The organism is Mesorhizobium sp. Root157 (assembly GCF_001427385.1).
Taxonomy (GTDB): Bacteria; Pseudomonadota; Alphaproteobacteria; order Rhizobiales; family Rhizobiaceae; genus Mesorhizobium.
In genome coordinates this window covers 57,672-164,530 of sequence record NZ_LMGJ01000037.1, presented here as the reverse complement: position 1 = coordinate 164,530, position 106,859 = coordinate 57,672, and the positions used below count along the sequence as shown (strand labels likewise).

Below are 106,859 nucleotides of genomic sequence, written 5' to 3'. Positions count from 1 at the left end.
CGTCATGCGACCAATCCGGCACCGACGCTTCCCCTCGATACCCGGTGCGCACCGAGTTTCCCGCAGAAGCGATGGCACGGATTATGGAAGAGGTTGAGAGGGCGTGGACAAGGACGGTGAGAGGTTTTTGCGGAAAGTTAATGGGAACAACGGGTTGACCGGATGGTGGGGCGGCAGGTGGACGGATCGATCCTCTTTTGTGCATTGTCGCCCGGTCGGCATCGTTGACAGGCCACCGCACCGTCACGGAGATCCCGGACAGTCCTTTCCCGCTCCGCTCGAAAGAGAATTCCGGGATGACAAAGCGGAGAGGTTGCGCTCCCTTGGCCGCATTACGCTGTTTTACGTTTGCCGCCCCGCTCCGGTTACCCGAGCCACACTGCTCAGAGAGCGCTCAAGCTTCCAGCACGACGCAGTTTCAAGTCTGCTTACTCCGCCGCAATCTCGGTGGCGTAGGTCGACTGGTAGCGCGCGCGCTGGCGGTTCAAGGCTACCATGGTGTTGCGCAGCAGGATCGCCACCGTAATGGGGCCGACACCGCCTGGAACCGGCGTGATCCATGATGCCACTTGCCTGACGCTCTCGGTATCGACATCGCCGACAATGCGGCTTTTGCCGTCCGGGCCGATCTCGGCGTTGATGCCGATATCGATGACGGCGGCACCGGGCTTGACCATGTCGGCCTTGATCAGCCGCGGCTTGCCGACGGCGACGAACAGCGCGTCGGCTCGGCGCGCGTGGGCTGCGACCGAGCGCGTCATGTGGTGGCAGACGGTGACGGTGGCGCCTTCGCTCATCAGCAGGAAGGCGATCGGCTTGCCGACGATCTCGGAATGGCCGACGATCACCACTTCGAGCCCCTTGAGGTCGAGGCCGGTTTCCTTCAGCAGTTCGACCGAGGCGGCGGCCGTGCACGGCGCAAGATCGAGTTCGTTGTAGACGATGTTGCCGATCGAGGCCGGGTGCATGCCCTCGACATCCTTGAGCGGATGGATCGCCGCCTGCAACGCCTTGATGGGGATATGGGCGGGCACCGGCCGCTGGATGATGATGCCGGTGACGCGCGGATCGGCGTTCATGCCGTGGATCGCGGCTTCCAGTTCGGCGGCGGTGAGGTCGGCGGGGAAATTTCTCTCCTCGAAGTCGATACCCGCCAACTCTGCCTTGGCGCGCTGGTTGCGCACGTAGACGCCGACCGCGGCGACATCGCCGACGGTGATCGACACCAGCTTGGGCGGAAAGCCGTCGGCTGCGGCGGCCTCGGCCTGCTCGCGCACCGAGGCAATGATGCGCTGGGCGACCGGGCCGCCCTTCAGGTAGCGCGTATCATCGGAGACGGACATTTGGTGTTTCCTGTGTGGAAAATGGTTTGCATACGGAGATAGCCGACAATTCCGCCGAGAGCAACGTGAAAGCGGCTTGCGGCGGTATTTGCGGCCATGGCCGAACGTGGTCGTCGGGAGGGAAACAAAAAGGGCAGCGCGGCGTTGCCGACTGCCCTTCCTGCGACCGGTCATGTCCCCACACGACCCGTCCCCCGTTGTTGCGGAGCGTTCTACATCACGACGACCGTTGTGCCAACCGGTACGCGTTCATAGAGGTCAACGACATCTTCGTTGCGCATGCGGATGCAACCCGACGAGACGGCCCCGCCGATGGTCCAGGGCTGGTTGGTGCCGTGGATGCGATAGAGCGTCGAACCGAGATAGAGCGCGCGGGCGCCGAGCGGGTTTTCGATACCGCCGGCAAGATGGGTCGGAAGATAGCGGCCCTTGGCCTTTTCGCGCGATATCATCTCGGCGGGCGGATACCAGTCCGGCCATTCGCGTTTTTGCGACACCTTGTGGGTGCCGGCCCATTCGAAGCCCGGCTTGCCGGTGCCGACGCCGTAGCGCCGCGCCTTGCCGTTCTTCTCGACGAGATAAAGGAAGTTGTCGCGCGTATCGATGACGATGGTGCCGGGCTTTTGCGGCCCGTCATAGGCGACCTGCTGCGGCAGGTAGATCGGGTTGATCTCACGGCGCACGGCGCGCTTCTGCGGCTTGGGCACGGCGGCGGTGCGGAGTTGCCTGTCCGGTTGAACCTGGACATGCGCCGGCGCCTGGACAGCGCGCTTCTGCCGGATTTTCGGCGTACGCTTCAGCGGGCGGATCGCGCCTGGCTGCTGGCCAAGCTGCATGACCCAGGGCGCGGACAGATCGGGACTGACCATGACCGGCGGGCGCTCGGCGTAACGGTCGCTGGCCAGGGATGGCGATACCGCCAGGGCCAGGGCGCTCGCGGCGCCGAACAGGGAGGCGAAAAGTCGTTTCATCAGGGTGTGCTCTCAACTCGATCGGCTTGGCCGGGCGGAAACACCCGATCCGGCCATGGCGCGATGTTGGCTGCGAGCTGCAACCGAAACGTGAATCGGAATGCATAAAATGCGGTTTTGTCAGTAAAGCTTTTGGTATGGTTATCGGCGCGTTCAGGAATCTGGTAAAGCGCCGGTAAAAGGCGACGCGAAACAGGTTAACGGGCACATTCCATGGACCAGACGACAGGCTTGATCACCGGCCCGGACGGCGTCGAGCGGTGCTTCTGGCACGGCAATCTGCCGGACTATCTGCACTATCACGACCATGAATGGGGCCGGCCGGTGGCCAACGACACCAGGCTGTTCGAAAAGATCTGCCTGGAAGGCTTCCAGTCGGGCCTGTCGTGGCTGACCATTTTGAGGAAGCGCGACAATTTCCGCGAAGCCTTTGCCGGTTTCGACATCGACCGCGTCGCGCGCTTCGGCGACAGCGATGTCGAGCGGCTGGTCGGCAATGCCGGCATCATCCGCCATCGCGGCAAGATCGTTTCCACCATCAACAACGCCAAGCGCGCCCGCGAAATGGCCGACGAGGCAGGCTCGCTTGCCGCCTGGTTCTGGAAATTCGAACCCGGACCCCTGGAACGGCCGGAAGTGGTCGACCTCGCCCATCTGAGAGCCAACCCGACCACCGCCGTCTCGGTGCGCATTTCCAAGGAATTGAAGAAGCGCGGCTGGAGCTTCGTCGGCCCGACCACCGTCTATGCCTTCATGCAGGCGATGGGATTGGTCAACGACCATCTCGAAGGCTGCGCGTGCCGGGCCGAGGTGGAGGCCGAGCGCCAGCGCTTCAAGCGGCCCGGCTGACGGCTTACGGGCAAAGGCAAGGCGTGCGATCCTCGCCGCCCAAACCCTTGCCGCCCAAACCCTTGCCGCATTGGGCGGCATCGGTTAGGACAGCCGCGTCGCGGAGCCGGTAATTTTACCGCCGCGCCATGTCCTGAACCGCCGAGTACCCAATCCATGGCCGAACGATCGGAAAAGATGAAAGCGCGGCTGCCGCGCGGGCTTGCTGACCGCAGCGCGGAAGACATCCGCGCCGTCGAAAAGATGACGGCCAAGATCCGCGAAGTCTACGAGCTTTACGGCTTCGAGCCGGCCGACCAGCCGCTGATCGAATACACCGATGCGCTGGGCAAATTCCTGCCCGACCAGGACCGGCCGAACGAGGGCGTGTTCTCCTTCCAGGACGACGACGAGCAATGGCTGTCCCTGCGCTACGATCTGACCGCGCCGATGGCCCGCTTCGTGGCGGAGAACTACGAGCGGCTGCCGAAGCCGTTCCGCAGCTATCGCTCCGGCTGGGTGTTCCGCAACGAGAAGCCGGGGCCGGGACGCTTTCGCCAGTTCATGCAGTTCGACGCCGATACGGTCGGCACGCCGGGTGTCGCGGCGGACGCCGAAATGGCGATGATGATGGCCGACGTGATGGAAGCGCTGGGCATCAAGCGCGGCGACTACGTCATCCGCGTGAACAACCGCAAGGTGCTGGACGGTGTGCTCGAGGCGATCGGCCTTGGCGGCGACGAAAATGCCGGACGGCGGCTGACCGTGCTGCGCGCCATCGACAAGCTGGACAAGCTGGGTGTTGAGGGTGTCCGTCTCTTGCTGGGTGCCGGCAGATGGGACGGTGGCAAGGAAGGCGAAGGCGATTTCACGAAGGGTGCAGGTCTCGACGAGCAGCAGATTGCAATAGTCGGGGGCATAAAGCGACTGCTTGACTATCCATGGTCGAAACCGTTTTCCGTCGCTGCATACAAGCGGTACTTTCGAATGTGGGTTCCGCTGCGTAATTTGCCTGAACTCGTTGACATTGCATTGGACGAGCTTGATCAGATCAGAAGACTGGTGCGCTCCGCGGGCTATGGTCCTGACCGCATCCGCATCGACCCCTCCGTCGTGCGTGGCCTCGAATATTACACCGGCCCGGTCTACGAGGCCGAACTGCTGGCCGAGATTCCTAACGAGGATGGAAAAATCGTGCGCTTCGGCTCGGTCGGCGGCGGCGGGCGCTATGACGGGCTGGTGTCGCGCTTTCGCGGCGAGCCGGTGCCGGCGACAGGCTTTTCCATCGGCGTCTCGCGCCTGATGACGGCGCTGAAGAACCTCGGCAAGCTCGACACGTCCGACGTGATCCAGCCGGTGGTGGTTCTGGTCATGGACAAGGACACGGAAAGCCTTGGCCGCTACCAGAAGATGGTGGCGGAGTTGCGCAAGGCCGGTATCCGCTCCGAAATGTATCTCGGCGGCGCCGGCATGAAGGCGCAGCTCAAATATGCCGACCGCCGCGGCTGTCCGGTGGCGATTATCCAGGGCGGCGACGAGCGCGCCAAGGGCGAGGTGCAGATCAAGGATCTGATCGAAGGCGCGCGGCAGGCGAAGGCGATTGCCGACCATGCCGACTACAAGGAGGCGCGGCCGGGGCAGGTGACGGTCGCCGAGGCCGATCTGGTGGCGGAAGTCCGCAAGGTGCTCGACGCGCAGGCCGAGGACCGCAAGCGCACGTCATGACCTCGCGCCCAGCCATCGCCATCGACATCGCCAAGCTGTTTGCCGAGCGCGGGGCGCTGCCGGTCGACGTGCCGGTGCTGCAGCCGGCCGATCCGTTTCTCGACATGGCCGGCGAGGATTTGCGCCGCCGCATTTTCCTCACCGAAAGCGAGACCGGCCACACGCTTTGCCTGCGCCCGGAATTCACCATTCCGGTGTGCCTCGACCACATCGCCTCGCAGGCCGGCACACCGCGCCGCTATGCCTATCTGGGCGAAGTGTTCCGTCAGCGCCGCGAAGGCGCCAACGAATTCTTCCAGGCCGGTATCGAGGACCTCGGCGACCGCGATACGGCGCGCGCCGACGCCCGTTCGGTAGCGGACGCGCATGCGCTGATCTCGCTGGCGTTGCCCGGCCGGGCGCTGACCGTCACGCTCGGCGACCAGGCGGTGTTCGAGGCGGTGCTGGCGGCGCTTGGCCTGCCACGCGGCTGGCGCATGCGGCTGGCGCGCGCCTTCGGCTCGGATGCGATGCTGGAAACAGCCCTTGCCGACCTTGCCAATCCGCCGCGCAACGGCCAGCTCGACGGTGCCGTTGCGCTGCTCGCCGCCGATGGCGATGGCGAGGGGCTTGCCACCCATATCGCAACCGAAATGGAGCAAGCGGGCCTGTCGGCGTCGGCTGGCCGCACGCCCGCCGACATCGCACGCCGGCTGATCGAAAAGGTGCAGTTGCGCAGCGTGCGCCTGTCGGACGACGCGTTTGCCGCGCTGAAAAGCTTCCTCGCCATCGACGCGCCGTTGGCCGGAGCGGCGTCCGCGCTGGAAAAATTCGCTGCGGACGCCCACCTGTCGCTCGGCGAGGCGCTGGAAAAATTCGCCGCCCGCGCCGATGCGATCGCCGCGCACGGACTGGGTGCCGACACGGTTCGCTACGATGCCGCCTTCGGCCGTCCGCTCGACTACTACACCGGTCTCGTGTTCGAGATCGCGGCGACCGGCAATTCTCCACGGGTGCTGGCCGGTGGCGGCCGCTATGACCGGCTGCTGACGCTGCTCGGCGCCAAGACGCCGATCCCCGGCGTCGGCTTCTCGGTCTGGCTAGACCGGATCGAAGCGCTGCGGGAGGCCCTTTCATGAGCATTACCGTCGCCCTGCCTTCCAAGGGCCGCCTGAAGGAACAGACGCTGGACGTGCTGGCCAAGGCCGGGCTTGCTGTGAGCCTGCCCAGCGACGAGCGCAAGTACCACGCCCATGTCGAAGGCCGCGAAGACATCGAGGTGGCCTTCCTGTCGGCTTCCGAGATTGCCGGCGAAATCGGCCAGGGCGCGGTCGATCTCGGCGTCACCGGCGAGGACCTGGTGCGCGAAACCCTGACCGACTGGGAGCAGCGCGCCGAAATCGTGGCTCGCCTCGGCTTCGGCCATGCCGACGTCGTGGTCGCGGTGCCCGACGTCTGGCTGGACGTCGACAGCATGGCCGACCTTGACGATGTCGCCGCCGATTTCCGTCACCGTCACGGCCGGCGCCTGCGTATCGCGACCAAATACTGGCGCCTCACCCAGCAATTCTTTTCCGGCAAGCACGGCATCCAGGTCTACCGCATCGTGGAAAGCCTTGGCGCCACCGAAGGCGCGCCCGCCGCCGGGTCGGCCGACGTCATCGTCGACATCACCTCGACCGGATCGACGCTGCGCGCCAATCGGCTGAAGGTGCTTGCCGACGGCGTGGTGCTGCGCTCGCAGGCTTGCCTGGTGGCCTCGCGCAAGGAGCGCGGCGCGAAGGCCGAAGCGCTTGTCGCCGAAATCGCGGCCAAGGTGCGCACGGCAACCGGCGGTTAGACTGGCGTTCCACCGAAACCCGCTGTAAATCCTCGGCAATGATCAATTCGCTTAGCTCGCCCGACCTGCAGCAGAGCAACCGGCTGCGCCTCAACACGCTGATCCGCTTGCGCTGGCTGGCCATTTTCGGCCAAAGCACCGCGGTTCTCGTCGTCGCCTACTGGCTGCAATACCCGTTGCCGGTCGGCATGTGCTTCGCGCTGATCGCCGGGTCGGCCTGGATGAACCTTTGGCTGGCCTTCCGCTATCCGGCGGCGCACCGGCTAAGCCCGCTGGCCGCCCTGGGCATCCTTGCCTTCGACAGCCTGCAACTTGCCGGCCTGCTCTACATGACGGGCGGCCTGACCAACCCGTTCTCACTTTTGATGACGGTGCCGGTCGTCATTTCGGCAACGTCGCTGCCGCTCAGGCTCACCGCGGTGCTGGGCGTCCTGGTGATGGCTGCCGCGACGCTGCTGGCCTTCTTCCACCGCCCGCTGCCATGGATCGAAAACGCGCCGCTGGTGATGCCGTTCGTCTACGTTGCCGGCATGTGGATGGCGCTTTTGTCGTCGATCGCCTTTACCGCCATCTATGCCTTCCGCGTGGCCGAGGAAGCGCGGCTTCTTGCCAATGCATTGGCCGCGACCGAACTGGTGCTGCAACGCGAGCAGCATCTTTCGGCGCTGGACGGGCTGGCGGCGGCGGCGGCGCACGAGCTTGGCACGCCGCTGGCCACCATCACGCTGGTGGCCAAGGAAATGGAAAAGGTGCTCGGCAAGGACCCGAAGCACCATGACGACGTCACCTTGCTGCGCACGCAAAGCGAGCGTTGCCGCGAAATCCTCAAGCGGCTGACCAGCCTGTCTTCGGAGGGCGAGCCGCAGCTTGCGCGCCTGCCCTTGACATCGCTGGTCGAGGAGGTGATCGCGCCGCATCGCGATTTCGGCATTTCGATCAAGCTCAAGCCGGGCGAGCGTATCGGGCCGGAGCCGGTCGGGCGGCGCAATCCGGGCGTCATCTACGGTCTCGGCAACCTGGTCGAAAACGCCGTCGATTTCGCCCATACCAGCGTCAGCGTGAGCTGGAACTGGGACGATGCCTCGATCCTTCTCGCCATCACCGATGACGGCCCGGGCTTCCCGGTGGAAGTCATCGACCGCATCGGCGAACCCTACATGTCGACGCGCCAGGGGGCCGAGCCGGGCGGCGGGCTCGGGCTTGGCCTTTTCATCGCCAAGACGCTGCTGGAACGCTCGGGGGCCAGCATCGTCTTCCGCAATTCCAGCGGCCCCGGCGAAGGCGCCGTGGTGCAGGTGAAATGGCCGCGCAGCATGTTCGTCTACGCCGACAATGTGGCTGGCACGTCGTTCGCCACGGTGTAGAGTCAGGGTCCGGAGTTGGACAGCGGCGCTCAACACCTGTATTTGCGCGTGAAAGTTATTTTCTTGCACGACAACGGTTTCTTGCACGACAACGGATTGGGAACTGACAGATCATGACCGGCGAAGAAGTCACTGGCAGCATGGTAACGGGCGACGACACTTCACTGCTGATCGTCGACGACGACAAGCCATTCCTCACCCGGCTGGCGCGCGCCATGGAAACGCGCGGCTTTGTCGTCGATACCGCCGATAGCGTCGAGGAAGCGGTGGGCAAGGCCCGCGCCAACCCGCCGGCCTATGCGGTGGTCGACATGCGGCTCGGCGACGGCAACGGCCTCGACGTGGTCGCCGCCATCCGCGAAAAGCGCGAGGATGCGCGCACCGTCATCCTGACCGGCTATGGCAATATCGCCACCGCCGTGACCGCGGTGAAGCTCGGCGCCATCGACTATCTGTCCAAGCCGGCGGACGCCGACGACGTGTTCGCAGCACTGACCCGCACGTCCGGCGAACGCGCCGCACCGCCGGAAAACCCGATGTCGGCCGACCGCGTGCGCTGGGAACATATCCAGCGCGTCTACGAGATGTGCGAGCGCAACGTCTCGGAAACCGCGCGCCGGCTCAACATGCATCGGCGCACCTTGCAGCGCATCCTGGCCAAGCGCGCGCCAAGGTAGCGAACTAAGCGAGTAGCGAGTAGCGAGTAGCGAGTAGCGACTAGGATTTCCCTATTCGCTCTCGCCCTCAAGCGCCGGCACCGCCACGCCGGCAAGTTCCGCCGCCAGAAGGCGGGCAGCACCGGCGCGGGCGATGCGCAGCATCAACGCCTTGCGGGTTGGTGCCGCCATGCGATGCTCCGGCGCTTCTCGCATGATCTCCGCGCCATAGCCGTCCGAGAAAATGAAACCGCATTCCTGCGGAAAAATATCCGCCGGCACGCCGGGGTGGGTGGCGAAGAAGAAGCGGTCGCAATGCAGCCGATAGTCCGGCCATTTGCGGTCGACGCGGAAATCCTCGATCGACGACTTGATCTCGATGATCCAGATGTCGCCCTGCCGCGTCAGCGCGACCAGATCGGCGCGGCGGCCGGTGGCCAGCGAAAGCTCCGGCAGCACATGCGCGCCGAGATTGGTGAGCAGGCGCTGGACGCCGCGCCGGACCAGAAGCGCGCGCTCCGACTGGCGGCCGTCAGCGAGAGGGTTGTGGGCAAGTGGGGAAACGATCGGCATGACACGCACCATGCCAGAGTTTGTTCACGTTTTGAACCCGGCGTCTGGAAAATCCGAAACGGCTGCAATTATTGTGCGGCGGCGCTCTCCCCCGCCATTTCCTCGAGGATCGGGCAGTCGGGGCGCTCATCGCCGTGGCAGGCGTGGACGAGCTTCTGCAAGGTGGCGCGCATCGATTGCAGTTCGCGGATCTTGTCCTCGATCGCCCGGACATGATCGGAGGCGATCTGGCGGACATCGGCGCTGGCGCGCGAACGATCCTGGTAGAGCGCCATCAACTGCCGGCAGACTTCGATGGAAAAGCCGAGGTCGCGGGCGCGCTTGAGGAACGCCAGACGATGGACGTCGTCGCCGGAATAGGCGCGGTAGCCGTTGCCGGCGCGCTGCGGGGCGATCAGGCCGATCTCCTCATAGTAGCGGATGGTCTTGGCGGGGAGCCCGGCGCGGCGGGCGGCATCACCGACATTCATTCGACAAACCTCCAACTGCCTTGCCGCTTGCGAAATTGCGGTCATTGATTTTGCTTCACATTATCGTGAAGCCTGTTGCGCAAATGCCGCAGTCTGCAACTTACGCGGCGGCGATGCCTACCATATAAGCAGCGCCTGCTTGGCAAGCAAAAAAATAGCCAGCAAGAATATGCCGCAGAAATCGAGGCCGATTCGGCCAGATAGTTTCGGGCGGGGGCAACGGTTTTACATGCGGGTGAAAGCTTTCCTTCTTGCCGCGGCGCTGGCGACCGCACTCAGCGGTTGCAGCACCATCGGCTCGATGCCGATCTTCTCCAGCAATTACGGTTCGGTGACGGACGCCGGCTATACGCTGCCGCGCATCCCGATCGAGAAGGTCAAGCGGGAATACCATCGGCAGATCGTCAACTACGACACCAAGGAAAAGCCCGGCACCGTCGTCGTCGACACCAGCAAGAAGTTCCTCTACCTCGTCATGGCTGACGGCAAGGCGATGCGCTACGGCATCGGCGTCGGCCGCGAAGGCTTCGAATGGCGCGGGACGGCCCGCATCGCCATCAAGCGCGAATGGCCGACCTGGACGCCGCCCGCCGCCATGATCAAGCGCCAGCCCGAACTGGCCAAATATGCCGGCGGCATGGAGCCGGGGCTGAAGAACCCGCTCGGTGCCCGTGCGCTTTATCTTTTCAACAAGGGTGGCGATTCAGGCTACCGGCTGCACGGCACGCCGGAGTGGAACTCCATCGGCAAGGCGATGTCGTCGGGCTGCATCCGGCTGATGAACCAGGACATCATCGACCTCTACAACCGCGTCGACAACGGCGCCAAGGTCATCGTGATGTAACAAGCATTGCATGCGGACCGTCCAGGCAACACGGACGTCCCAAACAGGAAACCGGGCCTTGCAGCCCGGTTTTTTGTTGCGCTATCGAGGAGGCTGGGCGTGGCGCCTCGTCAGGAAACCTGCTCGACCTGCTGGACTTCCGGCACGAAGTGCCTGAGCAGGTTCTGGATGCCGTGCTTCAGCGTCGCGGTGGAAGACGGGCAGCCGGCGCACGACCCCTTCATGTGCAAGAAGACGGTGCCGTTCTCGAAGCCGCGGAAGGTGATGTCGCCGCCGTCCTGGGCAACGGCCGGGCGCACGCGGGTGTCGAGCAGTTCCTTGATGGTCAAGACGAGTTCCTCGTCGGCCTTGTCGTAGAACTCTTCCGTCTCGCTGGTTTCGGCTGCCGGCGCCGAACTGCTCATGACCGGCTGACTGGACATGAAGTGTTCCATGATCGTGCCGAGGATGGCCGGCTTGAGATGCTGCCACTCGGGACCATCCTTGGTCACGGTGATGAAATCGTAGCCGAAGAACACGCCGGTGACGCCCGGAATGTCGAACAGGCGTCCGGCCAGCGGCGAAGCTTCGCGAGCGCTGTCGGCATCGCGGAAATCGGCGGTGCCTTCACGCAGCACTTCCTTGCCCGGCAGGAACTTCAAGGTCGCCGGATTGGGGGTCGCCTCGGTCTGGATGAACATGGCCGTCTCCATGGCCGCATGCGGCCGTTCAGATTGGAATAATTCTAAATAGACCTCCCGCCTGGCTTATTCAAGCGATAAGGCGGATGGGAAAGAGCTGGCTGCGAAAACTGGCGCTGGCTGGCTGGCGTGTTCTAGGGCCTGCCCGGCAAAAGGGAAAGAGGTTTGCGCCGGCGATCCCGGCGGACGGTAACCGCATCCTATGCGAGGCTTTCGATGTCCTCGTCCGACAGGATCTGCGGAATGACGGTGACGGGGATGGGGAACGCCGCGCCCTTGCCGACGACGGATGCCACCAGCGGACCGGGGCCTTCCTTTCCCGACCCGGCGGCCAGAACGAGGATCGAAATGTCCTGGTCCTCCTCGATCAGCTTGTGGATTTCCTCCACCTTCTTGCCTTCGCGCACCACCAGTTCCGGCTCGATGCCGAATTTCTGGCGCACCTTGCTGGCGTAGCCGTCGAGGGCTGCATTCGCGGTGGCGGCCGCCTCCTCGCGCATGATCTTTTCCACGCCCAGCCAGTGCTGGAAGTCGTCGGGCTCGATGACGTAGAGCAGCACCAGCACGCCGTTGGTGACCTTCATGCGCATCGAGGCGTAGAACACGGCCCGTTCGCATTCGGGCGTGTCGTCGATGACGGCCAGGAACTTGCGGCGGTGACCCGCTTCGCGGCTGAGACGTTTGGAAACCATGGTGCGCTGTACGACTCGTGGCGTTGAACCGGCGCAATCTGCCACCGGCGGCAGCCGGCGACAAGCCGGTGATTTCCCAGGTCCTGACCTAGCCTCTGAGTTCCCGCCGCAGGATCTTGCCGACCGGGGTTTTCGGCAATTCGGTGCGGAACTCGATATATTTCGGCCGCTTGTAGCCGGTCAAATTGACCTTGCAATAGGCGATAAGCGTCTCGACGGTGAGGTCGGGGTCCTTCCTGACAACGAACAGCTTCGGTACCTCGCCCGAATGTTCGTCGGGCACGCCGATGGCGGCGACCTCAAGCACGCCGGGATGCTGGGCGACGACCTCCTCCAGTTCGTTCGGATAGACGTTGAAGCCGGAGACGAGGATCATGTCCTTCTTGCGGTCGACGATCTTGGTGAAGCCGGCTTCGTCCATGAAGCCCATGTCGCCCGACTTGAAGAAGCCGTCCCTGGTCATCACCTTGGCGGTCTCGTCGGGCCGGTTCCAGTAGCCGGCCATGACCTGCGGCCCCTTGATGCAGATCTCGCCGACTTCGCCGAGCGGCAGGTTGCCGCCCTCGTCGTCGCGGATGGCGATCTCGGTCGAAGGAATGGGCAGGCCGATGGTGCCGGTGAAGTCCGGCGAACTGCACTTGTTGGCGGTCGCCACCGGCGAGGTTTCGGACAGGCCGTAGCCTTCGGTGATGTGGTTGCCGGTCAGCGCCTTCCAGCGGTCGGCGACGCCCTTCTGCACGGCCATGCCGCCGCCGAGACTGAGCGTCAGCGACTTGAAGTCGAGCTTGCGGAAGTCCTCGTTGTTGAGCAGCGCATTGAACAGCGTGTTGAGGCCGGGGAAGATGTGGAAGGAATATTTGCGCAGTTCCTTGGCGAAGCCCGGAATGTCGCGCGGATTGGGGATCAGGATGTTGTGGGCGCCCTGCTGCATGCCCATCAGCGCGTTCACCGTCAGCGCGAAGATGTGATAGAGCGGCAGCGCGCAGATATAGGTGAGATGAGCCGGCTTCGGCTTGACCGTATAGGCGTCCTCCACCCACAGCGCCAGTTGCGCGACGTTGGCCAGAACGTTGCGGTGAAGCAGCGTCGCGCCCTTGGAGACGCCGGTGGTGCCGCCGGTATATTGCAGGAAGGCGATGTCGTCCGGCGACACCTCGACCGGCGTGAAGGCAAGGCCGTTGCCGGCCTTCAGCGCAGCATTGAACTTGACGTGACCGGGCAGCGACCAGGCCGGGACCAGCTTCTTGACGCGACGCACGACGATGTTGACCAGCGCGCCTTTCAAACCGCCGAGCATTTCGCCCATCGAGGCAACGATGACATGCTTGACAGGGGTCTTGCCGATGGCGGCCTGCAGGGTTGCGGCGAAATTCTCCAGGATGACGATGGCCTCGGCGCCGGAATCCTTCAATTGGTGTTCAAGCTCGCGCGGCGTGTAGAGTGGGTTGACGTTGACGACGACATAGCCGGCGCGCAGGCAGGCCATCATGGCGACGGGATATTGCAGGACGTTGGGCATCATCAGCGCGACGCGCGCGCCTTTGCGCAAACCCGTGGATTGCAAATAGGCGGCGAAGGCAGATGACAGGCGCTCGAGTTCGGCAAAGCTCACCGTCTTGTCCATGCAGGTGAAAGCCGGATTGCCGGCGAACTCCTTGCAGGCGGTGACTAGGAGATCGCCGATCGAGGCCGACGGCATCGGGCCGATCTCGGCCGGCATGTTCTTCGGGTAGCTGGCGAGCCAGGGTTTCTGCGGCAACCCGGCTGCCAGCCGGGTGATGGCCTTCGGCAGCGGCTTGTCGGCTGCGGGCTTTTTGGGCGCCTGTTTCGCGGGTGCCGGCCTGGCGGCGGATGGCTTGGCAGATGAAGATTGGGCAGATGATGATTTGCGGCTTGCCGCAGCCGGCTTCGCCGCAGCCTTCGGCGTGGGCTTGCCGGCGCCGGCATTCGGCGCGGGCTTCGCGGCAGCTTTTGCCGGAGCCTTGGCCGCGGGCTTGATCGCAGCCGGCTTCTTGTCCGTGCTCGCGCTGTCGTTTTTCTGCTGAGCCGCTTTGCCTTTCGCCGGCCCCGTCCTGCTTGCCTTGACCAATACTGCCTCCCCTGGTTTCGCGTCACCGGTGGCGTCGCGGCCCGCTCGCTGCCAGCCGGCGGGAGTGCCACGCTTGCACTGTATTGCGACAGTTCCGGACCTTGCAAGCCGTGCCCTAAGGGCAGGCGTAGCGGAAACGCCGGACGCCGGCGTCGAAACGACCGCCAGCGGCCCGACGCCGGCGATGGACATCGGATGCGGCTTATCGCGTCGGTCATACCCGGTCGCTGCAGCCTATCTTGCCATTCCTTTTGTTGCGCGACATCGACGATCTGGGGAATTTTGTTCCGGTTCCGCAAGGGCAGGCAGGCAGGGAGTTCCAAAGCCGGAAAAACGGTGCTTATATGCGCGCTTCACGAGCCTGGTTAGGGGGCTTGGAAGAACATCAGGGAGTGCTCAATGAAAATCAAACTGACCTTTGCGGCAGCGTTGCTCGCCGCAACAGTTATGTCCGGCGTGGCCAATGCAAAGACGTTCGTGTATTGCTCCGAGGGATCGCCCGAGGGCTTCGACCCCGGCCTCTACACGGCGGGCACGACCTTCGACGCGGCTGCGCACACCGTCTACAATCGCCTGCTCGAGTTCGAACCCGGCACGACGAACCCGGTTGCCGGCCTGGCGGAAAGCTGGACGATCTCGGACGACGGCCTTGAATACACCTTCAAGATCAGACCCGGCGTCAAGTTCCAGACCACCGAATTCTTCACGCCGACGCGCGAACTGAACGCCGACGACGTCATTTTCTCCTTCGAGCGCCAGCTCAAGAAGGACAATCCCTGGAACCAGTACGTCGCCGGCGCCTCATGGGAATATTTCAACGGCATGGGCATGCCTGAACTGATCAAGTCGATCGAGAAAGTCGACGACCTGACGGTGAAGATTTCGCTCAACAAGCCGGAAGCCCCCTTCCTTGCCAACCTGGCGATGCCCTTCATCTCGATCATGTCGAAGGAATATGCCGACAAGCTCGACGCTGACGGCAAGAAGGAACAGCTCAACCAGATGCCGCTCGGCACCGGGCCGTACCAGTTCGTCGGCTACCAGCAGGACGCCGTCATCCGCTACAAGGCCAATGCCGACTATTGGGGCGGCAAGCAGAAGATCGACGACCTGGTGTTCGCCATCACCACGGACGCGGCCGTGCGCTACCAGAAGCTGAAGGCCGGCGAATGCCACCTGATGCCGTATCCGAACTCGGCCGACGTCGAGGCGATGAAGGCTGATCCGAACCTCAAGGTGATGGAGCAGGAGGGCCTCAACGTCGCCTATCTCGCCTACAACACCACGCAGGCGCCGTTCGACAAGGTCGAGGTGCGCAAGGCGCTGAACATGGCCATCAACAAGCAGGCCATTGTCGACGCGGTGTTCCAGGGTGCGGCAACGCCGGCCAAGAACCCGATCCCGCCGACGATGTGGTCGTATGACAACGCCGTCCAGGACGACGCGTACGATCCCGAAGCCGCCAAGAAGATGCTCGAGGACGCCGGCGTCAAGGACCTGTCGATGAAGGTGTGGGCGATGCCGGTTTCGCGTCCCTACATGCTGAACGCGCGCCGCGCCGCCGAACTGATCCAGTCGGACTTCGAGAAGATCGGCGTCAAGGTCGAGGTGGTGTCCTATGAATGGGCCGAGTATCTCGAGCGCTCGAAGGCCAAGGACCGCGACGGCGCGGTGATCCTCGGCTGGACCGGCGACAACGGCGATCCGGACAACTTCCTCCACACCCTGCTCGGCTGCGATGCGGTCGGCGGCAACAACCGCGCGCAGTGGTGCAACGAGGAGTTCAACAAGCTGGTTCTGGACGCGAAGGCGACTTCCGACCAGGCCGAGCGCACCAAGCTCTACGAACAGGCGCAGGTCGTGTTCAAGCGCGAAGCCCCGTGGGCAACGCTCGACCACTCGCTGTCGGTCGTGCCGATGCGCAAGGAAGTCCAGGGCTTCGTTCAGAGCCCGCTCGGCGACTTCGCTTTCGAAGGTGTCGACCTGGCCGAGTAATTTGGGCCTCTCGACCGATGCAATACCGGCCGGGGGCGCTTGCACAACAAGCGCCCCTGCCTCGTATTTGTGCTATCTTGCCGCCCATGGCGGAACACCCATCGAAATCATCAAAGGTCTGAAATGCTCCGGTTCCTGCTGGGGCGGCTAGCCGTCCTGATCCCCACATTCATCGGGGTCTCGATCATCGCGTTTTCCTTCATCAGGCTTCTGCCCGGAGATCCGGTCGCACTGCTTGCCGGCGAACGCGTGATGTCGCCTGAACGCCATGCCGAGATTTCCCATACGCTCGGCTTCGATCGCCCCTTGCCGATCCAGTACCTCGATTATCTGGGCGGCGTGCTGACGGGGGATTTCGGCACCTCGATCGTCACCAAGAAACCGATCATCGACCAGTTCTTCGCGCTGTTCCCGGCAACCGTCGAACTGTCGCTCTGCGCCATCATCATTGCCGTTCTTGTCGGCATTCCCGCCGGCATTTTCGCGGCGATCAAGCGCGGCTCGTTCTTCGACCAGTCGATCATGGGGGCGGCGCTGGTCGGCTATTCGATGCCGATCTTCTGGTGGGGGCTGCTTTTGATCATCCTGTTTGCCGGCATCCTGCAGTGGACGCCGGTGTCGGGCCGCATCTCGCTGATGTATTTCTTCCCGCCGGTCACCGGTTTCATGCTGATCGACTCGCTGCTTTCGGGCCAGGCGGGCGCCTTCAAATCCGCCGTCAGCCACCTGATCCTGCCTTCGGTGGTGCTGAGCACCATTCCGCTGGCGGTGATCGCGCGCCAGACGCGCTCGGCCATGCTCGAAGTGCTTGGCGAGGATTATGTCAGGACGGCCCGCGCCAAGGGGCTGTCGCCCTGGCGGGTCATCGGCATCCACGCCTTGCGCAATGCCATGATCCCCGTCATCACCACGATCGGGCTGCAGGTCGGCGTGCTGATGGCCGGCGCCATCCTGACGGAAACGATCTTTTCCTGGCCAGGCATCGGCAAATGGATGGTCGATTCGGTTTTCCGGCGCGACTACGCCGTCATCCAGGGCGGGCTGCTGCTGATCGCCGGCATCATCATGCTGGTCAATCTCGGCGTCGACCTGCTCTACGGCCTCATCAACCCGCGCATCCGGCTTTGAGGAGCGAGGCCATGACCGATACGACCATTGCCCCTTCCGTCAACATCGACAGTTCCCGGCGCGCGCGCCTGGCCGAGTTCTGGTACTATTTCTCCGAGAACCGCGGCGCCGTCATCGGCCTGTGGGTGTTCATCCTGACCATCGTGCTGGCGCTGCTCGCACCGATGCTTGCGCCGCACGCGCCCAGCGCCCAATACCGCGACGCCGTGCTTTTGCCGCCGTTCTGGGAGGCGGGCGGCAGGGCCGCCTTTTTCCTCGGCACCGACGCGGTGGGCCGCGACATGCTTTCGCGCCTGCTCTACGGCACGCGCTATTCGCTGTTCATCGGTATCTTCGTGACCACCATCGCGCTGACCGGCGGCATCGTCGTCGGCGTCATTGCCGGCTACTACCGCGGCTGGGTCGACACGGTGATCATGCGCGTCATGGACATCATCCTGGCCTTCCCGTCGCTGCTTCTTGCGCTGGTGCTCGTCGCCGTGCTCGGCCCGGGGCTGACCAATGCGATGATCGCCATCGCGCTCGTCCTGCAGCCGCATTTCGTGCGCCTGACGCGCGCGGCGGTGATGTCGGAAAAGAACCGCGAATATGTGACGGCGGCGCGGGTGGCCGGCGCCAGCCCGTTCCGGCTGATGTTCGTGACCATCCTGCCCAATTGCATGGGTCCGCTCATCGTCCAGGCAACGCTGTCATTCTCCAACGCCATTCTCGATGCCGCGGCCCTCGGCTTCCTCGGCATGGGCGCCCAGCCGCCGACGCCCGAATGGGGCACGATGCTGGCCGAGGCGCGCGAATTCATTTTGCGCGCCTGGTGGGTGGTGACCTTCCCGGGCGTGGCCATCCTGATCACGGTGCTCGCCATCAACCTGATCGGCGACGGCCTGCGCGACGCCCTCGACCCGAAGCTGAAGAGGTCGTGACCATGCCGCTTCTCGACATCAAGAACCTTACGGTGTCCTTCGACACATCGACCGGCCCGTTCATGGCGGTCAAGGGCATCGACCTGTCAATCGAGCCGCGCGAAGTGCTGGCCATCGTCGGCGAATCCGGTTCGGGCAAGTCCGTGTCGATGCTGGCGGTGATGGGGCTTTTGCCGGCTTCCGCCACCGTCAAGGCCGACCGCATGGCCTTCGACGGCATCGACCTGCTCGGCCTCGACCCGGCGCACCGCCGCAAGATCGTCGGCAAGGAAATCTCGATGATCTTCCAGGAGCCGGTGGCGAGCCTAAACCCGTGCTTCACCGTCGGCTTCCAGATCGAGGAAGTGCTGCGCTTCCACCTGGGTCTCGACCGCGCCAAGCGGCGGGCCCGCGCCATCGAGCTGTTGTCGCTGGTCGGCATCGCCGAGCCGGAGGAACGGCTCGGCTCCTACCCGCACCAGATGTCGGGAGGGCAATGCCAGCGGGTGATGATCGCCATCGCCATTGCCTGCAACCCCAAGCTCCTCATCGCCGACGAGCCTACCACGGCGCTCGACGTGACCATCCAGAAGCAGATTCTCGACCTGCTGGTCAGCCTGCAGGCCGAATACGGCATGGGGCTGATCATGATCACCCACAATATGGGCGTGGTGGCCGAGACCGCCGACCGGGTCATCGTCCAGTACCAGGGTTCCAAGATGGAAGAGGCCGAAGTTTTGGCGTTGTTCGAAAATCCGAAAAGCAACTACACGCGCGCCCTGCTTTCGGCGCTGCCCGACAACGCCACCGGCGACCGCCTTCCGACCGTCTCCGACATGTTGTTCGAACCTGCGCCTGGAGCCTGACGATGAGTGCCGTTGTCGAAGGAAAAAACATCAAGCGCGACTACCAGGTTAGCGGCGGGCTGTTCCGCCCCGCACGCACGGTTCATGCGGTGAAGGGCGTTTCGTTCCGCGTCGAGCAGGGCAAGACGCTGGCCATCGTCGGCGAAAGCGGCTGCGGCAAGTCCACGCTGGCGCGCATCATCACGCTGATCGACCCGGCTACGGCAGGCGAGCTTTACATCGACGGGCAGAAGATCGACATCGCCAAGGACGGCACGTCGAAGGAAATGCGCCGCAAGATGCAGATCGTGTTCCAGAACCCGTATGGGTCGCTGAACCCGCGCCAGAAGATCGGCGACATACTGGGCGAGCCCTTGCTCATCAACACCGACAAGCCGGCCGAGGAGCGGCGCGACCTTGCCCATGCAATGCTGAAGAAGGTCGGCCTCGGCTCGGAGCATTTCAACCGCTATCCGCACATGTTCTCGGGCGGCCAGCGCCAGCGCATCGCCATTGCACGCGCGCTGATGCTGAACCCCCGCCTTCTGGTGCTGGACGAGCCGGTGTCGGCGCTCGACCTTTCGGTGCAGGCGCAGGTGCTCAACCTGCTTGCCGACCTGCAGGACGAATTCGAGCTTACCTATGTCTTCATCAGCCACGATTTGTCGGTGGTGCGCTACATCGCCGACGAGGTGATGGTGATGTATTTCGGCGAGGCGGTGGAATATGGCTCGCGCGACGCGGTGTTCTCCGATCCGCAGCACAGCTACACCAGGACGCTTTTCGCGGCGACGCCCCGCGCCGACGTGGCCAGCATCAAGGCAAGGCTGGCGAAGAAGCAGGCCGCCTGAAGCCTCTCACCACCATTTGACGTCGATGGTACCGCCGGCTGCGTTGCCGTCGCATTTTTCATAGGTGCCGGACAGGCCATCGGGGCGCTGCGAGGCGAGCGTGTATTCGCAGCCGATCACGGTGTTGTTGCCCGCCTTGATGGCCTCGACCTCCTTGAAGAACAGGGAGGTATCGGAATAGCGGCCGCGGATCAGGTGCTGCGATTTCATCGTCGTCCATTCGATCGCGGCTTCGAACTGGAAATCGGCACCCAGCCTGACATCGGTGACCCGGAACGGCCAGCGGGCGGTGCCGTCGGAGGCAGTGCCGTCGAAACCGCCGGCATCGAGATGGGCCTTGATGGTTGCGGCAGCCGGTGCGGGGGCAACTGGGGCAGCAGTGGATTCGCGGGCTTCCAGCTTCTTTTCGAGTTCGCCGATACGCGCTTCGAGACGGTCGATGCGGGCAGGATCGGAGCCGAACTGGGTCTTGGCCAAAACTTCGTGCAACTGGGCGATCTGGCCGCGCAGGTTCTGGATCTCGCCCTTGGCGGCCTCGAAATCGGTGACGTATTTGGCGATGCCGTAGCTTATTCCCAACACGCCGGCGCCGGTCAGGATCAGCGCGCTCGCCTTTCCGAAGATGTTATCCGCCACCGCTGCCCCCGATACGATGCCAAGCCGGCGGCAGGAAATCAGAAAGCGGCGCTAGCGGCAACGTAGATTTCGGCCAGCCGCTCGATGCCGGCCCGGTCGTCGTCGTCGAAACGGCCCGGCGTCGGGCTGTCGAGGTCGAGCACGCCGAAGATTTCGCCGCCGCGGGCAAGCGGCACGACCAGTTCGGAGCGCGAATCGGGGTCGCAGAAGATGTGGTTTTCGACGGCAGCGACATCCTCGACCACGATCGAGCGGCGCTCGGCAACCGCACTGCCGCACACGCCACGGCCGACGGCGATTCGAACGCAGGCAGGCTTGCCCTGGAACGGGCCGACGACCAGTTCGTCGGGCGAGCGCAGGAAATAGAAACCGGCCCAGTTCACGTCCGGCATCGCCTGGAACAGCAGCGCCGAGGTGTTGGCGGCGTTGGCGATGGCATCGCTCTCGCCGGTCAGCAGGCCCTCCAGTTGGGTCGCGAGTTCGCGATAAAATCGTGGCTTGTCGCTGGTGTCGATGGCGTGGGCTGCAAACATGGTTCTTCTCCGCCGAAGGATGAAGGCTCCGGCCTGACGCGGTGATACGCCCTTACCGGACGTTCGAACAAGAGGCAGACCGCACCGCCTCGAAACAGCGCGACGGAAGCCTCAGTTGACGCCCTTCGGCACATTTTCGGGCGGCACTCCGGTATCCTTGACCTTCTGGCGGTGGAAGATGAACAGACCGGCCAGAACGACGATGCCGGCGCCGACAAGAATACGGGGGCCGGGCACATCGCTGAAGAACAGCACGCCGAACACCACCGCCCACAAGAGCAGCGTGTAGTGCAACGGCGCCAGCGTCGAGGCGGGCGCGAGCTTCAAGGCCCGCGTGATCATCAAATGGGCAGCGCCGGAGACGACGCCGAGCAGGAGCATGGCACCGTAGTCGAATGCCGACGCCGGGTGCCAGTTGCCGATGGCCATCACTGCGGCGACAAGACCGGCGGCGACGGTCTGCCAGGTGACCAGCGTGGTGTCGCTGGTGCCGCGCAGGCTGCGGTTGAGGACGAGGCCGACAGCGAACGAAATGCTGCCGATCAGGGCAAACAGCGAGGACAGCGAGAACGCGGCCGATGACGGCTTCAACATGATGAGCACGCCGCAGAAGCCGATGGAAATCGCCGCCCAACGGCGCCAGCCGACCTTCTCGCCGAGCAGGAAATGCGACATGGCGGCGACATAGATCGGACCGGCCATGTAGAAACTCATCACGTCGGCCAGCGGCAGATAGACGACGGCAGCATAGAACAGAACGGTGTCGAGCGTGGTGGCGACAACCCGCAGGATTTGCAGCCCGAGACGATCCATGTGGAACAGCTTAGCCGCGCCTTGATGGGCGATCATCGGGCCGAGGATGATGAAGGAGCCGATCGAGCGGACCAACACCACCTGGCCGACGGAAAAACTCGCCACCAGCCATTTGCCCATCGCGTCGTTGAGGGCGAACATGAAGTCGCCCGCCAGCATCAACAGGATGCCGGCAACGAGCATGTTGCGGATCGGAATTTTGGGCATCGACGGTGTCTCTGTGATCCTCCGCTCAACCGCCGGGGAAGGCCGGTTGCGGAAGTGCTTGCGGCCACGACCTAGCCGGATGGCGGCGTATTGGCGAGGAAATTCGATTGGGACAGGGCGTGCCTGAAACGGGCGGCTATTTTGCGGGCGGATGCACGACCACCGGCCTGTAGATGACCCTAGGCTCCCAGAACGGATCGCGGCGCAATTCGCGCATATCCGCGCGCCGGTCGAGTTCGATGCGCTGCAGGCATTCGGCGAAGGCGTCGTTGTTGCGCTCGAAACCGTAGGACCGGCATTTGGCCTCGTCGGCGGCACGCTGCTCCTCAGCCGTCATGCAGCCGGCAAGCGTGAGGGCAAGGGCAGCAATGGCGAGGGGGGCAAGCAGGCGCATTGTCGAGGGTCCGCGAGGGTTATGGGGTCGGATAAATTCAACGTGACGCAATGTTGGGGCAGGATCGTGGCGAGACCTATGCCGGGCGCGACGGTGGCACGTGGCGTCGGTTGACCATGGCCGGGCGGCCGGAGATGGCCAGTTTGGTCTCCCGCCTTTCACGCTCGGCCACGACCTTGCCGCGGGCGATGACGCAGAGCCGCTCAGGGCGCAGCCGAATCGCCTCGATCGGGTTTCCGGCATCGAGCACGACCAGGCTGGCGCGCTTGCCGACTTCAAGGCCGAGATGGCCCAGCCCCATGATGGCGGCGTTGACGTTGGTCACCATGTCGAAGCATTTCGCCATGTCGGCGGGCGACGACATCTGCGCCACATGCAGGCCCATGAAGGCGACGTCGAGCATGTCGGCGGTGCCCAGCGAATACCACGGGTCGAGCACGCAGTCCTGGCCCCAGCCGACGCGGATGCCCAGCGCTTGCATCTCCTTCACCCGCGTCAGGCCGCGGCGCTTGGGAAAACTGTCGTGGCGGCCTTGCAGCATGATGTTGATGAGCGGGTTGGGGATCACCGAGAGGTTAGCCTCGGCGATCAGCGGCAGCAGCTTGGAGACGTAGTAATTGTCCATGGAATGCATGGAGGTGAGGTGCGAACCGGTCACCCTGCCTTGCAGGCCAAGGCGCTGCGCTTCATAGGCCAGTTGCTCGACGTGGCGCGAATTGGGGTCGTCGGTTTCGTCACAATGCATATCGACCATCAGGCCGCGTGTGGCGGCGATCTCGCACAGTTCGGTGACGGAACGGGTGCCATCGGCCATGGTACGCTCGAAATGCGGAATACCGCCGACGATCTCGACACCCTTATCCAGAGCGCGAATGGTATTCGCGCGGGCTGTAGGCGAGCGGTAAAAACCGTCCTGCGGGAAGGCGACCAGTTGCAGGTCGATATAGGGCGCGACTTCTTGCTTGACCTCGAGCAGCGCTTCGACGGCGAGCAGCCGGTCGTCACAGACGTCGACATGGGTGCGGATGGCGAGCAGGCCCATCGACACCGCCCAGTCGCAATAGGCGAGCGCGCGCTGCTTGACCGCTTCGTGGGTGAGCAAGGGCTTCAACTCGCCCCACAGTTCAATGCCCTCCAGCAGCGTTCCCGACGCATTGATGCGCGGCAGGCCGTAGGACAGCGTCGCGTCCATATGGAAATGCGGATCGACGAAGGGCGGCGAAACGAGGTTGCCCGTGGCGTCGATCACCGTGCCGGTTTCGGCGTCGAGCTTCGGCTCGATTGCCGTGATGGTTTCACCCTTGATGCCGATATCGGCGACGCGACCGTCAGGCAGCGTGCCGCCGCGTACGATGAGGTCGAAGCCCATTTTCTAGCCCTTGGTTTAGGTCGGGAATCCATACCCCGAGATAGGGGCCGTAAACCCTATCACGAGCGCTTGCGGCCCGGCTGAGAAGACAGCGCGGGCCAGCGGCGTTCCTCTTACTCCGGCACGTAGCGCACCGCGCCCTTGTCGGCGCTGGTGGCGAAGGCCGCGTAGGCGCGCAGCGCCTGCGTGATCTTGCGCTTGCGCACTTCCGTGGGCTTCCAGCCCGCTGCATCCTGGGCTGCGCGGCGGCTGGCCAGTTCGGCTTCGTCGACGGCGAGGTTGATGGTGCGGTTGGGGATGTCGATCTCGATGATGTCGCCCTCGCGCACCAGCCCGATCAGGCCGCCCTCCTCGGCTTCCGGCGAAACGTGACCGATGGACAAGCCCGAGGTGCCGCCGGAAAAACGCCCGTCGGTCAGCAAGGCGCACACTTTCCCGAGGCCCTTCGACTTCAGGTAGCTGGTCGGATAGAGCATTTCCTGCATGCCGGGGCCGCCGCGCGGACCTTCATAGCGGATCACCACCACGTCGCCCGGCTTGATCTTGCCGTTGAGGATGGCGAGTACGCTGGAATCCTGGCTTTCGAAGACCCGGGCCGGGCCGGTGAATTTGAGGATCGATTCATCGACGCCAGCGGTTTTCACGATGCAGCCGTCGAGCGCGATGTTGCCCTTGAGCACGGCAAGCCCGCCGTCCTTGGAGAAGGGATGTTCGGCCGAGCGGATGACGCCTGTTTCGCGGTTCGTGTCGAGGTCATCCCAGCGACGGTCCTGACTGAAAGCTACCTGGGTCGGCACGCCGCCGGGGGCGGCGAGATAGAAGTCGCGCACTTTCTGGCTTGTCGTCGAGGAAATATCCCAATGCTCGATGGCCTGGCCGATGGTTGCCGTATGCACGGTGGGCAGGTCGCGGTTGATGAGGCCGGCGCGGTCGAGTTGGCCCAGAATGGCCATGATGCCGCCGGCGCGGTGCACGTCTTCCATGTGGACGTCGGACTTGGCCGGCGCCACCTTGCACAGGCAAGGAACGCGGCGCGACAGGGCGTCGATGTCGGCGAGGTCGAAATCGATCTCGCCTTCATGCGCCGCGGCAAGGATGTGCAGCACGGTGTTGGTGGAGCCGCCCATGGCGATGTCGAGGGTCATGGCATTTTCGAACGCACCCTTGGAGGCGATGGTGCGCGGCAGAGCGGTCTCGTCGTCCTGCTCGTAGTAGCGCTGGGCAAGATCGACGATCAGGTGGCCGGCTTCCACGAACAGGCGCTTGCGGTCGGCGTGGGTGGCGAGCGTCGAGCCGTTGCCGGGCAGAGACAGCCCGAGCGCCTCGGTCAGGCAGTTCATCGAATTGGCGGTGAACATGCCCGAGCACGAACCGCAGGTCGGGCAGGCCGAGCGCTCGATGGCCTGGACATCCTCGTCGGAGACGGCGTCGTCTGCCGCCGCCACCATGGCGTCGACCAGATCGAGCGCCTGGGTCTTGCCGGCGAGCACCACCTTGCCGGCCTCCATCGGGCCGCCGGAAACGAACACGGTCGGGATGTTGAGGCGCAGCGACGCCATCAGCATGCCGGGCGTGATCTTGTCGCAATTGGAGATGCAGACCATGGCGTCGGCGCAATGCGCGTTGACCATGTACTCGACCGAGTCGGCGATGATCTCGCGCGACGGCAGTGAATAGAGCATGCCGTCATGGCCCATGGCGATGCCGTCGTCGACCGCGATGGTGTTGAATTCCTTGGCGACGCCGCCCGCCTTCTCGATCTCGCGGGCGACAAGCTGGCCGAGGTCCTTCAGATGGACGTGGCCGGGCACGAACTGGGTAAAGGAGTTCACCACGGCAATGATCGGCTTGCCGAAATCGCCGTCCTTCATGCCGGTGGCGCGCCACAGGCCGCGCGCGCCGGCCATGTTGCGGCCATGGGTGGTCGTGCGTGAACGATAGGGAGGCATTCAAACTGTCCTTGGCTTTAGGGGGGCGTGCAGTCGCGCCGCTCCATCAAAATAGGTCGCAAGCGTTATACACGCCATCTTTTCCTGTTGCCACGCTTTTGCGCTGCGCCAGTTTAGGATCTGCGGCGCAGCCTGCCGGGCGATTTTTCAAGGCCGATGTCGGATGGAGCCTGACAGAGCCGTCTTTAAACCAACGGCGGCCAAGAACGCCGTCCGGCCAGACCGAGAAATTGTAGCCAACGCAGTTCACACCGAGGAGACGACGATGCAGAAAATCACACCGTGCCTGTGGTTCGACGGCCAGGCCGAAGAGGCGATGAATTTTTACGTCTCGATCTTCAGGAACGCCAAGGCGGGCCAGATCCTGCGCTGGGGCAAGGAGGCCCCGGAAAAGCAAGGCAGCGTGCTTCTGGTGACGTTCGAACTCGATGGACAGACGTTCCAGGCGCTGAACGGCGGTCCCGAGCACAAGTTCAACGAAGCGATCTCGCTGTCCATCGACTGCAAGTCGCAGGAGGAAGTCGATCACTACTGGAACGCATTGACCGCCGACGGCGGCAAGGAGGTCGCATGCAGCTGGCTGAAGGACAAGTTCGGCGTTTCATGGCAAGTGGTGCCGGACGTGCTTCCGAAGCTGCTGAACGATCCCGACAAGGCCAAAGCAGGCCGCGTGATGCAGGCGATGATGAAGATGGTCAAGATCGACGTCGCCAAGATCGAGGAAGCGGCGCGGGGGTAGAGCACCCCCCCAGGAAAGCCGGCCCCGGTTTTTGCCCGGAGTTGCGGCCCAGCCCTTCTCCCCAAAAAAAAGCGGCGGATTTCTCCGCCGCTTTTTCGTTTGCGTTTGCAGCGCCGTGCGTCCTTTCGGACGCACAAAGGACGCTCTGGCACTTTGTTTTAACATCGGATTTTCCGAAAACCGGTTTCCACTTTCGGTCCGATGCTCTAGTGTTGCGCGGCAGGTTCGGCCGCTGGCATCGTTTCGCTGACCGGCACGGCGACGTCCTTGCGGGCAAGGAAGGTGTAGAACATCGGCACCACGAACAAGGTGAATGTCGTGCCGATGAGGATGCCGGAGAAAATGACCAGACCCATCGAGTAGCGGGCCGCGGCACCTGCACCCGCCGCCGTGATCAGCGGCACGACGCCCAGCGCCATCGCCGCCGTCGTCATCAGGATCGGACGCAGGCGAACCTTGGCCGAGGCAACGATGCCCTGCACCCGGGTCAGCCCATGTTCCTCGCGCTGCTGGTTGGCGAATTCCACCAGCAGGATGCCGTGCTTGGTGATCAGGCCGATCAGCGTGATCAGGCCGACCTGGGTGTAGATGTTGAGGGTGCCAAGCCCGAGGTTGAGCGGGATGATGGCGCCGAAGATCGACAGCGGCACCGACATCATGATGATGAGCGGATCGCGGAAACTTTCGAACTGCGCCGCCAGCACCAGATAGATGACGACCACGGCAAGCGCGAAGGCGATCAGGATGGTGTTGCCCTGATCCTTCTCCAGCCGCGACTGGCCCGAATAATCGGTGAAGAAACCGCTCGGCAGCAGCGGAGCCGCAATCTCCTCGATGGTCTGCAAGCCGGTGCCAGTGGTGACGCCGGGAAGCGGCAGCGCCGAGATCGTCGCCGAGTTCAACTGGTTGAACTGCTCGATCGAGGCCGGCGAGGCATTGGTCGAGATGTTGACCACCGCCGAGAGCGGCACCATCTGGCCGGTTGAACTGCGCACGAAGAACTCGCCGAGGCGGGCGGGGTTGTCGCGAAATTCCCGAGGCACCTGCGGGATGATGTCGTAGCTGTTGGAATCGCGGTCGAACTGCGCCACTTCCGCGCCGCCGACCAGCAGGCCAAGCGTGGTGCCGATATCGCGGATCGGGATATTGAGCGCCGCGGCGCGGTCGCGGTCGATGGTGATGGTGACCTGTGGCGCGTCGAAGGAAAGCGAGTTCTGGACGATGATGAAACGTCCCGAAGCCTGCGCCTTCTGCTTGATCTGCTCGGCGATCTCATAGACCTGCGAAGGTTCGCCGGTGGACTGGATGACCATCGAGATCGGCAGGCCGCCACCGGCGCCGGGCAGCGAGGGCGGGGCGAAGACCAGGGCCTGCACGCCGGCAACCTTGGACAGGCGTCCCTGGATGTCGGCCTGTAGTTCCTTTTGCGAACGGGTGCGCTCGGCCCAGTCCTTGAACGCCCAGACGGAGAAGCCGGTATTGGTTGCGCCGCCCATCCCGAGCGCCGAGAAGCTCGCCCTGATTTCGGGAATGTCCTTGGTCAGATCGTAAATCTGATCGGTGTAAAGATTGAGATAGTCCGCCGTCGCATAGCGTGGGGCCGTCACCAGGGCAAACAAGGCTCCCTGATCCTCTTCAGGCGCAAGCTCGGTCGACGTCTTCATGAACATGAAGCCGGTCGTTGCGATCAGCACCACAACAATCATCAAGGTGACGGGCCGGTATTTCAGCGAACCCGAGACCAGCTTCTCGTAGCCATTGGCGATGCGCTCGAAGGTGTTGTCGACGAACGCCGAAAAGCGGCTTTGATGACCAGACTTCAGGATACGCGCCGCCATCATCGGCGTGACGGTCAGCGCCACGAAGCCCGAAATGACGACTGCCCCGGCGAGCGTCAGCGCGAATTCGCGAAACAGCGAGCCGGTGAGGCCGCCGGTGAAGGCGAGCGGCGCGAACACCGCAGCCAGCGTGATGGTCATGGAAACGACCGGTCCGGCGATCTCCCGCATGCCGGTGAAGGCCGCCGGCATGGGGTCCATGCCTTCCTCCATGTGGCGGTGAATGTTTTCAACCACCACGATGGCGTCGTCGACGACCAGGCCGATGGCCAAAACCATGGCCAGCAATGACAGAAGGTTGATCGAGTAGCCCATCAGGAACAGGAAGAAGCACACGCCGATCAACGAAAGCGGAATGGTGACGACCGGCATCAGCACCGAGCGCAGGGAGCCGAGGAAGAGCAGAATGACCAGGACGACGATGACGACCGCTTCGGCGATGGTCTTGAACACCTCGTCGATCGATGCGCCGATCTGCTCGGTCGCATCGTAGACCAGTTCCATGGTCATGCCGTGCGGCAGGCTCGCCTGGATGGCAGGCAATTCGCCAAGCACGGCTTCAGAAGTGTCCAGCGGGTTGGCGGACGGTGTCGGAAAGATGCCGATGAAGGTTCCGGGCTGGCCGTTGAAGGAAACCCGCGTGTCGGTATCGGCCGCGGCCAGTTCGACCTTGGCTACGTCGCGCAGGCGCACGACGCTGTCGCCATCGGATTTCAACGGCAGCGCGCCGAAGGATTCCGGAGTCTGGAGCGTCGATTTCAGCGTGATCGAATAGGCGACGTATTCGTTCTGGGTCTTGCCGGGAGCGGCGAGGAAGTTGGAGCTGTTGATCGCCGCCAGCACTTCCGCCGCGGTGAGGCCCCGCGCCGCCAGCCGGATCGGATCGATCCAGACCCGCATCGAATAGTTCGCGGCCCCCAGCACCTGGACCTGCGCCACGCCCTCGATGGTCGAGACGCGCGGGCGGATAACGCGCTCGATATACTCGGTGAGCTGCTCGGCGGTCATGTTGGGGTTTTGCAGCGCCATATACATGATGGCGAACTGCTGGCCGGTTCCCTTGACGATGGTCGGATCCTTGGCGTCCGCCGGCAATTGCCCGCGCACCTCCTGCACCTTCGACATGACTTCCGTCAAAGCGGTGTCAGGATTGGAACCGAGCTTCATCTGCACGGAGACGACGCTGGCCGACGGCGTGCTTTGCGAGGTCACGTAATCGATGTTTTCGGTGGTCGCGACCGCCGCCGCAATCGGCGCGGTGACGAAACCCTGGATGAGATCCGGGCTGGCGCCGGCATAGATCGTGGTGATGGTGATGACGGTTTCGTCGACCTTGGGGTACTGGCGCACCGACAGGTTGAACAGACCCTGGAAGCCGAGCAGCAGGATCATCAGAGCGACGACTGTCGCCAGCACCGGCCGGCGGATGAAGAGCGCGGAGAAGTTCATTCGGCCGTCTCCTTGCCGAGTTTCGTAACCGGGTCGACGGTGTTGTCGACCTTGACGGGAGCGCCGTTGGACAGGCGGTTCTGGCCAGCCGTGACGATCTCTTCACCGGCCTTGATGCCGTCGACGATCTCGACGCGGCCATCCGAGCGTCTGCCCGCCTTGACGAATATCTGCGTGGCTGTGAGCGCCGGTTCGGCAGGCTGGGCAGCCGCCTCACCCGCAGTCGCCGGAGCGGCGGCATCCGCCTTCGGCTTTTCGGACGGACGGACGACATAGACGAAATCACCGTAGAGACTGCTCACCAGCGACGTCTGCGGCACGGCGATGACGTTGTCTTCCTTCGGCAGGTCGACGCGAACCTGCAGGAACTGGCCGGGGCTGAGGCGACCGTCGGGATTGCTCACTTCGGCGCGCACCGATACCAGGCGGCTGACCGGATCGATCTTGGGGTCGATGCCGATGATCTTGCCCTCATAGGGCAGATCGTCGGACGTGAGGCCGAAGCGAACCGGCTGGCCGATCTTCAACTCGCCGAAGCGCTGTTCCGGAACGGTGAAGTCGGTGCGCATGGTGTCGATGTCCTGCAATGTGGCAACCGCATTGCCCGGCGCGACATACTGGCCCTCATCGATCCTCGGAATGCCGATGGTGCCGGAAAACGGCGCCTTGAGAAGCTTCTGGTCGAGCACCGCCTGCAGTTTGGCGACCTGCGAGACCGAGGCCGAGGACGCAGCGCGCGCCGCATCGAGCGTGGCATCGCTGCCGACACCGCGCTCCTGCAAGGCCAGCGCGCGGTCGAGCGCCTGCCTATCCAATGCAGCCTGTGTCCTGGCAGCGGCAAGATCGGCCTGCTGAACGGCGTCATCGAGGCGCACCAAGGGCTGCCCCTGCTCGACACGGTCGTTTGCCTTGAACAGGATGTCCTTGACGATGCCGGTCGTTTCCACGGTCAGATCGACGCCGCGCGCCGCCGAAACGGTGCCGATGGCCTCGATGCCCGGCGTCCAGGTGACAGGCTCGACCTTGACCGTGGAGACGGCAAGCGGGACCACCGGCATGTTGGCGAAGAAGTCGCTGATCGCCTTGTCGCGGAACAGGTTGAAACCGACGATACCGCCGCAAACAAGCACGAGCAGGACGAAAGCGATGAGGAAGCGCTTGATCACGGGTGATCCTTTCGGTCGGCTATGACAATAGGGCAAGCGGACGCCGGGGCGCCTCGATCTGACTCTTTACTGTACCGTCTGGACGGTATTGTCAATTGGGTCTATGCTTCGCGATGGAGTCATCATGAAAATAAAAAAGTCAAACTCTCGCGAAAAAATTCTGGCGGCGGCAGCCGACGTGGCCCGCGAGGCAGGCCCCGGCAACCTGTCGCTGGAGGCCGTCGCCAGCCGGGCTGGCGTCTCGAAAGGCGGCTTGCTCTACAACTTCCCCAGCAAGGCAAAGCTGATGCAGGCGCTGGTGGAGGAATATCTCGGCGACTTCCAGCAGGCGATGGAAACGGCGCGCGCGCAAGAGCCGGACAAGAGCCTTCTGGCCACCTACCTTCGCCTTTCCGCGCAGGAATGCGACGATACCAAGGACGCGGCGTCATGGATATTTTCAGCCATCGCCGAAGACCCTGATTTCCTGACCCCGCTGAAGACGTTCAAACGCCAGCTTTTCGCGCAGTTGAAGGCGGAAACGCCCAACCTGAAGGCACTGCTGGTCACCTATCTGGCAATGGAGGGATTGCGCAGCCTGAGCCTGTTCGAGATCGGCCTGCTGGCCGAGGACGAACGGCAGGTGCTTATCGATTCCCTGCTTGAGATCGCCAACGGATAGAGGGCGCCCTTTGCAGTTTGGCTGCAGCCATGCTTATTCAATCTCATGGCGTTCACCTTGAGGCAGTTGCAGTATTTCGTTGCCGTGGCCGAGCAAGGCACGGTGTCGCGCGCTGCCCAGAACCTGTCGATCTCGCAGTCGTCGGTGACCGAGGCAATCAAGGAACTGGAGCACGATCTCGGCGTCGAATTGTTCGAGCGCCATTCGCGCGGGCTGAACATCACCCACAAGGGCCACCAGTTCCTGCGTCACGCAACCAAGATCCTGTCCGGCGTCTCCGACGCCCGCCGCGCCTTTTTCGGCGCGCAGGCGGCTGTGCCTGGGCGGCTGCAGCTCGGCGTCACCTCGATGGTGGCCGGCTACGTGCTGTCGGACCTGCTTGCCCGCTACCGCCGCGCCAACCCGGCGGTGGAAATCTCGGCCATCGAGGACAATGGCGATTATCTCGAGCACCTTTTGGTCGGCGGCAAGCTCGACGTCGCCGTCATGGTCACCTCCAATTTGCGCGACCGCACCGCGCTGCAATCGGAAATCCTCGAAGTCTCGGCCTACCGGCTGTGGCTGCCGCTCGGCCATCCCCTTGCGGCAGCCGACATCATCGGTATCGGCGACATCGCCGGCGAGCCGCTGATCATGCTGACCGTGGACGAGATCGAGGAGAACACCGGCAAGCTCTTGGCGGCCATCGGCGCCAAGCCGCATGTCGCGTTCCGCACCCGCTCGGTGGAAGCCGTGCGCAGCCTGGTCGCCACCGGCGCCGGCGTGGCGCTCTTGCCCGACCTGGTTTACCGGCCGTGGTCGCTGGAAGGCGACCGCATCGAATCCCGCGACGTATCGGGCTCGCTGCCGGTGGTGCAGGTCGGCATGGTGTGGCGGCGCGGCTCCGGCCTGTCGCAAGCCGCCCGCGACTTCATCGGCATCGCCCAGTCGCAACGCACGGTGCGGCAACGGCCTTGACCAACGATATCGGAAAAACCGATATCGCCTTTCTGATAAATGAATTTGCGAAACCGCAGCTTTCAGGACACCCTCTTTAAAAGGGGGAGGCCATGGACGAGCAGCCCCTTTCGAAACGGGAGGATCGACCATGCAGTCATTTCTGAAATCATGCACGGCTCTCACTGTGGCGCTGGCCTTCGTCGGGCAAGCCGCCGCACAGGAGGCGCTGAAGGAGATCGGGCCGGGCGAAGGCGCGCTCTCGATCGTGGCCTGGCCGGGCTATGTCGAGCGCGGCGAAACCGACAAGGCCTACGACTGGGTGAGCGATTTCGAAAAGGAGACCAGCTGCAAGGTCTCCATCAAGACCGCCGCCACCTCCGACGAAATGGTGGCGCTGATGAACGAGGGCGGCTTCGACCTGGTCACCGCCTCCGGCGACGCCTCGCTGCGCCTTGTGGCCGGCAAGCGCGTGCAGCCGGTCAATGTCGATCTCATTGCAAGCTGGAAGACGGTGGACGAGCGGCTGCAGAATGCGCCCTGGTACACGGTCAACGGCGTTCATTACGGCGTGCCCTATCAGTGGGGACCGAACGTGCTGATGTACAATACCGACATCTTCAAGGAAGCGCCGAAGAGCTGGAACGTCGTCTTCGAGGAGCAGACGCTGTCCGACGGCAAGTCGAACAAGGGCCGCGTGCAGGCTTATGACGGGCCGATCTACATTGCCGATGCCGCCAACTACCTGATGGCGCACAAGCCTGAACTCGGCATCAAGGATCCCTACGAACTGAACGAGGACCAGTACAAGGCGGCACTCGACCTCTTGCGCACGCAGCGCACGCTGGTCGGCCGCTATTGGCACGATGCCGCGATACAGGTCGACGACTTCCAGAACGAGGGTGTCGTCGCCTCCAGTTCCTGGCCGTATCAGGTCAACACGCTGATTGCGGCCAAGCAGCCGATCGCCTCGACGGTGCCCGAGGAAGGTGCGACCGGGTGGGCCGACACCACCATGCTGCATGTCGATGCCGAGCACCCCAACTGCGCCTATATGTGGATGGAACACTCGCTGAAGCCGAAAGTGCAGGGCGATCTCGCCGCCTGGTTCGGTTCTGTGCCGGTCGTGCCGGCAGCCTGTAAGGGCAACGAACTTCTGACCGACGAAGGCTGCGCCACCAACGGCTTCGAGAATTTCGAGAAGATCAAGTTCTGGAAAACGCCGGTGACGCAGTGCGCCAGCCAGGACAACCAGTGCGTGCCCTACTACCGCTGGGTGTCCGACTATATCGGCGTCATCGGCGGGCGCTGAGCGAGCGCCTGACCGGCGTGGCGGCAGCTGAATTGCCGTCACGCGCCTTTCAGCCCGCTCAGCCGACCTCGCAGCGAGGCCGCATGAGCGGTGCTGAAAGAGACGCGGTACTGCGATCATGAAATCGAGACCTGACCCATGACCTCTGCTGTTTCCTTCCAGAAAGTCTCGCGTCATTTCGGCAAGGTGAAGGCCGTGGACGCGGTCGACCTGGACGTGGCGCCGGGCGAGTTCTTCGCCATGCTGGGACCGTCCGGCTCTGGCAAGACGACGTGTCTGCGGCTGATCGCCGGCTTCGAGCAGCCGACCGCCGGTTCGATTTCGATCTTCGGCGAGCGCGCCGAAGGCGTTCCGCCCTATCGGCGCAACGTCAATACCGTGTTCCAGGACTATGCACTGTTCCCGCACCTGAACATCCTGGACAACGTCGCCTACGGCCTGATGGTCAAGGGGATCGGCAAGGCCGAACGCCACAAGGCAGCCGAGGAGGCGCTGGCGCTTGTCCGGCTTCCTGGCTTCGGCGGGCGGCGGCCCAGCCAGCTGTCCGGCGGCCAGCGCCAGCGCGTGGCACTGGCGCGGGCGCTGGTGAACCAGCCGAAAGTGCTGCTGCTGGACGAGCCGCTCGGCGCGCTCGACCTCAAGCTGCGCGAGAACATGCAGGAGGAACTCAAGGCGCTGCAGAAGGCACTGGGCATCACCTTCATCTTCGTCACCCACGACCAGGGCGAGGCCCTGTCGATGGCGGACCGGGTCGCGGTGTTCAACGACGGCAAGATCATGCAGGTCGGTACGCCGCAGGACATCTACGAACGGCCCAGCACGCGCTTCGTCGCCGATTTCGTCGGCTCGTCCAACGTCCTGCCGCCGGATTTCGTCCAGCGCTATTCCGGCCAGCACCGCTGGGGCAGCCTGAGACCGGAGGCGATCCGCGTCGGCAAGGCGACGCGCGGCGACGGCGTTTCGGCGCGGCTGGTTTCGGCCAACTATCTTGGCGCCACGACACGGCTGGCGCTCGATGCCGACGGATTGAGGCTGCACGCCGTGGTGCCCGCCGGCACCAAGCTGCCGGAAGAAGGCGAGGCGCTGGTGCTGACCTTCAACCGCGACCAGCTTCATCTGATGGACGAGGCGGGATGAGCATGTCCACCGCCAATTCATATCGCGTCGCCCCGGCCATCCTCCCAGCGGCCGGCGGCATTCGCGGCGTCTTGTCGGACGCCTTCTGGCGCAAGCCGAAGCTGCTATTGATTCTCATGCTTTTGCCGCCGGTGCTGTGGCTTGGCGTCGTCTATATCGGCTCGCTGTTTGCGCTGCTTTTGCAGAGCTTCTTCTCGATCGACGAGTTTTCCGGCCTCATCAACCGCGAATTCACGCTGAAGACCTATGGCGACCTGCTGCAAGCCGCCAATCTCGACATCATCTTGCGCACCGTCACCATGGCGGCCGCGGTGACGCTGGCCTCCATCGCGGTCGCCTTTCCCATCGCCTATTATGCCGCCCGCTATGCGCGCGGCCGCTGGAAGGCGCTGTTCTATCTCGCGGTGATGCTGCCGCTCTGGTCGAGCTACCTGGTCAAGGTCTATGCCTGGAAGCTGATCCTCGCCAAGGAAGGCATCCTGACCTGGGTGCTGGCTAAGCTGAATCTTCTGTGGTTGCTCGACGCGTGGCTGTCGCTGCCCATCGTCGGCGGCAATTCGCTGTCGGTTTCCTTCACCGGCACCTTCATCGTCTTCGTCTATGTCTGGCTGCCGTTCATGATCCTGCCGATGCAGGCGGCACTCGAACGCGTGCCCGGCAACCTCGTCGAAGCCTCGTCCGACCTTGGTGCCTCGCCCCGGCAGACGTTCTGGAACGTGCTGTTGCCACTGGCGCTGCCGGGCATCGTCGCCGGCTCGATCTTCACCTTCTCGCTGACGCTCGGCGACTACATCATCCCGCAGATCATCGGTACCTCGCGGCTGTTCATCGGCCAGGCCGTCTACTCGCAGCAAGGCACGGCGGGCAACATTCCTCTGGCCGCCGCCTTCGCGGTGGTGCCGATCGTCATCATGGGCCTCTATCTGTGGATGGCCAAGCGCATGGGGGCCTTCGATGCGATCTGACCGCAGCCAGAAGTCACCCCTCGGCCTGAAGATTGCCGCCGGCCTCGGCCTCGTCTTCCTGCATGCGCCGATCCTGTTGATCTTCGTCTACGCCTTCACCACCGAGGAAAAGAGCTACCAGTGGCCGCCGCCCGGCCTGACCACGCAGTGGTTTGCCGTGACGTGGAATCGACCCGACGTGTGGGAGGCGCTGTCGCTATCAGTGAGGGTCGCGGCCATCTCGACCGCGATTGCCATTGTCCTCGGCACGCTGTGCGCAGCCGCCGTGTCGCGCTCGAAATTCTTCGGCCGCGAGACGATTTCGCTGCTGGTCATCCTGCCCATCGCGCTGCCCGGCATCATCACCGGCATCGCGCTGCGCTCGGCCTTCGCGCTGACCGAAATTCCGTTCTCGTTCTGGACGATCATTCTCGGCCACGCCACCTTCTGCGTCGTGGTGGTCTACAACAACGCCGTCGCCCGCTTCCGCCGCACCTCCGGCTCGATGATCGAGGCCTCGATGGACCTCGGCGCCGACGGCTTCCAGACCTTTCGCCACGTCGTGCTGCCCAATATCGCAACGGCTTTGCTTGCCGGCGGCATGCTGGCCTTTGCGCTGTCGTTCGACGAGGTCATCGTCACCACCTTCACCGCCGGCCAGCAGCAGACGCTGCCGATCTGGATGCTGGAGGAACTGATCCGGCCGCGCCAGCGCCCGGTCACCAATGTCGTGGCCATGGTGGTGGTGCTGGTGACGCTCTTGCCCATCCTGCTTGCCTACTACCTCACCCGCGACGGCGACCAGATCGCCGGGTCGGGCAAATGAAAACCCAGCGAATAGGGATTGGCGAATAGCGAACCGGGAACAACGACCTAAAGCTGGCCGCTCTTCGCTATCATCTACCCGCTTCCATGAAGGAGAGTTCCATGCACACCGAGATGCTGATCGGCGCGAAATTCCAGAAAGGCACCGAAGACGAGGAACCGATCCTCAACCCGAGGACGGGCGAGACAATCCTGAACCTGCCCGAAGCCAGCACCGCGCAGATCGACGCAGCCGTTGCTGCGGCCGAAAAGGCGTTCGTCTCGTGGTCGCGCACCACGCCTGGCCAGCGCGCCGGCTATCTGTTGAAGATCGCCGACCGCATCGAAGCCGAAGCCAACGAATTCGCAGCGCTTGAAGCGCTGAACTGCGGCAAGCCGATCAACGCCGTGCTGAACGACGAGATACCGGCCATCGTCGACTGCTACCGCTTTTTTGCCGGCGCAGTACGAACCATGCCCGGCCAGGTTGCCGGCGAATACCTGCCCGGCCACACATCCATGGTCCGCCGCGACCCGATCGGCATCGTCGCTTCCATCGCGCCGTGGAACTATCCGCTGATGATGATGGCCTGGAAGCTGGCGCCGGCCATTGCCGGCGGCAACACCGTCGTCTTCAAGCCGTCCGAGCAGACGCCGCTGACGGCGCTGAAACTGGCGCGCGTCCTGGCCGATATCCTGCCGGAAGGCGTGGTCAATGTCGTGCTCGGCCGAGGTGAAAGCGTCGGCAGCCCGCTGATCAACCACCCCAAGGTCAACATGATCTCGATCACCGGCGACGTCGCCACCGGCAAGAAGGTGCTGCAGGCCGCCGCCAAATCGGTGAAACGCACACATCTGGAACTGGGCGGCAAGGCGCCGGTCATCGTGTTCGATGACGCCGATATCGACGCGGTGGTGAACGGCCTGCGCGCCTTCGGTTATTACAATGCCGGCCAGGACTGCACGGCAGCCTGCCGCATCTATGCCGGCAAGAAGGTCTACGACAGGCTGGTCGCCGACCTGTCGTCGGCAGTCTCGACCATCAAGTACAACCAGTCCGACGACACCGAAAACGAGATCGGCCCGCTGATCTCGCGCCGCCAGCGCGACCGTGTGTCGAGCTTCGTCGAGCGGGCTTCGGAACTCAAGCACATCGAGATCACCACCGGCGGCAAGCCGGGCGACGGTTCGGGCTTCTACTACCAGCCGACCGTGGTGGCGGGCGCGCTTCAGGAAGACGAGATCGTGCGGCGCGAGGTGTTCGGGCCGGTGGTATCGGTGACGCGCTTTTCCGATACGGACGAGGCGGTGGCCTGGGCCAACGACAGCGACTACGGCCTGGCATCCTCGGTATGGACGAAGGACGTGTCGCGCGCCATGGCGACGGCGGCGCAGCTGCAATATGGCTGTACTTGGATCAACACCCATTTCATGCTGACCAACGAGATGCCGCATGGCGGCCTGAAGCAGTCCGGCTACGGCAAGGACATGTCCCTCTACGCATTGGAGGATTACACCGCCGTCCGTCACGTCATGATCGCGCATGGGTGATGCTTGACCTCTCCCCTTGCGGGAGAGTCCGGATCGCCTCGAGCCGCGTTGCGGCGAGGTTGGCGATCCGGGTGAGAGGCAGGTTGTGACCGAGGCCTCTCGCCCGACCTTTCTTCGCTCGGCCGCCTTCTTTCATAAGGGGAGAAGGGACGATTGGCCGTTCAACATGGGAGGAACGAACATGCAACGCCGCCAGTTCCTGATATCCGCAGCAGCCACAGCAGCCGTTTTGGCCACACGACCGGCCTTCGCGCAAGACACCTCGCAGGCGGTTGTCGATGCCTATCTCGCCGCCTGGAACGCCCACGATTCGGCCAAGGCCGCCAGTTATTTTGCCGACGACGTGACCTACTACGACGCTTCGGTCGGCACGCCGGTGAAGGGAAAGGATGCCGCCAAGACAAATGTCATCGACAATTTCCTCAACGCCGTTCCAGATGCCGTCTGGAAGATGAAGGGCGAGCCGGTGGCGCAGGGCGACCGCGTCTCGTTCGAATGGGAATTTTCCGGCACCAATAGCGGCGACTGGGCCGACGGCACGAAGGCGACCGGCAAGACGTTCTCGTTCACCGGCGCATCGCTGTTCACGGTCAAGGACGGCAAGATCGCCGCTCAAAACGACTATTACGATGCGCTCGGCTTCTACAAGCAGCTTGGGCTGATGTAGCCATTCCTTGCCGCCGCCGGCGCGATAAATTGCGCCGGCGGCGATCCGTTTCCTTGTTTGAGCATCGGAATTGCCGATGCTCTGGCTACTCAACGATGCGGAATATGTTCCACAGGCTGGTGCCCGATACGACATAGGGCTCCATTTCCTTGCCCCACTTGGCATGGGCGTCGATCTTGGCGATCCTGGCGAAGAACTCCTCCAGCCGGGCCAGGCTCTCTGCCTCGTGGTGCGTTTCGATCGTCGCTTCGCGGGCGCCGATCGAGCCGGTCATGATCCTGAACTTGAGGTCTTCGATGCCGGCTTGGGAGCCGATGTCGCGCTCCCATTTGTGCAACAGTTCCAGCACTGTCTGCTTGTGACCGAACTTGGCGTCGATCTGCCATCTGGCGCTGAACATGCTCGGCCTCCCTCACTCGTCCCAGGCCTGAACGACGGTCTGGCGCGCGATGCGGCCGTTCTTCAGCTCGACCACCGTCGCGCAATAGACCCTGGTGCCGTCCGGATAGGCGCAGTCCTCGGTGAAGGCGAGCCGGTCGCCCTCGGTCACCGTGGATTCGACCTTGTGGCTCATGGCGCGGCTGCAGATGTCGTCCCAGAAAGTGGTGATCGATGCCCTGCCGCGAATTTCGCGCGGCTTGCTGGGCGGATTGTTACGGTCGATCACCCGCACCACCGCGTCGTCGGCATAGAAACCTGAGAGCATGGCTCCGTCGCGTCCTTCGATGGCCTTCCTGATGGTCGTGCTGTTCACGGCGTCCTTTGTCTGAAGCATCGCATCCTCCTGTTGGCCCATCCGGTTGGACGGGCCTTGCGGGTTGACAGGTTTGACGGTTTCGCCCGGCGACGGCCTTCACGCCTTCCGCCGGTGCCGATCCGGCACATGCGCCGGAAATCAGGGCAAGATGAATAGCGCTTTCGGCCATGCCGCCGCTTCGCCCGAAAGCACCATGGCTCCTATGGCCCGTCCGGGCCAGGGTGGCGGACCGCGAAAGCGGCAGCGGCGGCGCGCGAAGGCAGGTCGAGCTTGGACAGGATGTTGGCGACGTGGCGCTTGACCGTATGCGCGCTGAGCCGCAACTCGGCAGCGATCGAGGCGTTGCTCATGCCGTCGGCGATCAGCGCCACGACCTCGTTCTCGCGCAATGTCAGGGCGGACGGCTTGTTCGCCCGTGGCTTGTCGCGCCGGCAGGCCGGCTCCAGATGCTGCTCGGAATTGGCCCGCACCAGCGGCAGAGGCTGGTCCAGTTCGTCCGGGGCGAGTTGCCCGGCATCGGCGAAATGCAGGCCGGACCCTACGGCGAGGTCGGCCACGAGACGCGAGGCGAGAATATCGCCACGGCCGGCATGGTCGGCGATCTGGGCCGCGATCCGCACGGTCAGGCCGGTCGGCGGGCCGCGCACGTCGATCTCGCCGACATGAATGCCTTGCGCGCTAGCGATGCCAATGTCGTTGGCGGCGTCGCAAAGTGCCGCCGCGCAGCGTATGGCGCGGGCCGGCCCCTCGAAACGCGAGAGCATCGTGTCGCCATGGAGCCCCGAGATGCGGCCGCCGTGGCGGCTGACCAGCAGGCGCCACGTCTGCTGAAAGCGCTGGGCGCGCTCGCTCCACATGCGGTCGCCAAGCTTGGCCGTGTCGGTGATGCGGGTGACGAGCAAGGCGGCAAGGACCCGCTCGATGTCCGGCACGGCACGGGCGCCGGTCAGGAATTCCTCGATATTGTCGGCGATGCGGTCGACGTCGCCGGTCCAGATCGGGTGATCGCGGCCCGGCACCTCGACCAGCCGCGCACCGCTGATCTTGCGGGCCAGATAGCGGCTGGCGGCGGGATCGACCCGCGCATCGTTGCGGCGGTACATGACCATCGTCGGCACCGCGATGCTCGCCAGAACCCCGCACACATCGATGCCGGCATTCATGCGCGCCAGTGCTACCGCTGCGGTCGGGCTTGCCGACAGGCGCTCGAAGCGCCCCCACCATTCCGCGAAATGCGGGTCGTCGACACGGCCGGGCGCGAAATTCTGCAAGGTGGCGCCGCTGCCCCACGCCGTTTCCGCCGTTTCGATGAAGTCTTCGAGACGTTCGCGCGACATCACCCAGCGGTGGAAATTGGCATAGCCGCCATAGAGCACCAGCGAGCGCACCCGCTCGGGCTGGGTGGCGGCGAACAGCATCGCCATCGGCGCGCCTTCCGAGGCGCCAAGAATGGCGGCGCGCCCGCTGCCGGCGGCGTCCATCACGGCGCGCACGTCGTCCATGCGCGCTTCGAGGCTGGGAAGCGCATGGGCGTCGACGCGGTCGCTCAGGCCGGTACCGCGCTTGTCGAACAGGATCAGCCGGGAAAACGATGCAAGCCGCTTCAGCAGACGGCTATAGCCTTCATCTTCCCAATGCAGGTCGAGATTGGAAATGAAGCCCGGAACGAAGACGAGGTCGAGCGATCCTTGCCCGATCACCTGGTAAGCGATCCGGATGTCGCCGCTGCGCGCGTATCGTGTTTCGATCGGCCTCACGAGCATTGATCCGCAGAGCGGTAGAGCGGTCCCGTTCAAATACGAACCGCTCTAAATCTTTCTTTTCCAGCCTGAGCCGATCATACCAGAAAGCTGCGGCCACGGCAGGTTGTTATTTTAGCAGGTGTGAATATCGCGGCAGCGCCAGGCCGGAAAATCCCCGCGGCAACCGAATGTCGTGCGCATCCACACATTTCAGCCGGCTATCTGTTTCCCCCCGGCGCATGCGGCGCTATGGGGAGACGGTTTGCAAGCGACGAAAGGTCCAACATGCTTGGCTGGTTCAGGAAGCTGCTTCCCCGCGAGGATCGGTTCTTCGACCTGTTCGAGCGCCATTCGCGCACCGTGGTCGGCGGCGCCGAAGCCTTGCAGAAACTTCTGACCGGGAAAGACGTCCAGCAATGGGCTGGCGAAATCGTTCGCCTGGAAAACGAAGCCGACACCATCACCGCCGAGGTGCTGCTTGCGGTTCGCCGCTCCTTCATCACCCCTTTCGACCGGAGCGACATCCAGGATCTGATCCAGTCGATGGATGACGCCATCGACATGATGCACAAGACGGTCAAGACCGTGCGCCTGTTCGAGATGACGAAGTTCGACCCTTTGATGCAGGAAATGGGCACCGTCATCGTCGACGCCGCCAAGCTGGTTGCAGAAGCGATCCCGCTGCTCGGCAAGGTCGGCCAGAACGTGCCGCGCCTGACCGCAATCGCCGAAGAAATCACACGCCTCGAGGACCGCTCCGACGACCTGCACGAGCAGGGGCTGAAGGATCTTTTCCACCGGCATGCCGGCGGCGACGCAATGGCATTCATCGTCGGCAAGGAAATCTATAGCCAGCTCGAGAAAGTCGTCGACCGTTTCGAGGACGTCGCCGACGAAATCAGCGGCATCGTCGTCGAAAACGTATAGCTTCTCGATGGACGCCACGCTCGCCTTTCCGCTGCTGTTCGGCCTGGTCGCCGTGGCGCTGTTCTTCGACTTCCTGAACGGGCTTCACGACGCCGCCAACTCGATCGCCACCATCGTCTCGACGCGCGTGCTGAGGCCGCAATATGCGGTGCTGTGGGCGGCGTTCTTCAATTTCATCGCCTTCCTGTTCTTCGGCCTGCATGTCGCCGAGACCCTTGGAAAGGGCATCATCGACGCCGACACGGTGACGCCGGCGGTGATCTTTTCGGCGCTGACCGGCGCCATCGTCTGGAACATCGTCACCTGGCTGGCCGGCATCCCGTCAAGCAGTTCGCATGCGCTGATCGGCGGCCTGGTCGGGGCGGGCGTCGCCAAGGCCGGCGGCGGCGCCATCGTCTGGGCCGGGCTGCTCAAGACGACCTTCGCCATCGTGCTGTCGCCCACGGTGGGCTTCCTGCTCGCGCTTTTGCTCGTGCTCCTGGTTTCGTGGCTGTTCGTGCGCCAGACACCTTTTGCCGTGGACAGCAGCTTCCGCTTCCTGCAGTTCATTTCGGCCTCGCTCTATTCGCTCGGTCATGGCGGCAACGATGCGCAAAAGACGATGGGCATCATCGCAGTGCTGCTCTATTCGCAAGGCATGCTCGGCGACACCTTCCACGTGCCGCTGTGGGTGGTGCTGACCTGCCAGTCGGCGCTGGCGCTGGGTACCCTGTTCGGCGGCTGGCGCATCGTGCATACGATGGGTTCCAAGATTACCCGGCTGAACCCGATGCAGGGCTTCTGTGCCGAAACCGGCGGCGCGATCACGCTGTTTGCCGCCACATGGATGGGCATTCCGGTCTCCACCACCCACACCATCACCGGCGCGATCATCGGCGTCGGGGCTGCCCGCCGCGTTTCAGCGGTGCGCTGGGGTGTGGCCAGCAGCATCGTGTGGGCCTGGGTCATCACGCTTCCCGCTACGGCCGCGATCGCCGCTGCGACATTTTACTTGACGCAATTGCTCAGCTAACGTCGCGCCCATGCTTGGAGCGCGGGGAAATCTGCACTATCTCAGACCTCAGCCAAGCCATTGAGGAACGAGCCATGTCCGTTACAAAAGAAACCGTCATTGAACGCCTGAAGACGGTGAGCGGGCCAGATTTTTCCGGCAACATCGTCGACCTGGGCATGATCTCCGAAATCTTCATCGCCGACGGCAAGGTCTTTTTCTCCATCACGGTGCCTGCGGCGCGGGCCCAACAGATGGAGCCGCTGCGGGCGGCGGCGGACCGTGTCGTCAAAGCGATCCCCGGCGTAACGGGAGCGGTCGTAACGCTGACGGCTGAAAAGAAGGGCGGCGGCATGGAAGCATCGGTGCCGCCACGCCCGGCCCCGTCCGCGCCTGCGCACCGTCCTGCGGGGGCCGCACCGCACGCCCAGCATCCGGCACCGGCCTCGCGCGCTTCCGGCAAGCGCGGCGTACCCGGCATCGAAGCCATCATCGCCGTGGCCTCGGGCAAGGGCGGCGTCGGCAAGTCCACCACCGCCGTCAACATCGCGCTCGGCCTTGCCGCCAACGGCCTGAAGGTCGGCGTGCTCGACGCGGACATCTACGGACCGTCCATGCCCCGGCTGCTCGGCATCCGTGGCCGGCCCGAAAGCGCCGACGGCAAGATCCTGAAGCCGCTCGAAAACTACGGCGTCAAGGCGATGTCGATGGGCTTCCTCGTCGATGAGGAGACGCCGATGATCTGGCGCGGGCCGATGGTCATCTCGGCACTGACCCAGATGCTGCGCGAAGTCGAATGGGGCCAGCTCGACGTGCTCGTGGTCGACATGCCGCCCGGCACCGGCGATGCCCAGCTGACCATGGCCCAGCAGGTTCCGTTGGCCGGCGCCGTCATCGTTTCGACACCGCAGGACCTGGCTCTGATCGATGCCCGCAAGGGCCTCAACATGTTCAAGAAAGTGGATGTGCCGCTGCTCGGCATCGTCGAGAACATGAGCTATTTCGTCGCCCCGGACACCGGCAAGCGCTACGACATCTTCGGCCATGGCGGCGCGAGGCGCGAGGCGGAGCGCCTCGGCGTCACCTTCCTCGGCGAAGTGCCGCTCGAGATGGGCATCCGTGAAAGCTCGGATGCGGGCCGCCCGGTGGTGGCGGTCAAGCCGGACGGGCCCGAAGCGGGCATCTACCGCGCCATCGCCGCCAAGGTATGGGAGCGCTTGCAGGAAGAAAAAGGCGCAGCCGCGGCGGCGACGCCAGCTATCGTCTTCGAGTAGTCAGCCCCCGTTGCCTACCTTCTCGCTGAAGGTCGAGAAGAACTGGCCGGCCAGCTTCTTCGAGGTCGAGGTGATCAGGCGGCTGCCGAGCTGGGCAATCTTGCCGCCGACATCGGCCTTGGCTGCATATGTCAGTATCGTCGTATCCGGGCCGTCCGGCGTCAATGTGACGTCGGCGCCACCCTTGGCGAAACCGGCGATGCCGCCCTTGCCTTCGCCCTGAATGGTGTAGGAGTGGGGCGGCTTGAGATTCTTCAAGGTCACCTCGCCATTGAAGGTCGCCTTGATCGGGCCGATCTTCAACACGACGGTGGCGGCGAGGTCGGTGTCCGACTTCTTTTCGAGGGACTGGCAACCGGGGATGCTTTCCTTCAGCACGTCCGGATCGTTGAGCGCCGCCCATACCTTTTCCACGGGGGCGGAAATGCGTTCTTCGCCTTCGATCACCAGCGCCATGCGGACCTCCCAATGTGACGAGGCTTGAACGGTAGCGCGGCGCGATTGCCGTGTCCATTGCCCGAAAGTCCGGCTTTGCCGGCCCTTCGTGTTGACCGGACCGTCGCCCTATCTGGTGCGCCAGGCCTGCGTGCGTCCAAGCAGCACGCGCGACACAAGCGCATGCACAAGCCGGGCGGCGATGTTGGTGTAGAAGATCATCATGCCCATGGCCGCTGCGGGCGCGATGTCGCCGGCATCGTCCATGTTGAGCACGGCAACGGACGCAAGCTGGGTGTGGGCCGAATAGAGGAACACGACCGCTGAAACCGTCGTCATGGCGTTGACGAACAGATAGATCGAGATGTCGAGGATCGCCGGAAGGCACACCGGAATCGTCACCCGGAAGAACAGCTTGTGAAAGGGCTGCTTCAAGGATGAAGCCACCGGCTCGAACTCGCGGTCCATCTGTTTCAACGCCGTCAGCGCGGTCAGGTGCGACACCGTGTAGAAGTGAGTGACGGTGCACACGACCAGGATCGCCATGGTTCCATAGATGGGGTTGAGCGGATTGCCCGGGTCGTTGAAGAAGAAGATGTAGGCCAACCCGAGCACCATGCCGGGGACGGCCATCGGCAGCATGGCCAGGAACTGGAAGAGCGTGCGGCCGGTTTTGAAGCCATCGCTCTTTTCCACCATATAGGCTCCGGTAAAGACGATGATGGTGCCGAAGAAAGCGGTCAGACAAGCCAGTTCGATGGAGTTGTAGTATGCGGCCCAGCCGCCGCCATCCATCAGGTCGAAATGAAAGTTCCTCAGGCTTGGCGAGAGGTCGTATGGCCAGAACTTGACCGTGGCCGCCAACTGGCACACGCCGATCATCGTCAGGATGAACAGGGCAACGACGGTGCAATAGCCAAAGCACAGCCAGTCGAAGCGCGCATTCGGCTTCGGCTGGTAAGGCACCGAGCGGGCCGACAGCAGCGCGACCTGCTTTTTCTGGATGACGCGGTCCACGAAGAAGGCGGCGACGGCGGGAATGAGCAGGATCACCGACACGACCGCGCCCATCTCGAAATTCTGCTGGCCGATCACCTGCTTGTAAATGTCGACGGCGAGCATGTTGTACTGGCCGCCGATCACTTTCGGCAGGCCGAAATCCGTTATCACCAAGGTGAAGACGACGAAGGCTGCCGAGATAATGCCGTAGCGCGCGCCGGGAACGGTCACCGTCCAGAAGGTCCGCCACTTCGACGCCCTCAGAGAGGTTGCCGCCTCGTAGTGGCGCGCATCGGCGATGGCGAGGGCGGTGGAGATGATGAGAAGCGCGTGCGGCAAGGTGAAGAAGACGGAGCCGATGACGATGCCGATCGGGCCGTAGATGCTGTGCCCCAGCATGAAATCCTTCAAGAGACCCTGATTGCCGAACAGATAGACCAGCGCGATGCCCGGCAGAAGCGACGGCACCAGGATGGGGATCGTCATGACCAGCCTGAAGAAGCCTTTGAAGCGCATCTGGCTGCGGCTCATCGCATAGGCGAGCGCAAAGGCGATGGAGATGACCATCACGGTGCTGATCGCGCCTATCAAAACCGAATTGAAGATCGACTGGGCAAGGCTCGGTGTCGAGAAGTAAGCGACGAAATTGTCGAGCCCGGTCTGCCGGTCCGGACGCAGCACGACGCGCCGGAAGGTGTTGGAATCGAGTTCCAGCCAGTCGGTGCCGCGATGAAGGTCGGAGCCGACCAGATAGGCCGCCCCCTCATGGGTGCCGCGAATGCGGTACTTCACCGGGCTGCGAAAGCTGAAATCCTTGAACAGTCCGGTGACGGCGAGCCGCCCGTCGGAGCCGGTCGCGAGTTCTCCAGGTGCGATGGCGCCGGTTTCGAGATTGAGCGCGGCCGCCGTCTTCGGTTCGCCGAAATTCAGGCCGCTCTCGTCGCTGCGCTGGATTTCGAAGGCCGTGAGGTCGAACTCGTAGGTCGAGACGGACTTGGACAAAAGGACATAGAGAGGTGCTGCGAGCGCGACGAGCAGATAGAGCGAGATGACGATCATCAGCCCGCGCTTGATGACATCGTCCGAGGAGATTTGCGCCCGCGGCGCGCGCCCGGCCGGCAGGGTCAGGGCCGCGCTCATCTCAGGCGTCCCTGGCAAAGACGATCAAACGCTCGCGCGGCAGTTCCACGCGCATGCGGCCGCCCACCGCAATGTCCAGGCGGCGCACCGCATTGATCGAAAAGTCGGCGACGAAGACGCGATCTTCGAAGCGTGGCGAGGAAAGCCGCGTGCGCCAGAACGCGCCGAGGAACTCCATCGCCTCGACGGTCACGTCGGCAAGATTTTCCGGCGTCTTGACCGTTTCGGCGCTGTCGAGGCTGTGGGGGATGATATCGACGGGACGGATCACGGCGGTGACCTCCGCGCCTGCGCCGAGTTCATGCGGCGCGCACAAGAGTTCGGTGCCAGCCATGGCCACCTTGCCGTCGGCGCGGACGCTGCCCGGAAACCGGTTGGTTTCCCCTATGAAGTCGGCGACGAAAAGGGTCGCGGGCTGGCGGTAGATCTCGGTCGGCGTGCCGACCTGCTCGATGACGCCATGGTTCATGACGACGATGCGGTCGGCCATCGACAGCGCTTCTTCCTGGTCGTGGGTGACCATGATGGTCGTGACGCCGAGCTTGCGCTGCAGTTCCTTGATCTCGTGGCGCAGATGGACGCGCACCTTGGCGTCGAGCGCGGAGAGCGGCTCGTCCAGCAACAAGAGGCCCGGCGACACCGCCATGGCGCGGGCAAGCGCGATGCGCTGCTGCTGGCCCCCGGAAAGCTGGGCGGGGTACTTTTTGGCCTGGGCGGAAAGCCCGACCAGATCGAGCAATTCGGCGACGCGGGCGGCGATTTCGGCCTTGGGGCGCCGGGTGTTTTCGAGCCCGAAGGCGATGTTCTTCTCGATCGTCAGGTTCGGGAACAGCGCGTAGGACTGGAAGACGATGCCGTAGTCGCGCTTCGACGGCGGCAGGGTCGAGATGTCCTTGCCTGCCTGATGGATGGTTCCGCGCGTTTGCAGGTCGAGGCCGGCGATGGCACGCAGCAAGGTCGTCTTGCCGCAACCCGAAGGGCCGAGGAAGCAGACGAACTCGCCTTCCCTGATCTCCAGGGAAACGCCCCTGAGTGCAACGAATTCGCCGAACGTCTTCCAGATATTCTCGATCTTGAGAAAGGTCGGCTTCACCGCAGTTGCGTTCCCGGCTTCGGGTGCAAATCCTATTCCGTCCCGGCAAAGGTGGCAAGAATTGCCAGCGCTACGACCACCGGAATGAACAAAGCGGCGCCCGACGAGGACTTGATCAGGTTTTCGGTTCGGACTTGGCGTCGTAGCGCTTGGCCCATTCCGCCAGGATCGCCTTGCGATTGTTGGCAGCCCACTCGAAGTCGTTCTTGATCATGAATTCCGCGACGTTGGGCGGCAGGTTCTCCACCGGCTGGGCCAATCCCGGATAGGCAACCACCGAATAGCCGACATTGTACATCTGGTTGGCTTCCTTCGAGACCGAGAAGTCGACCAGCGTCTTGGCGGCTTTCAGCTTGGCCGTTCCGGCTATGATGGCCGTGGCCTCAGCCTCCCAGCCAGAACCTTCCTCGGGGAAAATGATGTCGATCGGCGCGCCGGCGCTCTTTGCCTTGGCACCCGGAAACTCGAACGATACGCCGACGACGGTTTCGCCAGCGCCCGCCATCTTGCATGGCTTGGAGCCGGAATGGGTGTAGGAGGCGATGTTCTGGTGCAGCCCGTCCATGAAGTCCCAGGCGTCCTTCTCACCGAATATCTGCAGCCAGGCGGAAACGTCGAGGAAGCCGGTGCCGGACGAATTCGGGTTCGGCATCACGACATGGCCCTTGTATTCGGGCTTGGTCAGGTCCTTCCAGCTCTTGGGAGCCGGAATGCCGAGCTTTTCAGCTTCGACGGTGTTGAAGCAGATGGCCGCGACATAGGCATCCATGCCGGTCCAGGTCGGTGGCGTCGACGAATCGACGAAGCGCGGGTCTAGCTTCTCCACGCCCACCGGCGCGTACGGCTCGAGCATGCCTTCGGCCTTCAGGAGCAGCAGCGACGTGGCAGCCACGCCCCAGACGACATCGGCTTGCGGATTGTCCTTCTCGGCGAGCAGCTTGGCGGTCATGATGCCGGTGGAGTCGCGCACCCAGTTGATCTTGATATCCGGATGGGCTTTCTCGAATTCGGCCTTGTAGCGGTCGAGGTCGACGGCTTCGACGGCGGTGTAGACGGTAAGCTCGGTCTCGGCGAAGGCTACCGAGGTGGTCAGGCCCGCCACAAAGGCAGCGATGACCAGAGATGCAGATGTCTTCATGATCGAGTTCCCCATGGTTTGACACAAATATGGTGCATCGGGACGCTCGTGCTCTCAGGCATTTTTCCGGTCGTGGTGCCGGTCGATGTCGTCCTTGCGGAGATCGTGGCGAAGAGCCGTCGATAAGTAAAATCTATTTAATTGATAGGATCATAGGTCAGGGCGATATTTGTAACCGCCCCGTCACATTGCAGCGAAGGCCGATTTGACGCGCCAATCCTGAGCCAAAGCGTGTAGCGATCTTTCTAATTGGTTGGGCTGTACTTTGATTTATGCATGTCGTTATCCCGAAACCAGTTCCCACTTTCGGGCGACATGCATAGAGCGCGTCGCGATCTTTCAGATACGCCGGCGCGCTCTAAGCGTTTGTTTTTATGCATGTCGTTATCCCGAAACCGGTTCCCACTTTCGGGCGATATGCATTAGTCGGAAACGGCAAGCAGAAGGACGCCGCCGGCAACCACGGTCGCTGCCAGGATGCGCCCCTTCCATGGCCTTTCATGAAACAACAATGTGCCGATCAGGGCGGCGATGATGACGCTCGATTCCCTGACCGCCGAGACGGCGCCGATCGGCGCGATGGTCTTGGCATACAGCACCAGTCCATAGGCGGTGACGGCGAACAGGCCGCCGATCAGGCCGATGCCGAAGATATGCCAGCTGAAGGCTACCCCGGCTCTTTTGCGGCTCCACAGGATGGCAAGCGTCACCGGCGATTCCAGAAGGAAAAGCCAACCCATGTAGCCGGTCGGGCTTTCCGAGAACCGCACGCCGATGCCATCGGCAACCGAATAGGCAGCGATGCTTGCGCCAAGCAGGGCAGCCACGCCGATGGCCTTCCTGTCGGCATCGACCGCGCCTCGTTGCAGGGCGAGCAGCCCGATGCCGAAAGTGACGAGGCCAAGGCCGGTCCAGCCCAGGGAGGTCAGTTTTTCGCCGATCAGGAGAAACGTGCCGAGGGCGACCAAGGCCGGCGCCATGCCGCGCGAGATCGGATAGACTTGGCCGAGGTCCCCCAGCCGGTAGGCGTGGAACAGCAGCGCATAATAGCCGTAGTGGATGATCGTCGACGTGGCGATCGAAGGCCAGCTCGCCATTTGAGGCGGATCAGAAATCGAGATCAGCACGACGCCCGCCAGAGCGTGCATGCCCGATACCGCCGCCAGCGTCAGGGCGCGGTCGGGTGCGGCCTTGACCACGGCATTCCAGCTCGCATGCAGGAAGGCGGCGAAGAGAACGATCGAAAGCGCTGTTGCGGACAATCTTTCCCTACCCGAACAGATCGGCGATGGTTTCCTCGCCGATGGCAAATCCGGTACTGGCGCCGGTCCCGCTTGTGATCATGACGAGACGGACATTGTCTTGCGGCGCATCGGTGAAGGCGGGCTTGTCGGATGCGGATGCGTAGGTGCCTGTCCACCTGGCCTGCACGGCCGGCAGAGCGCCGCCCAACAACGTCGCCAGTTCATCGAGGATGAGGCCGTCGACTTCCTCCGAGGCGAAGGGATCCGGCGTCTCCGCGTAATGGTGGGAATCGCCGACCACAAGCGAACCGTCGGCGCTCTGCACGACGATCAGGTGGACACCGTTTTCGATGGTGCGCGGACATTCATTTCGCAACCTGCCCCGCAAGATCGCAGCTTCCGGCAATTGGGCATACCCCTCGTAGCGGATCAGGCTGAGATCGGAGACGAGCGCCGAACGCAAGGCGAAGCCGGGATTTGCCAATCTCAGCATCTGCAACTTGCAGCGGCGGACGCCATGCCTGCCGATTCTGTCCGGATAGAGTGTAGCAAAGTCGTCGCCGGGGCAAACCGCCACCTTATCCGCCTTGATGGTTCCGTGACTGGTCTCGACGGCCGGCGGCGCGACCGACAGGACCGTGACGCCGCGCCGGAATTCCACATGATGATGCCCGGCAAGGAAGGAAGCCAGCCGGGGGATGGCTTCGCGCGATTCGATGCGAAGCTCGAAAGGGCTGTGCAGGCCGCCCGCGATTTTCGAGGCGTCGAGTTCCGGCTGATGGCTGGCTACTTGGTTCCGGGTCAAAAGCTGGCACATTTGCCCCTGCCCGGTTTGCTGGAAGGCTTCCAGCAGCGAAAGCGCTTCGGGGCGCTGGGCCGCGACCAACATGCCTTGCTGGATGACCCCGATGCCGGCTTGCGGCGCCATTTCGAGCCATATTTCGCGGGAGCGCTGCGCACGCCGCAGCGAGGCCCCCGGCTCCTGACCGGACACCACCACCAGGCCGAAATTGCGGATGGAGGCTCCGTTGGCTTGCGCGTCGCGATCGATGACGACAACGCGCAAGCCGCGCCGCGCCGCCGCCAGCGCATGCGCCAAGCCGACAATTCCCGCTCCGACGACCGCCAGGTCAAACGTCATCGATCAATCTCCCCTGCTCACGGCTGCGCTTTACCCCCATGGCAGGGAGAAGGTCTTGACGTTGGTGTAAGACTTCATCGCTTCGATAACGCCTTCCTTGTAGCCGTTGCCGCTATCCTTGATGCCGCCGAAGGGGCTCATCTCGATGCGGTAGCCGGGGACTTCCCAGATATTGACGGTGCCGACCTGCAAGCCGGCGATGTATTTGTGCATGCGGCGGAAGTCGTTGGTGCAGACGCCCGACGAGAGACCGAAGGCGGTGGAATTGGAGAGCGCGATCAGCGCGTCGTCGTCGTCAGGCGCGCGGATGATCGGCACGATCGGGCCGAAGGTTTCCTCCATGACCAGTTCGGAGCCATGCGGCACGCGGTCGACGACGATGGGCGGCAGCAGCGCGCTCTTGCGGCCGGGATCGTAGAGGACCTCGGCCCCTTGTTCGGCGGCCATGTAGACGCGCTTTTCAAACAGCGCCGCCGCCTTTTCGTGGACGACGGTGCCGAGTTGGGTGGCCGGATCGCGTGGATCGCCGAACTTGATGGCCTTTGCACGTTCCAGCACCATCGGGACAAAACGGTCGGCGACCTTCTCCTGAACGAGGATGCGCTTGACGGCGGTGCAGCGCTGGCCGGAGTTCTTGGTGGCGCCGGCGACGGCCAGATCGGCGGCACGGGCCAGATCGTCGTCGGAGAGGTCGTTCAAGATGATCAGCGGATCGTTGCCGCCAAGCTCCAACACCTGGCGCTTGTAGCCGGCTTTCGAGGCAATCAGCTTGCCGACCGGCACGCCGCCGGTGAAGGTGATCAGGTCGATGTTCGGATTGGTGATCATCTCGTCGCCGATGTCCTTCGGCCAACCGGTGACGACCGAAAGCATTTCCGGCGGCAGGCCGGCCTCGTAGAGGATGTCGGCCAGCACCAGCGCCGTCATCGGCGTCAGTTCGGTCGGCTTGACCACGATGCAGTTGTTGGTAGCGATCGCCGGGGCGACCTTGTGCGAGACCATGTTGAGCGGATGGTTGAACGGCGTGATCGCAGAGATCGCCTTCAGCGGCTCGCGCGTGGTGAAGATCTTGCGCTGCTTGCCATGCGGGGTGAGATCACAGGAGAATATCTCGCCGTCATCGACGATGCACATCTGGCCGGTCAGCGTGAAGACATCAAAGGCGCGGCCGACCTCGTAGAGCGAATCCTGCTTGGAGATGCCGAGTTCCAGCGTCACCAGATCGGAAATCTCCTCCTTGCGGGCGTTGAGCAGTTCGGCCGTTCGAAGCAGGATCTTCTGGCGCTCGTAGCGCGTCAGTTTCGGCTTGTAGTTGGCCGCGATCTCGAAGGCCTCACGCGCATGATCGGCCCCGCCCGCCGGCACCGTGCCGACGACAGTGTCGTTCCACGGATAGCGCACCTCGACGAGGCCCTCGGCATCGACCTTGCGGCCGGCGATGCGCATCGGCTCGTGCCGTACTTTTATCGAGGTTTCAGCCTTGGTCATTGTAGCTCCTTTACCCTTCTCATGCGGGAAGGGTCGGCGTGCAAGCGCCGGGGTGGGTTAGGAAAAGCGAGCCAGGCACCCCCACCCCGCTCACTTCGTTCGCGACCCTCCCCGCATGGGGGAGGGTGAAAAAACGCCTAGCTCGGCTGCGCCGCCGCCATGACCGCGTAATAGAAGGCGTCGAAGTTGCGAAGTTCGGGCGCGCCCGGCTGGTCCGGCAGCTTGCGGTTGGTGATGAACGGCACCACCTGCTCGGTCAGGCCGCCATGCGAGCGCAGCGGCTCGTTCAGCGCGGCAAGGTCGTGGCGGTGCTCGCTGGTGCCGATGGTCTTGTTCTCGCCCGAGATCATGACGATGTCGCCGATGCGGTCCTGAGGCAGCTCGAAGCGGGTGCAGCCTTCCTCGCGGCCAAGCACCAGCGTGATGCCTTCGATCTTGCGCAGCTTGGCCATGATGCCTTCGCGATCCGCGCCCTTGGGCAAGTAGGCGGTGGCGAAGGAACCCAGCGCGCCGTGGTGGACGACATAAGGATCGGTGATCGGCAGGATGACGCGCGCGGCGTCCTTGCCCAGCCACTCATCCATCAGGTCCTGGACGTAGACGACATTCGGCGAGCCATCGGCGTGATGCTTCGGCTTCATGCCATGGTCGGCGGTGACGACGATGGCCGCACCCAGCGCGTCGAGTTCGGCCAGATACTTGTCGAACATCTCGTAGAAGGCGTTGGCCTGGGGCACGCCCGGCGCGTATTTGTGCTGAACATAGTCGGTCGTGGTGAGATACATCACGTCGGGCCGGAACTCCTTCAGCAGCTTGACGCCGGCGGCGAAGACGAACTCGGACAATTCCGCCGAATAAACCTCCGGCACCGGCCGGCCCAGCCAAGCCGAGGCATTGTCGATGCCGTGCTCGGTCTTCGTCGTCGAGGATGACTTTTCGGAAGAGAAGCAGATGGCGCGGCTATCGCTGAAGCCGAGGTCCTTGCCGAGCAGGGCGCGCAGCTTGTCCTTGGCGGTGACGATCGCCACCTTGGCGCCGGCATCGTAGAAGGCCTTGAACACGGTCGGCACGCGCAGGAACTTGGGATCGTTCATCATCACCTCTTCACCCGTCTCCGGATTGTAGAGGTAGTTGCCGCAAATGCCGTGCACCGCCGGCGGCCGACCAGTGGCGATCGACATGTTGTTGGGATTGGTGAAGCTCGGGATCACCGAATGCGCCGTGCGCACCGTGCCCTTGGCCTTGATCTTCTCAAGCGCCGGCATCAGCCCGGCCTTGATCGCTTCATCCAGATAGGCGGGCTCGCAACCGTCAAGGCAGATTGCAATCGCCGGAACGCGCGGCCAAGCATAGGTGCGGCCATTCGCGTCGACGCTGACGGGGGACATCTGGTTCATCGCAGGGGCTTTCCTGGTGTTCGAGAGAAATTCAGGCAGCAAGCTTGGCGCGCTCGTCGAGCGCGTGGCGAGGCGGTGATGCATCGGGCACGTTCATTTCGGCGAGCGAGGCGGCAGCGGCATCGACGACGCGGCGCATGACATGTTCGTCCATGCGGCCGATGCAGCCGACGCGGAAGGAGTCCACGATGGTCAGCTTGCCAGGATAGATGATGAAACCCTTGTCCTTCATCAGTTCATAGAAGCGGTTGAAGGCGAAGTTTTCGTGCGCCGGGCAAAAGAAGGTGACGATGATCGGCGACAGCCAGCGGTCGGAGAGCAGCGTCTCGAAACCGAGTTCGCGCATTCCAGCAACCACGACGTCGCGGTTCTTCGCGTAGCGGGCGCCGCGGGCTGGGACGCCGCCTTCGGCCTCGTGGATCTTGAGCGCCTCGAGGAAGGCGGCGACGACATGTGTCGGCGGGGTGAAGCGCCATTGACCGGTCTTTTCCATCGCCGCCCATTGCGCATGGACATCGAGCGCCAGCGAATGGCTGCGGCCCTTGGCGGCTTCCAGCTCGCTCTTCCTGGCGATGACGAAGCCGAAGCCAGGGACGCCCTCGATGCATTTGTTGGCCGAGGAGACCATCGCCTCGTAGCGGATGTCGTTGACGTCGAGCGGGATCGCGCCGAAGGCGCTCATCGAATCGACCAGCAGCTTGCGGCCCCTGGCGTACACGGCTTCGGAAATCTCGGCGACCGGATTGAGGATGCCGGAGCTGGTTTCGCAGTGGATGGCGATGACATGGGTGATCGCCGGGTCCGCATCGAGGGCTGCGGCGACCTCGTCGCCGCGCGGCGGCAGATAGTCGCCCTTGTCGATCAGGGTGTGGGCGCGGCCGAGATACTGCATCGTCTGGGCGGCGCGCAGGCCATAGGCCCCATTGGCCAGGACCAGTATCTTGCCGTCTTTCGGCACAAAGGAGCCCAGCATCGCCTCGACGCAGAACGAGCCGCTGCCTTGGATCGGCACGCAGTCGAACTCGCCCTTCCTGTCGCCGGTGAGCGCGAGCAGCCGGCGGCGCATCTCGGCGGTCATGGCGCGGAATTCGTCGTCCCACGAACCCCAGTCCCTGAGCATGGCCTGCTTGACGGCGTAGGAGGTCGTAAGCGGTCCCGGCGTCAGCAGATAGGGCTCGCCAAGTACCGGTCGCTCAAAGCCTTCGGTTGCAATCGTCGTCTCACCCGGCATGACAATCTCTCCAAGGGAATAACGTTGGTCGAGATCATGATGCGTCGTTGCGATGCATTTGAAAAATCGTTATTTTGTATTCTTATATAGGTTAGGCTTATGCATTAGCCGAGACGGGTCAGCCGGCTGGTCAACAGGTCGCCGCTTTCCGTCAGCAACGGATAGGCGACGGTCACCAGAAGCGAGTTGAATTCCTTCAGCGCCCGCACCGCTTCCAGATGAATATCGCTGGTTTCGATGCTCTGCGCCAAGCCGGATTGCAGCCGCATCAAATGCTGTTCGTGGCTGTGCCGCTCCATGTCGCGCACCCGTTCCTTTTCCGCCGCGAGTTGCCGGGCCGTGGACAAATCGTTGGAAACCAGCACATTCAGCGCCAGTTGCAGGTTTTCCGCGACGCGCGAATGCAGGCCCTCCAGTTCCTCACGGCCGGCGGACGAGAATTCGAGCCGCTTCTCGGCCCGTTCCGCAGCGAGCGCGAGCAGGCCCTTGGCGACGATGTCGCCGGCATGCTCAAGGTTGATGGCCACGTTGGTCAGTTCCATGCCGCGGCGAATATCCTGCGCGGACAGACCGCCGCGGTTGAGTTCGGCGATGTAGAGCTTGATCTCGGTATGGGTGCTGTTGACGTCTTCATCGATCTTGCGAATGCGGGCGATCTCTTGCTTCGTGCCTGCGACCAGAAGGTGCATGGCGGGGTGAAACATCGATTCGACGAGTTCTCCCATCCTGAGCAATTCGCGGGTGGCGCTGGTGAGGGCCAGTTTCGGATTGTCGATCACGGTGCGGTCGAGCGCGGAGGCGCGGCGGCCAAGCAAGCCGTTGTCGCCCTCCCTGGCAACCGGGTCGGGTACCAGATGCGACGTCAGCCGGGCCATTGCTCCGGCGAAAGGCAAGCTGACAATGGCAAGGCAGGCGTTGAAGACGACGTGAAGATTGACCAGGGCGGTGCCGCCGCCGCCCAGCTTTTCGACCGGCAGGCCAAGCGCCTCGCTCGCCGCCAGGGCGACAACGGCGCCGGCAAGGCGGAAGATGAGATTGCCGACGGGAATACGCCGCGCCTGCGCCGGCATGCCGCGCGACAGCCAGAACGCGATCAGGCCGCTGCCGACATTGGCGCCCAGCACCAGCGGCACGCCGGCCTCGAGCGGAACGAGCCCCTGCGCCGCGAAGGCGGCGATCATCAGCACCGAAGCCACGGAAGAATGGATCAGCCAGGTGAAGGCCAGGCCAAGCAGGAAGGCGGTGACATAGTCACTGGCAAGATAGCCCGACAGCGCTGGCAGCATCGCGGAGTCCCGCAACGGGCCGGTCGCTTCGCCGATCAGCCGCAGCGACAGAAGCATGAAGCCGGCGCCGAGAATCATGCGGCCCGTCTCCCGCATCGTCTGGCCGGAAAGCTTGAGATGCATGATCCCGCCGGTGAGCAGGCACACCGGGATCAGCCAGCCGAGATCGAATGACAGCACGCGCACGACCAGCGCAGAGCCGAGGTCGGCGCCGAGCAGCAAGGCAAGCCCGACCGGCAGCGCAAGCATGCCGCTCGCCGCAAAGCCGCAGGCAAGCATGGCAACGGCCGTGGAACTCTGCAACGCAACCGCCACCACCGTACCGCCGAGCACCGCCCGGATCTCGCTGCCTTTGGCGTTGCCGAGCAGCCGCCTCAGCGCCGAAGCATGAGCACGCTCCATGCCGGTACGCACCATGTGCACCGCATAAAGCAACAGCAAAGTGGCACCCGCCAGGTGCAGCAGGATGAGCGAGAAATGCATGGCCGGCCTCGATCGGACAATGAAACAGGGTCACTTTCCGCTTTACATAAGTCAATTCGTTAGTTTCTATAGTTATATCGATCTGGCTTATCGTTAAGGGTGCGACTGATGCGATATGTGCAATTGCGTGCCTTCCACTATGTCGCGGTCTGCGGTGGATTCTCAAGGGCCGCCGAGGCGCTGTTCCTGACCCAGCCGGCGATTTCCGACCAGGTGCGCAAGCTGGAGGAGGAATATGACGTCCTCCTGTTCAACCGGCACAAGAAGCAGGTGACGCTCACCCATCAGGGCCAGCGTTTGCTGGAGATCACGCACCGCATGTTCGATACCGAGCAGCAGGCGCTCGACCTTCTGTCGGAATCACGTGCGCTCAGGGCCGGCACCTTGCGCATCGTCGCCGACGCCGCGCACCATCTTGTGCAGATACTCGGCCAGTTCCGCGCCAGATATCCCGGCATTCAGGTGACGGTCCGTGCCGGCAATACCGAGAGCGTCATTACCAGCCTGTTTGCCTATGAGGCGGACATCGGCGTGCTGGGAGAAATCCCGCAAGGGCGCGAGTTCGACATCCTGAAGCTGAACTCCTCGCCGATCGTCGCCTTCGTGGCCCACAACCACCCCCTGGCCGGAGCCCGCAAACTCAGCCTTGCCGATATCGCCAAACAGCCGCTGGTGCTGCGCGAACGCGGTTCCAAGACCAGGCACAAACTGGAACAACTGGCCGAGAGCCAGGGGATCAAACTGGCGCCCACCATCGAAGCGGAGGGGCGCGAGGCGATCCGCGAAATCGTGGCGTCCGGTGTCGGGGTCGGCTTCGTCACCCGCGCCGAATTCGGCCTCGACGCACGCCTCAAGCCGATCCTCATCGACGGGCCGGAAACGCTGATGGACGAGGCGCTGATTTGCCTGCGCGAGCGCTCCAGCGGCAAACTGGTCAAGGCGTTCTGGGACATAGCCCGGCAAGTGGCGGAAGACTGAACGTTCGCGTTTTCCACGCCAAGTCTAGAACCGGTCGCGCAGTGCAAACCAGTTCAGCGCCAAAAACAGCAGCGGGGTGCGGAAGGTGCGCCCGCCCGGGAAGGACGGGATTTTCAGGTCCTCGATCAGTTTCAGCCGATCGCGGTTGCCGGCGACGGTTTCGGCGTAAAGTTTGCCGACGAAATTCGACAGCATGACGCCGTGGCCGGAATAGCCTCCGGCCGAAATGACGTTGGGCATGACTTCGCGCACGAACGGTTTGCGCGGGACGGTGATGCCGACATAACCGCCCCAGCCATGCGTGATCTCGACGTCCTTCAGCGCCGGATAGATCTCGGCGATCTGCTTGCGGATGCCGATATGGATGTCCTTGGGGTCGCTGACGGCATAGATCTCACGGCCGCCGAACAGCAGGCGCCCGTCCTTCGACTTGCGAAAGTAGCGCACGACGAAACGGGAATCGTCGACCGATTCGCCGCCGGGAAGCACGGGCGAGTCTGCGCCGAGCGGCACGGTCGCGCCGATGAAGGAGCCGATCGGCATGATGTGCGCAGCGCTGACCGGCTCCAGCGTGCCGCCATAGGCATTGGCCGCGATCAGGCATTTGTCGGCTGTGATCGTTCCTGTCGGCGTCGTCACCAGTACCTTGCCGCCGCTGGCGACAATGCCGGTGGCCGGAGTGCTTTCGTAAAGATGGGCGCCTGCCTCGGCGGCAACACGCGCCGTGCCGACGACCAGCTTGAGCGGATGGATATGACCCGTGCCGACATCGCGGACGCCGCCGAAAAAGTGAGCCGATCCCAGCCGCTCCGCGGTTTCCCTGGCGTCCATGAAGGAGATGTGAGGATAGGAAAAACGGCTGGCCATGGTCTCGGCATGCGCCTTGTAGCCGTCGACGAAGCGCTTCTTGTGCGCTACCGACATCTGGCCAGGCGCATAGTCGATATCGATCTTGTTGGCCTCGGCGAATTCCAGCAGATGCGCCTTGGCTTCCTCGGCCAGGCCGAACAGCGCCCTGGCCCGAGTCAGGCCATATTCTGCTTCCAGTTCTTCGGCCCAGGCGCGCTGTCCGGTGCCGAGCTGGCCGCCATTGCGGCCGGACGCACCATCGCCGAAGCGATGCGCTTCGATCAGGACGACATCGCTGCCGGCCTTGGCGAGGTGGGCCGCGGCCGACAAGCCGGTGAATCCGCCGCCGATGATGACGACATCGGCCTGGCGGCTGCCGTCAAGCGCCGGATATTCTGGGCGCGGTCCGGCCGTGTCTTCGTACCACGAGCGGCCGGGCGAGATGGGAGACTGGTAGGGCATGGTCTCAGCGGCGAGTGAATATAGGGAAGAAAGTATGGTTTGTTCCAGACGTTCGTGCTTGCAGAATTGAACAGGGCAAGAGTGCCTCTTCGCTATTCGCCTACACGTTGAGCAGCAGATACTCCCGCTCCCATGGGCTGATGACCTCCATGAAGGTCTCGAATTCGGCCCGCTTGATCGCCGCATAGGTGGTGGCGAAGGTCTTGCCCAGCATCTCGCACAGGATCTCGTCGCCCTCGAACAGATCGACGGCCTCGAGCAATCCGCGCGGCAGGTCGATCTCATCCTCGTTGGCGGTAGTCACCACCGGCGACTCGGCCTTGAGCTTGTTGGTCATGCCGATCAGCCCGCAGGCCAACGATGCGGCGAGTGCAAGGTAGGGGTTGGCGTCGGAGGAGGGAATGCGATTTTCAACGCGACGCCCCGCCGGCTCCGAGCGCGGCACGCGGAAGGCTGTGGTGCGATTGTCATAGCCCCATCTGGTGTTGACCGGCGCGGACGCCGCCTGCGTCAGCCGCCGGTACGAATTGACGTAGGGCGCGAACATGACCAGTGCATTCGGCACATGCTTTTGCATGCCGCCGATGAAGTGGAAGAAGGCATCCGTTTCCGAACCGTCCTCGGCGGTGAAGATGTTCCTGCCGGTCTTCTTGTCGAGGATCGACTGGTGGATGTGCATGGCCGAACCCGGTTGCCCCTGGATCGGCTTGGCCATGAAGGTCGCATAGATGTCGTGCTTCAGCGCCGCCTCGCGGATGGTGCGCTTGAACATGAACACCTGGTCCGCCAGTTCCACCGGATCGCCATGGCGCAAATTGATCTCGAGCTGGCCGGCGCCCTCTTCGTGGATCAGCGTATCGATCTCGAGACCCTGACTTTCGGAGAAATGATAGATGTCGTCGATCAGTTCGTCGAACTCGTTGACGCCGGCGATGGAATAGCCGGCCCCGCCGCCGATGGCGCGACCCGAACGGCCGACCGGCGGGGTTAGCGGATAATCCGGGTCAGGGTTCTTGTGGACGAGATAGAATTCGATTTCCGGGGCGACGACCGGTTTCAGCCCGCGCTTGTCGTAGGCGGCAAGCACACGCTTCAAGACGTTGCGCGGCGCGAATTCGACCGAACGGCCGTCCTGATGCACGAGATCGCAGATCACGGCAGCGGTGGGGTCCTCCTCCCACGGCACCACGGTCAGGGTCGACAGATCGGGCAGGAGCTTGAGGTCGCCGTCATCCTCCGGATAGACGAACCCGTTGCCATCTTCCGGATAGCCGCCGGAGATCGTCGCCATGAACACCGCCGACGGCAAGGCAAGCGAGGTGTTGGAAGTGAACTTCTTCGACGGCATCATCTTGCCGCGAGCAACGCCTGCCTGGTCGGGGGTGATGCACTCGATGTCTTCGATGCCGCGCCATTCAAGCCAATCGGTGGCTTCCCTCCAGTTCTTCACTCCGCGCAGGTTCTTGACGAAGGCGGGAGTGCGGGCGCGTTTCGGACGAATTTCCTTTTTAGCAGGCGGCATCAATCACCAGAACAAGTTGAAGTGGCCGGAGTATGCCGCTTCGGTCGACGGAATGAAAGGGGGACCGAAGGCCGGGCCGTCCGATTGAGTTTCCGTGGGTCGATGCGCAAACGCATGGCGACCCGCAGAGCGGTCCATTGCCCTGCGGGCCGGCCTTGTTTGCGCCCGTCAGCGCACCAGCGGCAGTTGCTGGAACTGATGGTAAGGCGGTGGCGACGACAGCGTCCATTCGAGCGTCGTCGCGCCCACGCCCCAGGGATTGGCGGCCGCTGCACGCTTGCGGTTGAAGGCCTCGGCCACCATGAACAGGAATATCAGCAGGCCGGCAGCCGAGATGTAGGAGCCGACCGAGGAGACGAAGTTCCAGCCGGCGAAGGCATCGGGATAGTCGGCATAGCGGCGGGGCATGCCGGCAAGGCCGAGGAAGTGCTGCGGGAAGAACACCAGGTTGACGCCGATGAACATCGTCCAGAAATGCACCTTGCCGAGGGCCTCGTTGTACATGTAGCCGCTCATCTTCGGGAACCAGTAGTAGAATCCGGAGAATATCGCGAAGGCCGCACCGAGCGACAGCACGTAGTGGAAGTGCGCAATGACGTAGTAGGTATCCTGCAGCGGACGGTCGAGGCTCGGATTGGCAAGCTGCACACCCGTCACGCCGCCGATGGTGAACAGCAGCACGAAGCCGGTGGCAAACAGCATCGGCGTCTTGAACTCGATGGAACCGCCCCACATCGTGGCGAGCCAGGAGAACACCTTCACGCCGGTCGGCACCGCAATCACCATCGAGGCGAAGGCGAAATAGCGCTGCGAATCGACCGACAGGCCGACCGTGAACATGTGGTGCGCCCACACCACGAAGCCGATCGCGCCAATCGCGACGATGGCATAGGCCATGCCGAGATAACCGAAGATCGGCTTCTTGGAGAAGGTCGAGATGACATGGCTTATGATGCCGAAGCCCGGCAGGATCATGATGTAGACTTCGGGGTGGCCGAAGAACCAGAACAGGTGCTGGTAGAGGATCGGATCGCCACCGCCGGCGGGGCTGAAGAAGGTGGTGCCGAAGTTGCGGTCGGTAAGCAGCATGGTCACCGCCCCGGCGAGCACCGGCAGCGACAGGAGAAGCATGAAGGCGGTGATCAGCATGCCCCAGGCAAACAGCGGCATCTTGTGCATGGTCATGCCGGGAGCGCGCATGTTGAGGATGGTGGTGATGAAGTTGATCGCGCCGAGGATTGAGGACGCGCCCGACAGGTGGATCGACAGGATAACCAGATCCACGGCGGGACCGGGCTGGCCATCGGTGGAGAACGGCGGATAAAGCGTCCAGCCGCCGCCATGGCCGAGCGCGCCCGGCGCGCCCGGAACGAACATGGAGGTGACGAACAGGATCAGCGACACCACCAGCAGCCAGAACGAGATGTTGTTCATGCGCGGGAAGGCCATGTCCGGCGCGCCGATCATGATCGGCACCATCCAGTTGCCGAAACCGCCGATCAGCGCCGGCATGATGACGAAGAAGATCATCACCAGCCCGTGCGCGCTGACCACGACATTGTAGACGGCCGGATCGGCAAAGATCTGCATGCCGGGGTCCTGCAGTTCCATGCGCAGGAGAACCGACAGGCCCGTCCCGAAAATCCCGGAGAGGATCGAGAACAGCAGATAGAGCGTCCCGATATCCTTGTGATTGGTCGAAAATACCCAGCGGCCAATGAAGCCGGGCCTGTGGTCGCCCTCGGCTGTCGTGGTGTCGGACATGGTTTCTTACCTGCCTTTCATATTGGCAGGCTTTCGGTCCTTACGGGTGGCGGTGGGTGGGGAACCTGGCGTCACGGGTCGGAAAAGGCCGAGCCTGCTTCGTTTTCATTCATCCGTGACGATAGCGTCCATCGCGATGTCGTGGGGTTGCGGATAGATCGTGTTGAGCCGGCTTTCGGCATAACCGACGCCGATGACGAACGCCCGCCGCGGCATCGCCGCCAGAGTGCGGTCGAAGAAGCCGCCGCCATAGCCCAGCCGGAAATTGGCCGCGTCGAAGCCGACGACCGGCGCGATGGCCACATCGGGCTGGACCGACGGGCCGCGCGAGGGAACCAGAATGTCCATGATGCCGCGTTCCAGAGGATCTCCCGGAGACCAGATGCGGAACTCCAGCGGCCAGCCCTTGCGGATCACGACGGGCAAGGCGATGCGGCCGCCACGTTCGATGATGCGGATCGACCAGTTGCGCAGGTCCGGTTCGCCCCGGAACGGCCAGTAGCTGCCGACGATGCGGCCGCTGACCCGGCCGACGATGCGGTCGAGCGTGACGGCGATCCGCTCCGAGCGGGCCTGCCGTTCCTGCGCGTCCAGCGCCAGCCGCGCCTCGATCAGGCGGTTGCGCTCCGCCTTGCGCCAGCGCGCGACATCCGCCCAGCCATCCTGCTTGACCGGGGTATCGCACACGCCATCTTCGGATACTTCGTGCATGAAGCATGGCGGAGACGCATAGGTGCCAGCCTCGGGTATCCCCGTTCGCTTGTCCGCCATATGTGCTCCGTTCATGCCGCCTTTGCGGCCTTGGTCCGCCCCACCTCGCATGCGACGGTGCGCCGCTTGAAAGCAGAACACAAACGGAATTAAATGCTTTATTGGCGCAATATTATTGCATTAAGAGGAACACGCCGTGGATGTAGATCGTGCGCGCACCTTTCTCGAGATCGTGCATTCGGGCAGTTTCCTGCGCGCGGCCGAACGGCTCTTCGTCACGCAGACCACGGTCAGCGCCCGCATCCGCACGCTCGAGGACGAGCTTGGCCGGCAGTTGTTCGTGCGCAACCGCAACGGCGCCCACCTGACACCGGCGGGAAAGGAGTTCGAGCGCTTCGCCCAGTCGTTCGTGCAGATCTGGGAACGCGCCCGCCATCAGCTTGCGATACCCAGCGGGCGTACGAGTGTCGTGGCGCTTGGTGGCGAACTCAGCCTGTGGAACCCGCTGTTGCTCGACTGGCTGGTGTGGATGAAGAAGTCCAAGCCCGAAATCGCCATCCATGCCCATGTCGGTGTGCCGGACCAGTTGCTGGAACAACTCAGGACCGGCGTGCTGGACATCGCCATACTCTATGCGCCGAAGCTCCTGCCGGGCTTCCGGGTGGAACTTCTTGAAGAAGAACAACTGGTCCTGGTGCGCAGCAGGGACACCGAAGCCAGCAACGCCACGGACTATGTCTATGTCGATTGGGGCCCGCTTTTCGCGGCCCAGCACGATTCCGGCTCGGCTGCGTTCGGGGAACCCGGCCTTCTGGTCGGCCTCGGCCCGCTCGGCCTGAACTACATCCTGCGCGCCGGCGGCAAGGGCTACTTCCGCAAGGGCGTGGTTGCCCCTTATCTGGAATCCGGAGAGCTTGAACTCGTGGAAGGCGCACCCGAATTCACCTACCCGGCCTATGCCATTTACCCGGAAGCCGGCGAAGCGCGCGCCGACATTCAGGAAGCGTTACGGGGACTGAAAGAGGTCGTCCGGTAAGAGCCGGTCGGCATCAACCGTCCGATGCCGGCGCATCGCGCGCGGCAAGCAATGTGCCGATCACCAGTTCGCGCCCGGTCCGGTTGATGCCGATGCCGCGCGGCCTGTCTTGCGCCAGCCCCAGCGCAATCAGCCGCTGGCCCAATGTTTTGTCCAGTTCGGGATAGGGTCCACGGTTCATGCGCTTGAGCGCCGTCTGCTCTTCCTTGGTGAGTTCATTCCAACCGATCGTCACGCCAGTCTCTTTCATGCCTTGCCCGGTTGGCGAAAATAGAGCCGCCAAACCATCTTATCTCATTGCTTCTGCATCGGATTATCGTGACGGATGCTGCCGCGCGCATTGATCCGAAGCCACGGCCCGCCTCTCGCTGGCGTTCCGCCGTGCAACACTGCACGAAACGGAAAGCATGGAAAGCCTGACTTGCGACGTCACGCGACGGTCGTTCAGCGCAAGATTATTGTCGCGAGTCCGCAATAAATTTCGCTTGAATTATTCCAAGGTGCGGGCAATGGGTCTGGCCATCGCGTCCTTCCCCTTCTTGGGGTCGGGCTGCAGGTTGCCGCAGAGCAGAGTTTGCCGTGACATCGCGCGCCGTCAAATCCGATGAACGGGCTTGTCCGTTCGTTGCCATGCCGAATGGCAAGGGCGCACATGTTCACGTAGGTTTAGGAATGGCCGACCGGACATGACAGCTCAAGCAGTGCAGACATCGTCGCTTTATCTTGGCATCGACACGGGCGGCACTTACACCGACGCCGTGTTGTGGTCGGAAGCCACCGGCATCGTCGCCAAGGCGAAATCGCTGACGACGCGCTACGATCTTGCCGAAGGCATTTCCGGCGCGGTTGATGCGGTATTGGCCGAAGCCGCCATCGAACCCGGCGTGATCAAGCTGGTGTCGATGTCGACCACGCTTGCCACCAATGCGCTGGTCGAGGGCCAGGGCGGCCGGGTCGCGCTGGTCATGATCGGTTTCGGCGAAGACGATCTTTCCCGCAACGGACTGGCGGGCGCGCTGGGTTCCGACCCGGTGATCTTCTGCCCCGGCGGCCATGACGTGCATGGCAACGCCGGCGACCTTTCGCTGGAGGCTTTGGAAGCCGCCCTTCCCACCTTGGCGGAAACCGTGACCGGCGTGGCGGTCGCCGCCTATTTCGCCGTGCGCAACCCCGAGCACGAGATCGCGGCGCGCGCCCTCATTCGCGAACGCACGCGGCTGCCCGTCACCTGCTCGCACGAATTGACGTCGAAGCTCGGCGGACCCCGGCGCGCGCTGACGACGCTGCTCAATGCCCGTCTCATTTCGATGATCGACCGGCTGGTCGATGCGACCGAAGGCTTTCTTCACAAGCGCGGCATCGCCGCGCCGCTCATGGTGGTGCGCGGTGACGGCGCGCTGATCACGGCGGAATTTGCCCGCGCCCGGCCGATCGAGACAATCCTGTCCGGCCCGGCTGCAAGTCTTGTCGGCGCCAGGCATATGACCGGCCTGGACAACGCCGTCGTTTCAGACATCGGCGGCACCACGACCGACATCGCCGTTCTCGACGGCGGCCGGCTGCGGCTCGACCCGGACGGTGCGACCGTCGGCGGCATGCGCACCATGGTCGAGGCCGTGGCCATGCGCACCTTCGGGCTTGGCGGGGATTCGGAAGTCGCGCTCAAGGACCATTCGCTGGTGACGACGATCGTGCTTGGACCGCGCCGGCTGGTGCCGCTGTCTCTGGCAGCCGTCAAGCATAGCGAGATCATCGCCAAGAGCCTGAACCGGCAGTTGCTCAGCCCGACAGTCAGCCGGCTGGACGGCCGCTTTGCCATGCGCACCGGCGTTCCCGAACGGCTGGCTTCCGGTCTTTCAGGCACCGAGGCGCGGCTCTATGCGGAACTGTCACCCGAGCCGGCGCCGCTCGACCGGCTGCTCGGCTCGACCTCGCAGATCGCGACGCTCAACCGGCTCGTTGCGCGCGGCCTTGCCCACATCATCGGCTTCACCCCGTCCGATGCCGCCCACGCGCTCGGCCGCCAGGACAACTGGAATGCCGAGGCCGCCCGGCTTGGCGCGGAACTCCTGGCACGCCGGCGCAACGGCCAGGGCCAGACCGTTGCCCGGAATGGGGATGCCTTCTGCGAGATCGTGCTTGCCGCCGTCACCCGCCGCTCTGCCGAGACCATGATCGAGACGGTCTTTGCAGAAGACGGGCTGGAGGGCGAAGCTTCGGTTGCCGACGCACTGGTGCAAAGGGCAATCGACAAGCGGGGCGGCATGGCGCGCCTGTCGATCGCGCTCGACCGGCCGGTGATCGGCCTCGGTGCCTCCGCGCATCTGCACTATGCCAATCTGTCGGCGCTGGTCGGCAATGGTTGCGAAATCGCCAGGGACGCCGACGTCGCCAATGCGTTGGGCGCCGTGGTCGGGCAGGTGCGCATGTCGGCCGAGGCGCGCGTCAGCCAGCCCGAGATCGGCCTGTTTCGGGTCAATGCCGGTGAAAAGCTCGATGATTTCGAGACCGAGGAAGAAGCGATGGCGGCTGCCGAGGCGCATATCCGCGAGATGGCGGCTTTGCTGGCCCAACGCGCCGGGACCGATCAGGCCCGCATCGAGATCGCCCGCGACATCAAGGTGGCGACCATCGAGGGCGAGCGCAGTTTCGTCGAAGCCTTTGTCGTGGCGACGGCGACCGGAAGGCCGCGCGTCGCCTCCTAATGCATGTCGCCCGAAAGAGGGAACCGATTCGGGACAACGACATGCATGAAAACAAATACTTGGAGCGCGCCAGCGAATCTGAAAGATCGCGCCGCCTCCTGAGTGCTTCATGGTTAGATGGAAGCGCTCTGATCTCCGATCGTTTCGCCCCCCATCGCGGCTTCGCAGGCGAGTGACTGCGCGTCGCGTCCGATCGAGGCAACCGCGACAATTTTGCCGCCCAGTCTGTAGCTGATGGTGCAATCGCGGTCGGCAAGGCTGCCTTCGATTTCGACAGCATCCCACGAGCGCGTATAGCCGGTATAGCGGATCGTCACATCGTAGTGCGCGCTCCAGAAGAAGGGCACGCTCGCAAAAGGCCTGTGCAGGCCAAGCATGTTTTCGGCCGCCACCTGCCCCTGACGCGCTGCAACGACCCAGTGCTCCACGCGCCGCGACTGGTCGCTGGCGATATCGTGCCAGCGGGCGGCGTCGCCGGCGGCGAAAATGCCCGGCACGCTCGTCTCGAGATACCCGTTGACCATGATGCCCTGGTCGACGGCAAGGCCGGCACTGCTTGCCAGTTCGACCCGCGGCCTGACCCCGACGCCGATAATGACGATATCGGCGGCCAGTTCGCGGCCGTTGGTGAGCATCACCGTCTTGTCGCTGATGCTTCCGATCGTCGTGTCGAGGTGAAAGACAACGCCGTGCTCCTCGTGGATGGAGCGGATGAAATTGCCCAGGTCCGGGCCGAGAATATGCTCGAACGGCCGGCTGTCCTGCGTGACGACATGGATGTCCAGGCCACGGCTGCGCAGAGCCGCCGCGACCTCCAGCCCGATGAAGCCGGCGCCCAGCACCACGGCGGACTTCGCCCGCGCGATGTTGTCGATGATGGCGCGGCTGTCGGCCATCGAGCGCAGGACAAAGACATGGTCCCGGTCGGCGCCGGGAATCTTGAGATGGATCGGTTCCGCTCCGGTCGCCAGCAGCAGCCGGTCATAGCCGAAGACGCGGCCGTCGCCGGTAATTACGGTGCGCTTGTCCGTATCGATCCGGTCGACGACCGTGGACAATTGCAGGTCGATCCCGTGTTCGGCGTAGAAATCGTCCGAGCGCAGCGGCATCCACGCCTCCTCCGCGGTTCCGGCAAGGTAGTCCTTGGACAGGTTGGGGCGGTCGTAAGGCGCGTCGACATCGGCGCTGAGCATGGTGAGGCCGCCTTGATAACCCCTCCTGCGCAGCATTTCGGCGGCGGCAAAGCCGGCGGCGCCGCCACCGACGATGACGATTTTTTCAGGATGCGCCGAAGCGCCGGGGGCCGGCCCGGCAGCCGAACCATCCTCTGGCGGCAACTTGCCATGGACCGTAACCCTGTCGCCGTCCCGCTCCACCTTCCAGCGCGCCAGAGGGTCGAAGGCCGGCGCGCCGACGGCTTCGCCGGTCCGCAGGCTGAAGCAGGCATGGTGCCACGGGCAACGGACCGTATCGCCCACGATGATGCCCTGCGCCAGCGGCGCGCCGTAATGGGTACAGGTGGCACCGACGGCCATGATCGCATCGCCGACGCGGGCAAGGACCACGGGCTCGCCGTCGACGTGCCCCTGAAGGAGCCCGTTGTCGCCGAAAGCATCGACCGACACGCCTTGAGCCAGGTCGGGGCCGGTTTCCTGGGGTTCATGCGATGACATAGCGGCGTTCCCTCTCAAAAACGGGTGCTCATGAAGCGAGCACCGTCTGGGAATTTGGATGAGTTAACGCCGAAAAGGTTCCCCGGCAAAGCCATCATCGCCACCGAACTTGCCGATACGCAATGACGGGAACCTTTTTCGTGCAATACCATCCAATGCACAGAACGCGGAGGATAACCCATGGCATCTGTTGGCAAACCCCTTGCGCAAGGCACGGCAGCTCTCAGCGACAGCGAACTGGTGGAGCGGGCGCAAGCCCGTGACGCGACTGCCTTCCGCACCATCATGAAGACGCACAACCAGCGGCTCTACCGGCTTGCGAGAGGCATCGTGCGCAACGACAGCGAAGCCGAGGACATCGTCCAGGAAGGCTATGTTCGCGCCTTCTCGCATCTCGACGGCTTTCGCGGCGATTCCTCGCTCGCCACCTGGCTTTCGCGCATCGTCATCAACGAGGCGCTGGGGCGCATGCGCAAGAAACGGCGTTCGATCGAAGTGCCGGAATCCAGCTATCCGCAGGCGGAAGCCAACATCATTCAGTTTCCCATCAACGTTAGCAATGACGATCCGGAGCGGACCATGGCGCAACGGCAAATCCTCCAACTGGTCGAACGGGCAACCGACAACCTGCCGGATGTCTATCGCACGGTGTTCGTTGCCCGCGTGATCGAGGGGCTCAACATCGACGAGACTTCCGAACTGCTCGGCGTCAAGCCCGAGACGGTCAAGACGCGCCTCCACCGCGCCCGCCAGCTTGTGCGCAAGGAACTGGACGCGCAGATCGGCCCCGTGCTTCTGGACGCCTTCCCGTTCGCGGGCCGACGCTGCGAGCGGTTGACCGTCGCCGTGCTCGGCCGTCTCGGCGTCTGCGAGTAGCCTGCAGCTTCCGGACTATGCGATTTCCGGGAACGTTTGTGCGTAATGCGTATCCAATGAGTAACGGACCACGGATCAAGCGCGACGCTTCGAACCGGGCCGGTACAAGGTAGGAATCAGGAATTGAGACAGTCCATTTTCATCGCGGCAACGTTGGCATTTGCCCTGATCGGCAGTGCTGCACATGCCGAAACAATTCAGGTCAAGATCGACAAGCTCGTCTTCAACCCGATCGACGTTCAGGCGAAGGTCGGCGATACGATCGAGTGGGTGAACAATGATCCGTTCGCGCATACCGCCACGGTGAAAGGCGGTTGGGAAGTGATGCTGCCGCCGAAGAAGGCGGGAACCTACGTTGTGACGGAAGCCGGCATGATCGACTACTACTGCCGGTTCCATCCCAACATGAAGGGCCGCATCATCGTATCCGCCAAGTAAAGGCGGTTCCGGACGAGCCTGCGCAAATTGCTGCAGGCAGGCATCGGATCACAGACCCGCCTCTCCCGGCCGGTGACGGCTCGCGGGGAGGCATGCAGGAGCCACGCGTCGGCTTGTGACGCGCGGCAGGCAAGGAGAGCCTCCGACAGCCGCCGCAGGCTGGCTTTCCATCGGTGCGCCGTTCCCCTTCGCGGCGCACCGGCCTGGCCGGCTCCGGCTCGCGAACATCGCGTGGCGGCACAGTAGAAAAGTCCAGCAACTCTATCCGGGGTGCCTCATGACACTTGCCGTGCGCGAAGCCGTATCTTCCGAACTCAGCAACAAGCGCGGCGAGCAGGTTGCCGCAGACCTAGCCATGGGCCGCCAGGCAACCATTTCGAACGCCCTGTGCACTGCCTTCGGCCAGGGCAGTTGCACCGAATTCCTGTCGAGCAGGCGGCTGACGTCCTTCCGCAAGAACGACGTCATCTACAATGTCGGCGACCACGACCGTGTCTTCTTCTTCATCAAGAGCGGCTTCGTGAAGGTGGGCGCAACGACCTCGAGCGGCAGCGACGTCATCTACGACCTGCGCCGTTCCGGCGATGTCGTGGGCGAACTTTGTCTCACGGAGACGGAGCGTCCGGACTGGGCGATCGCCCTGGAGAAGGTCGAAACGGTCGCGGTGCCTTTGTACGAAATCAGGCAGATCCTGGCGGCGAAGCCGGCGATGATGGCGGCAATGATCGACGTGTTCGGCCATACCCTCAAGGACGCTTACGGCCAGATCAACACTTTGGCCGCCGACGGCACCGTCCGCCGGCTGGCCAATGTGCTGTCGGTGCTGGCCCGCAAGGTCGGCCGGCAAGCCGGCCCGATGGTCGAAATTCCCATCTATCTTACCCAGGAAGAGATCGCGCAGATGGTGGTGGCGCGTCGAGAAAGAATATCGACGGCCTTGAACACCCTTAGAAGAAATGGCGTCGTGCAATACACGACGCGCGGCCTTCTCATGGTTGACCAAGACAAACTGGAAGCGTTGTCCGATCTTTCATTCGGATAATAAATCCAGGTTGTTACAATGGTAACTGACAATCCTCCTTCCATGCGTAACCATCGACAATAGAATTTGATGCGTCCTTTGAAATCCTGGATGTGATCGAATTCCAGCGTATGACCCCGAAAATCGATTTCGATCTTCGGAAGGGACCATGCGCAGATTCAAAGTTCTACAGCGTACTTTGCGCGTCCAATTGGACGCCCGGCGCTGTAGTGGCAAAAGAACTCGAATGTCTGAGGGTGTCATGAAACGGAAAGCTCTGCTGATAGGAACGGCGGCTTCGCTCGGAATGGCTATGGCTGTCGGCGCGACGACCGCGGCCAAGGTCGACGGATACGACGCGACGGCCGGCAAGTACGCACGCACCATGCTCGATCAGGGCAAGAAGACCTTTCGCTACGATACGTTCGGCAGCGAGGCTTTCTGGGGCGATGCACTGCAGTTGCACAAGGCTGTAGCCGGCGAAAAGAATGGAGGCGTCGGCCCCGGCGTCTCGCCAAAGACGGCGCTTGCGGTCGGCTTGAAGGTGGATGCGGATGTCCTGCCCAAGTCCCTCAAGCGCAAGATCGCTGCCGGCAAGGTCAATCTCGACGATCCGGCAACGACACTGGCTCTGCTCAAGCTGAATGCGGTGGTCGGCGTCAAGGCGTTCCTGAACAAGGACGGCAGCGTCAGGTCGATGGGCGTCCAGTGCTCGCTGTGCCACTCGACCGTCGACGATTCCTTTGCGCCGGGTATCGGCAAGCGCCTCGACGGCTGGGCCAACCGTGACCTCAATGTCGGCGCGATCGTTTCCCTGGCGCCAAGCCTCAAGCCCTTCACAGACCTGCTCGGCGTCGACGCCGATACTGTCAGGAAGGTCCTGGCTACCTGGGGTCCCGGCCGTTACGACGCCTATCTCGACAAGGACGGCAAGGCGCTGCGGCCGGACGGCAAGTCTGCCGCGACGATGATCCCGCCGGCCTTCGGCCTTGCCGGTTTCAACCTTGCGACTTCGACGGGCGCAGGCTCGGTGACCTATTGGAACGCTTACGTCGCCGGCACGCAGATGCACGGCATGGCGACCTTCATCGACGAGCGCTTCGACGACAAGAAGCAATATCCGGTCGCCGCGAAATCGGGTGCCGGTCATACGCGCCATTCGCCCGACGATGCCACCGGCAAGCTGGCGGCGCTGCATTTCTACCAGCTTTCCCTGCCTGCCCCGAAAGCTCCCGCCGGGTCCTTCGACAAGGCGGCCTTCAAGCGCGGCCAGGTGGTGTTCGAAGGTGCGGGCAAGTGCTCGACCTGCCATGTGCCGCCGCTGTTCACCGAACCCGGTTACAACATGCATACGCCGGAAGAGATCGGTGTCGACAGCTTCCAGGCCGACCGCTCCCCGACGCACATGTACCGGACGGCTCCGCTGGCCGGACTGTGGTCACACCAGAAGGGCGGCTTCTACCATGACGGCCGGTTTGCCAGCCTGCTCGACGTGGTCAACCACTACGACAAGCAGTTCAGCCTGAAACTCAGCCAGCGCAACAAGACCGATCTGGTCGAGTACCTGAAAGGCATCTGATCCATAGCCCCTGGAGCGCGTCGCGATCTACAGATACGCCGGCGCGCTCTAAGTAATTGTTTTCATGAATATCGTTATCCCGAAACCGGTTCCCGTTTTCGGGCGACATGCATAAGGCAATTCCGGGAAACAGCTTGTCGTCTTTCCGGGATTGCAAGGCTGAGGTCAGCGCGGCCCTTGCCGCGCACATCCTCTGCCCGGCAGCGGAAAGCGAGCATGCAGGACGAGGGTGGTCGTCCCTGCTTTGCCCTTTCCATTTGCCGGGCAGAGGTTTTTTTGTGGCTATGGTGAACCGGTAGTCAAGTCTCCGGAGCGTGACCCGCATCGCGTTTCCAAGGCGAATTTGCTAAAAATCCATCCTTGTGCGCCGTGCCGGCCCGGTTTTTCGGGTCAGTTCGCTTCCTCGAAGAAAAATTTGTGCGCTTCCCGGTCGCACTTTTCATCCAAGCTGCGCGGCGTTCTTAGAAGTATTGATATGTGCGTCCGACACTCGGCAGAATGCGCGTTTCAAGAATAGTTCGTAGCAACTTTCTTGCATCATATTAGCAATATCATTCGTTTGTGTCGGCGAAATTGCCGAGTCATCTCTCCTGCCGACGGACTTCAAAACCGCATGATTTCAACATGTTCGCGCTGCCGCACGCTGCGGCGGCAACGACGATGCTTTGCCATGTGGACGAGGGAGCAAACGGATGACGGCACTTCAATTCCCCGGTCCAGGGTTCTCGGCGGAGCAGTGGGAGCGGCTGAGCTCGCTGGCGGTGTCATTGCAGCCCGGCCAGGCGCTTTGGATCAGCGGCTACTTCGCCGGCATCGGGCATAGCGCCCGCGCATTCACCGGCGCTTCGGACCCGGCCTTCCCGCTGCCAGGACAGCCGATAGCCGCCCCGGCTGCTGTCGCCGCCCGCACGCTCACCATTCTCCATGGCAGCGAGACCGGCAACAGCACCGGCATCGCCAAACTGCTGGCCGCGGCCGCGCGCAAGGCGGGGGTCGAGCCGGCGCTCGCCGACATGGCCGAATACAAGCCGCGCAAGCTGAAGGACGAGCAGGACATCCTGATCGTCACCAGCACGCATGGCGAAGGAGAGCCGCCGCTTTCGGCGGTCGGATTCTTCGAGTTCGTGGAAAGCCGCAAGGCGCCACGTCTAGAAGGCGTGCGCTATGCCGTGCTGGCGTTGGGCGATTCCACCTACGAGTATTTCTGCGGCGCCGGCAAGCGACTCGATGCACGGCTGGCCGAACTGGGCGCGGAACGCCTGCATGAGCGCGTCGATTGCGATGTCGACTACGACGACCCGGCGGCGGACTGGCTCAAGGCCGCCATTGGGAAGATCAAACCTGAAGGCACGCCCACCGGCAAGCTCAACGGCGTAGCTGCTTCGGTCGCTCCTGCCGCCTCTGCCGATGCTCCCGCCTACGACAAGCGCTCGCCGTTCATCGCGACCGTCATCGACAATCTGACGTTGACCGGGCGGGGGTCGAGCAAGGAAACCCGGCACATCGAATTGTCGCTGGCGGGCTCGGGTCTCGCCTTCGAGCCGGGCGATGCGCTGGGCGTGATGCCGCGCAACGATCCCGCCGCCGTCGATGCCCTCCTGGCCGCATTGTCGCTTTCCGCCGATGCGCCGCTTGCCGTCAAGGATCGCGCCACGACGCTCGGCGAAGCCTTGTCCGCCACGCTGGAAATCACCGCCGCGACGCCGCGCTTCATCGAGCATTGGGCTGAGTTGAGCGGGGCCGAAGACCTCAAGGCCTTGCGCGGCGAGACCGCGGTCGAAGCGCGCGCCGCCTTCCTGCGATCCAACCATGTTGTCGATATCGTTCGGCGCTTCCCGGCTCCGGGCATCGATGCCCAGACCTTCGCCGCGGGCTTGCGGCCGTTGCAGCCGCGCCTCTATTCGATTGCGTCGAGCCTGTCGTCGGCACCCGATGAGGTGCATCTGACCGTGAGCACGGTGCGCTATGACCTCAATGGCGAGCCGCGCCTCGGCGTCGCGTCGGGTCACTTCTCCCGCCAGGCCGAGCCGGACACGACGCTGCCGGTCTATGTTAAGGCCAACCCGCATTTCCGGCTGCCTGCGGACGACGCCCCGATCATCCTGATCGGCGCCGGCACCGGCGTCGCTCCCTATCGTGCCTTCCTGCAGGAGCGCGAGGCGAGGGGTGCGTCAGGCAAATCCTGGCTGTTCTTCGGCGAGCGCAACTTCGACAGCGATTTCCTCTACCAGACCGAATGGCAAGGATTGCTCAAGGACGGTGTGCTAAGCCGCATGAACGTCGCCTTCTCCCGCGACGGCGCCGCCAAGACCTATGTGCAGCATCGTCTGCGCGAACAGGCGCGCGACGTCTATGCATGGCTGGAGGAAGGCGCCCACCTCTATGTCTGCGGTGATGGCGCGAGGCTGGCTCCCGACGTCCATTCCACGCTGGCGTCGATCGTTAGTGAACAGGGCGGGCTCGGCAAGGCCGCCGCCGCCGAATACCTCGCCACGCTCAAGAGCAGCCACCGCTACCAGATCGACGTTTATTGAGGCCGGCCATGACCCTGCTTGAAAACGACCGCAGCCGCGACCTTTCCCAGCCGCTCGATAGGCTGGGCGCGGACGAAACGCTGAAGGCCAACAGCGACCAGTTGCGCGGCACCATCGCTGCCGGCCTCGACGCCGAACTGACGGCCGCCGTGCCCGGCAACGACATCAAGCTGATGAAGTTCCACGGCGTCTACCAGCAGGACGATCGCGACATCCGCGACGAGCGCCGCCGCCAGAAATTGGAACCGGCCTATCGTTTCATGGCGCGGGTGCGTCTGCCGGGCGGCGTCCTTTCGCCGGCGCAATGGCTGAAGCTGGATGAGCTTGGCCGTGCCTATGGCGGCGAGTCGCTCAGGCTGACGACACGCCAGACCTTCCAGTTCCATTACATCCACAAACAGAACCTGCGCTCGCTGATCCAGGGTTTGCATGACGTCCTGCTGGACACCAAGGCTGCCTGCGGCGACGATTCGCGCGGCGTCATGGCGTCGATCAATCCGCAATTGTCGGCACTGCATGCGCAGGTCCATGCGCTGGCCAAGAAAGCCAGCGACCATGCCATTCCCAAGACCGGCGCGTACAAGGAGATCTGGTATGGCGAGGAGCGGACCCCGGTCAGCGGGCCGGAGGAACCGCTTTACGGCAAGACCTACATGCCGCGAAAGTTCAAGATCGGCTTCGTCGTCCCGCCGATCAACGACATCGATGTCTACGCCCAGGACCTCGGCTTCATCGCCATTGTCGAGAACGGCAAGCTTGCCGGCTTCAACATCGCCATCGGCGGCGGTATGGGCCGCACCGACCAGGCGCCGCAGACCTATCCGCGGCTTGCCAGCGTCATCGGCTTCGTGCCGGCCGACAAGGTGCTGGAAACCTGCGATGCGGTCATGGCGGTGCAGCGCGACTACGGCGACCGCCTTGACCGGGGGCGCGCCCGCTTCAAATACACCGTCGACGACAAGGGCCTCGACTGGATCACCGGCGAAATCGAAAGCCGGCTAGGCTTTTCGCTCGAACAGGCCCGTTCCTACGCATTCACCTCCAACGGCGATCCGATCGGCTGGACGACCGGCGAGGACGGACGCGAGCATTGCACGCTGTTCATCCAGAACGGACGCGTCAGCAACTTCCCGGATCGGCCTCTGCTCGACGGGCTGCGTGCCGTGGCGCGCATCCACAACGGCATGTTCCGCGTCACGCCAAACCAGAACCTGATCATCGCCGACATCGCGCCGCAAGATCGCCCGGCAATCGAGAAGGTACTGAAGGAATACAAGCTCGACGGCCTGCAGGCAGGCAGCGGGCTGCGCCTCAACTCGATGGCCTGCGTCGCCTTGCCGACCTGCGGGCTGGCGATGGCGGAAAGCGAGCGCTACCTGCCCGAGCTCGTCACCAGGATCGAAGCGATCTTGGCCGAACATGGCCTGATCGACGAGCCGATCACCATCCGCATGACCGGCTGTCCGAACGGCTGCTCGCGGCCCTATATCGCCGAGATCGCCCTGACCGGCCGCGCGCCGGGCAAATACAACCTCTATCTCGGCGGCGGCTTCCACGGCCAGCGCCTCAACAAGATGGTGCTCGAAAATGTCGGCGAGAAAGCCATCCTCGACCTGCTTGCCAAGGTGATCGGCCATTTCGCGCGCGAGCGCCTGACGGGCGAGCATTTCGGAGACTTCGCCATCCGCGCCGGCTACGCCGCCGAAGTGAAGGAAGGCAGGCTCTTCAACGCCTGAATTCTAATGAGGCGGCGGATCGCCGACCTTCGACAACGCCGGGAGCGGCCTGGCGCAACAAGAAAGACGACCCGGTTCCGCTCCGCCGGCGACAAGGACTTGCATAGAAAGGACGTTTCGCCATGGCAAATCCAGTTTCCGATTCCCTCGTCACAGCCGACTGGCTGAAGGATCACCTCGATGATCCGAAAGTGCGGGTGTTCGAGGTCAGCGTCGATCCCGGCGTCTATGCCGGCGGCCATATTCCCGGCGCCACCAACCTCGACTGGCATGTCGATCTGGTCGATACCATCAACCGCGACATCGCTTCGCGCGAGAAATTGCAGGCTACGCTGCGCAAGGCCGGTGTCGACAACGATACCACCGTCATCATCTACGGCGACCATAACAACTGGTTCGCCGCCTGGGGCGCCTGGGTGCTCGACATCTATGGCTTCGGCGCGCGCGTCAAGCTGCTCGACGGCGGCCGCAAGCTGTGGGAAGCGCGCAAGCTGCCGCTGACCGCCGACGTGCCGTCCTTCAAGGCTTCAGCCATCGAGTTGCCCAACCGCGACAACAGCCTGCGCGCCCGTCTCACAAACGTGCTCGAGGTTGCCGAAGGCCGCATCGACGGCAAGCTGATCGATATTCGCTCGCCGGACGAATACACCGGCAAGATCTTCGCGCCGGAAGGGGTGAAGGAACTGTCGATCCGCGCCGGCCACATTCCCGGCGCCGAGAACGTGCCGTGGGCGACCATCGTCAACGACGACGGCACCTACAAGCCGCTCGACGAGATCCGCAAGATCTACGCCGACAAGGGCGTCGACGGCTCGAAGCCGGTCATCACCTATTGCCGTATCGGCGAGCGGTCCAGCCATAGCTGGTTCGCGCTGAAGCGCCTGCTCGGCTATGAAGTGCGCAACTATGACGGCTCCTGGACCGAATATGGCAATGCCGTCGGCGTTCCGGTGACCAACAAATCCGGCACCGTCTGGCTGGGAAAATAAACACCCGGCCTGCAAGCCAAAACGCCTGCCCGGCCCGCTGTCAGCTTCGCTGGCGGCGGGCTTTTTTATGGGATTTCATAAGACCTTGCCGTACGCAACCGCCGACATAAGCTGGTCCCAAATCGACGTTTTGCCACCAGCCAAGCACGCGAAACGCAGAAGTATTGTCATCTCGGGTGCCTATTACACTTGCAAAAAATATCATATTTACATGCCCTTGCCGCTCGCCGACCCTATGAGGGAGAACCTGCCCATCCGGGCTGGACACGCTCGGGAGGCCGACGACAATGAACGACATGACAGCTTTGGAGATGCAGGACCTGCTGATCGACGGGCGCCGGGTCGCCCCCTTGACGGGGCGCTATTTCGCCACCGTCAACCCGGCGACCGAGCAGGTGATCGCTCAGGTCGCAGAGGCAGGCGTCGAGGATATCGATGCAGCCGTGCGCTCGGCCCGCAAGGCGTTCGAAGGCGAGTGGGGCCACATGAAGGCCAGCGATCGGGGCCGGCTGCTTTTGAAGCTCGCCGACCTTATCGGCCGGAACGAAGACGAACTGGTGATGCTGGAGAGCCTCGATTCCGGCAAGCCGGTTTCGGCCATCCGCCGCCAGGACCTGCCGGCGGTGATCGACACGCTGATCTACTATGCGGGCATGGCCGACAAGATCAACGGTCAGGTGATTCCGGCCCGCACCGATGCCCTAACCTACACGGTGCGCGAACCGCTCGGCGTCGTCGGCGCGATCATCCCGTGGAACTTCCCGCTGATGATCGGCATGTGGAAGATGGCGCCGGCGCTGGCCTGCGGCTGCTCGGTTGTGCTGAAGCCTGCCGAGATCACCCCGCTCAGCGCCCTCAGGATCGGCGAACTGGCACTGGAAGCCGGTTTCCCGGCCGGGGCGCTCAATGTCGTTCCAGGCTTCGGCAAGGTCGCCGGCCAGGCGCTGGTGGATCATCGGGATGTCGACAAGGTCACCTTCACCGGTTCTCCGGTGGTGGGCCGCCAGATCCTGCAAAGCGCTGCCGGCAACCTCAAGCGCGTCACGCTGGAACTCGGCGGCAAGTCGGCCAACATCATTTTCCCCGATGCCGATATCGACGCGGCTGTGAAAGCTGCCGGCTCCGGCATCTTCTTCAACACCGGGCAGGTGTGCTCGGCCGGTTCTCGCATCCTCGCCCATGCCGATATCTATGACGAGGTTGTCGAGCGGCTGGCAGCGCGCGCCAAGTCGATGCGTCTCGGCGATCCGCTGGAAGCCTCGACCTCGATGGGGCCGCTGGTCTCCGAAGTGCAGATGAACCGCGTGCTCAACTACATCGACGTAGGCCGCAACGAAGGCGCTTCGGTGGTGGCGGGCGGCGCGCGCGCCACCGAGACCGGCTACTACGTCCAGCCGACGGTGTTCGTCGGCGTCGAGCACGAAATGCGGGTGTCGCAGGAAGAGATCTTCGGCCCGGTCGCCACCGTCATCAAGTTCATCGACGACGAGGATGCGCTCCGGATCGCCAACGGCACCGTCTACAGCCTCGCCGCCGGCGTGTGGAGCGCCGACATCAACCGTGTTCACCGCTTCGCGCGGCAGTTGAAGGCGGGCACGGTGTGGATCAACACCTACGGCCCGACCGACATTCGCCTGCCGTGGGGCGGGGCGCGCGATTCGGGCTTCGGCCGCGAGCACGGCGACATGGCCATCGAGAACTTCACCGAACCGAAGGTGGTCTGGATCAACACCGGCCGCTGAGCCACTAGCACCTTGTTTTCACGCAACTCCTGACGGAATGCGGTATCCGCAGCCGCCGGGATTGCCCCAACCGCACTGTTTTCTCTTAAAACCCGCATGCCGCGGGATCGGGAAAGCTGTGCCTTCACACGAAAGGAGCAGCCATGCGTATTGCCATCATCGGACAACAGGCGTTCGGCGCCAGCGTCCTCGAAGCGTTCATCAAGCGCGGCGACGAAATCGCCGGCGTGTTCTGCGCCCCGGAGAAGGCCGGCGCCAAGCCGGACCCGTTGCGGCTCGCCGCCGAAAAGGAAGGCCTGAAGGTCTTCCAGTTCCCGTCATTGAAGGGCGAACCGGCCAAGCAGGCGCTCAAGCAACTCGACGTGGAACTCGGCGTCATGGCCTATGTGCTGCAGTTTGCGCCGCAGGACTTCGTCAACATCCCCAAGCACGGCATGATCCAGTACCATCCCTCGCTGTTGCCGCTGTATCGCGGTCCAAGCTCGATCAACTGGCCGATCATCAAGGGTGACAGACAGACCGGCCTCACCATCTTCCGCCCGGACGATGGGCTCGACGAAGGTCCGGTGATCCTGCAAAAGACCGCGGCCATCGGCCCGGACGACACGCTGGGCAGCGTCTATTTCAACCATCTGTTCCCGCTCGGCGTCGAGGCGATGCTGGAAGCTGCCGACCTGGTGGTTGCCGGCAAGCACCAGGAGATCGTCCAGGACGAGAACCGGGCCAGCTACGAAGGCTGGTGCAAGGACAAGGAAGCCCAGATCAACTGGCATGCCCATATCGACCAGATCTACAATTTGATCCGCGGCTGCGATCCGGCGCCCGGCGCCTGGACCACCATCGGCGGCATCAAGGTGCGTATCTACGAGACCCGCAAGCATCCGGTGCGGCGCTTCGAGGACGTGCGCGGCAAGCCGGGCGAGATCTGCGCCATCGGCGAAAAGGGCGCCAGCATCATCGTGCAGGGCGGCCAGGTCGAACTCATCAAGGTCAAGCCGGAAGGCGGCGCCAAGATGTCTGCCGCCGAGTTCTTCACCAAGATCGGCTTCGATATCGGCAATGCCCTGACAGACCCGCTGCCGCTGCCCGAAGCCGCCTGATGTGACCGCCTCCTCCCAAGGCTGACTGCTCGTGCCGCGCACCCCGAAACGGCTGCGCGGCACGAAGCGTCAATACAAGCGGTTGCTGGTTACTCCGGGGGAGTGGGCGGAGGCCCATCTTCCGCCTCTTCCTCGTCGTCGCGCGCGGGGATGACATAGGCACCCTTCAGCCAGCGGCCGAGGTCGACGTCCTTGCAGCGCTTGGAGCAGAACGGATAGGTGTCGCGCGCCGACGGTCTGCCGCATTCCGGGCACGGTCTTTTGGGGCGAAGCGGTGTCACCGCCGATTTGTTGTCCGCCGTCATGACAATCCGCTTGCCGGCCAGTTGGCGTGGGTCTTGAAGCCCTCGCCGGAAAGCAGGGCTACCGTCTCATAGAGCGGCAGGCCGACGACATTGGTGTAGGAACCGACCAGCTTGACCACGAACGAGCCTGCCAGGCCCTGCACGGCGTAGCCGCCGGCCTTGCCGCGCCATTCGCCCGAAGCGATGTATTTTTCGATTTCCTCGCGCGACAGACGCTTGAAGCGCACACGCGTTTCCACCAGCCGCTGACGCAGCTTGCCGCCCGGCGCAACGACGCAGATGCCCGAATAGACGCGGTGCGAGCGGCCGGACAGCAATTGCAGGCAATTGGCGGCGTCGTCGATGGTTTCGGCCTTGGGCAGGATGCGCCGGCCGACAGCCACCACGGTATCGGCGGCCAGAACGAAGCCAGGCGCGTAGTGAGCCTCGGCCATCAGCGAGACGAGCGCCTTCTCCGCCTTGTCCTTCGAAAGGCGCTTGGCCAGAGAACGCGGGTGCTCGGCCCGCAGCGGCGTTTCATCGACATCGGCCGGAAACACGCGATCGGGTTCGATGCCCGCCTGCTGCAGCAGTTCGATCCTGCGCGGCGAGCCGGAGGCAAGCACAAGCTTGTGCGGTCTGCTCTCAGCCATTCAAAGCCGTGCCCTGAGCGATGACTATTTGAAACGATAGGTGATGCGGCCCTTGGTCAGGTCGTAGGGCGTCATCTCGACCAGAACCTTGTCGCCGGTCAGCACGCGGATGCGGTTCTTGCGCATGCGGCCAGCGGTATGGGCGATGATCTCGTGTTCGTTTTCGAGCTTGACCCTGAACATGGCGTTCGGCAGCAATTCCGTCACCACGCCCGGAAACTCGAGGACTTCTTCCTTCGGCATTCGATACCTTTGCTTGGATGGCTTTCCGGCGCGTCGGCTGGAAATTGCGCGGAACCTATATGATAAACTCGCTTTTGTGAACATGCTTAGAGCATGTTGGATCGATGTTGTCCTATGTCTGCCTGCCTTGCGCGTCCGATGGCAGAAAGCGGCCGCGGATACGGGCCTTCAGCCGCTCGCGGACATCGCGGTAGGCGGCCATGATCTGCTCGCGGGTTCCGGTGATCGTCGTCGGATCGGGCATGGGCCAGTATTCGACATCGACTGACATGGAGCGTGTGAATTCCAGCGCCGCATGATGCGCCTGCGGCGACAGGGTGATGATCAGGTCGAAATAGGCATCTTCCAGTTCCTCCATCGAACGGGGATGCCTCTCGCCAAGTGAGATTCCGTCTTCGGCAAGCACGGCATCGACGAACGGGTCGCGATCGCCCCGATGCACGCCTGCCGATGCCAGGAATATGTCGGCCGGCAGAACGTTTCTCGCCAGCACCTCGGCCATCGGCGAGCGCACCGCGTTCATGCCGCACATGAACAGTATGGAGCGAGGCGCTGAGGCAACCGTTGACAGGTCAACCTCGCCAATGCAGCACGCAAACCAGCGTGAACAGGCGCCGCGCCGTGTCGAAATCGATGTCGATCTTTCCGGACAGCCGGTCGAGAAGCGTCTGCGAGCCTTCGTTGTGCAGTCCGCGCCGGCCCATGTCGATCGCCTCGATATGGCTGGGCGTCGCCGAACGGATGGCGTCGTAATAGCTCTCGCAGATCATGTAGTAATCCTTGACGATGCGCCTGAACGGCGTCAGCGACAGGATATGGGTGACCACGGTCGTGCCGTTCTCGCGGCTGACGGCGAAGATCAGCCTGGATTCGGCAAGCGACAGTTTCAGCTTGTAGGGCCCGCTCCCGTCGTCGGTGACCGGGCGGAAATTGTTCTCCTCGATCAGGTCGAAGATCGCCACCGCGCGTTCATGTTCGACGTCGGGGGTAGAGCGGCCGATCGTCTCGTCGAGTTCGACGTCGATCAGCCGGTTGCGGTTCGGATCGTGGCCCGGCATCGCCGCCTACATGTTCAAGCGGATGGCGACGGAGCGCCCATGCGCGTCGAGGCCTTCGGCCTTGGCCAGAGCGATCGCTGCCGGGGCCAGCGCCCGCAACTGCGCGGCGCCAAGCTTCAGGATCGAGGTGCGCTTGACGAAGTCGAGCACGGAGAGGCCCGACGAGAAGCGGGCCGAACGCGCTGTCGGCAGTACGTGGTTGGAGCCGCCGACATAGTCGCCGATCACTTCCGGCGTATGACGGCCAATGAACACCGCGCCGGCGTTGCGGATGCGCGACAGGAAGGTTTCCGCCTCGTCGATGGCCAATTCCAGGTGCTCGGCCGCGATGCGGTCGACCAGCGGCACCGCGTCATCGAACGAATCGACCAGGATGACGGCGCCGAAATCGCGCCAGCTCTGCGCCGCCGTTTCGGCGCGGGACAGATCCCGCAACTGGCGCTCGACAGCAGCCTCGACCGCCTTGCCGAAACCGGCATCGTCGGTGATGAGGATGGACTGCGCCGACGCATCGTGTTCGGCCTGGGCCAGCAGGTCCGCCGCAATCCATTCGGGATCGTTGGTAGCATCGGCTACGACCAGCACCTCGGACGGCCCGGCGATCATGTCGATGCCGACCGTGCCGAACACCTGGCGCTTGGCCGCCGCCACATAGGCATTGCCCGGACCGACGATCTTGGCCACCGGCCGGATCGTTTCGGTACCAAAGGCAAGGGCGGCCACCGCCTGCGCGCCGCCAACGCGGTAGATTTCGGTAATGCCGGCGAGATCGGCGGCGACCAGCACCAGCGGGTTGATCGTGCCGCCGGAGGCCGGCACCACCATGACGATGCGCTCGACGCCCGCCACCAGGGCCGGCACGGCGTTCATCAGGACGGAACTTGGATAGCTTGCCGTGCCGCCCGGCACATAGAGCCCGACCGATTCGATCGCCGTCCAGCGCGAACCGAGCTCCACGCCGATGGCATCGACATAGCGGTCGTCTGCCGGCTTCTGGCGGGCATGGTGGGAATGGATACGGTCGCGCGCCAGCTTCAGGGCCTCGACGGTCGCGGCATCGGCTGCCGCATAGGAAGCCTTGATGTCGGCCCCGGAGACGGCGATGCCGAGTTCGCCAAGGTCGGCCCTGTCGAACTTTCGGGTGTAATCGATCAGCGCCTTGTCGCCATCGGCGCGGACGCGCTGGATGATGTCGCGCACGACCGCATCGACATCGGCCGAGACTTCGCGCTTGGTGGACAGGAAGGCGGCAAAGCGCTGCGCGAACCCTGGTTCGGACTGTCTAAGGGTAATGGCCATCGCTTGCTCAGATCCTGTGCCAGGGACGCGACGCTGCCTGCCATGCGCCGCCAAGGTCGGCAAGGCGCGCTTCGACGCACTCGACATCGAGCATCACCGCGCCGCCGCCGGAAAAAACCAGTTCGACGATGCCGGCCGGCGCAGCGATCGGAATGTAGCTGACGGCAAGCAGGGAAAGCACGTCTTCGGGCTTGCTGCGCGCAATGCCCGAGGTCTTGGCGCCCAGCACGCGGTCGAAATGGAGCACGCTTTGGCGACGCTCATTGTGCTTGCGCAGGAAGCCTGTTTTCCGCTCCCAGGCGAAGCGGTTCATCGCAACTACGAAACGCTTGGCGGCGGGCAGGAATTCGAGATCGCCGACCTTCAGCACGGCATCCTGCACATGCGCCGAGATGACGTTCAGGTCCTGGCCGTCGAGCGCGATGAGCTTGAGTGCATCCATGCCGGTTTCGCACCTGCGAAGGTTTTTCGTTCAGCCTTCTGTTAGGCGGTCTTTCGAGCCCGCGCAACCGGGATGCGAAGGCGAGGGTCAATCATCCGGAAATGCGCTCGATGACGGCGCCGCAGCCGGAAAGCTTCTCTTCGAGACGTTCAAAGCCTCGGTCGAGGTGATACACCCGGTTGACGAGGGTCTCGCCTTCGGCGGCGAGACCGGCAATGACCAGCGAGACGGATGCGCGCAGGTCGGTTGCCATCACCGGCGCGCCCTTCAGCTTCGACACGCCCTCGACGATCGCCGTCTGCCCCGAAAGGGTGATGTGGGCGCCGAGGCGGGCAAGCTCCTGCACGTGCATGAAGCGGTTTTCGAAGATCGTCTCGGTGATGTGCGACTTGCCCTTGGCCATCGTCATCAGGCCCATGAACTGCGCCTGCAGGTCGGTCGGGAAGGCGGGGAACGGCGCCGTCGTGATGTCGACCGGCGCGATGCCGGCGCCGTTGCGCCTGACGCGGATGCCGGCATTGGTCGGCGTGATCTCGGCGCCTGTCTGGGCGATGACGTCGAGCGCTGCCTGCAAAAGGTCCGGCTCGGCGCCTTCCAGCAAGACATCGCCGCCGGTCATCGCCACGGCCATCGCGTAGGTGCCGGTTTCGATGCGGTCGGGAATGACGCGGACGCTGGCACCAGACAACTGGTCGACGCCGTCAATGGTGATGGTGGAGGTGCCGGCCCCGGAAATCTTCGCGCCCATCGCGTTCAGGCAATCGGCGAGGTTGACGATTTCGGGCTCGCGGGCGGCGTTTTCCAGCACGGTTTCGCCGCGCGCCAGCGATGCCGCCATCATCAGCACATGGGTGGCGCCGACCGAAACCTTCGGGAAGACGTAGCGGTTGCCCCTGAGGCGGTTCTTGGCCTTGGCGATGACATAGCCGTTTTCAACATCGATCCCGGCACCCAGCGCCTGCAAGCCGTCGATGAACAGATCGACCGGCCGCGTGCCGATGGCGCAACCGCCGGGCAGCGAGACGCGCGCCTCGCCCATGCGGGCAAGCAGCGGGCCGATGACCCAGAACGAAGCGCGCATCTTGGAGACGAGTTCGTAAGGGGCGGTGGTGTCGACGATATTGCGGGCGGTGAAGTTGACGGTGCGCGAATAGGCTTCGCTCTGCTTGGGTCGGCGGCCGTTGACGGAATAGTCGACGCCGTGGTTGCCGAGAATGCGTGTCAGCTGCTCGACGTCGGCCAGATGCGGCACGTTTTCGAGGGTCAGCGTGCCATCGGTCAGCAGCGAGGCAATCATCAACGGCAGCGCCGCGTTCTTTGCGCCCGAAATCGGTATGCTTCCGGAGAGCTCGTTGCCCCCGACAATTCTGATGCGATCCATGAAGAGAGATCCCTGCGGCCAGAACGGCCAGCTTTCAATCGGTTGAGTCCGGTCCGTCTAAACGATTGGCCGGCACTGTTCAAGAAATTGCATGTTTCGGATGCCGCTTGCGTGTCGCCAGCGTCACTCTTTTGGCCTCTCCGCCGCCGCCAGCCCTTCCGGGCGCGTATCCGCCTCGCCGGTGCGCCGGGAACGCGATTGCGCTTTGCGCTTCTGCAGATTTGCGCGCAGAGCCTCCGCCAGACGGGCCTTGCGCCTGTTGTCGCCGCCGCTCGCCGCTTCCTTCTTTTGTGTCATCCGCTTGTCCCCAGCGTCGAAAACCAATAGCCGGGAATGTGGCAAGCCCATGTCGGCGGCAACGGCTTTTCACAAGCTGCCACAGATGCCTTGCGCTCTGGGAAGTGATGTGGCAGAAGTCCGCCGCATCTGGAATGCTGCCGTAGCTCAGTGGTAGAGCACTCCCTTGGTAAGGGAGAGGTCGAGAGTTCAATCCTCTCTGGCAGCACCATTCCTTCCCAACCCGATCTCATCGACAAGACGCAGCGTGCCACACGCGACAAGCCCGCATTCGACCTTCAGCCGGCCAGTTCGACCGAGCGCAGGCGGGCTGCCTCGACGGCTTCGGTGAGCAATCTGGTCAAGCGGTCGTCACCCATCAGCACGGCAAGGGCCGCCGCCGTGGTGCCGTTCGGACTAGTGACCTGTTGGCGCAGCACGCCCGGTTCCTCGGTACTTTCAGCCGCCAACGAGGCCGCACCGTATACCGTTTGCCTGGCGAGCAGTTTGGCGGTCTCGGCCGGCAGGCCGGCCTTTTGCGCGGCTTGCGTCAGCGCTTCGATGAAATGGAAAATGTAGGCCGGTCCCGAGCCCGACACTGCCGTGACGGCATCCATCAGGGCTTCGTCCTCGATCGTCGCCACTTCGCCGCTGGCCGAAAGCAGGTCGGCGACCAGGCTCTTTGCCGCGTCGCTGACGAGGCGGTTGGAATAGAGCACCATCATGCCCTTGCCGATGGCGGCGGGTGTGTTGGGCATGCAGCGCATCACCGGCGCGCGTTCGCCAAGTATGGCCTCGAACGTCGCCACCGCCGTGCCGGCGGCGATACTGACGAAAGTGGTGCGGCCGTCGCCAAAGCGCTTGTAGCCTTCGACGACGCCACGAATGACCTGCGGCTTGACCGCGACCACCACCAGTTCCGGGACCGCATCGGCGGCAATCGCGTTGGCATTGGCAGCAGTCAGGCAGCCGAGCACCGCCGCACGGCCGCGCAGATTGTCGTTCGGCTCGACAACGAAGACCTCCCCGGCCTTCAGCTTGCCGGCTTTTATCCAGCCAGACAGCATGGCGTAGCCCATATTGCCGCAACCGACGAGAACAAGCCTGATCGTCATGGAAATCCTCCGAGAACGGCCCTCAATAGACAATCCCTCCGCTGCGGGAAAGGCCTTCAGCGGTGAAGAGCGGAAGCGATCGGCCGCAGTGATACCTGCCGCAGGCCAAGCAGACCGAAAAGGAAAAACAGCCAGACCGGATCGGCACGGCGGAAGAAGAAGCTTTCGAGGAACGCGTTGAGGGCGGCGAACAGCACCACCATCATGAAGAAGTCGCCGAGATAGACGTTTTCCTTGCGCAGCGGGATGCGCATGTAGTCGCGCAACGGCGCTACAAGGAAGGTATAGGCAATCACGCACAGCGCCGGAATCCCCATCAGCACGGCCGCGTCGAGATAGCCGTTGTGACCATGCACGATGGAGCGAATATCCCAGGCTCGGTCGAATGGCTGATCCTGGTTCAACAGAAGCGGCGTGCCCCAGAAGCTCTCATAGCCATAACCGGTCCATGGGCGTTTCGCCAGCATCTCGCCGGCGAACTGCCACAAAGTGGTGCGGCCGGTATAGGTCAGGTCGGGAAAGTAGTGCGCGGCAAGCACCTTCATCGGCTCCAGGAACACGATGCCGAGCGTTCCCAGCGCGGTCGCGCCGATGGCAAGCAGGAACAGGACCGGCGTACCGAGCCGCATGCCGACAAGGCCCGGCAGCATGACCATAAGGATGGAGAACGGCACCAGCCCCGCCGTTGTCTTGGAGCCGGTGTGCAGCATGAAGTTCATGGCGGCGAGAAAGATCAAGGCGCCCCAGATGCGCCGGCCGCGCCGGAACAGGTAGAGCCCGGCGAAGCTGAAGCAGGCCATGACGGGGCCGGCGATGTTCTTGTGCGCAAATACGCCGCGCCACAGGCCGGCATGCTCGGGCTCCTGCGAATCGGCCGTATGCAGCGCCTCGTGCGGGAAGACGATCAAGCCGGCGTAAGACAGGCCCATCACGATCACGACGGTGAAGATGAGGACGGTGGAAAAAGCCTCGGCATCGCGCGGCAGGGCCAGGATCGTGGCCACCGCCATCATGGCGATCAGGGTAAAGGAGGCGGTACGCATGGCTGTGGCCGGATCGGCTGCCATGGCGACGGAAAGCATAAAAAAGCAAAGCGTCAAAAGCCAGGAAGGACTGAGCTGCGAACGCACGACCTTCGGGTCGGCAAGCGCGAGCAGCGCAAACAGCGAGATCGCGCCAAGTGCGCCAAAGCCGAGCTGGTTGACGATGTCGCCGCCGTCGCCGCCGCCTTCCGCGCCTGACGGCTGGAAGGGCCGGAACGAAACCAGCAGCACGGTGAACAGGAGTGCCGCGACCGCCGTCGCCACGCCGTCGCGCGTGAACGCGGCGGCAAGCGGCGCGCGCTCAGTTCTTTTCAGGCTGCCGGTATTGCTCATTGGCATATCCGAATTCGGCCATGACGCGCCCGAGCGCCACATAGGCCGGGTAGGCGGCTACGGACGGCGACCCGGTACTGACGAGGCGCAACAGTCCGCGAAACGGCGATGCGGCCAGCAGCGCCAGGCTCTTTGCAAATACCCTGGCCGTGGCAAAGGGGGTGCCGGCGCGCTTTTTCTTTTCGACCAGCGTCGAGATCACGCCGTTGCGCAGGCTGCGTGCGCGGATCCAGCCGGCTTCGGTGCGTCGCGCCGGGACTGTCTCCAGCACCTTTGCCTCGGCGCACCAGCCAAGGGTAAAGCCGCGTTGCGCCGCACGGCTGAGGAAGTCCGAATCGCCGCCGCCCATGAAGTTGAACTGCAGGTCGAGATAGGGCGGCCCCATGGCTTCCAGCACGGCGCGGCCGACCAAAAGGTTGCCGGACGAATAGAGCGCGGCGACGCGGCCGCTTTCGCGGTGCGGCGGGGCAAAGACGGGATGCGACGCCCATGCGGCATCCGAGGGCTCGCTGAAAAGCGGCACTTGCGGCCCGCCGACGATATCGGCTGGCAGGCTCTCGGCGGCGGTGCACAAATGTTCCAGCCAGTCGGGATCGGCGACCTCATCGTCATCGATGACCAGCAGATGGCGAAAGTTGGGGAAATTGGCGACTGCCGTTTGCCAGCCGGCGTTGTAGGCGCTGCAATTGCCGCGCTCGTGGGCAATGATGATCATGCCTTCAAGCACGGCGTTTTGGAACAGGGGCGATGCCGCGACGGCGCCTTCGCGAAGCTCTGCTTCGTTCTCCATTACGATCACCGCGAAGCGGCGCGGGGTCTTCTGAAGCCGCAGCGAATCGAGCGTGGCCAACACCTGCTCCGGGCGCTTGAAGGTCGGCAGCGTCACCACCGCTTCGATCGCCTCGGTGTTCAGGCCGGGCGAGCGCGCGACGATGGATATGACATCGTGTGTTGGCAAGGAATTCATCGCAAAGGGTCAAGCGTTCCGGCGTCTGCGATAGCACCCTGACGATAAGACTTCGTTAATCACCTTTCGTTGCGAAGCGACTGAAAATACCAGAATCGGATTACGAGCGGTCCATGCTTAAGCAAGGTTTCACGCTGGCGCTGCTAGTGGACAGACCTCGGAAAGGTCAGATGAACCTGCTGTTCGCCACATCGATCGTGCCAGACGGCGCTGCTTCGTCCGGCTATGACATCGCCAATGCCGCGATCATTGACGCCTTGCGCCGTGCAGGTGCCGGCGTGACGGTGATCGGCTTTACCTGGCCTGGGAAGCCGCCCATCGATCCAGACCGCACGGTGGCGCTGGGCAGCCTCGATGTGCGCACGCAAGGCGCGTCGGCAATGCAGAGGCTTGCCTGGGCGGCCAGGGCCATCTGCTCCGGACTGACATTTTCTTCCGCGAAACTGCGCATCGTCGATGAAGCGAAAGTGCGCCAAGCGATCCGGGAGGCCGGACCTTTCGACGCCTATGTGTTGAACTCGGTGCAGTTCGCGGGCGCTTTCGAACGTGTGCTTGGCGACAGGCCAACGCTGTTCGTGGCGCACAATGTCGAGCACAATTCCGCCAGCGAGAACGCGGCCGCGGCCGCCAGCATGATCCAGCGCCTGCTCTTCCGACGCGAGGCCCGGCTCCTCAAAGTGCTGGAGGAGAGGCTTTGCACCCGCGCCCGCTTCGTCTTCACCCTGGCGGAAGAGGACCGCGCCGCGCTGGGGGTCGCCTCCGGTGCGCGCTCGATTGCCCTGCCTCTGGTCACGACCCCGCTCGCCCCGCGAAAAACGCCGCGCCCTATCGATTGCGACGCAGCCCTCATCGGCACCTGGACGTGGCAACCCAACCGCATCGGGCTTGACTGGTTCCTCGGTCATGTCGTGCCCTATCTGCCGGGTGATTTCCGCATCCGTATCGCCGGCAGCGCGCCGGCCGACCTGTCCAGCCCGCATCCCGGCGTCGAATTCGTCGGACGCGTCACCGACGCGCGGGCTTTCGTGCGCAGCGCTGCCGTCATCCCGCTGATCAGCACCGCCGGCTCCGGCGTGCAGTTGAAGACGATCGAGACGTTCGAACTGGGCCTGCCATCGGTGGCCACCAGCCGCTCGCTGCGCGGCATCGCCCACCGGCCCGCCAATTGCATCGTGACCGACGACCCGAAAGCTTTCGCGGCGGCACTGGTCAAGGCCGCCTCGGCGCCGGGTAGCGATGCAGACGGCGCGGCATTCCATACCCGGCAAATGAAGGCTCTGGACGATGCAATCGCCAGAGGCCTGCGGGCGCTCGACCCTGCAAGGCAAGAGGCGTTCGCGTGAACGTCCATGCCGCACGCGCCGCCTTCGGCCGCAATGCCTGGAAATCCATCCTCGGCATTCCCGTGGTCAGCGTCGGCTGGAACCAGGCGATTTCGCTGCTCACCCACATGATCGATGACCGGCGTTTCACCAAGGTCACCTTCCTCAACGCGCACAACGCCAATCTTGCCTATGCCGATCCGGTCTTTGCCGAGGCGCTCGACGATTTCCTGATCCTGCCCGATGGCGTGGGCGTCGACCTCGCCGCCAAGGTTCTGTACGGGACGCCGTTCCCGGCCAACCTGAACGGAACCGACTTCGTCCCAGCGCTTTTGCAGTCGTCGATCCGCCCGCTGACGGTTGGGCTGCTCGGAACGACACGGATCAACGCCGAGGCGGCGGCGCACAAATTCAGCGCCCTGTCGCCCCAGCACCGATTTGAAGTGATTCACGACGGTTATTTCTCGGCCCCGGAAGAAACCGGCATCGTCGATCGCATCGCCCGCTTGCGGCCCGATATCCTTCTGGTCGCCATGGGTGTGCCGCGGCAGGAATTGTGGATTGCCCGCAACATCGATGCCAGCCACTGCACAATGCCGATCGCGGTCGGTGCTCTGCTGGATTTCATGAGCGGCGCGGTACCCCGCGCGCCGCTTTGGGTGCGCAGATTGCGCCTCGAATGGGTGTTTCGCCTGCTGATCGAACCGGGCCGGCTGTGGCGGCGCTACATTGTCGGCAATCCGCTGTTCCTTTGGCGTGTCGCCCGCCAGAAATTTCTTGGCAGGCCGGAGCCTGCCGGAGAACCGCGGTGAACAGCCGGGCCGAACCGCAATCCCTTGCCAAACGGCTGGAGCCCATAGCGGCGCCATCCGCCGCCATCGTTACGGCCAGCTACGCCCCTGACCTGGAGCGGTGCCGATTGCTTTGCGAAACGCTGGATCGTTACGTTACCGGAACAAGCCATCACTACCTTCTGGTCGAGCAGCGCGACGTGGCGCTGTTCCGGCAACTTGAAGGCCGGCATCGCACGGTCGTCGATGAAAAAGACATCCTGCCGCGATGGCTGCGTGCGTTAAGGGACCCGCTCAGCCTGTTCAACCGGCGCATCTGGCTGAGCCTGCGGACGAAACCGCTGCGCGGTTGGCATGTCCAGCAGCTTCGCCGCATCGCCATTGCGGCTCACATTATCGAGGACGTGCTGGTCTATTGCGATTCCGACGTGGCGTTCCTCAAGCCGTTCGACTGCGGCGCGTTCTGGCGCGACGGCAAGGTGCGGCTGTTTCGACGTGATCATGCTTTTGCGAGGAGCGTGCCGGAGGAACATCAAACCTGGTCGCGCAACGCCGGCAAGCTGCTTGGCATCGCCGCGCCTTCCGTCTCGCCCCACGACTACATTTCCACGCTGGTCGCCTGGCGTCGCAAATCGGTTACGGCCATGTGCGCGCATATCGAGCAAGTACAGGGCCGGGACTGGGTCGAAGCCATGGGGGCGGACCGCCGGTTCTCGGAATGCCTCGTCTATGGCCGCTTCGTTGACGAAGTCCTCGGCGGCACGGATCATTTCCATGGCGCGGAAGAGTTCTGCCGGGTTCATTGGACGGGCGAGGCGCTGTCTGACGACGCGTTCCGCGCTTTCGTTGCGGCAATGACGCCCGAACAGGTCGCCATCGGCCTGCAATCCTTCATCGGCACCGATCTTGGCCGCATTCGCCGGCTGATCGATACTGGCGCGTAACCAGGTCAGATCGCCTTTGGCGGGCGGCGCATCGCCGAATAGGTGAGCACGGCCGAGGCCAGATACAAGATCAGGAAGACCCCGTTCAGCGCCAGGACGAGTTGCGAGGTCTGGTCGAAGCTTTTCAGCACGGCCACAAGCAGCACGGCCTTGAGCCCGGCCAGCACCGCAAGGTTGAGCGCCCGCACCAGCGTCTGCCCGCGCGCGAACAGAAGCTCGGCCTGGTATTCGACCAGATTGCGCAGGCCCGGAACGCAGAGCGCCAGAAGGACGAGGGGCGCTGCCTCGGCCACGTTCCTGCCGAGCGCGGCGGGAAAGAAATGCAGGACGCCGCCGAGCGCCACGAGGCCCAGCGTCGAAACCGCGAAGATGCCGCCCTCGATGCCGCTGCGCACGGAAAGCCGCGCGAGGAGTTGAGGCGTGCGCATCATGCGCTGCACCAGCATCATGGAGAAGGTGCGGATCGGGATCGCTGTGAGATCGACCAGCCGCATGATGATCGCATAAAGGCCGGCCAGGTGCGGGCCGCCGATTGCCAGCACAAGCAGCTTGTCGAACTCCATCTGCAGGTAGAACAGCACTTCCGCGCCGGCCACGTAAACCGAATCGGCGAGCCGCCGCCAGTAGAGTTCGATGCGCAGCCGAAGCCGCTGCCTTGGATAGAAGGCGCCGAATGCGACGAGCAGCGCTATCGCGTTGGCGCCGATATAGAACCACGACCAGGATTCGAGCGTGGGGGCAGGCAAGAGCATGAACAGGACAGCGGCAAGTGCGCGCAGCGCCGCCGTCAGAATGGCCAGCAAGGCCGCCTTGCCGAACAGGCCAAGTCCGTTGTTGACGATCATCGCCACTTCCACCGGACGCCACAGAAGCGCCTCCGCGAACACGATGGCGGCGAAGGCCGCAAGCGCGACGTAGCCGGAAAAGAAGATGAGATAGACGCCATAGGAAGCGGCAGCCAGCAGCGGCAGCGATAGCAGCGCCAACAGAAGGAAGCCGGCCGTGAACGTGCCGATCAGGTTCGGGCGGATGGTGGCGGTCCGGTAAAGCGCTGAAATGAAGCCGAAAGCCAAAAGCCGCGACAGCATCACCCCGGCGGCGGAAGCGGTGGCGAACATGCCGAACTCGGCAATGGAAAGCGTGTTGGCCAGCGCAATGAAATAGACCAGCGAAAACACCAGCCGTCCGCCGGCGCCACTCACCGCCGACAAATAGTCGCGCAACAAGCCCTTGCGCTCGGCAACGAAGCTACCGAGCCGGGCAAGCCTTCCCTGCTTAATGATGTCTCCGGCCTCTGTCATCGCCATCGAGCGTAGTGAAGAAAACTTAATGCCGCCCTTCGGAGCAGGTGCCGCAAGAGGCTGCATCCTTGACGGCGTTGAAATTGCGCGGCGCTCAACCGGTAAATTAACCTTTTGTTTCCCATGCCTGTTTAGCTTGGCTTAACGAATGGCCGCCTGCCCGACGGTCTCCAATGGTAATGCCCGGATATGAATGACAGGGTCGACAGGGAAGACTGGAGACACGAACGCTCCCTGCAGGCGCTCGGCCGGGCCATGCGTGGCGAAGACGACACGCCGCAGCCGTCAGGATCGCTGCTTTCATTGGCCCAGGCAACGCCTGCCGATTGGCGCGACAACGCCGTCGAACGGCATCAGATAGCGCGCTCGCGGCGCGAGGCGGCAGCGGAGCGCGATGCCTACATTTCCAGCGCCGTAACGGACGACAGCGCCGGCCCTGTTGCGGCGACCAGTGCCGAGCCGGCGCAGGACAAGCTTCCTCCTTCGCCGGCCAGTTGGCTTCCGCGCTGGGCGCAACTGAAGCGCGCCCGACCTGACGTCGAAGAGATTGAAGCCGTCGAACCTGCGCCGGAGCGATCCGGCTCCGCGCCCGCTCCAGATAGCGTCATCGCGGCCGAACCGGACCAGCAGCCAGGTACAACGCAACTCGATGCGGCACAGTCCGACATGGACGTGCGCTGGAAACCGCTGATCGATCCAATGACGGTGATCGGCGGCGTTGCCCGCTCTAAAGCGCTGATCGTCACCATGACCCTGCTTGGCGCGCTTGTCGGCATCTCGATCGCGCTCTCGACGCCGAAGAAATACGAGGCGGTTACCGAACTCATCGTCGATCCGCGCGATCTCAAGATCACCGAAAGCGACCTTACCCAGACCATGATCGCCTCCGATGCCACCTTGGCCATCGTCGAGAACCAGATGCGCGTGCTCACCTCCGGGGTGGTGCTCAACAAGGTCGTGGACAAGCTCAATCTCGTCAGCGACCCCGAGTTCAACGGCCAGGGCGGCAGCCCGGGTGTTCTTGACCTGGTCCGCTCGCTGCTGTCGCGCGACGATGGCCCGGGCAGCGCGGACGATACAAGGCGCAGGGCGCTGGCCGTCGGCAACCTTGCCGAAAGCATCAGTGTCGAGCGCGGTGGCAAGACCTTCGTCATCACCGTCAGCGCCGTTACGCAAGATGGCGACAAGTCGGCGCTGATCGCCAACACCATGACCGAGGTGTTCCTTGAAACCTACGGCCAGATCCAGTCCGATACGGCCGGGCGGGCAACCGATGAACTGACGGCAAGGCTGGGCGAGTTGCGCAAGGGCGTCGAGGAGGCCGAGCGCAAGGTCGAGGAATTCCGGGCCTCCCACGATCTCGTCGACGCGCAAGGCCGCCTTATTTCCGATGACGAACTGCTCAAACTCAACGAGCAATTGTCGCTTGCCCGCGCGCATACGCTGGAACTGAATGCCAGGGCCGCGTCGGCGAAAACCGTCAATGTCGATTCGGTGCTGGGCGGCGCCTTGCCGGAAGAAATAAGCTCCAGCGCCATGGCGGACCTACGCTCCCAATATTCGACGCTGAAGCAGGAAGCCGACCGCGCCGCCGTGCGGCTCGGGCCGCGTCATCCCGAACGCATGGCGCTCGAAGCCCAGCTTGCCGGCGCGCGCGACCGCATCGCAGCCGAGTTGCGCCGCATCGCCTCTTCGCTGCAGGTCGACCTCCGGCGGGCCGTCCAACTCGAACAGGAGTTGTCGGCCCGGCTGGCGCAGCTCAAGGTGCGCAGCGGCGATGTGAGCAACGACCTCGTCAGCTTGCGGGAGTTCGAGCGCGAGGCTGCAGCCAAGCGTTCGGTCTATGAAGCGTTCCTGTTGCGGGCCAAGGAAACCAGCGAGCGCAGGGACATCAACACCGCCAACATCAGCGTCATCTCCAAGGCGTTCGCGCCGCTCGAGCCGAACGGCCCCTCGCGGGCGGTGATGGCTCTGGCCGGGTTGCTGCTCGGCTTTGCCTCAGGCGTCGGGCTGGGTGCGACGCGCGGCGCTTATGAAAGCCTTCGCGCCACTGCCGATGAGCACACACCGCAAAACCGCGTGCCGGGCCGGCGCCGCGAAGTCGCTCTCGAAGGCCGCAACGAACGTTTCGCGCCGCCACAAGCGCCCTCCGGCAAAGCCGGCATCGGATCGATATCCCCGGACGTTCATGAGCCGGCACCCGACGAGGCGGAGACCGGCCAGCCGTCGATCGAGGAAATCCGCGCCAGCCTGCGCGAGTTCCGGGAAGCCGTGCGCGAACTGGCCGAGAGCCGCAGCCGCGGTCGTCGCGTCTGACAATCTCGATCGACCCGCCTGTTTCCAGGTTTACGGCATGCAATGCCGCATTGGCGTGATTGAACCGCCGAATTTTCGTGAATATGCACAGGGGAGCCGACACCTGACGGCGGGGCCGGGCCGATGACGATTGCCATGCCGATGGCAAACACGGTCATTTCTGCTTATCTTGCCGCAGGTCTCGAACGCCCCTCCTTCTGATCCCGGAAAGAACACGCCTTGCCGACGCCTGCAATTTCCGTCGACCGTGCGACGACGAACAACCCGGTAACGAGCGGGCGGCAATTCGCATTCCTCCTGGTCGATAAGTTCTCGATGTTTTCGCTTGCCGCGGCCATCGATACGGTGCGCTCGGCCAACCGCCTGCTCGGCCACGATTTCTACGGCTGGAAAACCGTGTCCGCGGATGGTGAGGCCGTCATCGCCTCCAACGGCCTTTCCATCAGGATCGACTACGCCGTTGCCGACCTGCCGCCGGTCGACATCGTCTTCGTATCGGTCGGGCTGGCGACGGAATTTCCCGGCAAGAGCAAGGTGCTGGCGGCCCTGCGCAATTGGGGGCGGCGCGGCAGCGCGCTGGGAGCCTTGTCGGTCGGCTCCTATCTTCTGGCGGAAGCCGGCCAACTCGACGGCTACCGTTGCACCATCCACTGGGAAAACCGCGCCGGCTTCGTCGAACGCTTCCCTGACATCGACTGTACCGGAAACGTCTTCGAGATCGACCGCAAACGCTACACATGCGCCGGCGGCACCACCTCGATCGACCTGATGCTGGAAATCGTGCGCTCCGACTTCGGCTCCAATCTCGCCAACAGCGTGGCCAACCAGTTCCAGCACGAGCGCATCCGATCCGCCGGCGACCGCCAGCGCGTCGGCCCCGAGCGCGACCTGACCGGCAAGTCGGAAAAGCTCAAGCGCATCGTCGAACTGATGGCCGGCCATCTCGACGAGCCGTTGTCGGCGGTCCAGCTTGCCAAGTCGGCAGGGCTGTCGGTGCGCCAGGTCGAGCGCCTGTTCCTGCGCCATCTCACCGTCACGCCGGGCCGCTACTACATGCGGCTGAGACTCGAGCGCGCGCGCGAATTGCTGCGCCAGACCAACATGCCGATCCTGGACGTTGCAATCGCCACCGGCTTCACCTCGCATTCCTATTTCGCCCAAAGCTACCGGCTGCAGTTCGGCCGCCCGCCCTCGGAAGAGCGCCGCACCACCTACTGATGCGTGTACTCGACCGCTTGCCAGTGCAGGACGGCTTCGCTAGCTTGCCGCGCTAAACTGCGGCACATCCAGACAAAGACCGACACCGGACGCGGAAACAACCACGGGGGAAGTGATGACGGCGCTGACACGCATTCTGCTCGGCCTTTTCATGATGGTGGCAACGTGCGCGGCGGCGAGCGCCGCCGACCGGGTGATCGTCATCCTCGATGCCTCCGGCTCGATGTGGGGCCAGATCGATGGCAAGCCCAAGCTCGAGATTGCGCGTCAGTCGCTCAAGACCGTTTTGCAGGCGGTGCCCGGCGATGAGGAAATCGGTTTCATGGCCTATGGCCATCGCCAGAAGGGCAGTTGCGACGACATCGAATTGATCGTGCCGCCGCAGGCCGGGTCTGCCAGCGCCATTTCCACAGCCGCCGACAATCTGAAATTCCTCGGCAAGACACCGCTCAGCACCGCGGTGCGCCAGGCGGCGGAAGCGCTGAAATACACGGAAGACAAGGCCAGGGTGATCCTCATCACCGATGGCCTTGAAACCTGCAACGCCGATCCATGCCAACTCGGCAAGGAACTGGAAGCGGCCGGTGTCGACTTCACCGCCGACGTGGTCGGCTTCGGCCTGACGGCGGAAGAAGGCAGGCAGGTCGCCTGCCTCGCCGAAAACACCGGCGGCAAATATATCCAGGCCTCCGACGAAGCTGCCTTGAAGGACGCATTGGCGGAAACGGTCGCGGCACAACCGGTGCCTGAGCCAGCGCCCGAACCGGAACCGGCGCCGGAACCGGCCAAGGTGGAATTCAACTTCGCCCCCACGCTCGCATTGTCGGAAGACACCGAGGATCTGGGCGACGAAGGCCAAAGCTGGAACTTCTTCAAGGCAAAAGCGGACGGCACCCGCGGTGAGGACGTCGGCACCGAATACAACGCCTGGAAGGGCAATCTGGAAGCGGGCGACTACATCGTGACCGCCCGCTTCGGGCGCGCCGAGACCGAACAGCGCGTCACCATCGAGGACGGCAAGCTTTCCGAGCCGCATTTCATCCTCAACGCCGGCACCCTTGTGATCCGGCCGCTGGGTGCGGAAGGCGAACAGCCTCGCGACAGCGCAACGGTCAACTTCACCTATCCCGGCGGCGACGCCACCGAATATGGCGAGACCAAGGTCGTCGTTCCGGCCGGCGAGCAGAAGGTGACGGTCACCATAGGCAAGGGCGTGGCGACGGAAGAATTCACGCTTGAGGCCGGAAAGAAAATCGAAAAGACCATCATTGCCGGCGTCGGCCATGTCGTCGCCAACGCCTTCTACAAGGAGGGCATGAAGGTCGATGCCGGCGGGCTGGCGGTGCGCGTGTTCAAGGCGGCAAAGCGCATCGACGGAACCCGCGAGGACGTGACCTACGGCTACGGCCCCGACACCGCATACGACCTGCCTCCGGGCGACTATGTGCTTTTCGCCGAATTGCATGCCGCCAAGGCGGAAGCGCCGTTCACGGTGCGGGTGGCTGAACGCACGGAAGCCAATGTCGTGCTCAACGCGGGTGTTCTTGCCATATCCGCATCGGGCGCGAAGGAAACGCGCGTGTTCAAGGCCGCCAAGGACATACAGGGCGATCGGGAAAGCGTCTGGTACTCCTACGACGAGGAATCCCAGACGACATTGAATGCCGGAGATTACGTCGTTGTCGCCACGCGCGGAGACGACAACGTCAAATCCGAGATGAATGTGACCATCACTGCCGGAGAACGGGCAGAAATAAAGATACCCTGACCGGAGCGGCCTCGTCTCGAAGCAAGCGGCTTTTGCTGCCTGTTCGTATCAGGCAGCGTTGCCGAAGGCGCTGGCGCCCTGGTCGGCCCGGCCGGCCAGTTGCCTGAAGCCGGCGAAAAGCTCGCGCCCGAACCCGAACTCGTTGGCCTCGAGTTCGGCTTCCGCGACCGGCCGCAGCACCAGGTCGCCCGCCGGTACAAGCACCTCCAAGGTGCCCGCCTCGGCGTCGAGGCGGATGATGTCGCCTTCGTTGATCTTGCCGATCACGCCGCCTTCCAGCGCTTCCGGCGTCACATGGATGGCCGCCGGCACCTTGCCGGATGCGCCCGACATGCGCCCATCGGTGACAATGGCAATACGCTGGCCGCGATCCTGCAGCACGCCCAGCACGGTGGTGAGCTTGTGCAGTTCCGGCATGCCGTTGGCCTTCGGTCCCTGAAAGCGGATGACCGCGACGAAGTCCCCGGTCAGGCTTCCGGCCTTGAAGGCGTCGTTCAACCCTTGCTGGCTGTCGAACACGCGCGCCGGGGCCTCGATGACCCGGCGATCGGGCTTGACCGCCGAGGTCTTGATGATGGCATGGCCAAGATTGCCCGACAGCACCTTGAGGCCGCCGGTCGGCTGGAAAGCCTTGGCGACGGGCGCGAGCACCTTCTCGTCGCCGCTTTCAGCCGGCGCGGGTTCTCGGGCCACCGTGCCGTCCGCGCCAAGGCGAGCCTCGATTGCGTAGGTCCTGAGGCCCTCGCCCCACACCGTCTGAACGTCTTCATGCAGAAGTCCGGCATCGAGCAATTCGCGGATGAGGAAGCCCATGCCGCCCGCCGCCTGGAAATGGTTCACGTCTGCCAGGCCGTTCGGATAGACCCGCGCCAGCAGCGGCACCGCTTCCGACAGGTCGGAAATATCCTGCCAGGTCAGCCTGATGCCGGCGGCGGCGGCCATGGCGATCAGGTGGATGGTGTGGTTGGTGGAGCCGCCGGTGGCGTGCAGGCCGACCACGCCATTGACGATGGCGCGCTCGTCGATCATGCGGCCAACCGGCGTATAGGCGTTGCCAAGCTGGGTGACGGCGAGCGCCCGCTTGGCCGCTTCCCTGGTCAGCGCATCGCGCAGCGGCGTGCCCGGATTGACGAAGGAGGCGCCCGGCGTATGCAGGCCCATGATCTCCATCAGCATCTGGTTGGAATTGGCCGTACCGTAGAAGGTGCAGGTGCCCGGTCCGTGATAGGACTTCGATTCCGCTTCCAACAGTTCCGCGCGGTCGCATTTGCCTTCGGCATAAAGCTGCCGCACCTTGGCCTTCTCGTCATTGGGCAGGCCGCTTGTCATCGGCCCCGCCGGGATGAAGACCGCCGGCAAATGGCCGAAGCTCAGCGCCGCGATGAGCAGGCCCGGCACGATCTTGTCGCAGACGCCGAGGAAGACGGCGGCGTCGAACATGTTGTGCGACAGGCCGACCGCTGCCGACATGGCGATGACGTCGCGCGAAAACAGCGACAACTCCATGCCGGGCTGGCCCTGGGTGACGCCGTCGCACATTGCCGGAACGCCGCCGGCAACCTGGGCGATGCCGCCTGCTTCCGCCGCTGCTGCCTTGATCAGCCGGGGATAGGTCTCGAACGGCTGATGCGCCGACAGCATGTCGTTATAGGCGGTGATGATGGCGAGGTTCGGCACCTTGTCGCCGCTGAGCGCGATCTTCTCCGATGGGCTGCATACGGCAAAGCCGTGCGCCAGATTTCCGCAGCCGAGCACCGCGCGGTTGGCGCTGCGGCCCGCCGCATCGGCGATACGCCCGAGATAGGTTTCGCGGCTGGCGCGGGAGCGTTCGCGGATACGGTCCGTGATGGCTTCGATGTCTCGTCTGGCTGTCATCTCGTTTGTCCTTTCGACCGTCGGCCGAATCCTGCGCTTTTATGGCGCCCAGAACACCGCGACCGGCTTCTGTGCCATGTCGATCACCGTGCCGATCGGCTTTGTCCCATCAGGTCCCATCGCGCCTTCGAAGGCGGTGCGCTTGTCCGCGCCTTCGATGTGCAGCGCGATGAAGCCCGCCTCGACGATGCGGGCAGCAGAAAGCGTCAACCTCGGTTCGCCGGCGCTCGGCGCATCGACCGGCAAAACGATCCGTTTCGAATTCGCATCGAGCAGCGTCTCAAGGTTGTCGGCATCCGGAAAGAAGGAAGCGGTGTGGCCATCGGTGCCCATGCCGAGAACGGCGACGTCGAGCGGCCAAGGCAGCGCACCAAGTTCCACGTCGTCCGAACTGGCCACATCATCGATGTCCGCGTCATCCCGGTAGAGCGACACGAACCGGGCGGACGCCGCTTCGTTCCGCAGCAGATTGGCCATCACCAACCCGGCGTTGGAGCGGGGCGAAGAGGCCGGCACGAAGCGCTCGTCGATCAGGGTGACGACAACCTTGTCCCAGCCGATCTGCTGCTGCGACAACGCCTCGAAGAACCGCGCCGGCGTGGTGCCGCCGGATACGGCGAGGAAAGCGGTCCCGCGCCGCGTTATCGATTCAGCCAGAAGCGAGGAAATCTTCTTCGCCAACGCGTCCGCCAATGCGGCGCGCCCGGCGAATTCGATCCACTCATAGCCGGCTTGGCTGGCCATCAGGCGCTCTCGTGCCAGGTGCGTCCGTCGCGCTCGATGAGCGCGATCGAAGCCGAGGGGCCCCAGGTGCCGGCCGTGTAGCCTTGCGCCTCGTGGCGTGCGCTCTCCCAGGCCTGTTGGATCGGGTCGATCCAGCTCCAGGCCGCCTCGACCTCGTCGCGGCGCATGAACAGCGTCTGGTTGCCGCGAATGACGTCCATGATCAGACGCTCATAGGCATCCGGCGCGCGCCCGTCGAAGGACTCGGCAAAGCTCATGTCGAGCGGAATCTGGCGCAAGCGCATGCCGCCCGGACCGGGATCCTTGATCATGATATACTGCTTCACGCCTTCGTTCGGCTGCAGGCGGATGACAAGCTGGTTGGCGAAGATCGGTCCGGCATTTTCACCGAAGATCGAATGCGGGATTGGCTTGAACTCGATGACGATTTCCGAAACGCGCGAAGCCAGCCGCTTGCCGGTCCTGAGATAGAACGGCACGCCCGCCCAGCGCCAGTTGGCGATCTCGGCCTTGATGGCGACGAAGGTTTCGGTGTCGCTCTCCTTGCCCAGTTCCTCGACGTAGCTCTTGACCGGGCCGCCGGCCGAAGCGCCGGCGCGATATTGGCCGCGAACCGTCTGCTTCGGCGCCTCGTTACCGTTGACGCGCTTCAGCGCCCGCAGCACCTTCAGCTTTTCGTCGCGCACCGCATCCGCGTCCATCGACGCCGGGGCCTCCATCGCAACCAGGCACAGCAGCTGGAGAATGTGGTTCTGCACCATGTCGCGCAGCGCACCGGCCGTGTCGTAATACGTGACGCGATCTTCCAGCCCCACGGTTTCGGCAACGGTGATCTGGACATGGTCGATATGGGCGGAATTCCACAGCGGCTCGTAAAGCGCGTTGGCGAAGCGCAGGGCCATCAGGTTCTGCACCGTCTCCTTGCCGAGATAGTGGTCGATGCGGAAGATCTGGCTTTCGTGAAAGTCCTTGTCGATGAGGTCGTTCAGCGCGCGGGCGGAATCGAGGTCGCGGCCGATAGGCTTTTCAACGACGATCCGCGAATTGGGCGTGATCATCTTGTGTTCTTTGAGCTTGTGCGAGATTTGGCCAAACAGCGTCGGCGCCACCGCCAGATAGAAGGCCCGGATGCGATCGCTGTCGCCGAGTTCCTTCTTCAGGCTGTCGAACCCCTCGCCGCTGACCGCATCGGCGGCGATGTAGGAAATTCGGGCCAGGAACTTGTCTAGCTCCTTGGTATCGACATCCGCCTTGGCGACATGTTCCACAATCGCTTTCCTGGCGAAGGCGCGGAATTCACTGTCGCTCATCTTCGAACGCGAGGTTCCGATGATGCGGGTCGGTTCGGAAAACTGGTGGTCGCGCTGTCGATAATAGAGCGACGGCAAGAGCTTGCGCTCCGCCAGATCGCCGGTGCCACCGAAAATGATGAAGTCGAAAGGGTCGACAGGTATGATCTGGCTTGTCATGGTTTGTCCGTGTTGCCACAGCTCATTACGCCGCAGAGGATATAATCTAATCGATTTAATTTGACCAGTGCCATGGTGTCACATCTGCGGCATCGTTACTGGTCCAAGCGGATACAATGGTAGCAGGCGATAGTTCACGACGTGCCGCGCCGCCATCATAGGCCGGCCGGCAAAATGCAGCCAAGGGAGAATCGAAGATGGGAGCGCATCTTTCGACGACCGTCGCGCAAGGGCGTATTTTCCAGCAGATCATCGACGGCAAGGCCGTCGACGCAGTGTCGGGCCAACGCATCGACGTCCTGTGTCCATCTGACGGCAAGGTGTTCGCCTCGATCCCGGCCTCGGCGCCCGCCGATGTCGACCGCGCCGTGCAGGCCGCGCGCCGGGCCTTCGACAGCGGCTCATGGGCGAAGATGCCGGCGGTGGAACGCGGCCGGCTTTTGACACGCCTCTCGCTCCTGGTCGAGAAGAACGGCAGCGAGCTTGCCGCACTCGAGGCGCGCGATACCGGCAAGCCGCTCAGGCAGGGCCGCGCCGACGTGGCCTCGACGATGCGCTACTACGAATTCTACGGCGGTGCCGGCGACAAGATCCATGGCGACACCATCCCCTTCCTCGACGGCTACACGGCGCTGACGCTGCGCGAGCCGCACGGCGTCGTTGCCGGGATCATCCCCTGGAACTATCCGTTGCAGATTCTTGCCCGCGTCGCCGGCGCGGCATTGGCGATGGGCAACACGCTGGTGGTCAAGCCGGCGGAAGACGCTTCGCTGACGGCCATCCGCATTGCCGAACTGGCGCTGGAGGCCGGCTTTCCCGAAGGCGTCTTCAACGTCATCACCGGCTTTGGGCGCGATGCGGGCGCCGCCCTTTCGGCGCATCCGGGCGTCGACTACGTCACCTTCACCGGTTCGCCGGCCACCGGCACGGCCATCCAGCAGGCGGCGGCTGGCAACAATCGTGGCGTCACCATGGAGCTTGGCGGCAAGTCGCCGCAGATCGTGTTCGCCGATGCGGACCTCGACAAGGCGCTGCCGGTGCTGGTCAACGCCATCATCCAGAACGGCGGCCAGACCTGCTCGGCGGGCAGCCGCGTGCTGATCGAGCGATCGGTCTATGAGGACGTGGCGTCAGGGCTTGCCGAACGTTTCTCGCGCCTCGTCGCCGGCCCGCACGACGCGGACCTCGACCTCGGCGCGCTGATCAACTCAAGACAGCAGCAGCGCGTCGCGGCTATGGTCGCCAAGGCCGAAAAGGCCGGCGTCCCGGTGCTGGCGCGCGGCACGGTGCACAAGGATGCGCCCGCCGGCGGCTACTATTTCGCGCCGACGCTGTTCGGGTCGGTAAACCCCGATGCTGTCATCGCCCGCGAGGAAGTCTTCGGCCCGGTGCTGGCGCTGTTTGCCTTCGAGGACGAGGAAAACGCCATCCGTCTCGCCAATTCTACCGACTATGGCCTCGTCGCAGGCGTCTGGACGAAGGATGGCGGCCGCCAGCATCGAGTCGCCAAGCGCGTGCGTTCCGGCCAGGTTTTCGTCAACGGCTACGGCGCCGGTGGCGGCATCGAACTGCCGTTCGGCGGCTTCAAGCGGTCCGGCCATGGGCGGGAGAAAGGTTTTGAGGCGCTCTACGATATGTCGGCTACGAAGACGATCGTGTTCAATCACGGTTAGGCTGGCGCTCTCGCGGCAAGTGCATTGCAGATCGGAAAGACGACAAGATGAGATTGAAAGACAAGGTTGCCATCATCACCGGCGCGGCATCCGGTTTCGGCCAAGGCATGGCCAGACGCTTTGCCGAGGAGGGTGCCCGGGTGGTGGTTGCCGACCTGAACGCCAAGGGGGCCGAGCGCGTCGCAAATGAAATCGGCAAGGCGGCCATCGCCGTCACCACCGACGTGTCGCAGCGCACCGATGTCGAGGAACTGGTCTATGCGGCCAAGAGCGCTTTCGGCCGGGTCGACATCATGGTCAACAATGCCGGATACACGCATCGAAACGGCGACATGCTTGCCGTGGACGAAGCCACGTTCGACCTCATCACCGCCGTCAACATGAAGGCGATCTATCACGCCGCCGTTGCGGTCGTGCCGACCATGCAAAGGCAGGGCGGCGGCGTCATTCTCACCACTGCCTCCACGGCCGGTCTGCGGCCGCGCCCCGGACTCACCTGGTACAATGCGTCCAAGGGCTGGGCGATCACGGCGACGAAATCGATGGCCGTGGAACTCGCGCCGCACAACATCCGGGTGAATTGCCTGTGCCCGGTTGCCGGCGACACCGGCATGCTCGAAAAATTCATGGGCGCCGATACGCCCGAAATCCGCGAGAAGTTCCGCGCGTCCATTCCGCTTGGGCGCTTGTCCACCCCGCTCGACATCGCCAATGCGGCACTGTGGCTGGCCTCGGACGAGGCCGCCTTCATCACCGGGGTGGCACTGGAAGTGGATGGCGGCCGCTGCATCTGAGCACGATCACGAAAAGTGGAGGCCGGTTTTCGGAAAAGATCGTGCTGGTAGAAAAACGATCCCGAAAAGTGGGGCCGGCTTCGGCGATGGATCAGGCCGAATGAGAGGCAGGGTCAGTCGCGCTGCACGAAGCTCTTGTAGACGAAGCCGCGCTTGCCCTCGTAGACGATTTCGCACCATTTTTCGCAAGCG

95 protein-coding genes, 1 tRNA gene and 1 pseudogene (1 of these 97 only partly in view) are annotated in these 106,859 nt (G+C 63.6%); 46 read left to right on the top strand and 51 right to left on the bottom strand.

Annotated elements, in window-relative coordinates:
- Positions 1-428 precede the first annotated feature (428 nt).
- Positions 429-1,343: a bifunctional 5,10-methylenetetrahydrofolate dehydrogenase/5,10-methenyltetrahydrofolate cyclohydrolase gene (locus ASD64_RS19155; RefSeq protein ID WP_056108502.1), complete on the bottom strand. Its 915-nt coding sequence runs from the start codon at positions 1,341-1,343 to the stop codon at positions 429-431.
- A 212-nt stretch (positions 1,344-1,555) separates the two neighbouring features.
- Positions 1,556-2,314 carry a L,D-transpeptidase gene (locus ASD64_RS19150; RefSeq protein WP_056108499.1) on the bottom strand — a complete coding sequence of 253 codons (759 nt, stop codon included), beginning with the start codon at positions 2,312-2,314 and terminating at the stop codon, positions 1,556-1,558.
- Between the two features lie 213 nt (positions 2,315-2,527).
- Between ASD64_RS19150 and ASD64_RS19145 the strand changes: the two genes are divergently transcribed.
- The 6 genes from ASD64_RS19145 (at position 2,528) to ASD64_RS19120 (ending at position 8,727) form a co-directional block, all read left to right on the top strand.
- Positions 2,528-3,163, top strand: coding sequence for a DNA-3-methyladenine glycosylase I (locus tag ASD64_RS19145; RefSeq protein ID WP_056108496.1), 636 nt, complete (start codon positions 2,528-2,530; stop codon positions 3,161-3,163).
- A 156-nt stretch (positions 3,164-3,319) separates the two neighbouring features.
- Entirely contained in the window at positions 3,320-4,867 is a 1,548-nt protein-coding gene (gene hisS, locus ASD64_RS19140) for a histidine--tRNA ligase (protein ID WP_056108493.1), read from the top strand.
- Positions 4,864-5,985, top strand: coding sequence for an ATP phosphoribosyltransferase regulatory subunit (locus ASD64_RS19135; RefSeq protein WP_056108490.1), 1,122 nt, complete (start codon positions 4,864-4,866; stop codon positions 5,983-5,985). The genes hisS and ASD64_RS19135 overlap by 4 nt, the downstream gene beginning before the upstream one ends.
- A complete protein-coding gene (gene hisG, locus ASD64_RS19130) occupies positions 5,982-6,686 on the top strand; it encodes an ATP phosphoribosyltransferase (protein ID WP_056108486.1) in 705 nt (234 codons plus the stop codon). The genes ASD64_RS19135 and hisG overlap by 4 nt, the downstream gene beginning before the upstream one ends.
- A 38-nt stretch (positions 6,687-6,724) precedes the next feature.
- Positions 6,725-8,050: an ActS/PrrB/RegB family redox-sensitive histidine kinase gene (locus ASD64_RS19125; RefSeq protein ID WP_056108484.1), complete on the top strand. Its 1,326-nt coding sequence runs from the start codon at positions 6,725-6,727 to the stop codon at positions 8,048-8,050.
- A gap of 113 nt (positions 8,051-8,163) precedes the next feature.
- Positions 8,164-8,727 carry an ActR/PrrA/RegA family redox response regulator transcription factor gene (locus ASD64_RS19120; RefSeq protein ID WP_056108481.1) on the top strand — a complete coding sequence of 188 codons (564 nt, stop codon included), beginning with the start codon at positions 8,164-8,166 and terminating at the stop codon, positions 8,725-8,727.
- Positions 8,728-8,778: 51 nt separating this feature from the next.
- On the opposite strand, the gene ASD64_RS19115 is transcribed toward ASD64_RS19120, so the two are convergent.
- Both ASD64_RS19115 and cueR read right to left on the bottom strand, forming a co-directional pair.
- Positions 8,779-9,279, bottom strand: a complete 501-nt coding sequence (locus ASD64_RS19115) for an MmcB family DNA repair protein (RefSeq protein WP_162249093.1) — start codon at positions 9,277-9,279, stop codon at positions 8,779-8,781.
- A gap of 68 nt (positions 9,280-9,347) precedes the next feature.
- Positions 9,348-9,749 carry a Cu(I)-responsive transcriptional regulator gene (cueR, locus tag ASD64_RS19110; RefSeq protein WP_056108475.1) on the bottom strand — a complete coding sequence of 134 codons (402 nt, stop codon included), beginning with the start codon at positions 9,747-9,749 and terminating at the stop codon, positions 9,348-9,350.
- Positions 9,750-9,978: 229 nt separating this feature from the next.
- Between cueR and ASD64_RS19105 the strand changes: the two genes are divergently transcribed.
- Positions 9,979-10,593 carry a L,D-transpeptidase gene (locus ASD64_RS19105; protein ID WP_056108473.1) on the top strand — a complete coding sequence of 205 codons (615 nt, stop codon included), beginning with the start codon at positions 9,979-9,981 and terminating at the stop codon, positions 10,591-10,593.
- 110 nt (positions 10,594-10,703) lie between these two features.
- Here the strand turns inward: ASD64_RS19105 and ASD64_RS19100 are convergent, their stop codons facing one another.
- From ASD64_RS19100 to ASD64_RS19090, 3 genes are all read right to left on the bottom strand, one after another.
- On the bottom strand, positions 10,704-11,273 hold the full coding sequence (locus tag ASD64_RS19100) for a NifU family protein (protein WP_056108554.1): 570 nt from the start codon (positions 11,271-11,273) through the stop codon (positions 10,704-10,706).
- Positions 11,274-11,473: 200 nt separating this feature from the next.
- Entirely contained in the window at positions 11,474-11,965 is a 492-nt protein-coding gene (locus ASD64_RS19095; protein ID WP_056108470.1) for a universal stress protein, read from the bottom strand.
- Positions 11,966-12,053: 88 nt separating this feature from the next.
- Positions 12,054-14,054, bottom strand: coding sequence for a long-chain-fatty-acid--CoA ligase (locus tag ASD64_RS19090; RefSeq protein WP_056108551.1), 2,001 nt, complete (start codon positions 14,052-14,054; stop codon positions 12,054-12,056).
- A 399-nt stretch (positions 14,055-14,453) separates the two neighbouring features.
- Here ASD64_RS19090 and ASD64_RS19085 point away from each other — a divergent pair, with 399 nt between their 5' ends.
- The 5 genes from ASD64_RS19085 (at position 14,454) to ASD64_RS19065 (ending at position 19,772) form a co-directional block, all read left to right on the top strand.
- Positions 14,454-16,049, top strand: a complete 1,596-nt coding sequence (locus tag ASD64_RS19085) for an ABC transporter substrate-binding protein (protein WP_056108467.1) — start codon at positions 14,454-14,456, stop codon at positions 16,047-16,049.
- 123 nt (positions 16,050-16,172) lie between these two features.
- On the top strand, positions 16,173-17,177 hold the full coding sequence (locus ASD64_RS19080) for an ABC transporter permease subunit (protein WP_056108465.1): 1,005 nt from the start codon (positions 16,173-16,175) through the stop codon (positions 17,175-17,177).
- Positions 17,178-17,188: 11 nt separating this feature from the next.
- Positions 17,189-18,097 carry an ABC transporter permease subunit gene (locus ASD64_RS19075; RefSeq protein ID WP_056108462.1) on the top strand — a complete coding sequence of 303 codons (909 nt, stop codon included), beginning with the start codon at positions 17,189-17,191 and terminating at the stop codon, positions 18,095-18,097.
- 2 nt (positions 18,098-18,099) lie between these two features.
- Positions 18,100-18,942: an ABC transporter ATP-binding protein gene (locus tag ASD64_RS19070; protein WP_056108459.1), complete on the top strand. Its 843-nt coding sequence runs from the start codon at positions 18,100-18,102 to the stop codon at positions 18,940-18,942.
- Positions 18,943-18,944: 2 nt separating this feature from the next.
- Positions 18,945-19,772, top strand: a complete 828-nt coding sequence (locus ASD64_RS19065) for a dipeptide ABC transporter ATP-binding protein (RefSeq protein ID WP_056108456.1) — start codon at positions 18,945-18,947, stop codon at positions 19,770-19,772.
- Positions 19,773-19,778: 6 nt separating this feature from the next.
- On the opposite strand, the gene ASD64_RS19060 is transcribed toward ASD64_RS19065, so the two are convergent.
- From ASD64_RS19060 to ilvD, 6 genes are all read right to left on the bottom strand, one after another.
- A complete protein-coding gene (locus tag ASD64_RS19060; RefSeq protein WP_056108453.1) occupies positions 19,779-20,408 on the bottom strand; it encodes an ABC transporter C-terminal domain-containing protein in 630 nt (209 codons plus the stop codon).
- Between the two features lie 38 nt (positions 20,409-20,446).
- The gene (locus tag ASD64_RS19055; RefSeq protein ID WP_056108450.1) at positions 20,447-20,941 is read right to left on the bottom strand and encodes a GAF domain-containing protein; all 495 of its coding nucleotides are present in this window, start codon (positions 20,939-20,941) and stop codon (positions 20,447-20,449) included.
- Between the two features lie 111 nt (positions 20,942-21,052).
- The gene (locus tag ASD64_RS19050; RefSeq protein ID WP_056108449.1) at positions 21,053-21,961 is read right to left on the bottom strand and encodes a DMT family transporter; all 909 of its coding nucleotides are present in this window, start codon (positions 21,959-21,961) and stop codon (positions 21,053-21,055) included.
- Positions 21,962-22,097: 136 nt separating this feature from the next.
- Entirely contained in the window at positions 22,098-22,355 is a 258-nt protein-coding gene (locus tag ASD64_RS19045; RefSeq protein WP_056108446.1) for a hypothetical protein, read from the bottom strand.
- Positions 22,356-22,431: 76 nt separating this feature from the next.
- On the bottom strand, positions 22,432-23,724 hold the full coding sequence (locus ASD64_RS19040) for an amidohydrolase family protein (protein ID WP_056108443.1): 1,293 nt from the start codon (positions 23,722-23,724) through the stop codon (positions 22,432-22,434).
- 113 nt (positions 23,725-23,837) lie between these two features.
- Entirely contained in the window at positions 23,838-25,673 is a 1,836-nt protein-coding gene (gene ilvD / locus ASD64_RS19035; RefSeq protein ID WP_056108441.1) for a dihydroxy-acid dehydratase, read from the bottom strand.
- Positions 25,674-25,938: 265 nt separating this feature from the next.
- Here ilvD and ASD64_RS19030 point away from each other — a divergent pair, with 265 nt between their 5' ends.
- On the top strand, positions 25,939-26,412 hold the full coding sequence (locus ASD64_RS19030; RefSeq protein ID WP_056108437.1) for a VOC family protein: 474 nt from the start codon (positions 25,939-25,941) through the stop codon (positions 26,410-26,412).
- Between the two features lie 206 nt (positions 26,413-26,618).
- Here ASD64_RS19030 and ASD64_RS19025 read toward each other — a convergent pair whose 3' ends face one another.
- Together ASD64_RS19025 and ASD64_RS19020 are read right to left on the bottom strand one after the other, a co-directional pair.
- Positions 26,619-29,699, bottom strand: coding sequence for an efflux RND transporter permease subunit (locus ASD64_RS19025; RefSeq protein ID WP_056108434.1), 3,081 nt, complete (start codon positions 29,697-29,699; stop codon positions 26,619-26,621).
- A complete protein-coding gene (locus tag ASD64_RS19020; RefSeq protein WP_056108432.1) occupies positions 29,696-30,865 on the bottom strand; it encodes an efflux RND transporter periplasmic adaptor subunit in 1,170 nt (389 codons plus the stop codon). The genes ASD64_RS19025 and ASD64_RS19020 overlap by 4 nt, the downstream gene beginning before the upstream one ends.
- A 124-nt stretch (positions 30,866-30,989) precedes the next feature.
- Here ASD64_RS19020 and ASD64_RS19015 point away from each other — a divergent pair, with 124 nt between their 5' ends.
- The 8 genes from ASD64_RS19015 (at position 30,990) to ASD64_RS18980 (ending at position 38,877) form a co-directional block, all read left to right on the top strand.
- The gene (locus tag ASD64_RS19015) at positions 30,990-31,526 is read left to right on the top strand and encodes a TetR/AcrR family transcriptional regulator (RefSeq protein WP_056108550.1); all 537 of its coding nucleotides are present in this window, start codon (positions 30,990-30,992) and stop codon (positions 31,524-31,526) included.
- A 45-nt stretch (positions 31,527-31,571) separates the two neighbouring features.
- On the top strand, positions 31,572-32,483 hold the full coding sequence (locus ASD64_RS19010; RefSeq protein ID WP_056108429.1) for a LysR family transcriptional regulator: 912 nt from the start codon (positions 31,572-31,574) through the stop codon (positions 32,481-32,483).
- 130 nt (positions 32,484-32,613) lie between these two features.
- Positions 32,614-33,774, top strand: a complete 1,161-nt coding sequence (locus tag ASD64_RS19005) for an ABC transporter substrate-binding protein (RefSeq protein ID WP_056108426.1) — start codon at positions 32,614-32,616, stop codon at positions 33,772-33,774.
- Positions 33,775-33,912: 138 nt separating this feature from the next.
- A complete protein-coding gene (locus ASD64_RS19000; RefSeq protein WP_056108423.1) occupies positions 33,913-34,911 on the top strand; it encodes an ABC transporter ATP-binding protein in 999 nt (332 codons plus the stop codon).
- A gap of 2 nt (positions 34,912-34,913) precedes the next feature.
- Positions 34,914-35,876 carry an ABC transporter permease gene (locus tag ASD64_RS18995; RefSeq protein WP_413813619.1) on the top strand — a complete coding sequence of 321 codons (963 nt, stop codon included), beginning with the start codon at positions 34,914-34,916 and terminating at the stop codon, positions 35,874-35,876.
- Positions 35,866-36,681, top strand: coding sequence for an ABC transporter permease (locus ASD64_RS18990; RefSeq protein WP_056108417.1), 816 nt, complete (start codon positions 35,866-35,868; stop codon positions 36,679-36,681). The genes ASD64_RS18995 and ASD64_RS18990 overlap by 11 nt, the downstream gene beginning before the upstream one ends.
- A 101-nt stretch (positions 36,682-36,782) precedes the next feature.
- Positions 36,783-38,210, top strand: coding sequence for a gamma-aminobutyraldehyde dehydrogenase (locus ASD64_RS18985; protein WP_056108546.1), 1,428 nt, complete (start codon positions 36,783-36,785; stop codon positions 38,208-38,210).
- A gap of 181 nt (positions 38,211-38,391) precedes the next feature.
- On the top strand, positions 38,392-38,877 hold the full coding sequence (locus ASD64_RS18980; protein ID WP_056108415.1) for an ester cyclase: 486 nt from the start codon (positions 38,392-38,394) through the stop codon (positions 38,875-38,877).
- 85 nt (positions 38,878-38,962) lie between these two features.
- Here ASD64_RS18980 and ASD64_RS18975 read toward each other — a convergent pair whose 3' ends face one another.
- The 3 genes from ASD64_RS18975 to ASD64_RS18965 form a co-directional block, all read right to left on the bottom strand.
- Positions 38,963-39,277, bottom strand: coding sequence for a hypothetical protein (locus ASD64_RS18975; protein ID WP_056108413.1), 315 nt, complete (start codon positions 39,275-39,277; stop codon positions 38,963-38,965).
- A 12-nt stretch (positions 39,278-39,289) separates the two neighbouring features.
- The gene (locus ASD64_RS18970) at positions 39,290-39,652 is read right to left on the bottom strand and encodes a nuclear transport factor 2 family protein (protein ID WP_056108543.1); all 363 of its coding nucleotides are present in this window, start codon (positions 39,650-39,652) and stop codon (positions 39,290-39,292) included.
- 182 nt (positions 39,653-39,834) lie between these two features.
- Positions 39,835-41,397 carry an alpha/beta fold hydrolase gene (locus ASD64_RS18965; protein WP_244480855.1) on the bottom strand — a complete coding sequence of 521 codons (1,563 nt, stop codon included), beginning with the start codon at positions 41,395-41,397 and terminating at the stop codon, positions 39,835-39,837.
- A 264-nt stretch (positions 41,398-41,661) separates the two neighbouring features.
- Between ASD64_RS18965 and ASD64_RS18960 the strand changes: the two genes are divergently transcribed.
- The 3 genes from ASD64_RS18960 to ASD64_RS18950 all read left to right on the top strand — a co-directional run bounded on the left by ASD64_RS18960 (position 41,662) and on the right by ASD64_RS18950 (position 44,568).
- Entirely contained in the window at positions 41,662-42,303 is a 642-nt protein-coding gene (locus ASD64_RS18960; RefSeq protein WP_056108410.1) for a DUF47 domain-containing protein, read from the top strand.
- A 7-nt stretch (positions 42,304-42,310) separates the two neighbouring features.
- Entirely contained in the window at positions 42,311-43,315 is a 1,005-nt protein-coding gene (locus ASD64_RS18955) for an inorganic phosphate transporter (protein ID WP_056108406.1), read from the top strand.
- 74 nt (positions 43,316-43,389) lie between these two features.
- The gene (locus ASD64_RS18950) at positions 43,390-44,568 is read left to right on the top strand and encodes an Mrp/NBP35 family ATP-binding protein (protein WP_056108402.1); all 1,179 of its coding nucleotides are present in this window, start codon (positions 43,390-43,392) and stop codon (positions 44,566-44,568) included.
- Here the strand turns inward: ASD64_RS18950 and ASD64_RS18945 are convergent, their stop codons facing one another.
- The 10 genes from ASD64_RS18945 to ASD64_RS18900 form a co-directional block, all read right to left on the bottom strand.
- Positions 44,569-45,024: an SRPBCC family protein gene (locus tag ASD64_RS18945; RefSeq protein WP_056108399.1), complete on the bottom strand. Its 456-nt coding sequence runs from the start codon at positions 45,022-45,024 to the stop codon at positions 44,569-44,571.
- A gap of 108 nt (positions 45,025-45,132) precedes the next feature.
- Positions 45,133-47,142: a putative 2-aminoethylphosphonate ABC transporter permease subunit gene (locus ASD64_RS18940; RefSeq protein WP_056108396.1), complete on the bottom strand. Its 2,010-nt coding sequence runs from the start codon at positions 47,140-47,142 to the stop codon at positions 45,133-45,135.
- Between the two features lies 1 nt (position 47,143).
- Positions 47,144-48,271, bottom strand: a complete 1,128-nt coding sequence (locus tag ASD64_RS18935; RefSeq protein ID WP_056108392.1) for a putative 2-aminoethylphosphonate ABC transporter ATP-binding protein — start codon at positions 48,269-48,271, stop codon at positions 47,144-47,146.
- Between the two features lie 79 nt (positions 48,272-48,350).
- Positions 48,351-49,373, bottom strand: a complete 1,023-nt coding sequence (locus tag ASD64_RS18930) for a putative 2-aminoethylphosphonate ABC transporter substrate-binding protein (protein ID WP_056108536.1) — start codon at positions 49,371-49,373, stop codon at positions 48,351-48,353.
- A 422-nt stretch (positions 49,374-49,795) separates the two neighbouring features.
- Positions 49,796-50,635: a DMT family transporter gene (locus tag ASD64_RS18925; protein ID WP_056108389.1), complete on the bottom strand. Its 840-nt coding sequence runs from the start codon at positions 50,633-50,635 to the stop codon at positions 49,796-49,798.
- 7 nt (positions 50,636-50,642) lie between these two features.
- The gene (locus ASD64_RS18920; protein WP_056108386.1) at positions 50,643-51,758 is read right to left on the bottom strand and encodes a TIGR03364 family FAD-dependent oxidoreductase; all 1,116 of its coding nucleotides are present in this window, start codon (positions 51,756-51,758) and stop codon (positions 50,643-50,645) included.
- Between the two features lie 30 nt (positions 51,759-51,788).
- A complete protein-coding gene (gene phnY / locus ASD64_RS18915; RefSeq protein WP_056108383.1) occupies positions 51,789-53,246 on the bottom strand; it encodes a phosphonoacetaldehyde dehydrogenase in 1,458 nt (485 codons plus the stop codon).
- A gap of 137 nt (positions 53,247-53,383) precedes the next feature.
- On the bottom strand, positions 53,384-54,643 hold the full coding sequence (gene phnA / locus ASD64_RS18910) for a phosphonoacetate hydrolase (RefSeq protein WP_056108380.1): 1,260 nt from the start codon (positions 54,641-54,643) through the stop codon (positions 53,384-53,386).
- Between the two features lie 31 nt (positions 54,644-54,674).
- The gene (locus ASD64_RS18905; RefSeq protein WP_056108377.1) at positions 54,675-55,874 is read right to left on the bottom strand and encodes a 2-aminoethylphosphonate--pyruvate transaminase; all 1,200 of its coding nucleotides are present in this window, start codon (positions 55,872-55,874) and stop codon (positions 54,675-54,677) included.
- A gap of 104 nt (positions 55,875-55,978) precedes the next feature.
- On the bottom strand, positions 55,979-57,643 hold the full coding sequence (locus ASD64_RS18900) for a Na/Pi cotransporter family protein (protein ID WP_056108373.1): 1,665 nt from the start codon (positions 57,641-57,643) through the stop codon (positions 55,979-55,981).
- Positions 57,644-57,751: 108 nt separating this feature from the next.
- Between ASD64_RS18900 and ASD64_RS18895 the strand changes: the two genes are divergently transcribed.
- Positions 57,752-58,621, top strand: coding sequence for a LysR substrate-binding domain-containing protein (locus ASD64_RS18895; protein ID WP_056108370.1), 870 nt, complete (start codon positions 57,752-57,754; stop codon positions 58,619-58,621).
- A gap of 24 nt (positions 58,622-58,645) precedes the next feature.
- Here ASD64_RS18895 and ASD64_RS18890 read toward each other — a convergent pair whose 3' ends face one another.
- From ASD64_RS18890 to ASD64_RS18875, 4 genes are all read right to left on the bottom strand, one after another.
- The gene (locus ASD64_RS18890) at positions 58,646-59,932 is read right to left on the bottom strand and encodes an NAD(P)/FAD-dependent oxidoreductase (protein WP_056108368.1); all 1,287 of its coding nucleotides are present in this window, start codon (positions 59,930-59,932) and stop codon (positions 58,646-58,648) included.
- 100 nt (positions 59,933-60,032) lie between these two features.
- A complete protein-coding gene (locus ASD64_RS18885) occupies positions 60,033-61,454 on the bottom strand; it encodes a glutamine synthetase family protein (RefSeq protein WP_056108365.1) in 1,422 nt (473 codons plus the stop codon).
- Positions 61,455-61,622: 168 nt separating this feature from the next.
- Positions 61,623-63,218, bottom strand: coding sequence for a cytochrome c oxidase subunit I (ctaD, locus tag ASD64_RS18880; protein ID WP_056108362.1), 1,596 nt, complete (start codon positions 63,216-63,218; stop codon positions 61,623-61,625).
- Positions 63,219-63,323: 105 nt separating this feature from the next.
- On the bottom strand, positions 63,324-63,989 hold the full coding sequence (locus ASD64_RS18875; protein WP_056108533.1) for a 5-formyltetrahydrofolate cyclo-ligase: 666 nt from the start codon (positions 63,987-63,989) through the stop codon (positions 63,324-63,326).
- Positions 63,990-64,125: 136 nt separating this feature from the next.
- Here ASD64_RS18875 and ASD64_RS18870 point away from each other — a divergent pair, with 136 nt between their 5' ends.
- Entirely contained in the window at positions 64,126-64,965 is an 840-nt protein-coding gene (locus tag ASD64_RS18870) for a LysR family transcriptional regulator (protein WP_056108361.1), read from the top strand.
- 13 nt (positions 64,966-64,978) lie between these two features.
- On the opposite strand, the gene ASD64_RS18865 is transcribed toward ASD64_RS18870, so the two are convergent.
- Positions 64,979-65,200, bottom strand: a complete 222-nt coding sequence (locus ASD64_RS18865; protein ID WP_156460229.1) for a hypothetical protein — start codon at positions 65,198-65,200, stop codon at positions 64,979-64,981.
- 451 nt (positions 65,201-65,651) lie between these two features.
- Here ASD64_RS18865 and ASD64_RS18860 point away from each other — a divergent pair, with 451 nt between their 5' ends.
- On the top strand, positions 65,652-67,670 hold the full coding sequence (locus ASD64_RS18860; protein ID WP_056108353.1) for a hydantoinase/oxoprolinase N-terminal domain-containing protein: 2,019 nt from the start codon (positions 65,652-65,654) through the stop codon (positions 67,668-67,670).
- 113 nt (positions 67,671-67,783) lie between these two features.
- Here ASD64_RS18860 and ASD64_RS18855 read toward each other — a convergent pair whose 3' ends face one another.
- Positions 67,784-69,343: an FAD-dependent oxidoreductase gene (locus ASD64_RS18855; protein ID WP_056108350.1), complete on the bottom strand. Its 1,560-nt coding sequence runs from the start codon at positions 69,341-69,343 to the stop codon at positions 67,784-67,786.
- A gap of 180 nt (positions 69,344-69,523) precedes the next feature.
- On the opposite strand from ASD64_RS18855, the gene ASD64_RS18850 reads away from it, so the two are divergent.
- The 9 genes from ASD64_RS18850 (at position 69,524) to ASD64_RS18810 (ending at position 81,358) form a co-directional block, all read left to right on the top strand.
- Positions 69,524-70,219: an RNA polymerase sigma factor gene (locus tag ASD64_RS18850; RefSeq protein WP_056108347.1), complete on the top strand. Its 696-nt coding sequence runs from the start codon at positions 69,524-69,526 to the stop codon at positions 70,217-70,219.
- Positions 70,220-70,342: 123 nt separating this feature from the next.
- Positions 70,343-70,657 (top strand): cupredoxin family copper-binding protein, encoded by a 315-nt coding sequence (locus ASD64_RS18845; protein ID WP_056108343.1) that lies wholly within the window; start codon positions 70,343-70,345, stop codon positions 70,655-70,657.
- A gap of 277 nt (positions 70,658-70,934) precedes the next feature.
- The gene (locus ASD64_RS18840; protein ID WP_056108340.1) at positions 70,935-71,699 is read left to right on the top strand and encodes a Crp/Fnr family transcriptional regulator; all 765 of its coding nucleotides are present in this window, start codon (positions 70,935-70,937) and stop codon (positions 71,697-71,699) included.
- 241 nt (positions 71,700-71,940) lie between these two features.
- Positions 71,941-73,257 (top strand): hypothetical protein, encoded by a 1,317-nt coding sequence (locus ASD64_RS18835; protein ID WP_056108337.1) that lies wholly within the window; start codon positions 71,941-71,943, stop codon positions 73,255-73,257.
- Positions 73,258-73,949: 692 nt separating this feature from the next.
- Positions 73,950-75,791: an assimilatory sulfite reductase (NADPH) flavoprotein subunit gene (locus ASD64_RS18830; protein ID WP_056108334.1), complete on the top strand. Its 1,842-nt coding sequence runs from the start codon at positions 73,950-73,952 to the stop codon at positions 75,789-75,791.
- A gap of 8 nt (positions 75,792-75,799) precedes the next feature.
- Entirely contained in the window at positions 75,800-77,527 is a 1,728-nt protein-coding gene (locus tag ASD64_RS18825; protein ID WP_056108331.1) for an NADPH-dependent assimilatory sulfite reductase hemoprotein subunit, read from the top strand.
- Positions 77,528-77,649: 122 nt separating this feature from the next.
- Complete coding sequence (locus ASD64_RS18820; RefSeq protein ID WP_056108328.1) at positions 77,650-78,516, top strand: sulfurtransferase; 867 nt, start codon at positions 77,650-77,652, stop codon at positions 78,514-78,516.
- A gap of 287 nt (positions 78,517-78,803) precedes the next feature.
- Positions 78,804-80,258, top strand: coding sequence for an aldehyde dehydrogenase family protein (locus tag ASD64_RS18815; RefSeq protein WP_056108326.1), 1,455 nt, complete (start codon positions 78,804-78,806; stop codon positions 80,256-80,258).
- A gap of 143 nt (positions 80,259-80,401) precedes the next feature.
- Positions 80,402-81,358 (top strand): methionyl-tRNA formyltransferase, encoded by a 957-nt coding sequence (locus ASD64_RS18810; protein WP_056108324.1) that lies wholly within the window; start codon positions 80,402-80,404, stop codon positions 81,356-81,358.
- Positions 81,359-81,447: 89 nt separating this feature from the next.
- Here ASD64_RS18810 and yacG read toward each other — a convergent pair whose 3' ends face one another.
- From yacG to ASD64_RS21420, 9 genes are all read right to left on the bottom strand, one after another.
- Complete coding sequence (gene yacG / locus ASD64_RS18805) at positions 81,448-81,663, bottom strand: DNA gyrase inhibitor YacG (RefSeq protein WP_056108321.1); 216 nt, start codon at positions 81,661-81,663, stop codon at positions 81,448-81,450.
- A complete protein-coding gene (locus tag ASD64_RS18800) occupies positions 81,660-82,295 on the bottom strand; it encodes a Maf-like protein (RefSeq protein WP_056108318.1) in 636 nt (211 codons plus the stop codon). Before ASD64_RS18800 ends, yacG begins: the two co-directional genes overlap by 4 nt.
- 24 nt (positions 82,296-82,319) lie before the next feature.
- Positions 82,320-82,538 carry a translation initiation factor IF-1 gene (infA, locus tag ASD64_RS18795; protein ID WP_006200926.1) on the bottom strand — a complete coding sequence of 73 codons (219 nt, stop codon included), beginning with the start codon at positions 82,536-82,538 and terminating at the stop codon, positions 82,320-82,322.
- A gap of 112 nt (positions 82,539-82,650) precedes the next feature.
- Positions 82,651-83,061 carry a low molecular weight phosphatase family protein gene (locus tag ASD64_RS18790; protein WP_056108530.1) on the bottom strand — a complete coding sequence of 137 codons (411 nt, stop codon included), beginning with the start codon at positions 83,059-83,061 and terminating at the stop codon, positions 82,651-82,653.
- Between the two features lie 49 nt (positions 83,062-83,110).
- A complete protein-coding gene (locus tag ASD64_RS18785; RefSeq protein ID WP_056108314.1) occupies positions 83,111-83,596 on the bottom strand; it encodes a UPF0262 family protein in 486 nt (161 codons plus the stop codon).
- Positions 83,597-83,602: 6 nt separating this feature from the next.
- Positions 83,603-84,895, bottom strand: coding sequence for a histidinol dehydrogenase (gene hisD / locus ASD64_RS18780; protein WP_056108311.1), 1,293 nt, complete (start codon positions 84,893-84,895; stop codon positions 83,603-83,605).
- A gap of 7 nt (positions 84,896-84,902) precedes the next feature.
- Positions 84,903-85,337, bottom strand: a complete 435-nt coding sequence (locus ASD64_RS18775; protein ID WP_056108308.1) for a DUF2948 family protein — start codon at positions 85,335-85,337, stop codon at positions 84,903-84,905.
- 91 nt (positions 85,338-85,428) lie between these two features.
- The gene (murA, locus tag ASD64_RS18770) at positions 85,429-86,718 is read right to left on the bottom strand and encodes a UDP-N-acetylglucosamine 1-carboxyvinyltransferase (protein ID WP_056108305.1); all 1,290 of its coding nucleotides are present in this window, start codon (positions 86,716-86,718) and stop codon (positions 85,429-85,431) included.
- A gap of 123 nt (positions 86,719-86,841) precedes the next feature.
- Complete coding sequence (locus ASD64_RS21420) at positions 86,842-87,015, bottom strand: hypothetical protein (protein WP_200957852.1); 174 nt, start codon at positions 87,013-87,015, stop codon at positions 86,842-86,844.
- A gap of 136 nt (positions 87,016-87,151) precedes the next feature.
- Here ASD64_RS21420 and ASD64_RS18760 point away from each other — a divergent pair.
- Positions 87,152-87,226, top strand: a tRNA-Thr gene (locus ASD64_RS18760).
- A 67-nt stretch (positions 87,227-87,293) separates the two neighbouring features.
- On the opposite strand, the gene proC is transcribed toward ASD64_RS18760, so the two are convergent.
- From proC to ASD64_RS18745, 3 genes are read right to left on the bottom strand one after another with little or no spacing between them, the layout of a single operon-like run.
- On the bottom strand, positions 87,294-88,109 hold the full coding sequence (gene proC / locus ASD64_RS18755; protein WP_056108299.1) for a pyrroline-5-carboxylate reductase: 816 nt from the start codon (positions 88,107-88,109) through the stop codon (positions 87,294-87,296).
- A gap of 56 nt (positions 88,110-88,165) precedes the next feature.
- Entirely contained in the window at positions 88,166-89,485 is a 1,320-nt protein-coding gene (locus tag ASD64_RS18750) for an O-antigen ligase family protein (RefSeq protein ID WP_056108295.1), read from the bottom strand.
- Positions 89,454-90,452: a glycosyltransferase family 2 protein gene (locus ASD64_RS18745; protein ID WP_056108292.1), complete on the bottom strand. Its 999-nt coding sequence runs from the start codon at positions 90,450-90,452 to the stop codon at positions 89,454-89,456. The genes ASD64_RS18750 and ASD64_RS18745 overlap by 32 nt, the downstream gene beginning before the upstream one ends.
- Positions 90,453-90,622: 170 nt before the next feature.
- Here ASD64_RS18745 and ASD64_RS18740 point away from each other — a divergent pair, with 170 nt between their 5' ends.
- From ASD64_RS18740 to ASD64_RS18730, 3 genes are read left to right on the top strand one after another with little or no spacing between them, the layout of a single operon-like run.
- Positions 90,623-91,795, top strand: a complete 1,173-nt coding sequence (locus tag ASD64_RS18740; RefSeq protein ID WP_056108289.1) for a glycosyltransferase family 4 protein — start codon at positions 90,623-90,625, stop codon at positions 91,793-91,795.
- Entirely contained in the window at positions 91,792-92,586 is a 795-nt protein-coding gene (locus ASD64_RS18735; protein ID WP_056108286.1) for a WecB/TagA/CpsF family glycosyltransferase, read from the top strand. The genes ASD64_RS18740 and ASD64_RS18735 overlap by 4 nt, the downstream gene beginning before the upstream one ends.
- A complete protein-coding gene (locus ASD64_RS18730; RefSeq protein ID WP_056108283.1) occupies positions 92,583-93,509 on the top strand; it encodes a DUF6492 family protein in 927 nt (308 codons plus the stop codon). Before ASD64_RS18735 ends, ASD64_RS18730 begins: the two co-directional genes overlap by 4 nt.
- 5 nt (positions 93,510-93,514) lie before the next feature.
- Here the strand turns inward: ASD64_RS18730 and ASD64_RS18725 are convergent, their stop codons facing one another.
- A complete protein-coding gene (locus ASD64_RS18725) occupies positions 93,515-94,810 on the bottom strand; it encodes a lipopolysaccharide biosynthesis protein (RefSeq protein ID WP_056108527.1) in 1,296 nt (431 codons plus the stop codon).
- A 189-nt stretch (positions 94,811-94,999) separates the two neighbouring features.
- Here ASD64_RS18725 and ASD64_RS18720 point away from each other — a divergent pair, with 189 nt between their 5' ends.
- The 4 genes and pseudogenes from ASD64_RS18720 to ASD64_RS18710 all read left to right on the top strand — a co-directional run bounded on the left by ASD64_RS18720 (position 95,000) and on the right by ASD64_RS18710 (position 100,112).
- Positions 95,000-97,126 carry a GumC family protein gene (locus ASD64_RS18720; RefSeq protein WP_056108280.1) on the top strand — a complete coding sequence of 709 codons (2,127 nt, stop codon included), beginning with the start codon at positions 95,000-95,002 and terminating at the stop codon, positions 97,124-97,126.
- A gap of 96 nt (positions 97,127-97,222) precedes the next feature.
- Positions 97,223-97,327, top strand: a pseudogene (locus ASD64_RS21165) (bifunctional methylenetetrahydrofolate dehydrogenase/methenyltetrahydrofolate cyclohydrolase); the annotation flags it as partial.
- A gap of 114 nt (positions 97,328-97,441) precedes the next feature.
- Positions 97,442-98,344 (top strand): GlxA family transcriptional regulator, encoded by a 903-nt coding sequence (locus ASD64_RS18715; RefSeq protein WP_413813618.1) that lies wholly within the window; start codon positions 97,442-97,444, stop codon positions 98,342-98,344.
- Positions 98,345-98,459: 115 nt separating this feature from the next.
- Positions 98,460-100,112, top strand: coding sequence for a vWA domain-containing protein (locus ASD64_RS18710; protein ID WP_056108273.1), 1,653 nt, complete (start codon positions 98,460-98,462; stop codon positions 100,110-100,112).
- A gap of 48 nt (positions 100,113-100,160) precedes the next feature.
- Here ASD64_RS18710 and edd read toward each other — a convergent pair whose 3' ends face one another.
- From edd to zwf, 3 genes are read right to left on the bottom strand one after another with little or no spacing between them, the layout of a single operon-like run.
- Positions 100,161-101,987 carry a phosphogluconate dehydratase gene (gene edd, locus ASD64_RS18705; protein ID WP_056108270.1) on the bottom strand — a complete coding sequence of 609 codons (1,827 nt, stop codon included), beginning with the start codon at positions 101,985-101,987 and terminating at the stop codon, positions 100,161-100,163.
- 39 nt (positions 101,988-102,026) lie between these two features.
- Positions 102,027-102,749 carry a 6-phosphogluconolactonase gene (gene pgl, locus ASD64_RS18700; protein ID WP_056108269.1) on the bottom strand — a complete coding sequence of 241 codons (723 nt, stop codon included), beginning with the start codon at positions 102,747-102,749 and terminating at the stop codon, positions 102,027-102,029.
- A complete protein-coding gene (gene zwf, locus ASD64_RS18695) occupies positions 102,731-104,200 on the bottom strand; it encodes a glucose-6-phosphate dehydrogenase (protein WP_056108265.1) in 1,470 nt (489 codons plus the stop codon). Before zwf ends, pgl begins: the two co-directional genes overlap by 19 nt.
- A gap of 197 nt (positions 104,201-104,397) precedes the next feature.
- Between zwf and ASD64_RS18690 the strand changes: the two genes are divergently transcribed.
- Positions 104,398-105,873 carry an aldehyde dehydrogenase family protein gene (locus ASD64_RS18690; RefSeq protein WP_056108262.1) on the top strand — a complete coding sequence of 492 codons (1,476 nt, stop codon included), beginning with the start codon at positions 104,398-104,400 and terminating at the stop codon, positions 105,871-105,873.
- A gap of 47 nt (positions 105,874-105,920) precedes the next feature.
- Positions 105,921-106,667 (top strand): SDR family oxidoreductase, encoded by a 747-nt coding sequence (locus ASD64_RS18685; protein ID WP_056108260.1) that lies wholly within the window; start codon positions 105,921-105,923, stop codon positions 106,665-106,667.
- Positions 106,668-106,780: 113 nt separating this feature from the next.
- Here ASD64_RS18685 and ASD64_RS18680 read toward each other — a convergent pair whose 3' ends face one another.
- On the bottom strand, positions 106,781-106,859 hold the end of the coding sequence (locus tag ASD64_RS18680; protein ID WP_156460228.1) for an SH3 domain-containing protein. 683 nt of this gene lie beyond the right edge of the window; the window shows 79 of its 762 coding nt (coding positions 684-762); its start codon lies off the right edge, out of view; its stop codon occupies positions 106,781-106,783.

Excerpts from the sequence above, each read along its gene's own strand:
- ASD64_RS18995 (WP_413813619.1), top strand. The coding sequence starts at position 34,914 with ATGTCCACCGCCAATTCATATCGCGTCGCCCCGGCCATCCTCCCAGCG.
- ASD64_RS19080 (WP_056108465.1), top strand. The coding sequence starts at position 16,173 with ATGCTCCGGTTCCTGCTGGGGCGGCTAGCCGTCCTGATCCCCACATTC.
- ASD64_RS18710 (WP_056108273.1), top strand. The coding sequence starts at position 98,460 with ATGACGGCGCTGACACGCATTCTGCTCGGCCTTTTCATGATGGTGGCA.
- ASD64_RS19005 (WP_056108426.1), top strand. The coding sequence starts at position 32,614 with ATGCAGTCATTTCTGAAATCATGCACGGCTCTCACTGTGGCGCTGGCC.
- ASD64_RS18745 (WP_056108292.1), bottom strand. The coding sequence starts at position 90,452 with ATGAATTCCTTGCCAACACACGATGTCATATCCATCGTCGCGCGCTCG.
- ASD64_RS19040 (WP_056108443.1), bottom strand. The coding sequence starts at position 23,724 with ATGGGCTTCGACCTCATCGTACGCGGCGGCACGCTGCCTGACGGTCGC.
- phnY (WP_056108383.1), bottom strand. The coding sequence starts at position 53,246 with ATGACCAAGGCTGAAACCTCGATAAAAGTACGGCACGAGCCGATGCGC.
- ASD64_RS19125 (WP_056108484.1), top strand. The coding sequence starts at position 6,725 with ATGATCAATTCGCTTAGCTCGCCCGACCTGCAGCAGAGCAACCGGCTG.
- ASD64_RS18835 (WP_056108337.1), top strand. The coding sequence starts at position 71,941 with ATGAAACGGAAAGCTCTGCTGATAGGAACGGCGGCTTCGCTCGGAATG.
- ASD64_RS18810 (WP_056108324.1), top strand. The coding sequence starts at position 80,402 with ATGCGTATTGCCATCATCGGACAACAGGCGTTCGGCGCCAGCGTCCTC.
- ASD64_RS18685 (WP_056108260.1), top strand. The coding sequence starts at position 105,921 with ATGAGATTGAAAGACAAGGTTGCCATCATCACCGGCGCGGCATCCGGT.
- murA (WP_056108305.1), bottom strand. The coding sequence starts at position 86,718 with ATGGATCGCATCAGAATTGTCGGGGGCAACGAGCTCTCCGGAAGCATA.
- edd (WP_056108270.1), bottom strand. The coding sequence starts at position 101,987 with ATGACAGCCAGACGAGACATCGAAGCCATCACGGACCGTATCCGCGAA.
- ASD64_RS19055 (WP_056108450.1), bottom strand. The coding sequence starts at position 20,941 with ATGTTTGCAGCCCACGCCATCGACACCAGCGACAAGCCACGATTTTAT.
- ASD64_RS18955 (WP_056108406.1), top strand. The coding sequence starts at position 42,311 with ATGGACGCCACGCTCGCCTTTCCGCTGCTGTTCGGCCTGGTCGCCGTG.
- cueR (WP_056108475.1), bottom strand. The coding sequence starts at position 9,749 with ATGAATGTCGGTGATGCCGCCCGCCGCGCCGGGCTCCCCGCCAAGACC.
- phnA (WP_056108380.1), bottom strand. The coding sequence starts at position 54,643 with ATGAACCAGATGTCCCCCGTCAGCGTCGACGCGAATGGCCGCACCTAT.
- ASD64_RS18920 (WP_056108386.1), bottom strand. The coding sequence starts at position 51,758 with ATGACGTTTGACCTGGCGGTCGTCGGAGCGGGAATTGTCGGCTTGGCG.
- ASD64_RS18970 (WP_056108543.1), bottom strand. The coding sequence starts at position 39,652 with ATGCTTCAGACAAAGGACGCCGTGAACAGCACGACCATCAGGAAGGCC.
- ASD64_RS18945 (WP_056108399.1), bottom strand. The coding sequence starts at position 45,024 with ATGGCGCTGGTGATCGAAGGCGAAGAACGCATTTCCGCCCCCGTGGAA.
- ASD64_RS18715 (WP_413813618.1), top strand. The coding sequence starts at position 97,442 with ATGTTTTCGCTTGCCGCGGCCATCGATACGGTGCGCTCGGCCAACCGC.
- ASD64_RS18775 (WP_056108308.1), bottom strand. The coding sequence starts at position 85,337 with ATGGATGCACTCAAGCTCATCGCGCTCGACGGCCAGGACCTGAACGTC.
- ASD64_RS18850 (WP_056108347.1), top strand. The coding sequence starts at position 69,524 with ATGGCATCTGTTGGCAAACCCCTTGCGCAAGGCACGGCAGCTCTCAGC.
- ASD64_RS18990 (WP_056108417.1), top strand. The coding sequence starts at position 35,866 with ATGCGATCTGACCGCAGCCAGAAGTCACCCCTCGGCCTGAAGATTGCC.
- ASD64_RS18885 (WP_056108365.1), bottom strand. The coding sequence starts at position 61,454 with ATGCCGCCTGCTAAAAAGGAAATTCGTCCGAAACGCGCCCGCACTCCC.
- ASD64_RS18985 (WP_056108546.1), top strand. The coding sequence starts at position 36,783 with ATGCACACCGAGATGCTGATCGGCGCGAAATTCCAGAAAGGCACCGAA.
- ASD64_RS19010 (WP_056108429.1), top strand. The coding sequence starts at position 31,572 with ATGGCGTTCACCTTGAGGCAGTTGCAGTATTTCGTTGCCGTGGCCGAG.
- hisD (WP_056108311.1), bottom strand. The coding sequence starts at position 84,895 with ATGGCCATTACCCTTAGACAGTCCGAACCAGGGTTCGCGCAGCGCTTT.
- ASD64_RS18750 (WP_056108295.1), bottom strand. The coding sequence starts at position 89,485 with ATGAGCAATACCGGCAGCCTGAAAAGAACTGAGCGCGCGCCGCTTGCC.
- ASD64_RS19025 (WP_056108434.1), bottom strand. The coding sequence starts at position 29,699 with ATGAACTTCTCCGCGCTCTTCATCCGCCGGCCGGTGCTGGCGACAGTC.
- ASD64_RS19155 (WP_056108502.1), bottom strand. The coding sequence starts at position 1,343 with ATGTCCGTCTCCGATGATACGCGCTACCTGAAGGGCGGCCCGGTCGCC.
- ASD64_RS18690 (WP_056108262.1), top strand. The coding sequence starts at position 104,398 with ATGGGAGCGCATCTTTCGACGACCGTCGCGCAAGGGCGTATTTTCCAG.
- ilvD (WP_056108441.1), bottom strand. The coding sequence starts at position 25,673 with ATGCCTCCCTATCGTTCACGCACGACCACCCATGGCCGCAACATGGCC.
- ASD64_RS18785 (WP_056108314.1), bottom strand. The coding sequence starts at position 83,596 with ATGCCGGGCCACGATCCGAACCGCAACCGGCTGATCGACGTCGAACTC.
- hisG (WP_056108486.1), top strand. The coding sequence starts at position 5,982 with ATGAGCATTACCGTCGCCCTGCCTTCCAAGGGCCGCCTGAAGGAACAG.
- ASD64_RS19120 (WP_056108481.1), top strand. The coding sequence starts at position 8,164 with ATGACCGGCGAAGAAGTCACTGGCAGCATGGTAACGGGCGACGACACT.
- yacG (WP_056108321.1), bottom strand. The coding sequence starts at position 81,663 with ATGACGGCGGACAACAAATCGGCGGTGACACCGCTTCGCCCCAAAAGA.
- ASD64_RS18825 (WP_056108331.1), top strand. The coding sequence starts at position 75,800 with ATGACCCTGCTTGAAAACGACCGCAGCCGCGACCTTTCCCAGCCGCTC.
- ASD64_RS18930 (WP_056108536.1), bottom strand. The coding sequence starts at position 49,373 with ATGAAGACATCTGCATCTCTGGTCATCGCTGCCTTTGTGGCGGGCCTG.
- ASD64_RS18740 (WP_056108289.1), top strand. The coding sequence starts at position 90,623 with ATGAACCTGCTGTTCGCCACATCGATCGTGCCAGACGGCGCTGCTTCG.
- ASD64_RS19000 (WP_056108423.1), top strand. The coding sequence starts at position 33,913 with ATGACCTCTGCTGTTTCCTTCCAGAAAGTCTCGCGTCATTTCGGCAAG.
- ASD64_RS19030 (WP_056108437.1), top strand. The coding sequence starts at position 25,939 with ATGCAGAAAATCACACCGTGCCTGTGGTTCGACGGCCAGGCCGAAGAG.
- ASD64_RS18725 (WP_056108527.1), bottom strand. The coding sequence starts at position 94,810 with ATGACAGAGGCCGGAGACATCATTAAGCAGGGAAGGCTTGCCCGGCTC.
- ASD64_RS18840 (WP_056108340.1), top strand. The coding sequence starts at position 70,935 with ATGACACTTGCCGTGCGCGAAGCCGTATCTTCCGAACTCAGCAACAAG.
- ASD64_RS18895 (WP_056108370.1), top strand. The coding sequence starts at position 57,752 with ATGCGATATGTGCAATTGCGTGCCTTCCACTATGTCGCGGTCTGCGGT.
- ASD64_RS18900 (WP_056108373.1), bottom strand. The coding sequence starts at position 57,643 with ATGCATTTCTCGCTCATCCTGCTGCACCTGGCGGGTGCCACTTTGCTG.
- hisS (WP_056108493.1), top strand. The coding sequence starts at position 3,320 with ATGGCCGAACGATCGGAAAAGATGAAAGCGCGGCTGCCGCGCGGGCTT.
- ASD64_RS19075 (WP_056108462.1), top strand. The coding sequence starts at position 17,189 with ATGACCGATACGACCATTGCCCCTTCCGTCAACATCGACAGTTCCCGG.
- ASD64_RS18855 (WP_056108350.1), bottom strand. The coding sequence starts at position 69,343 with ATGTCATCGCATGAACCCCAGGAAACCGGCCCCGACCTGGCTCAAGGC.
- ASD64_RS18965 (WP_244480855.1), bottom strand. The coding sequence starts at position 41,397 with ATGCTCGTGAGGCCGATCGAAACACGATACGCGCGCAGCGGCGACATC.
- ASD64_RS18830 (WP_056108334.1), top strand. The coding sequence starts at position 73,950 with ATGACGGCACTTCAATTCCCCGGTCCAGGGTTCTCGGCGGAGCAGTGG.
- ASD64_RS18940 (WP_056108396.1), bottom strand. The coding sequence starts at position 47,142 with ATGAGCGCGGCCCTGACCCTGCCGGCCGGGCGCGCGCCGCGGGCGCAA.
- ASD64_RS18875 (WP_056108533.1), bottom strand. The coding sequence starts at position 63,989 with ATGGCGGACAAGCGAACGGGGATACCCGAGGCTGGCACCTATGCGTCT.
- ASD64_RS18860 (WP_056108353.1), top strand. The coding sequence starts at position 65,652 with ATGACAGCTCAAGCAGTGCAGACATCGTCGCTTTATCTTGGCATCGAC.
- ASD64_RS19100 (WP_056108554.1), bottom strand. The coding sequence starts at position 11,273 with ATGTTCATCCAGACCGAGGCGACCCCCAATCCGGCGACCTTGAAGTTC.
- ASD64_RS18815 (WP_056108326.1), top strand. The coding sequence starts at position 78,804 with ATGAACGACATGACAGCTTTGGAGATGCAGGACCTGCTGATCGACGGG.
- ASD64_RS19015 (WP_056108550.1), top strand. The coding sequence starts at position 30,990 with ATGAAAATAAAAAAGTCAAACTCTCGCGAAAAAATTCTGGCGGCGGCA.
- ASD64_RS19115 (WP_162249093.1), bottom strand. The coding sequence starts at position 9,279 with ATGCCGATCGTTTCCCCACTTGCCCACAACCCTCTCGCTGACGGCCGC.
- ASD64_RS19050 (WP_056108449.1), bottom strand. The coding sequence starts at position 21,961 with ATGCCCAAAATTCCGATCCGCAACATGCTCGTTGCCGGCATCCTGTTG.
- ASD64_RS18975 (WP_056108413.1), bottom strand. The coding sequence starts at position 39,277 with ATGTTCAGCGCCAGATGGCAGATCGACGCCAAGTTCGGTCACAAGCAG.
- ASD64_RS18980 (WP_056108415.1), top strand. The coding sequence starts at position 38,392 with ATGCAACGCCGCCAGTTCCTGATATCCGCAGCAGCCACAGCAGCCGTT.
- ASD64_RS19105 (WP_056108473.1), top strand. The coding sequence starts at position 9,979 with ATGCGGGTGAAAGCTTTCCTTCTTGCCGCGGCGCTGGCGACCGCACTC.
- ASD64_RS18790 (WP_056108530.1), bottom strand. The coding sequence starts at position 83,061 with ATGAACGCGGTGCGCTCGCCGATGGCCGAGGTGCTGGCGAGAAACGTT.
- ASD64_RS19085 (WP_056108467.1), top strand. The coding sequence starts at position 14,454 with ATGAAAATCAAACTGACCTTTGCGGCAGCGTTGCTCGCCGCAACAGTT.
- ctaD (WP_056108362.1), bottom strand. The coding sequence starts at position 63,218 with ATGTCCGACACCACGACAGCCGAGGGCGACCACAGGCCCGGCTTCATT.
- ASD64_RS18905 (WP_056108377.1), bottom strand. The coding sequence starts at position 55,874 with ATGCCGGGTGAGACGACGATTGCAACCGAAGGCTTTGAGCGACCGGTA.
- ASD64_RS18960 (WP_056108410.1), top strand. The coding sequence starts at position 41,662 with ATGCTTGGCTGGTTCAGGAAGCTGCTTCCCCGCGAGGATCGGTTCTTC.
- ASD64_RS18890 (WP_056108368.1), bottom strand. The coding sequence starts at position 59,932 with ATGCCCTACCAGTCTCCCATCTCGCCCGGCCGCTCGTGGTACGAAGAC.
- infA (WP_006200926.1), bottom strand. The coding sequence starts at position 82,538 with ATGCCGAAGGAAGAAGTCCTCGAGTTTCCGGGCGTGGTGACGGAATTG.
- ASD64_RS19145 (WP_056108496.1), top strand. The coding sequence starts at position 2,528 with ATGGACCAGACGACAGGCTTGATCACCGGCCCGGACGGCGTCGAGCGG.
- ASD64_RS19045 (WP_056108446.1), bottom strand. The coding sequence starts at position 22,355 with ATGCGCCTGCTTGCCCCCCTCGCCATTGCTGCCCTTGCCCTCACGCTT.
- ASD64_RS18800 (WP_056108318.1), bottom strand. The coding sequence starts at position 82,295 with ATGGCTGAGAGCAGACCGCACAAGCTTGTGCTTGCCTCCGGCTCGCCG.
- ASD64_RS18720 (WP_056108280.1), top strand. The coding sequence starts at position 95,000 with ATGAATGACAGGGTCGACAGGGAAGACTGGAGACACGAACGCTCCCTG.
- ASD64_RS19150 (WP_056108499.1), bottom strand. The coding sequence starts at position 2,314 with ATGAAACGACTTTTCGCCTCCCTGTTCGGCGCCGCGAGCGCCCTGGCC.
- ASD64_RS18950 (WP_056108402.1), top strand. The coding sequence starts at position 43,390 with ATGTCCGTTACAAAAGAAACCGTCATTGAACGCCTGAAGACGGTGAGC.
- ASD64_RS18820 (WP_056108328.1), top strand. The coding sequence starts at position 77,650 with ATGGCAAATCCAGTTTCCGATTCCCTCGTCACAGCCGACTGGCTGAAG.
- ASD64_RS19135 (WP_056108490.1), top strand. The coding sequence starts at position 4,864 with ATGACCTCGCGCCCAGCCATCGCCATCGACATCGCCAAGCTGTTTGCC.
- ASD64_RS21420 (WP_200957852.1), bottom strand. The coding sequence starts at position 87,015 with ATGACACAAAAGAAGGAAGCGGCGAGCGGCGGCGACAACAGGCGCAAG.
- ASD64_RS19065 (WP_056108456.1), top strand. The coding sequence starts at position 18,945 with ATGAGTGCCGTTGTCGAAGGAAAAAACATCAAGCGCGACTACCAGGTT.
- ASD64_RS19095 (WP_056108470.1), bottom strand. The coding sequence starts at position 11,965 with ATGGTTTCCAAACGTCTCAGCCGCGAAGCGGGTCACCGCCGCAAGTTC.
- ASD64_RS19070 (WP_056108459.1), top strand. The coding sequence starts at position 18,100 with ATGCCGCTTCTCGACATCAAGAACCTTACGGTGTCCTTCGACACATCG.
- zwf (WP_056108265.1), bottom strand. The coding sequence starts at position 104,200 with ATGACAAGCCAGATCATACCTGTCGACCCTTTCGACTTCATCATTTTC.
- proC (WP_056108299.1), bottom strand. The coding sequence starts at position 88,109 with ATGACGATCAGGCTTGTTCTCGTCGGTTGCGGCAATATGGGCTACGCC.